The sequence below is a fragment of the Photobacterium sp. WH24 genome (assembly GCF_019204055.1).
Classification (GTDB): Bacteria; Pseudomonadota; Gammaproteobacteria; order Enterobacterales; family Vibrionaceae; genus Photobacterium; species Photobacterium arenosum.
Map to the genome: position 1 here is coordinate 1 of NZ_JAGSOZ010000011.1, position 115,343 is coordinate 115,343.

The 115,343-nt window shown below is 47.0% G+C and carries 112 protein-coding genes, 1 pseudogene and 1 riboswitch (1 of these 114 running past the window's edge); of the genes and pseudogenes, 63 read left to right on the top strand and 50 right to left on the bottom strand.

From position 1 onward, the window contains the following. Positions 1–197: 197 nt before the first annotated feature. A pseudogene (locus KCG43_RS13955) lies at positions 198–329 on the bottom strand (IS110 family transposase); the annotation flags it as partial. Between the two features lie 258 nt (positions 330–587). On the opposite strand from KCG43_RS13955, the gene KCG43_RS13960 reads away from it, so the two are divergent. Continuing rightward, the gene (locus KCG43_RS13960) at positions 588–977 is read left to right on the top strand and encodes a lysozyme inhibitor LprI family protein (protein ID WP_218385842.1); all 390 of its coding nucleotides are present in this window, start codon (positions 588–590) and stop codon (positions 975–977) included. A 277-nt stretch (positions 978–1,254) separates the two neighbouring features. On the opposite strand, the gene KCG43_RS21440 is transcribed toward KCG43_RS13960, so the two are convergent. Then, the gene (locus KCG43_RS21440) at positions 1,255–1,389 is read right to left on the bottom strand and encodes a hypothetical protein (RefSeq protein ID WP_255558048.1); all 135 of its coding nucleotides are present in this window, start codon (positions 1,387–1,389) and stop codon (positions 1,255–1,257) included. A 311-nt stretch (positions 1,390–1,700) separates the two neighbouring features. Between KCG43_RS21440 and KCG43_RS13965 the strand changes: the two genes are divergently transcribed. From KCG43_RS13965 to KCG43_RS13985, 5 genes are all read left to right on the top strand, one after another. Beyond that, positions 1,701–2,072, top strand: a complete 372-nt coding sequence (locus tag KCG43_RS13965) for a nuclear transport factor 2 family protein (RefSeq protein ID WP_218385661.1) — start codon at positions 1,701–1,703, stop codon at positions 2,070–2,072. Positions 2,073–2,628: 556 nt separating this feature from the next. Beyond that, on the top strand, positions 2,629–3,006 hold the full coding sequence (locus tag KCG43_RS13970; RefSeq protein ID WP_192013830.1) for a GFA family protein: 378 nt from the start codon (positions 2,629–2,631) through the stop codon (positions 3,004–3,006). Positions 3,007–3,355: 349 nt separating this feature from the next. After that, positions 3,356–3,853, top strand: a complete 498-nt coding sequence (locus KCG43_RS13975) for a DUF2867 domain-containing protein (protein ID WP_218385663.1) — start codon at positions 3,356–3,358, stop codon at positions 3,851–3,853. An 88-nt stretch (positions 3,854–3,941) separates the two neighbouring features. Continuing rightward, positions 3,942–4,328 carry a GFA family protein gene (locus KCG43_RS13980; protein ID WP_218385665.1) on the top strand — a complete coding sequence of 129 codons (387 nt, stop codon included), beginning with the start codon at positions 3,942–3,944 and terminating at the stop codon, positions 4,326–4,328. A 69-nt stretch (positions 4,329–4,397) separates the two neighbouring features. Continuing rightward, positions 4,398–4,799, top strand: coding sequence for a PaaI family thioesterase (locus KCG43_RS13985; RefSeq protein WP_255558054.1), 402 nt, complete (start codon positions 4,398–4,400; stop codon positions 4,797–4,799). A 28-nt stretch (positions 4,800–4,827) separates the two neighbouring features. On the opposite strand, the gene KCG43_RS13990 is transcribed toward KCG43_RS13985, so the two are convergent. Continuing rightward, a complete protein-coding gene (locus KCG43_RS13990) occupies positions 4,828–5,736 on the bottom strand; it encodes a LysR family transcriptional regulator (RefSeq protein ID WP_218385670.1) in 909 nt (302 codons plus the stop codon). A 95-nt stretch (positions 5,737–5,831) separates the two neighbouring features. Here KCG43_RS13990 and KCG43_RS13995 point away from each other — a divergent pair, with 95 nt between their 5' ends. Beyond that, on the top strand, positions 5,832–6,719 hold the full coding sequence (locus KCG43_RS13995; RefSeq protein WP_218385673.1) for an NmrA family NAD(P)-binding protein: 888 nt from the start codon (positions 5,832–5,834) through the stop codon (positions 6,717–6,719). A 149-nt stretch (positions 6,720–6,868) separates the two neighbouring features. On the opposite strand, the gene KCG43_RS14000 is transcribed toward KCG43_RS13995, so the two are convergent. From KCG43_RS14000 to KCG43_RS14015, 4 genes are all read right to left on the bottom strand, one after another. Then, complete coding sequence (locus KCG43_RS14000; protein ID WP_218385675.1) at positions 6,869–8,287, bottom strand: hypothetical protein; 1,419 nt, start codon at positions 8,285–8,287, stop codon at positions 6,869–6,871. A gap of 23 nt (positions 8,288–8,310) precedes the next feature. Next, positions 8,311–9,873: a bifunctional UDP-sugar hydrolase/5'-nucleotidase gene (locus KCG43_RS14005; protein WP_218385677.1), complete on the bottom strand. Its 1,563-nt coding sequence runs from the start codon at positions 9,871–9,873 to the stop codon at positions 8,311–8,313. Between the two features lie 163 nt (positions 9,874–10,036). After that, positions 10,037–10,696 (bottom strand): c-type cytochrome, encoded by a 660-nt coding sequence (locus tag KCG43_RS14010; protein WP_218385679.1) that lies wholly within the window; start codon positions 10,694–10,696, stop codon positions 10,037–10,039. Positions 10,697–10,700: 4 nt separating this feature from the next. Beyond that, positions 10,701–12,014, bottom strand: a complete 1,314-nt coding sequence (locus KCG43_RS14015; protein WP_218385681.1) for a molybdopterin-dependent oxidoreductase — start codon at positions 12,012–12,014, stop codon at positions 10,701–10,703. A gap of 643 nt (positions 12,015–12,657) precedes the next feature. Here KCG43_RS14015 and KCG43_RS14020 point away from each other — a divergent pair. The 10 genes from KCG43_RS14020 to phrB all read left to right on the top strand — a co-directional run bounded on the left by KCG43_RS14020 (position 12,658) and on the right by phrB (position 21,102). Further along, complete coding sequence (locus KCG43_RS14020) at positions 12,658–13,212, top strand: dihydrofolate reductase family protein (RefSeq protein WP_218385683.1); 555 nt, start codon at positions 12,658–12,660, stop codon at positions 13,210–13,212. An 81-nt stretch (positions 13,213–13,293) separates the two neighbouring features. Continuing rightward, positions 13,294–14,211 carry an aromatic amino acid DMT transporter YddG gene (gene yddG / locus KCG43_RS14025; protein ID WP_218385685.1) on the top strand — a complete coding sequence of 306 codons (918 nt, stop codon included), beginning with the start codon at positions 13,294–13,296 and terminating at the stop codon, positions 14,209–14,211. A gap of 222 nt (positions 14,212–14,433) precedes the next feature. Continuing rightward, complete coding sequence (locus KCG43_RS14030; RefSeq protein WP_218385688.1) at positions 14,434–14,832, top strand: GNAT family N-acetyltransferase; 399 nt, start codon at positions 14,434–14,436, stop codon at positions 14,830–14,832. 55 nt (positions 14,833–14,887) lie between these two features. Further along, a complete protein-coding gene (locus tag KCG43_RS14035) occupies positions 14,888–15,133 on the top strand; it encodes a Rho-binding antiterminator (RefSeq protein WP_218385690.1) in 246 nt (81 codons plus the stop codon). Positions 15,134–15,356: 223 nt separating this feature from the next. Then, positions 15,357–15,725 carry a helix-turn-helix domain-containing protein gene (locus tag KCG43_RS14040; RefSeq protein WP_192013809.1) on the top strand — a complete coding sequence of 123 codons (369 nt, stop codon included), beginning with the start codon at positions 15,357–15,359 and terminating at the stop codon, positions 15,723–15,725. Next, positions 15,719–17,041, top strand: coding sequence for a type II toxin-antitoxin system HipA family toxin (locus KCG43_RS14045; RefSeq protein WP_218385692.1), 1,323 nt, complete (start codon positions 15,719–15,721; stop codon positions 17,039–17,041). Before KCG43_RS14040 ends, KCG43_RS14045 begins: the two co-directional genes overlap by 7 nt. Before the next feature lie 236 nt (positions 17,042–17,277). Beyond that, on the top strand, positions 17,278–17,709 hold the full coding sequence (locus KCG43_RS14050; RefSeq protein ID WP_218385695.1) for a YkvA family protein: 432 nt from the start codon (positions 17,278–17,280) through the stop codon (positions 17,707–17,709). Positions 17,710–17,872: 163 nt separating this feature from the next. Beyond that, positions 17,873–18,817, top strand: coding sequence for a 2-thiouracil desulfurase family protein (locus KCG43_RS14055; RefSeq protein WP_218385697.1), 945 nt, complete (start codon positions 17,873–17,875; stop codon positions 18,815–18,817). A 4-nt stretch (positions 18,818–18,821) separates the two neighbouring features. Beyond that, entirely contained in the window at positions 18,822–19,637 is an 816-nt protein-coding gene (locus KCG43_RS14060; RefSeq protein ID WP_218385699.1) for a MerR family transcriptional regulator, read from the top strand. A 4-nt stretch (positions 19,638–19,641) separates the two neighbouring features. Then, a complete protein-coding gene (phrB, locus tag KCG43_RS14065) occupies positions 19,642–21,102 on the top strand; it encodes a deoxyribodipyrimidine photo-lyase (protein WP_218385701.1) in 1,461 nt (486 codons plus the stop codon). Between the two features lie 113 nt (positions 21,103–21,215). On the opposite strand, the gene KCG43_RS14070 is transcribed toward phrB, so the two are convergent. After that, on the bottom strand, positions 21,216–22,871 hold the full coding sequence (locus KCG43_RS14070) for an ATP-dependent endonuclease (RefSeq protein ID WP_192013800.1): 1,656 nt from the start codon (positions 22,869–22,871) through the stop codon (positions 21,216–21,218). A gap of 247 nt (positions 22,872–23,118) precedes the next feature. Here KCG43_RS14070 and KCG43_RS14075 point away from each other — a divergent pair, with 247 nt between their 5' ends. Further along, a complete protein-coding gene (locus KCG43_RS14075; protein WP_192013799.1) occupies positions 23,119–23,511 on the top strand; it encodes a VOC family protein in 393 nt (130 codons plus the stop codon). Positions 23,512–23,715: 204 nt separating this feature from the next. Continuing rightward, the gene (locus tag KCG43_RS14080; RefSeq protein WP_218385704.1) at positions 23,716–25,521 is read left to right on the top strand and encodes a bifunctional UDP-sugar hydrolase/5'-nucleotidase; all 1,806 of its coding nucleotides are present in this window, start codon (positions 23,716–23,718) and stop codon (positions 25,519–25,521) included. A gap of 285 nt (positions 25,522–25,806) precedes the next feature. On the opposite strand, the gene ribB is transcribed toward KCG43_RS14080, so the two are convergent. Both ribB and KCG43_RS14090 read right to left on the bottom strand, forming a co-directional pair. Then, complete coding sequence (gene ribB / locus KCG43_RS14085) at positions 25,807–26,496, bottom strand: 3,4-dihydroxy-2-butanone-4-phosphate synthase (RefSeq protein ID WP_218385706.1); 690 nt, start codon at positions 26,494–26,496, stop codon at positions 25,807–25,809. Between the two features lie 148 nt (positions 26,497–26,644). Continuing rightward, positions 26,645–26,857, bottom strand: a riboswitch (FMN riboswitch). A 102-nt stretch (positions 26,858–26,959) separates the two neighbouring features. Continuing rightward, the gene (locus tag KCG43_RS14090; RefSeq protein ID WP_218385708.1) at positions 26,960–27,901 is read right to left on the bottom strand and encodes a hypothetical protein; all 942 of its coding nucleotides are present in this window, start codon (positions 27,899–27,901) and stop codon (positions 26,960–26,962) included. 272 nt (positions 27,902–28,173) lie between these two features. Between KCG43_RS14090 and KCG43_RS14095 the strand changes: the two genes are divergently transcribed. The 9 genes from KCG43_RS14095 to KCG43_RS14135 all read left to right on the top strand — a co-directional run bounded on the left by KCG43_RS14095 (position 28,174) and on the right by KCG43_RS14135 (position 36,947). After that, a complete protein-coding gene (locus tag KCG43_RS14095; RefSeq protein ID WP_027251300.1) occupies positions 28,174–28,368 on the top strand; it encodes a hypothetical protein in 195 nt (64 codons plus the stop codon). A 211-nt stretch (positions 28,369–28,579) separates the two neighbouring features. Next, positions 28,580–28,861, top strand: coding sequence for an HlyU family transcriptional regulator (locus tag KCG43_RS14100; RefSeq protein WP_218385710.1), 282 nt, complete (start codon positions 28,580–28,582; stop codon positions 28,859–28,861). Between the two features lie 383 nt (positions 28,862–29,244). After that, positions 29,245–30,783 carry a Re/Si-specific NAD(P)(+) transhydrogenase subunit alpha gene (gene pntA, locus KCG43_RS14105; RefSeq protein ID WP_218385713.1) on the top strand — a complete coding sequence of 513 codons (1,539 nt, stop codon included), beginning with the start codon at positions 29,245–29,247 and terminating at the stop codon, positions 30,781–30,783. Between the two features lie 14 nt (positions 30,784–30,797). After that, positions 30,798–32,177 carry a Re/Si-specific NAD(P)(+) transhydrogenase subunit beta gene (gene pntB, locus KCG43_RS14110; protein ID WP_218385716.1) on the top strand — a complete coding sequence of 460 codons (1,380 nt, stop codon included), beginning with the start codon at positions 30,798–30,800 and terminating at the stop codon, positions 32,175–32,177. A 231-nt stretch (positions 32,178–32,408) separates the two neighbouring features. Then, positions 32,409–33,848, top strand: coding sequence for a sensor histidine kinase VxrA (gene vxrA / locus KCG43_RS14115; RefSeq protein ID WP_218385844.1), 1,440 nt, complete (start codon positions 32,409–32,411; stop codon positions 33,846–33,848). Further along, positions 33,823–34,491, top strand: coding sequence for a response regulator transcription factor (locus KCG43_RS14120; protein WP_027251305.1), 669 nt, complete (start codon positions 33,823–33,825; stop codon positions 34,489–34,491). Before vxrA ends, KCG43_RS14120 begins: the two co-directional genes overlap by 26 nt. After that, complete coding sequence (locus KCG43_RS14125; protein WP_255558051.1) at positions 34,488–35,351, top strand: DUF2861 family protein; 864 nt, start codon at positions 34,488–34,490, stop codon at positions 35,349–35,351. The genes KCG43_RS14120 and KCG43_RS14125 overlap by 4 nt, the downstream gene beginning before the upstream one ends. A gap of 162 nt (positions 35,352–35,513) precedes the next feature. Beyond that, positions 35,514–36,710, top strand: coding sequence for an NnrS family protein (locus tag KCG43_RS14130; RefSeq protein ID WP_218385718.1), 1,197 nt, complete (start codon positions 35,514–35,516; stop codon positions 36,708–36,710). 78 nt (positions 36,711–36,788) lie between these two features. Next, positions 36,789–36,947, top strand: coding sequence for a YoaH family protein (locus tag KCG43_RS14135; RefSeq protein WP_081669192.1), 159 nt, complete (start codon positions 36,789–36,791; stop codon positions 36,945–36,947). Between the two features lie 72 nt (positions 36,948–37,019). On the opposite strand, the gene nadE is transcribed toward KCG43_RS14135, so the two are convergent. Next, positions 37,020–37,856 (bottom strand): ammonia-dependent NAD(+) synthetase, encoded by an 837-nt coding sequence (gene nadE / locus KCG43_RS14140; RefSeq protein ID WP_192013787.1) that lies wholly within the window; start codon positions 37,854–37,856, stop codon positions 37,020–37,022. A 180-nt stretch (positions 37,857–38,036) separates the two neighbouring features. Here nadE and KCG43_RS14145 point away from each other — a divergent pair, with 180 nt between their 5' ends. Next, a complete protein-coding gene (locus KCG43_RS14145) occupies positions 38,037–38,567 on the top strand; it encodes a nicotinate-nicotinamide nucleotide adenylyltransferase (RefSeq protein ID WP_192013780.1) in 531 nt (176 codons plus the stop codon). Positions 38,568–38,634: 67 nt separating this feature from the next. Next, a complete protein-coding gene (locus KCG43_RS14150) occupies positions 38,635–39,183 on the top strand; it encodes a hypothetical protein (RefSeq protein ID WP_192013778.1) in 549 nt (182 codons plus the stop codon). An 87-nt stretch (positions 39,184–39,270) separates the two neighbouring features. On the opposite strand, the gene KCG43_RS14155 is transcribed toward KCG43_RS14150, so the two are convergent. Then, on the bottom strand, positions 39,271–39,948 hold the full coding sequence (locus tag KCG43_RS14155) for an AraC family ligand binding domain-containing protein (RefSeq protein ID WP_192013777.1): 678 nt from the start codon (positions 39,946–39,948) through the stop codon (positions 39,271–39,273). 194 nt (positions 39,949–40,142) lie between these two features. Between KCG43_RS14155 and KCG43_RS14160 the strand changes: the two genes are divergently transcribed. Continuing rightward, positions 40,143–41,252 (top strand): 1-acyl-sn-glycerol-3-phosphate acyltransferase, encoded by a 1,110-nt coding sequence (locus KCG43_RS14160; RefSeq protein WP_218385720.1) that lies wholly within the window; start codon positions 40,143–40,145, stop codon positions 41,250–41,252. A 31-nt stretch (positions 41,253–41,283) separates the two neighbouring features. Here the strand turns inward: KCG43_RS14160 and KCG43_RS14165 are convergent, their stop codons facing one another. Next, entirely contained in the window at positions 41,284–41,835 is a 552-nt protein-coding gene (locus tag KCG43_RS14165) for an OmpA family protein (RefSeq protein ID WP_218385722.1), read from the bottom strand. Positions 41,836–41,922: 87 nt separating this feature from the next. Next, positions 41,923–42,837: a LysR family transcriptional regulator gene (locus tag KCG43_RS14170; protein ID WP_218385724.1), complete on the bottom strand. Its 915-nt coding sequence runs from the start codon at positions 42,835–42,837 to the stop codon at positions 41,923–41,925. Between the two features lie 103 nt (positions 42,838–42,940). On the opposite strand from KCG43_RS14170, the gene chrA reads away from it, so the two are divergent. Further along, the gene (chrA, locus tag KCG43_RS14175; protein ID WP_218385726.1) at positions 42,941–44,137 is read left to right on the top strand and encodes a chromate efflux transporter; all 1,197 of its coding nucleotides are present in this window, start codon (positions 42,941–42,943) and stop codon (positions 44,135–44,137) included. A gap of 131 nt (positions 44,138–44,268) precedes the next feature. On the opposite strand, the gene KCG43_RS14180 is transcribed toward chrA, so the two are convergent. Beyond that, a complete protein-coding gene (locus KCG43_RS14180; protein WP_192013768.1) occupies positions 44,269–44,814 on the bottom strand; it encodes a DUF1439 domain-containing protein in 546 nt (181 codons plus the stop codon). A 185-nt stretch (positions 44,815–44,999) separates the two neighbouring features. After that, complete coding sequence (gene rpoS, locus KCG43_RS14185; RefSeq protein WP_192013767.1) at positions 45,000–45,875, bottom strand: RNA polymerase sigma factor RpoS; 876 nt, start codon at positions 45,873–45,875, stop codon at positions 45,000–45,002. Positions 45,876–46,271: 396 nt separating this feature from the next. On the opposite strand from rpoS, the gene KCG43_RS14190 reads away from it, so the two are divergent. Further along, positions 46,272–46,898 (top strand): LysE family translocator, encoded by a 627-nt coding sequence (locus KCG43_RS14190; protein ID WP_192013765.1) that lies wholly within the window; start codon positions 46,272–46,274, stop codon positions 46,896–46,898. Between the two features lie 26 nt (positions 46,899–46,924). After that, a complete protein-coding gene (gene cutA, locus KCG43_RS14195; protein ID WP_192013763.1) occupies positions 46,925–47,248 on the top strand; it encodes a divalent-cation tolerance protein CutA in 324 nt (107 codons plus the stop codon). 11 nt (positions 47,249–47,259) lie between these two features. Here cutA and KCG43_RS14200 read toward each other — a convergent pair whose 3' ends face one another. Next, positions 47,260–48,903 (bottom strand): electron transfer flavoprotein-ubiquinone oxidoreductase, encoded by a 1,644-nt coding sequence (locus tag KCG43_RS14200; protein WP_218385729.1) that lies wholly within the window; start codon positions 48,901–48,903, stop codon positions 47,260–47,262. Positions 48,904–49,084: 181 nt separating this feature from the next. Between KCG43_RS14200 and KCG43_RS14205 the strand changes: the two genes are divergently transcribed. Further along, positions 49,085–49,837 (top strand): electron transfer flavoprotein subunit beta/FixA family protein, encoded by a 753-nt coding sequence (locus KCG43_RS14205; RefSeq protein WP_218385733.1) that lies wholly within the window; start codon positions 49,085–49,087, stop codon positions 49,835–49,837. Beyond that, positions 49,834–50,763 carry an electron transfer flavoprotein subunit alpha/FixB family protein gene (locus KCG43_RS14210; RefSeq protein ID WP_192013760.1) on the top strand — a complete coding sequence of 310 codons (930 nt, stop codon included), beginning with the start codon at positions 49,834–49,836 and terminating at the stop codon, positions 50,761–50,763. The genes KCG43_RS14205 and KCG43_RS14210 overlap by 4 nt, the downstream gene beginning before the upstream one ends. Positions 50,764–50,807: 44 nt before the next feature. On the opposite strand, the gene KCG43_RS14215 is transcribed toward KCG43_RS14210, so the two are convergent. Then, complete coding sequence (locus tag KCG43_RS14215) at positions 50,808–51,215, bottom strand: SPOR domain-containing protein (protein WP_192013759.1); 408 nt, start codon at positions 51,213–51,215, stop codon at positions 50,808–50,810. Positions 51,216–51,582: 367 nt separating this feature from the next. Between KCG43_RS14215 and KCG43_RS14220 the strand changes: the two genes are divergently transcribed. Both KCG43_RS14220 and KCG43_RS14225 read left to right on the top strand, forming a co-directional pair. Continuing rightward, entirely contained in the window at positions 51,583–51,969 is a 387-nt protein-coding gene (locus KCG43_RS14220; protein ID WP_027251321.1) for a LexA family transcriptional regulator, read from the top strand. After that, positions 51,969–53,273: a Y-family DNA polymerase gene (locus KCG43_RS14225; RefSeq protein WP_218385736.1), complete on the top strand. Its 1,305-nt coding sequence runs from the start codon at positions 51,969–51,971 to the stop codon at positions 53,271–53,273. Before KCG43_RS14220 ends, KCG43_RS14225 begins: the two co-directional genes overlap by 1 nt. A gap of 504 nt (positions 53,274–53,777) precedes the next feature. Here the strand turns inward: KCG43_RS14225 and yciH are convergent. After that, complete coding sequence (gene yciH, locus KCG43_RS14230; protein WP_192013757.1) at positions 53,778–54,101, bottom strand: stress response translation initiation inhibitor YciH; 324 nt, start codon at positions 54,099–54,101, stop codon at positions 53,778–53,780. A 118-nt stretch (positions 54,102–54,219) separates the two neighbouring features. Between yciH and KCG43_RS14235 the strand changes: the two genes are divergently transcribed. From KCG43_RS14235 to KCG43_RS14245, 3 genes are all read left to right on the top strand, one after another. Then, positions 54,220–54,831, top strand: coding sequence for an HAD family phosphatase (locus KCG43_RS14235; RefSeq protein WP_218385739.1), 612 nt, complete (start codon positions 54,220–54,222; stop codon positions 54,829–54,831). A gap of 107 nt (positions 54,832–54,938) precedes the next feature. Then, positions 54,939–55,448 carry a RimK/LysX family protein gene (locus KCG43_RS14240; protein WP_237795535.1) on the top strand — a complete coding sequence of 170 codons (510 nt, stop codon included), beginning with the start codon at positions 54,939–54,941 and terminating at the stop codon, positions 55,446–55,448. A 105-nt stretch (positions 55,449–55,553) separates the two neighbouring features. After that, a complete protein-coding gene (locus KCG43_RS14245; protein WP_218385743.1) occupies positions 55,554–56,522 on the top strand; it encodes a tyrosine-type recombinase/integrase in 969 nt (322 codons plus the stop codon). Between the two features lie 7 nt (positions 56,523–56,529). On the opposite strand, the gene KCG43_RS14250 is transcribed toward KCG43_RS14245, so the two are convergent. The 4 genes from KCG43_RS14250 to KCG43_RS14265 form a co-directional block, all read right to left on the bottom strand. Continuing rightward, positions 56,530–57,162 carry a putative adenosine monophosphate-protein transferase Fic gene (locus KCG43_RS14250; protein ID WP_192013752.1) on the bottom strand — a complete coding sequence of 211 codons (633 nt, stop codon included), beginning with the start codon at positions 57,160–57,162 and terminating at the stop codon, positions 56,530–56,532. Beyond that, positions 57,152–57,352, bottom strand: a complete 201-nt coding sequence (locus KCG43_RS21535) for a YhfG family protein (protein ID WP_370630696.1) — start codon at positions 57,350–57,352, stop codon at positions 57,152–57,154. The genes KCG43_RS14250 and KCG43_RS21535 overlap by 11 nt, the downstream gene beginning before the upstream one ends. A 61-nt stretch (positions 57,353–57,413) precedes the next feature. Further along, a complete protein-coding gene (locus KCG43_RS14260; RefSeq protein WP_192013748.1) occupies positions 57,414–58,421 on the bottom strand; it encodes a D-alanine--D-alanine ligase in 1,008 nt (335 codons plus the stop codon). 232 nt (positions 58,422–58,653) lie between these two features. After that, positions 58,654–59,328, bottom strand: a complete 675-nt coding sequence (locus KCG43_RS14265; protein ID WP_218385746.1) for an SPOR domain-containing protein — start codon at positions 59,326–59,328, stop codon at positions 58,654–58,656. Between the two features lie 350 nt (positions 59,329–59,678). On the opposite strand from KCG43_RS14265, the gene KCG43_RS14270 reads away from it, so the two are divergent. After that, complete coding sequence (locus tag KCG43_RS14270; protein WP_218385747.1) at positions 59,679–62,390, top strand: bifunctional acetate--CoA ligase family protein/GNAT family N-acetyltransferase; 2,712 nt, start codon at positions 59,679–59,681, stop codon at positions 62,388–62,390. A 132-nt stretch (positions 62,391–62,522) separates the two neighbouring features. Here the strand turns inward: KCG43_RS14270 and KCG43_RS14275 are convergent, their stop codons facing one another. From KCG43_RS14275 to KCG43_RS14300, 6 genes are all read right to left on the bottom strand, one after another. Further along, positions 62,523–63,443, bottom strand: a complete 921-nt coding sequence (locus KCG43_RS14275; RefSeq protein WP_192013742.1) for a LysR family transcriptional regulator — start codon at positions 63,441–63,443, stop codon at positions 62,523–62,525. A gap of 71 nt (positions 63,444–63,514) precedes the next feature. Next, the gene (locus KCG43_RS14280; protein WP_218385748.1) at positions 63,515–64,693 is read right to left on the bottom strand and encodes an ABC transporter permease; all 1,179 of its coding nucleotides are present in this window, start codon (positions 64,691–64,693) and stop codon (positions 63,515–63,517) included. Next, positions 64,690–65,841, bottom strand: coding sequence for an ABC transporter permease (locus KCG43_RS14285; protein WP_218385749.1), 1,152 nt, complete (start codon positions 65,839–65,841; stop codon positions 64,690–64,692). The genes KCG43_RS14280 and KCG43_RS14285 overlap by 4 nt, the downstream gene beginning before the upstream one ends. A gap of 1 nt (position 65,842) precedes the next feature. Continuing rightward, positions 65,843–66,820 carry an HlyD family secretion protein gene (locus KCG43_RS14290; RefSeq protein WP_218385750.1) on the bottom strand — a complete coding sequence of 326 codons (978 nt, stop codon included), beginning with the start codon at positions 66,818–66,820 and terminating at the stop codon, positions 65,843–65,845. Between the two features lies 1 nt (position 66,821). Then, a complete protein-coding gene (locus tag KCG43_RS14295) occupies positions 66,822–68,252 on the bottom strand; it encodes a TolC family protein (RefSeq protein WP_218385846.1) in 1,431 nt (476 codons plus the stop codon). 173 nt (positions 68,253–68,425) lie between these two features. Then, the gene (locus KCG43_RS14300) at positions 68,426–69,703 is read right to left on the bottom strand and encodes an NRAMP family divalent metal transporter (protein ID WP_192013734.1); all 1,278 of its coding nucleotides are present in this window, start codon (positions 69,701–69,703) and stop codon (positions 68,426–68,428) included. Positions 69,704–70,059: 356 nt separating this feature from the next. Between KCG43_RS14300 and KCG43_RS14305 the strand changes: the two genes are divergently transcribed. The 4 genes from KCG43_RS14305 (at position 70,060) to KCG43_RS14320 (ending at position 75,096) form a co-directional block, all read left to right on the top strand. Beyond that, entirely contained in the window at positions 70,060–73,410 is a 3,351-nt protein-coding gene (locus KCG43_RS14305) for a YdbH domain-containing protein (protein WP_218385752.1), read from the top strand. A gap of 47 nt (positions 73,411–73,457) precedes the next feature. Beyond that, positions 73,458–73,673, top strand: coding sequence for a YnbE family lipoprotein (locus KCG43_RS14310; RefSeq protein ID WP_081669195.1), 216 nt, complete (start codon positions 73,458–73,460; stop codon positions 73,671–73,673). Between the two features lie 18 nt (positions 73,674–73,691). Beyond that, on the top strand, positions 73,692–74,015 hold the full coding sequence (locus KCG43_RS14315; RefSeq protein ID WP_192013731.1) for a YdbL family protein: 324 nt from the start codon (positions 73,692–73,694) through the stop codon (positions 74,013–74,015). A gap of 127 nt (positions 74,016–74,142) precedes the next feature. Continuing rightward, complete coding sequence (locus KCG43_RS14320; RefSeq protein ID WP_218385754.1) at positions 74,143–75,096, top strand: YeiH family protein; 954 nt, start codon at positions 74,143–74,145, stop codon at positions 75,094–75,096. Positions 75,097–75,101: 5 nt separating this feature from the next. Here the strand turns inward: KCG43_RS14320 and KCG43_RS14325 are convergent, their stop codons facing one another. Next, positions 75,102–75,296 (bottom strand): hypothetical protein, encoded by a 195-nt coding sequence (locus KCG43_RS14325; RefSeq protein WP_192013727.1) that lies wholly within the window; start codon positions 75,294–75,296, stop codon positions 75,102–75,104. 220 nt (positions 75,297–75,516) lie between these two features. On the opposite strand from KCG43_RS14325, the gene KCG43_RS14330 reads away from it, so the two are divergent. Further along, positions 75,517–76,452, top strand: coding sequence for a universal stress protein (locus tag KCG43_RS14330; RefSeq protein ID WP_218385756.1), 936 nt, complete (start codon positions 75,517–75,519; stop codon positions 76,450–76,452). A 95-nt stretch (positions 76,453–76,547) separates the two neighbouring features. On the opposite strand, the gene KCG43_RS14335 is transcribed toward KCG43_RS14330, so the two are convergent. The 8 genes from KCG43_RS14335 to KCG43_RS14370 form a co-directional block, all read right to left on the bottom strand. Next, complete coding sequence (locus tag KCG43_RS14335; RefSeq protein ID WP_218385758.1) at positions 76,548–79,088, bottom strand: Ig-like domain-containing protein; 2,541 nt, start codon at positions 79,086–79,088, stop codon at positions 76,548–76,550. A 280-nt stretch (positions 79,089–79,368) separates the two neighbouring features. Continuing rightward, entirely contained in the window at positions 79,369–80,340 is a 972-nt protein-coding gene (locus tag KCG43_RS14340) for a calcium/sodium antiporter (protein WP_192013721.1), read from the bottom strand. 293 nt (positions 80,341–80,633) lie between these two features. Then, on the bottom strand, positions 80,634–82,481 hold the full coding sequence (locus tag KCG43_RS14345; RefSeq protein ID WP_218385760.1) for a DUF4105 domain-containing protein: 1,848 nt from the start codon (positions 82,479–82,481) through the stop codon (positions 80,634–80,636). A gap of 119 nt (positions 82,482–82,600) precedes the next feature. After that, positions 82,601–83,083, bottom strand: coding sequence for a DUF3015 domain-containing protein (locus KCG43_RS14350; protein ID WP_192013718.1), 483 nt, complete (start codon positions 83,081–83,083; stop codon positions 82,601–82,603). 228 nt (positions 83,084–83,311) lie between these two features. Continuing rightward, positions 83,312–84,073 (bottom strand): slipin family protein, encoded by a 762-nt coding sequence (locus KCG43_RS14355; RefSeq protein ID WP_192013716.1) that lies wholly within the window; start codon positions 84,071–84,073, stop codon positions 83,312–83,314. 3 nt (positions 84,074–84,076) lie between these two features. After that, positions 84,077–85,471 (bottom strand): nodulation protein NfeD, encoded by a 1,395-nt coding sequence (locus KCG43_RS14360; RefSeq protein WP_218385762.1) that lies wholly within the window; start codon positions 85,469–85,471, stop codon positions 84,077–84,079. 155 nt (positions 85,472–85,626) lie between these two features. Next, positions 85,627–87,081 (bottom strand): ATPase RavA stimulator ViaA, encoded by a 1,455-nt coding sequence (gene viaA / locus KCG43_RS14365; RefSeq protein ID WP_192013712.1) that lies wholly within the window; start codon positions 87,079–87,081, stop codon positions 85,627–85,629. Positions 87,082–87,094: 13 nt separating this feature from the next. After that, the gene (locus KCG43_RS14370; protein ID WP_192013710.1) at positions 87,095–88,732 is read right to left on the bottom strand and encodes an ATPase RavA domain-containing protein; all 1,638 of its coding nucleotides are present in this window, start codon (positions 88,730–88,732) and stop codon (positions 87,095–87,097) included. A gap of 329 nt (positions 88,733–89,061) precedes the next feature. On the opposite strand from KCG43_RS14370, the gene KCG43_RS14375 reads away from it, so the two are divergent. Next, positions 89,062–89,928, top strand: coding sequence for a GGDEF domain-containing protein (locus tag KCG43_RS14375; protein WP_192013708.1), 867 nt, complete (start codon positions 89,062–89,064; stop codon positions 89,926–89,928). An 81-nt stretch (positions 89,929–90,009) separates the two neighbouring features. Further along, positions 90,010–90,828 (top strand): phosphate ABC transporter substrate-binding protein, encoded by an 819-nt coding sequence (locus KCG43_RS14380; protein ID WP_218385765.1) that lies wholly within the window; start codon positions 90,010–90,012, stop codon positions 90,826–90,828. 51 nt (positions 90,829–90,879) lie between these two features. On the opposite strand, the gene sseA is transcribed toward KCG43_RS14380, so the two are convergent. Continuing rightward, entirely contained in the window at positions 90,880–91,734 is an 855-nt protein-coding gene (sseA, locus tag KCG43_RS14385) for a 3-mercaptopyruvate sulfurtransferase (RefSeq protein ID WP_218385767.1), read from the bottom strand. 258 nt (positions 91,735–91,992) lie between these two features. Between sseA and KCG43_RS14390 the strand changes: the two genes are divergently transcribed. Beyond that, positions 91,993–92,931 (top strand): bifunctional precorrin-2 dehydrogenase/sirohydrochlorin ferrochelatase, encoded by a 939-nt coding sequence (locus KCG43_RS14390; protein WP_218385769.1) that lies wholly within the window; start codon positions 91,993–91,995, stop codon positions 92,929–92,931. Positions 92,932–92,935: 4 nt separating this feature from the next. Here KCG43_RS14390 and KCG43_RS14395 read toward each other — a convergent pair whose 3' ends face one another. Continuing rightward, positions 92,936–93,445: a DUF1097 domain-containing protein gene (locus KCG43_RS14395; RefSeq protein ID WP_218385771.1), complete on the bottom strand. Its 510-nt coding sequence runs from the start codon at positions 93,443–93,445 to the stop codon at positions 92,936–92,938. A 273-nt stretch (positions 93,446–93,718) separates the two neighbouring features. Here KCG43_RS14395 and nagZ point away from each other — a divergent pair, with 273 nt between their 5' ends. Next, on the top strand, positions 93,719–94,723 hold the full coding sequence (nagZ, locus tag KCG43_RS14400; RefSeq protein WP_218385772.1) for a beta-N-acetylhexosaminidase: 1,005 nt from the start codon (positions 93,719–93,721) through the stop codon (positions 94,721–94,723). A gap of 95 nt (positions 94,724–94,818) precedes the next feature. On the opposite strand, the gene KCG43_RS14405 is transcribed toward nagZ, so the two are convergent. Next, entirely contained in the window at positions 94,819–95,916 is a 1,098-nt protein-coding gene (locus KCG43_RS14405; protein ID WP_218385773.1) for an outer membrane protein transport protein, read from the bottom strand. A gap of 331 nt (positions 95,917–96,247) precedes the next feature. On the opposite strand from KCG43_RS14405, the gene KCG43_RS14410 reads away from it, so the two are divergent. Next, a complete protein-coding gene (locus KCG43_RS14410; protein ID WP_192013694.1) occupies positions 96,248–96,409 on the top strand; it encodes a hypothetical protein in 162 nt (53 codons plus the stop codon). On the opposite strand, the gene KCG43_RS14415 is transcribed toward KCG43_RS14410, so the two are convergent. From KCG43_RS14415 to KCG43_RS14435, 5 genes are all read right to left on the bottom strand, one after another. After that, positions 96,399–97,046 (bottom strand): TetR/AcrR family transcriptional regulator, encoded by a 648-nt coding sequence (locus KCG43_RS14415; protein WP_192013692.1) that lies wholly within the window; start codon positions 97,044–97,046, stop codon positions 96,399–96,401. The genes KCG43_RS14410 and KCG43_RS14415 overlap by 11 nt on opposite strands. 770 nt (positions 97,047–97,816) lie before the next feature. Next, positions 97,817–98,731: a cation diffusion facilitator family transporter gene (locus KCG43_RS14420; protein WP_192013690.1), complete on the bottom strand. Its 915-nt coding sequence runs from the start codon at positions 98,729–98,731 to the stop codon at positions 97,817–97,819. A gap of 127 nt (positions 98,732–98,858) precedes the next feature. Continuing rightward, complete coding sequence (trxC, locus tag KCG43_RS14425) at positions 98,859–99,287, bottom strand: thioredoxin TrxC (protein WP_192013688.1); 429 nt, start codon at positions 99,285–99,287, stop codon at positions 98,859–98,861. A gap of 169 nt (positions 99,288–99,456) precedes the next feature. Beyond that, positions 99,457–99,921 (bottom strand): hypothetical protein, encoded by a 465-nt coding sequence (locus tag KCG43_RS14430; RefSeq protein WP_218385774.1) that lies wholly within the window; start codon positions 99,919–99,921, stop codon positions 99,457–99,459. A gap of 162 nt (positions 99,922–100,083) precedes the next feature. Next, positions 100,084–100,533 (bottom strand): MOSC domain-containing protein, encoded by a 450-nt coding sequence (locus KCG43_RS14435; protein ID WP_192013685.1) that lies wholly within the window; start codon positions 100,531–100,533, stop codon positions 100,084–100,086. Between the two features lie 301 nt (positions 100,534–100,834). Between KCG43_RS14435 and pdhA the strand changes: the two genes are divergently transcribed. Genes pdhA through KCG43_RS14450 form a run of 3 tightly spaced genes read left to right on the top strand, consistent with a single transcriptional unit; the run spans position 100,835 to position 104,053 of the window. Further along, positions 100,835–101,923, top strand: coding sequence for a pyruvate dehydrogenase (acetyl-transferring) E1 component subunit alpha (gene pdhA / locus KCG43_RS14440; protein ID WP_218385775.1), 1,089 nt, complete (start codon positions 100,835–100,837; stop codon positions 101,921–101,923). Then, positions 101,916–102,899 carry an alpha-ketoacid dehydrogenase subunit beta gene (locus tag KCG43_RS14445; RefSeq protein ID WP_192013681.1) on the top strand — a complete coding sequence of 328 codons (984 nt, stop codon included), beginning with the start codon at positions 101,916–101,918 and terminating at the stop codon, positions 102,897–102,899. The genes pdhA and KCG43_RS14445 overlap by 8 nt, the downstream gene beginning before the upstream one ends. Next, entirely contained in the window at positions 102,896–104,053 is a 1,158-nt protein-coding gene (locus KCG43_RS14450; RefSeq protein ID WP_218385776.1) for a dihydrolipoamide acetyltransferase family protein, read from the top strand. Before KCG43_RS14445 ends, KCG43_RS14450 begins: the two co-directional genes overlap by 4 nt. Before the next feature lie 45 nt (positions 104,054–104,098). Here the strand turns inward: KCG43_RS14450 and KCG43_RS14455 are convergent, their stop codons facing one another. The 3 genes from KCG43_RS14455 to galE form a co-directional block, all read right to left on the bottom strand. Beyond that, the gene (locus KCG43_RS14455) at positions 104,099–105,388 is read right to left on the bottom strand and encodes a DEAD/DEAH box helicase (RefSeq protein WP_192014519.1); all 1,290 of its coding nucleotides are present in this window, start codon (positions 105,386–105,388) and stop codon (positions 104,099–104,101) included. A gap of 335 nt (positions 105,389–105,723) precedes the next feature. Then, positions 105,724–107,598 (bottom strand): PhoX family phosphatase, encoded by a 1,875-nt coding sequence (locus KCG43_RS14460; protein WP_218385778.1) that lies wholly within the window; start codon positions 107,596–107,598, stop codon positions 105,724–105,726. A gap of 228 nt (positions 107,599–107,826) precedes the next feature. Beyond that, the gene (galE, locus tag KCG43_RS14465; protein WP_192013675.1) at positions 107,827–108,846 is read right to left on the bottom strand and encodes a UDP-glucose 4-epimerase GalE; all 1,020 of its coding nucleotides are present in this window, start codon (positions 108,844–108,846) and stop codon (positions 107,827–107,829) included. Positions 108,847–109,071: 225 nt separating this feature from the next. Between galE and KCG43_RS14470 the strand changes: the two genes are divergently transcribed. From KCG43_RS14470 to KCG43_RS14505, 8 genes are all read left to right on the top strand, one after another. After that, positions 109,072–109,587 carry an NUDIX hydrolase gene (locus tag KCG43_RS14470; RefSeq protein WP_192013673.1) on the top strand — a complete coding sequence of 172 codons (516 nt, stop codon included), beginning with the start codon at positions 109,072–109,074 and terminating at the stop codon, positions 109,585–109,587. Between the two features lie 143 nt (positions 109,588–109,730). Then, positions 109,731–109,985 carry a helix-turn-helix transcriptional regulator gene (locus tag KCG43_RS14475; protein WP_192013671.1) on the top strand — a complete coding sequence of 85 codons (255 nt, stop codon included), beginning with the start codon at positions 109,731–109,733 and terminating at the stop codon, positions 109,983–109,985. Between the two features lie 2 nt (positions 109,986–109,987). Further along, positions 109,988–111,199, top strand: coding sequence for a type II toxin-antitoxin system HipA family toxin (locus KCG43_RS14480; RefSeq protein ID WP_218385780.1), 1,212 nt, complete (start codon positions 109,988–109,990; stop codon positions 111,197–111,199). A gap of 428 nt (positions 111,200–111,627) precedes the next feature. Beyond that, positions 111,628–112,407, top strand: coding sequence for an AraC family transcriptional regulator (locus KCG43_RS14485; RefSeq protein WP_192013667.1), 780 nt, complete (start codon positions 111,628–111,630; stop codon positions 112,405–112,407). A gap of 171 nt (positions 112,408–112,578) precedes the next feature. Continuing rightward, positions 112,579–112,977, top strand: coding sequence for a hypothetical protein (locus KCG43_RS14490; protein WP_218385782.1), 399 nt, complete (start codon positions 112,579–112,581; stop codon positions 112,975–112,977). A gap of 223 nt (positions 112,978–113,200) precedes the next feature. After that, entirely contained in the window at positions 113,201–113,827 is a 627-nt protein-coding gene (locus tag KCG43_RS14495; protein WP_120513075.1) for a hypothetical protein, read from the top strand. Positions 113,828–113,902: 75 nt separating this feature from the next. Beyond that, positions 113,903–114,478, top strand: a complete 576-nt coding sequence (locus tag KCG43_RS14500; protein WP_192013664.1) for a hypothetical protein — start codon at positions 113,903–113,905, stop codon at positions 114,476–114,478. 32 nt (positions 114,479–114,510) lie between these two features. Beyond that, a complete protein-coding gene (locus KCG43_RS14505; RefSeq protein ID WP_218385784.1) occupies positions 114,511–115,092 on the top strand; it encodes a hypothetical protein in 582 nt (193 codons plus the stop codon). Here the strand turns inward: KCG43_RS14505 and KCG43_RS14510 are convergent. Beyond that, positions 115,089–115,343, bottom strand: partial view of a D-serine ammonia-lyase gene (locus tag KCG43_RS14510; protein WP_218385786.1) — the 3' end only. It continues 1,089 nt past the right edge of the window; the window shows 255 of its 1,344 coding nt (coding positions 1,090–1,344); the start codon falls outside the window, past its right edge — the gene reads right to left on this strand; it ends in the stop codon at positions 115,089–115,091. The genes KCG43_RS14505 and KCG43_RS14510 overlap by 4 nt on opposite strands.

The following is a 115,343-nucleotide window of genomic DNA, read 5'->3' on the forward strand; positions in this document are numbered from 1 at the left end:
TGCTGGATTTGCAAGTAGTTTCTAAGCCTGGTTTTATTGGGATATTTGGTCGCAAATCTGTTTCAGTAGATTTTAAGTTTGTTTCGATCCCAGAGGCCAAACACCACATCAAAGAACTATTTGAATACTCAATTGATTCCTTGTACCAAAAATATCGGAAGTAAAATTCAGTTAACAAACGACTATGGCGTCAATCATTAAATTAACGCCGTTTTTTCTTCCCATTGGGAGCCATCTCGTAGCATCACATTGAGGATGACAACCATCTTCCTGACGCATGCAATGATGGCTACTTTTTTCGGTTTTCTTTCAGCCAGAAGTCGTTGATAGTCACGATATAGGCGGGTGGGATATTGGCAAATGTCGAGAGAACCCTTGAGCTTGATATTATTTTTTGAAGCAACACCTTGCCTGGTGATCTTCACCGTGGATACTAAAGCTATGTTTTGCTAAATCAATGCCATAAATAGATTGTGATAGGGCGACCTCCGGTAATTCATAGTCAGACTTACCAAGTGTGGCAGAGCCTGATGATGAGGAGTCCATTATTCGTTAGGTACCTGGAGGTAAATTTGAACAAATCACTTATGATATTGGCGTTTGTATCTACGTTTGTTTGGGCTTCTGATAGTGTTGAAGACCCCTGTAATGTACAAGGTGGAGGAGTTACGGCAGGTTATCTGTGTGTCGAAGAGAAAATGAAAACCGCAGATATGGAACTCAATAAAACCTATCAGGAAGCAATAGATAGAATCAGTGAGGAAGAAGCATTATTGCGGAATACGTGGTCAAAAACCGAACTGGTGGCACCATTCAGAAAAGCTCAACGGGCTTGGTTAAAATACAGAGATGCCGAGTGTGAATTTGCAGGTATTTCTTCAACTCCGTCACCTTGGCAAGGGGTTCAAGTTGAAGAATGTAAGCTAAGAATGACTCTAGATCGAGTAGAGTACTTTAAGCGCGTATTTGTAGATTGACCCAAGGCAGCTAACAAATAACGATAAGTGTCGCGCAGCCGACATTTTTCCGGGTGTTGGACAAGCCCGAAGCGGCATGATTATGGAAATAACTTGGTTGAACGCCGGAGGGGGCGATGCGGACTGTTTTTATCAGGCACAGTAAGCGCATAAGCTATCAGATGACTAATAACTTCAGTGGGTTACATGATTTTTGCTGTCTGTTGAAGTGCGTTCCTCAGCTTACGGTGTGGCGGCCATTCTCTTTGTTTTATTCGCGATGTCCAAAAGCATTGGATCAGATCAGTTCAATGACGAGTAATAAACCAGCGTTATCCACAATAACAGGGAAAAATTCAGGACGAATTTTTAGGTTGTCGGCGCCGGGAGCGCCTACAACCGCCCCGGCCAGCACCAGAGAACCTAAAGGCATTTCTGGTTACGCTTTGTGCCAGCAAAGAGTAACTGGCGCGCATCCAGCGGTGCTGAGAAAAACACCGAACTCAAGCGCGATATATGATCAGCAAAAATTGATGTTCTTTTGAAGTGGTTCGTGGATCAACACCTTGCTTCGGTGATCCCCACAGTGGATACTTAAAACTATGTTTAGCTAAATCAATGCCATAAATAGGATGTGACATGGTGGTCTATTTTGATTAGCTCATCAGACTTACCAACTGTGGCAGAGCCTGATGAGGGGGAGTTCATGTCATTCGTTATATGTCTTTCAGGATTGGAGAAATTGTGGAAGTTTTAATTGAGCAGGAAATAGCCTTACATCAATACGAAACTAGGCAAAATATTGAAGAAGTAGCAAGGTTACTTCATCCGAGTTTCAAGGAGGTTGGTCGTTCTGGACGCACTTTCGGCTATGCTTCTATCGTAGAAATGATGCAAAGTGAAGAGCCTTCAAGTGGTTATATTCACTCACAGGAATACGATTGTATTCAGCTAGAGCCTTCCGTTCAGTTACTTTTGTATAAATCTGCTTGGGTTTCAGAAACAGGTGAAATCGGAGCTTTTTCTAAGCGCTCTTCTATCTGGGTGTTCACCGGGCAGAATTGGCAAATGAAATACCACCAAGGAACACCATGCCCAGAATTTGAGCTTGTGTAGCAGTGATTAGGACAAACAGTAATTTGGTGGCCTCCGGTAGTTACAGGGTTAGACTTACCAAGTGTGGCAAAACCTGATAAGGGGGAGTCCATTTCATTCATTATAACTACAGTGCGGTTTGAAATCCCTCGAACTATCTTCCTGGTGTTTTGCATCGTTTGATGGCCGTAGTTATAGTTTGTTACTACATTGAAGTCAGTTGAGAGTGTATATGTTTAAGTGCCCAAATTGCGGAATATCCATTTCTATTAGTGATAAGTTAGCGATTAACTTCGATAAGCACATAACATGTAAAAAGTGTTCACAAAAACTAAAATCGGTGAGGTTTTTATTTACGCACTTATTTTTGTTGCTCCTGCAGTTATGTCTCTATTGGTAAAATACGGTGAACTCAATTCTTTGATTGCAGCAGGGGGCACGTTTGCGTTTTGTTTCTTGCTATTAGCATGCCAGCCATTACGGAAAATGTAGTTATAACAAATAAGCATACGTGTCGCGCTGTCGACACTTTATCCAGATGTTGAATAAGCCCCTGAGCTAGCAAGGAAGCACTAATATGAAAATTAACAAGGTACATAAAGCAAAATGTCACTGTGGTACAGTTGAGCTTGAGCTTACATTACCAAACGGTTTAGAAGATCCCCGTCGCTGTTCATGTTCTATGTGCAGAAAGCGTGGGGCAATTGCAGCTTCAGTTCTACTAGAAAACCTAAAAATTGTTAAAGGTGAAGATAATTTAACTCTTTATCAATTTAACACCATGACAGCAAAACACTTTTTTTGTAAAACTTGTGGTATATACACTCACCACCAAAGGCGTTCTAACCCGCACCAATATGCAATTAATGTTGCGTGCCTAGAGGGTGTTAACCCGTATGAGTTAGAGCCAGTAAAGATCTACGATGGTATCCACCACCCAAAAGATGCTAATTAATTTTTAGGCGCATAAATTGAGACGTGTTATAGATAACCTAAAGGTATTTCTGGTTACGCTTTGTGCCAGCAAAGTGTAACTGGAGCGCATCCAGCGGTGCTGAGAGAAACACCGAACTCAAGCGCGACATATGATCAGCAAGAATTGATGTTCTTTTGAAGTGGTTCGTGGATCAACACCTTGCATCGGTGATCTTCTGCGTGGATACTGCAACTGGTTTGGCATAATCAATGCCATAGACAGATAGTGTAATGGTGGTGTCTAGTGATGTTGTGTTCAGTCTTTCCAAGTGTGGCTGGGCCTGATGAGCGGAACTTCATGGCATTCGTTATGCCTTTGGGAGAAATACATGACAATTCCAAAACATTCTAAGTTGTTTGATTATGCGAAAGGGACTTATTTCTCTGATAGCTTTTCACGCGAAATTCCCAACAATAATCAGACCGCACTTGATGTTTATCTTGAAATAGCGAAACAAACGCCAGCGTGGGTCTCTTTCTTAATGGCAATGAGAAATCGCATTGTATCAATGTTTGGGTTAAAACATTTAGGCCGACTTCAGGATGCGGGTTCTGAGAAAAACATGGCAAGCATCAAAGTTGGTGAGCGAATTGGCATTTTTACATTACAGAGTAACAGTGATACCGAAATAGTCTTAGAGGACAGTGATAGACACCTTGATGTAAGAGTGTCGTTTCTATTGGACGTAGAAGGTGACAAAGTCAGGGTTCACGCAACAACGGTAGTACATGTACATAATTTTTTTGGCAAAGTGTACATGTTTTTTGTTGCTCCAATTCACAAGCTGATTGTCCCGAGTTCATTGAAAACGTTGGCACAGGCATAACAAACGAGTCAAAGACGACGTCTCTACCTTGTTTGCTTTGAGTGGGTGTCAGGCTTGAGTGTTGCAAACTATAGGAGCGACTTAACTTTTGAAAATTAAAATTTATGAGGGAGGTTGCCTCTGCGGGAACATCCGGTTTGCTGCCAAAGGTCCTGCATTAAAACCGCACACTTGTTCCTGTCGACAATGCCAGCGCCATTCAGGGGCTTTAACTCAGGCATGGGTTGAATTTCCTAAAGAAAATATCGTTTGGACGGGTGTAGATGGTGAACCTTCAAAATGGCGATCTTCTGACTATTCCTCTAGGGCATTTTGTTCTGTCTGTGGTAGCACGATTGGTGCTATTGATGATGAGCCAACGATTGCTATTGTTTTGGGTGTCTTTGATAGTCCTAACCTTAAAGCTTTTGCTCCAGAAGGGCATTCCTATATCTCCAAAAGACCTAAATGGTGGAAAGTAGAGGTAGACGCCTAACAATCGCATGCGCGGCGGGTTGAGCATGAGATTTCCGGAATATCGGTAAGGAGATAAAAATTGAGCAATATGTTAGAGAAAGGGAAAGAGATCCTGGCACAGCAGTCTTTCAGTTTGCTTTTGGGGACAAAGCTGGACGTTTTTGAGGCCGGCACTGCTGAATTGAGCCTTGATATGAGAGATGATCTCAAGCAAAACAATGGTTTTGCACATGGTGGTGTCGTTAGCTATTTGGCTGATAACTGTATTACCTTTGCTGGAGCATCAGTACTGGGAAGCTGTGTCACTTCAGAATATAAAGTGAACTATGTCAGGCCAGCGATCGGAGACAGATTGATTGCCAGGTCAACAGTTTTATACTCTGGAAAGCGCCAAGCTACCTGTGAGTGCAAGGTATACGCCAAAACAGATAACGAAGAAAAACTGGTTGCGGTTTCTCTTGGAACAATCAACAAGATTGATGCTAGTTAACCAAGCTAAACACAATGACGGCTTTTGTTCACAGTTTCCGGGCGATTTCTACAATCAGGTTGCGAAGCCATATGTGGGCAGGATCATCATGTTGCCTTTCATGCCAGATAATTGATGGGGTGAATGACGGTATTTCTACCGGGAGTTCAAGTACTTCTATAGCAACCGACTTGGCAAGCTGATGGGCCAATCTTCGCGGAATGCACAGAATCAAGTCACTTTCGGCCACAATCATGGGAGCAACCAAGAAGTGAGGGGTTCGTACCACAATTCTTCTGGTGAGCCCGTGTTGCGCTAGCGCTTCATCCACGGTACTCCTTCCCTGGCCGGTGATAATCACCGAAAGATGCGATAACGAGACAAATTTTTCGAGCGTCAACTCTTCGTCGATGATCGGATGATCTTGGCGTACCACACAGACAAAATCTTCATCATAGAGTCGCCTGCTATAAAACCTTGCAGGAAGCCCTTCGAAAGAGCCAATTGCCAGATCGGCGCTACCCTGAGCAATCAAATCAACGTTGTCGCCGGCTGTTGCTGGCATAACGAGATCAATCCCGGGTGCCAACGAGGCAAGTTTAGCGACCAGCTCAGGCATTAGTAAGAGGGCTAAATGATCTGCGGTGGCAACAGTAAATTGCCCTGATGCGCTGCTTGGATGAAACTCCGACGGTGCGACGATTGCGCGAGCATCATCCAATAACTTGGTCACCGGTGCCGATAATGCGAGTGCTCTTTGTGTAAACTCCCATCCGTTGGTTGTTCGTACCAGAATCCGGTCGTTCAATAATCGGCGTAAGCGTGCTAAACCTCGACTTGCCGCAGGCTGGCTCAGCCCTAACCGTGCGCCCGCACCTGTCACACTGCCTTCTTTCAGTAAGGCGTGAAACAACTTGAGAAGATTGAGATCGACCCTACCTATATCCATTTTTTGCATTCTCGATATAACCTTCATGCATTTTTAATATGTTGATGAGCAGTATAGCATTCCTCACATCGAATCCATTATGGTTCTGAACGAGGAGATGATTGATGAGCACTAACGAATTGTATGTTGTAACAGGCGCTACAGGCCGCACAGGATCTGCTGTCGCAAAAACATTACTCGATGCCGGAAAACGTGTGCGGGTTGTGGTGCGAGATGAGCCAGCGGGGGATGTGTGGACGACACTTGGGGCGGAAGTCGCTGTGGCTGATTTCTCAGATGGCTTTGCCCTTTGCAGGGCCTTTTCTGGTGCGGACGGTGCGTACATCGTCAGCCCTCCTCAGTATTCGTCCGAGGATCTATTTTCACAGGCTAGAGAGATGGCTCACACCATTGCAGCGGCAGCAAAAGAGGCGAAGTTAGCCAAGATTGTTGCTCTCTCATCAATCGGTGCTGAACAAGCCGGGGGAACCGGCTGGATAGCCATGAATCGTATGCTTGAGGCTTGTATCATCGACACAGGATTGCCTGTAGTATTCCTTCGCGCAGCTTACTTTATGGAAAACTGGAGGCCGCTTGTTAAGATGGCTATACTCCAGCGCCAATTACCCAGTTTTCTTTCGCCGTTGAATCAAAAGTTCCCGATGATCGCAACACCAGATATTGGCCGCATCGCGGCTGAAGTTCTTTGTGAAGACTGGCGCGGCGTACGAATCATTGACCTGGAAGGTCCCGATAGGTATTCCCCGAATGATGTCGCGGAGCTCGTATCCCTTAAACTTGGAGAAGCGATACAGCCTTTCTCAATACCGGAATCAGACTGGGCACAGTCAATAGCTGGCCAAGGATTTTCATCAGCAGCCATCGCCGGGTTTATTGAAATGACTCAGGGTCTTAACTCTGGTCATATCGCCTTTCATGACAGATTGAGCATTGAGCGCCGCCTTGGGACGGTTAAGCTTGATATTATGATTGATGCGCTGGCCGCGGGGTAATCTCCTAGCGTCCTGCTGTGGCAGAGCATAACTTCCAGACGATCGGGCACGGCGTTCATGCCCGATCTCACTCGTTCTGAAGACAGGCGGGCACTCCTTATTGCAGGCGACATGGACTCTCACTCAGAAGCCTTAAGCAATCGCTGCATTCACAGTTTGCGCGAGTTTAGCTTTTCTTGGTTTATGAAATCTGCGATTGCGCTTATCTGTGTTGGTTCAATGCCATGCGTTGCTTTAATGTTTAACCGGTCGGTAAAGACAAGGTTGTACAAATACCGATAGACGGCTTGCCACTGGTGGAGGCGCTTCAGGCTAATACGTCTGGCGTATTCAGGGGTGAGCCAGTGGTTAAACCCATGCCAGAAATACTGATTCCAGTCAGGGTGCGAAGGCAATATTTGGCGAATTTTGCTGTGTTCATTGGTTAGTACGCCGATACCAGCCTGCCAGTTACCATGCTTGTTTTCAATTGACAGGCGATACCATTTCTCATTCCACCAGCTCATATTCTTGCTGATTACTGGTGGCATCAATGTGTCAATTTTCTGGGTTAAATGGCAATAATAGAGATCGGTCTGGCCTTTGCCTATTTCGTGGCTAAAAGCCGTAATAGAAGCGCCGCGCAAGAAGCTTTCATGCTCAAGAATAATCGCGGATGGCGGTACGCAATGTGTCATCCTGTACAGGTTTTGGAAATGAGCATGGGCGGCGTAGACAGGACGCAGTAACTGCGCTTCTTTTGATTTAGCATGACGCTGGAGGCTGTACGCTAGTTTATCGAACTGGCTGCGGGCTAAAATCTTGCTGTAAGTGTGCTCGGCTTTATTCAGCACATCGATATTACTATCTAAATCAGGCTCGACGTGATCGAGGTGATAGAGACTCTGTGCCAGCACTGCGGAGGTGAGCGAAACGTCGTCATATAAAGCGTTGTCATTGAATAACAACAGATAGCCGGATTGGGAATCTGCACTCGAAAGTGTCCAAAGACGGGTTTCATATTGTTTGTTATTACCGTGCTGTAAACCAGAGCGACAGACTTGTCGCGTCGTGCGGGTTTGGATCAAAGCGAAGTCGATTTCTTTTTCCCAGCCACGGCTTACTTGTGTGAGTAGCTGGGCGAGGAGAGGCAGACGTGTTGCGAACTCTTTTCCGCTCAGATGGCATGCTTTTTGGATTGCTCCGGGACGGACCCGGTGGGTCAGGGCATCCATAATTGGCTGAAGTCTGTTCGCTAGCTTTCTGGCATTGAGTAAGGTCACCACTTGGTGACATTTCGTGCATTGTACGCGTTGACTGCCGCTTGCGGTAAAACCATAACGCTGAAATGTTGGCTGCCGACACGCGCAGTGACGAAAGAGGGAGTTATCATACTGGCGGGTGCGAATTTGCTCCGCCAGTGCAAGGATAGGTTGATTCAATAATACGGGTGGGTAAGCACCGCATTCAGAGCAATACCAAGCATCGTAACCGAGCCTGTCTGAGCGCGAGTAGAGTGACTGTTCGGGGTTGCCGCAATTTGGGCAACCATAAGTCTTGCAGCCATTGTAATTTTCTCTGAAAGGCACTGCTGCTTACCCTCCACAGGGTATTATTGTTTGGATACGTCGATTTGACGGCCTAAAGCTGGTACCTGAATGTTTCTCTGTGCTTTAAGCTGCTCAATGAGCACCTGAGTGATTGAACCGGTTTCTGACAGTATTTCACCCTCAGAAAACACTTTATATCCGTCACCACCACTTGCGGCATAAGAATAGGTAGCGACCTTGTAAACCTGGTCGTTTTCTACCGCGCTGCCATTGACTTTTAGCGTCAGTAAACGGTTTCCTTCTGGTTTCTGACTGTCGTATTGCGCCTCGATACCCGAGAATTGTGCCAATCCATAAGGGAGAGTGTAGCTGTATTCAAGTAGCTCTTTTACTTGTTTTCCTGTCAGCTCAACCAAAGAGAGCTTATCGGTGAAAGGGAATAGATCCATGATATTTTCCATGGTCACCGGGCCTTTGTTCAGGTCGACACGTATACTGCCAGAGCTGATCATACTGATGTCTGCGTTCGCCGCCGTTCGCATTATGTCGGCAACCAAATTACCCACATTCGATTCTCGGTAATAGCTGCGGTAAGCGGTTTTGTCCAGCGTGGCTAACGTTTGAGTCAGTTCCGGATGTTTGCTGCGCGCGGTTTCAATTAACTGACTGGTTTTCTCATCTCGTTTCAGTTTGTCTGACTCAACCGGAATCAGTTTACCTTCAAGCAGTTTTACACTGTGTTTATCGGTATCGACTGCAAATTTTGTGTAGCCCAGGTATTTGCCTTGCCCGAAAGTTAAACCAATGACTGTGCCTGTTTTAGGATGAACAACAGGTTTCCACAAACCATGATCTGAGTGGCCACCAAAAATAACATCAACGCCTGTTAGTTTACCTGCCATGTCATAGTCTTCATCGAATCCACGTTGGACTTCCGGATCGGCTTCTTTATCGGTTTGCATTGGGGCGGTTTTATTTTGGTGAGTCAGAACCACAATCATATCAACGTCATCACGAATTTTGTCCACCCAGTATTGAGTAACTGCAATGGGGTCATCAATGGTTAAGCCTTTTCTGTTGCCTTTCCACATCGTGTTATAGAAAGCATCAATCCCCATCACGCCAATGACACCCACTCGAACTCCATCTTGCTCAAGAATGGTATAAGGCTGAGCAAAAGGTGCGTCATTTTGCTCAAACTTGATGTTCGCATTCAGTACCGGGTAAGCGGCTCTGGGCATTGTTTGCTTGAGCGTTTCCCAACCGTATTCAAACTCGTGGTTGCCTAGCGTGATTACGTCATAACCCATGGCGCTATATAAATCGAAAGAGAGTTTACCTTTGGATTTTTTTGCGAGTGAGCCGGTGAAAATGTCGCCAGCATCAAGGAGGAAGCTGGTCTCTTCTTTTGCTCTTGTTTCTTTGATGAGTGTTGCAAGATAAGGGATGCCACCGATACGGGTGATATCCGGGTTCCAGAATGCATCAACGGGTTCATAGACACTTTCAATGTCGTTGGTGTGCAACAGCGTGACCTGGTGCACTTCGGCAATCGCATTGGAGGATGTGCCCAGGAGCGTTGCTACCAGTGTCGCTAGGATTGGTCTGTGAATGACTTTGTTCATATTCGGTTCCATCTGAATTGTAGGGTACACGGCTATTTTGATTGAAGCCGAACTGATTATGCGGTTGGGAATGGGCCCTACAATTGAGTTGGTTCACATTATTGGTGCGGATAATATAAAGATAACTCCGGAATTTCTTTTTGTGTTGGTTATTCTGATGCCACTACATTCCGTAATACGTCGAAAGATAAACAAGGATCGCTTCGCGATCATCCGGATCCAATTCATCCATCCCTTGCTCATCAACCATCCATGTTAATAACTCATCCCACCTTTCTTTGCTGAGTCCTTGCTGTGTAACGAGATAAAGCGAATGGCAGGCGGAACAAGCAGAAGCCACCAGCGCCATGTTTTTTCCCGGTGCCAGAATACCTTCACCGGGCGATTTTACCGGTTCGCCAGCCGATTCAGTGATCCAATCCGGCGGTGTCGGGTTTTTGGTTGCCAGCCAGGCAATAATGGCTGCCCGTGCCCCCGGGTCTTTCACGCCGGGAAAAACCATCTTGGTGCCCGGGGCAAAGTCTGAGGGGGAGGCTAAAAACGCATCAAGTTTTGCGGCATCCCATTGTCCCTGCTGCTGCTTTAAGGCATCACTGTAATTGAAGCCTTTGAAACTGGCGATGTGACGCTCGGCTAAGCCCCAGAGCGGCGGCCCGATGGCTGCCACCCCATTTGGTTCCATCTGATGACAGGCTTTGCACACTAAAGCTTGTTGTTCGCCTGCGGCAATCAGGGTTTCATTGGCCGAAAGCGGCAGGCTGACAAACAGAAGCAGAGAAAGTGAGAGCGGGAATACCCGCTCGATAAAAGTTATCCTACTCATGAGGTTATCCGTTAACGACCAGCGCGACACGGTGGAAGGTGTTGTTTAGATAGCCTTTGGGATTCCACGCAATGGCAAAAGGCTGGCTGATGCCTTTGTCGTCTGTGGCTTTGGCCCAGATTTCATAATATCCGGGCTGAGGGAATTTCACCTTAGTGGTGAAGGTTTGCCAGGCACCTTCATTGGCCGGGGCGGAAAGATCAGCATCCGTCCAGGTTGCACCAAAGTCGATGGAAACCTGTACTTTCTCTATCTTGCGATCGCCAGACCAGGCATGTCCCCGGACCGAGGTTTCACTGCCAGACACTGTGGTGTTGGTTTGTGGTGAGGTAATCAGAGATTTCACCGGCATTCGTTCGATGATCTCAAAATCTTTTTCATCCACTTTCTCTCCTGGTGCAACAGGGCGGTTGGGCACGCGGTAAGACGTACCGGTCATTTTGGGGCCGTCATGAATTTGATCCCGGATTTGAATACGTGTCAGCCATTTTTGCGAGCAGGAGCCGGGCCAGCCGGGAATGATCAGCCGTATCGGGGCACCATTCATTGGGTGCAGTGCTTCGCCGTTCTGAGCAAAGGCAATCAGGTTTTCGCTGCTCATGGCTTTGATTATGGGTACACCGCGGGAAATGGGTATTTTTCCTTCCTTGCCGGACAGGTCTTTATCCGCACCGTAATGCGCGGTATAAACGGCGTTATCTTTCACACCGGCGGCTTTCAGCACATCGGCGAGTCGCACGCCTGTCCAGGCTGAACAACCCACGGCGCCGTAGGTCCACTGATTCCCGGTGGCTTTGGGTTCGAAGAATGCGCGGCCATTCCCGCCGCACTCCAACACCAGTTGCTGTTCTACGACATCGAAGTTTTTCTTCAGCTCTTCAATGGTTAATGTCATGGGGTTGTCGACCAGGCCGTCAATCGTTAATTTCCAGGCGTCCGGGTTAACATCAGTCGGCGGGATACCGTTATTTCGAATAAAATGCCGCGAGGTGGGTGTGATGTCGTCATTGAGAAGGTGGGGCGGAGTTTCTGCGTTCATTGGCCTGTCGTTCAGTACCGTCAGACCATCTTTACCTTCTATCACCACATCATCCAGGCCTTCCGCGAAAGCGGCGGGGATCAAGCCTGCGGGCATGTTACGGTGAAAAGGAATCGCACCGCCAAGCACAGCAGCCATTGTTGCTAAGCCTGCGCCTTTCAAGAAACCACGTCTGTCCGGAAAGCTGACTCGGCCAAAGACGTTTTTGTCCGCTGAATCCGGGTTTTTCTCGTCGAACTCGAAGATACCTTGAGGTGTATTTTTCTTGTCTTTAGCCATAATTCGCACCTTATCAAGTCAACTAACAGGCGCCTCTGGTTCAACATATGTGACCAATCTAACGTTCATCCGGATCAACAAGATGAGTGGCTGAGGCACTTTTCAAGACTGAGAATCAAGCACTCAGAACGCAAAATTGCTTGCCTTCAGTGCTCAAAGGTTGCAGCTACGCTACTGAGTTTAGTTTGCAACGATATTTCTCTCAAACTCACTCGCTGAAGATAGGTAGCTTGTCCAATCTGATTACAGCAATGTTTTATGTTAATAACAGTCCTTGCCCGCAAGATGAAGAGGCGTTATTCGTATGATTCTGTATTCATTTTGTCGTTTGAAGGACTCAGTATGGCACTTTCACTTGGGCTTACTTTTTTGTCGCCCGTATTGTATTTAGTGTCGCGAAGCTTTATCTGATCAGCCCGTCGACCATGGATGCGTTAAATCGGGTTTTTGGCTCTCTGTTTATCTCAATGGGGGGTTAATAGTATGTGCTGAGCAGTAGTTATTGATTTATCAACAATAAACAAGCGCATTGACACCTCTTTTCTGATACTAAAACTGGCAAATCCCGGCCTCTCTGCAAATACTCATGAAACCAGTATTGCAGAGAGGCTCTGCGTGCGCTTTACGTAAAAGAGGATTTGTTATGGCATACCTGATTTACTCGTTAAACATGACATTGAATGGCCACTGCCATCATGAAGATGCTGTAGTGGATCAGGAGCATCATGAATACGCTCTTGAATTACTTCATGGCTCAGAAGCATTAATTCTGGGACGCCATACGTATGATCTTTTTGCGGCTTTCTGGCCTGAAGCAGCAACGAGGAAGGATTTACCTAAATATATGCAGTATCTGGCGATGGAGTTGCAGTCCATTCCCAAGCGTGTGGTCACAACACGGCCTCTTGAGTTTCTCTGGCAAAATACTGAGGCTCTGAAAGGACCGGATATTGAGAATACCCGGCAATTCTTGTCTGAAATAAGCGGCAATGTTGTTCTGTTTGGCAGCCCTGCTTTGGCTGCCTCACTGGCTGATGCAAGTTTAATTAATGAGTATCAGTTCTTACTGGAGCCTTTTGTCAGTACCAGTGGCAAGCAAGCTTTTGATGGTGCCAAGGTATGGCAAAGATTGATGTTGCTGGATGCCAAAAGGCTGAATCGGGATGTCATGCTGTTGAGATATGCACCTGGGCCATAAACAAGGGGGTTTCAGGTTGTTTTCGCGGTAATTCTCAGGCAGTGTTGTGGATTCTCAGATGTTTATATACAAGGGTTAACCGTGGTACGCAGTCATCAATTTACTCTGGCCGGGTGCGGCGCAATTTGTCTTTTCAGCAGTGTGGTTGCGCTTATTCGGAATGTGACCGAGCAGCTTGGCCCTGTAGGTGGTGCTGCCATGATTTACAGCGTCAGCGCTTTCATTCTCATTCTGACCGTTGGCTTGCCGAAGCTGTCTTCATTTTCCCGGAAATACCTTTTGATCGGCGGTCTGCTGTTTGTCAGCTATGAAATGTGTCTGGCGTTGTCTCTGGGGATGGCAAATGATCGACTGCAAGCGGTTGAAATGGGATTGATAAACTACCTCTGGCCGTGTCTGACGGTACTGTTTGCGGTGATTTTCTCACGACGGTCAGTCAGTTGGCTGTTGTATCCTTGCTTATTACTGTCTTTCTTTGGTGTTGCCTGGACAGTAGCGGGTGATAGCGGACTGTCTGTGTCCCGGTTAACCGACAATGTACAAAGTAACCCGCTCAGTTACACGCTCGCGCTGAGTGGGGCGCTCATCTGGGCAATTTATTGCAATGTTACCCGGATCATGGCCAGTGGTAAAAACGCCATTACCTGGTTTTTTGCAGCAACAGCAGTCGCGCTTTGGCTGAAGTTTATTTTCACCAATGAACCGCCAATGCAGTTTGATCTCTCGGTGATCAGGGATTTGCTATTGGCTGGTCTTGCCATGGGTGGTGGTTATGCATTATGGAATATCGGGATCCTGCGCGGCAACATGGTACTGCTGGCAACCTTGTCTTATTTCGTACCTGTGTTTTCAACCTTTTTGTCTGCGCAGTTGCTGGGACTGACGTTAACGGCAACCTTCTGGCAAGGTGTTGTGATGGTGAGTGTTGCTTCTGTACTGTGCTGGTGGATCACCCGTGAACAAGCTTCTTCACAGCCATTACAGGAAGAACAGGCCTGATCGTCACCCAACCCGCATATATTGCGGGTTTTTTATTCGTCTATCCTTACATCCAAACCACCAGCCTTTATTTCCATTGAAGACGATCACGATCCTTCTAATGACATATCAAATAAATTGAATATCAAAGTAAGATCCGACGCGAATCACTAAGATAGCGTTTTTGCTGGCTTACGCGATTCGGATTTACTGCAAATGTATTGATGATAGAAAGGAATACTGATGTACCAGGTTATTGAGCAAGTGGTTGGCCCTGAAGATTTTTTACGTTTACGCGAAATCTCTGGATTATCGTCCCGTTCTTATGAAGCGGCAGTGAAAGGCTTGCCAAACAGCCTTTACGGCGTACATATTCTTTATGACGGTATACCTGTTGCCATGGGGAGAGTGGTGGGCGACGGAGCCATTAATTTTGACATTGTGGATGTTGCTGTTGATCCCGACCATCAGGGAAAGGGCCTCGGGCGTCAAATCATGGAACATATCATGGCTTATCTCGACAAAGCTGCCTTTCCCCGCTCTTATGTGTCGCTGATGGCAGACGTTCCTGAATTGTATGAAAAGTTTGGTTTTAAATTGTCCCGGCCAAACTCGGAAGGCATGTACTGGGTGAAAAAGTAGTAAACGACAATTGTGACGTATCGCGAACATGATGTACCGCGAAGGAGGTTTGAAGATGATTTCATGTCAGCAATATGACTATATCGAAATTGCCTGCTTGTATAAGTTGCCGGTAAAACTGTGTCTGACAGACGGAAGTGAGATTGAGGGTATAGCCCAGGACACACTTCGCAATGAAGAAAAACAAGAGTGTATGTCACTGAAAACATCCCTCGGGTTACAGATTGTTGTGCTTGACCAGTTGAACACAATGGAAGCGACCCGTCCGAACCCCCATTTCGAACGGGTGAGTTTTTGTTAGCAGACCACCAATAACGGACACGAATCACATCACACCTAGACTCTCTTTTTGGTTATGATTGCTAATGATGTCTATAGTCATCATTAAAGGCCTTATGTTTATTTAATGATGGCTATATGCATCATTACTTGAAGTATATGTTAATGATGATTAAACTCACCATAATGAGGTAAAATGTATTTTATGATGAGTTTAGCTATCACTATTGGCTATGAGGTTTTGCATGAATTACCATGATTTGACGCCAATGGCGCTCGCAGAGCTAATCGGCGAGCGCATTCAAACCTATCGTTTAAACGCGAACATGACCCAGCAAGAGATCGCTGAGATCACGGGTCTCAATCGCACCACGATTAAAAACGTAGAAAGCGGACGCTGCAAAGTGGAAACACTCATGGCGACGATGTTGGCGCTGGGAATCGTAGATCATCTCGACAGCTTCCTCCCGCCTATAGATTTATCCCCAATCCAACTGGCAAAGATGAAAGGTTACCAGCGGGTTCGGGCCTCCAACAGACGGAAACCAAGCAACAAGACAAAGTCCCCGGAAGACAAAGCAGATGATGGCAACAAGGAAGACTTGGGATGGTAAAAGAATATGTTGTGGTGAAATATCAGGGCCGGGATGTCGGTGCTGCCACCTTTGACACGCAGACAAAGCGCAGTTCCTTCGAATACGACCGCTCATTTATTAATTCAGGTCTGGAGCTATCCCCCCTGATGATGCCTCTGGGCACTCAGATATATCAGTTTCCCAATCTTGACTGGGACACCTTCCGCGGTATGTCCGGCCTGTTGGCGGACTCGCTCCCTGATGACTTCGGGAATGCGGTGTTAAACAGTTGGGTTGCCCGTAACGGTAAACAACCGGGTGATATCACGCCTCTGCAACGCCTCCAGTACACTGGAGAGCGGGGAATGGGGGCATTGACCTATTCACCGGCAAAGAGAATGAACAAACTCAACAGCTCCAATCCTGTCGAAGTTCAGGAATTGGTGTCCATTGCTCAGGAAATTCTTGATGAGCGTACTCAGTTTGGCGTTGATCTAAACGGCCATGGTGATGAGGACAAAGAGGCCATGCTGGCCCTGATGTCAGTAGGCATGAGCGCGGGCGGGGCACGGCCTAAAGCTGTGCTGGCATTCAACAAGGAATTCACAGAGGCTCGTTCCGGCCAGACAGATGCCCCGGAAGGTTTCACCCATTGGTTACTGAAATTCGACGGAGTCAGTGAGCACAATAAAGACAGAGAAACGTTTGGTGATCCACTTGGTTACGGTGCTGGAGAATTCACCTATTACCAGATTGCCAGTGAGTTATGTGGTATTGAGATGATGCCCACTCGTTTACTGCAAGAAGGTGATCGCCGCCATTTTGTGACACAGCGGTTTGACCGGGTCCAGAATAAGCGTGTCCACACGCAGACACTCAACGGTATTGCTCATGTGAACTTTAAGCGGGTCGGTGAGTATTCCTATGAAGAGCTTTTTGCCATTGCCCGGAGGCTTAAACTCAAGGCTTTTGACGCTGAACAACTATTTCGCCGAATGGTGTTTAACGTTGTGGCCAGAAACCACGACGATCATTCCAAGAACTGGAGTTTTATGATGTCAGAGAAGGGGGAGTGGACATTGGCGCCTGCCTATGACCTTGCCTACTCCTACAAGAAAGGAAGTAAGTGGGTAAACAGCCACTGGATGAGTCTCAACGGAAAGCGGGACAATTTCACCCGTGAGGATTTCCATCAGTTCCGTAAACTGAGCCCGTTATTCACCAGGGAGAAAGTTGATAGCATTCTGGACTCAACCATAGAGCATGTCTCTACCTGGCGATCGAGAGCTCAAGATAACGGTGTCCCTGAAAGTCTGATCCAAGAAGTCGGAGCAAATCTGAGACTGAAGATTTAACGATATTCTCAGTTTATTAATCCTTGAAGGCTTTACACTCGGTTTGCGGGGCTAAAAAACAGCAAAGTAATGGTTATAAATATCGAGCTAGAACAACTGCCAACGATATTCAGCGTCGGATCGCGAGGGTACTTTGAAAACCTCACTACGGAGATGCGGGCTTTTTCCCTTAATGACAAATGAGAGGCGAAAAGCCATAGTTAACTTAAGAAGAAATGGCCCACTAAGGCGAGAGGATGAGTCAGTCAATGAATGAACAGGAAGCCAAAGAAAAGCTGGAAAGCTCGTCTAGAAAAGTCACGGATAAAGACATTCAGCGTGTGTTAGAAAAAGAGCAGGTCATTGAAGACAAAGTGCAGAAAAGTGGCACGCTGCGTAAGTATTTCAACGTAGTGAAATCCATGTATGGCCTGGTTAAGGCTTACTGGAAAGGCGAGTACCGGGAAATTCCCTGGTTTACTGTTGCTGCCATCGTTACGGCCTTACTTTATGTGTTTAACCCATTGGATGTTCTGCCGGATGTGATTCCCTTCCTGGGGCTGACGGATGACGCGCTGATTCTGGCCGTCTGTCTCAAGCTTGTACAACAGGATCTGGATGATTATGAAGCCTGGCGAGCAGGAAATGCCTCGAAAGGTACAGAACAGCCAGACGTTGAAAACGAATAATTTCCTTTTATTTCAAAGTCAAAAAAGCTGCCAGTGAATATCAGGCAGCTTTTTTTGTGTCTGAGACAGTGGTAGTTACAAAGTTATACATTTTATTTTCTTGTACAACTCGTTAAGCTTAACTAACATCATTGTACAAGATGATTTTTTGTACAGGTGTGAGATGAGTATCCCGGTAGGTATTAGTGCATGTGTACTTGGCGAGAAAGTGCGCTTTGATGGCGGACACAAAAGAAACCGCTTTGTGACGGACGAACTGGCAAAATTTGTACAGTTTCGCCCGGTTTGCCCTGAAATGGCAATCGGCCTGCCTGTTCCACGCCCAACAATACGGCTGGTACAGCAGGAAAATGGTGAGCGCCTGGTCGATAGCAAAGGCGGTGAGCTGGATGTCACCGAAAAAATGAAGGCGTTTGCTGATAAGCACATCAGCGGCATTCAATCTCTGTGTGGCTTTGTAGTATGTGCCAAATCACCCACTTGTGGCATGGAAAGGGTGAAGCTGTATATCCCGAACGGTAACACAGTACCGGGGGGCACAGTGGGGGTGTTTACCCGAAAATTGATGGCAGCTATGCCCTGGTTACCCGTCGAAGAGGACGGGCGGTTGCATGACCCAGCGCTGCGTGAAAACTTTGTGTTTCGTATTTATGCCTTACATGATTTTTATCAAAACATGGGCAGTGGCTTGAGCATGGATGCGTTCGTTAAATTTCATTCACGCTATAAATACGTCCTGATGGCACACAGCCCGACAGCGTACAGGGAGTTGGGGCGGCTAGTGGCCGGCATCAAAGACTGGGAGCTGGCGGAATTTTTCGTTGAATACCGTCAGCAGTTCATGGATGCCCTGAGCAAACATGCTCGCCGAAGCAACAACACCAATGTGCTAATGCATTTACAGGGTTATTTCAAACGCAACCTGACCGGCGAACAAAAGCAGGAATTGCTGGACCTGATTGAAAGCTACCGCCTGGGTCATCAGCCTATTCTGGCCCCTCTGGTCTTGATTAAACATTACCTGAAAGAATACCCGGATCCGTATCTGCAGTTGCAGACCTTTCTTAATCCGTATCCGGAGGAGTTGAAATTACGTTATGGGCTCTGAAGTTATGTTATTCGCTATTAGAGAAGTGTCTGAAATGACGGGGGTGAATTCCGTCACTTTACGCGCATGGCAACGCCGGTACGGGCTGCTCAAGCCACAGCGCACAGAAAAAGGGCACCGTTTATATACACAGGCGGATATTGAAAAGATCCGTTTGATCCTGTCCTGGCTTGAGAAAGGCGTTGCTATCAGCAAGGTAAGGCCGTTACTCGAAGGCCAGGTGAGTGACGCCAGCGGTCAGGAAAAAGGCAGTGATGGGATAGCACCGATACTGGGCGCTTTATCAGATTGCCGGCGCGAAAAACTCGAACAGTTACTGAGCCAGCTGATGAAAGAATACCCGCTGCCAATGTTTGTCGAAAAAGTGGTAGTGCCTGTAGACACCCAGGTAAACGATCCGGCTAATCCGCTGCGGGCGATTCAGCAAGCACTGTGGCAATCCACTCTGATAGAGCAATGCGCCAGCCTGGTAGCCAAAACACGTAAACGGAGCAGCCGCAAAGCCATGCTGCTGAGCTTTGAACCGGCCCAGGATGGCATTACGCATTACATCTGGCTCACCGCTCTGTCACTGAGCAATGAAGGTTACAGTGTCACACTTCTGGGTGATCTGCCGTTTAACAGCAAATTACACGGTCTTGAAGCGGCAGTCTCGCAACAGGCATTTGAATCTGTGGTTGTGATTGGGGAAAGCAAGCTTCCTCCGGCGATTTTAAAGCAACTTGCGCGTGTAGACAGCGAGTGTCAGTGTCCGGTCTCGCTGAGAGGCAGTATCGCCGCTATCCATGCTGACTGGGTGCAGCAGTTAAAAGGAGCCTGATGCCATGACCGCGACCAATAGCAGCAATCGATGCCTGATGTGGTTTCGGGCAGATTTGAGAACGGTCGATAACACGGCCCTGATTCAGGCATGCCAGAAGTACCATACTGTGCTGGCGGTGTTCATTGCCACGCCTGAGCAGTGGGTGAGTCACGATGCGGCTCCCATCCAGATCGATTTTATTCGCCGTCGGTTAGCTGTGCTCCAGTCTCAGCTGGCTGAACTTAATATTCCACTGCGCATAGAGGCAGTTGCTGACTTTAACGCTGTCCCTGACTGCCTGACAACATTGGCTCACGACTGGCAGGCAGAGCATGTGTTCTGTAACAAGCAGTATGAATGGAATGAGCGCCAACGTGACATGGCTGCGGGTCATGCGCTGGCAGAGGCGGGGATCAAATTCAGCGCTCTGGAAGATACCTGTGTGCTGCCTGCCGGCAGTGTTCTGACTCGTCAGGGCGAGTCTTTCAGAGTATATACGCCTTTTCGCCGCGAATGGTTACGTCTGTTCCAGCAAAGCCCGGCGCTGGCGCAACCTGTGCCGCAACCTGTATCACCCGATGACTGTGCCGACCATTTTGGCTCTGTGATTGAGACCAACTTCGGACCGTCATGGATGAACTATCCGATGGCAGACAGCAGTCGCTGGCCAGTGGAAGAAAACTCTATCCGCGATGCGCTGATGCGCTTTTGTATCGAGCATATTGCGGACTACGGCGAGCAGCGGGATTTTCCTGCCGTAGAGGGCACCAGCAAATTATCACCGTATCTGGCTATTGGTGCCTTGTCGGCCCGGCAATGCGTCTCTGCGATTTTACATGAGTACCCGCACGCAATTGAGAAGCAGGACGCAGGGCCTTTTGTCTGGCTCAATGAAATTATCTGGCGTGAGTTTTACCGTCATCTCATTGAGGCTTACCCGAAAGTCAGCCGAGCCCAGCCATTTGTCGGCTGGACAAGACAAGTGACCTGGCATTCCGACAAAGCAGCACTGGCACGTTGGCAACAGGGAGAAACCGGTTTTCCCATCGTCGATGCCGCCATGCGCCAGCTGAAAGCCACCGGCTGGATGCACAACCGACTGCGGATGATTACCGCCAGCTTCTTAACCAAAGATTTGCTGATCCACTGGCAGGCGGGCGAGCAGTGGTTCATGTCTCATCTGATCGACGGGGATTTGGCATCGAATAACGGTGGCTGGCAATGGGCGGCATCTACTGGCACCGATGCTCAGCCCTATTTTCGGGTATTCAATCCGACTACGCAGGGAAAAAAGTTTGATCCAAATGGTGAGTTCATACGTATATGGGTAAAAGAGCTCGAAAACGTGCCTGACAAGTATATTCACACCCCCCATGAATGGTCAGGCGCAGCCAGCCTTGAGTATCCCACGCCTATGGTGGATCACAAGTTGGCGAGATTACATGCCATTGAGGCATTTAAACAGGCAAAAGCCACATCATGAAAGATCAAGGTCGCGAACTTGTATGAGTAAATGGCGCGTTCACCCTGGCACTGTGATGCTCTTCTTTGAAAATCTGTCAAGTGACGTTGTCACATGTTATGTGAGGTTCTGATTCAAGTGGTTGAAGCGCGAGCCAGTGCGACTATACGTTTGAGCAGCCAGCGCAGCAAGGTCGGTATGTGGTCAATTTCCTCACTGTCTGTAAACTCCACCATGGCCAGAGCGACATCTGGTTTCGCATGATGTTTGAGCGCTTTTTGTATGATCTTTTTGGGTGGCGCAGGGTGGTCATCCGACACTCGTGCCAGCTTACGAAACAGGGGTTCATAGCCGTGGTGAAACAGGAAATGTTCGATATCGAGATCGGGTAAGACAGTTAACCTGTGTTTGTCTGATTCGCTGCCAAGCATGTGCCGCACCGTTTCTGCGTACTTCTTACCTGCGGCATCACCATCTGTCACGACATGCCATTCTATTCCCATCAATTTCGCAATTTTGATGATAGGCCTCAGGCCACTTTGTGCAAATTCAATCACCTGCACGCCTTCTGAAGCAAAGTTGTAGCCGCACCGGTAACCAAATTCATTTAACAGCCAGACTTCTGTTTCCCCTTCCACGAGCAACCAGGCCCGGGCATACAGTGCGCCGGGGCGATGTAACCGCACATGAAAGCCGACTCTGCGCAGTTCATCCCGGCTCAGGCTGTGGCTGTCAAGGCTGTAGACTCGGGTTTTATCGGGTTCTCTGTTGAGTTTCTTTATACTGTTCAACGGGACAACAGAGGCCAGTTCCGGGCTGTTGGTGGTAAGAATTTTCTGCATCGGCATATTAACGACAAAAGCCCAGGCCTGATGAAGAATGATGGGGTGAAGTCTGCCTTCCGGGTCTTCAAGGATCATGATGGGGCGTGATATACGCTTCAGTTCTACCGGCCCTCGTGCGCGGATGTAGGCATTGATGAGCCCCATCAGTACCAGTTTGTTTTGCTTGGTCATTTCCGGGCGGGCCAGCATTTCCAGAGGGTTAGGGGAATAGTGACTGCGTTCAGGGAAATGCCGGTGGCCCCTGTGGGGCGTTTTATGGTGCGGTGTAAACGCAAAATAATGATCAACCAGCGTCCGCAATGCCCGGATACTACTTTTGATTTCATCGCTGCTGACATGGCCGGGACGGGTCAGCAGGCGGCGGCAAGTGTTATCCAGCCGGCGCTCTATTCGGGTGTTGAGGGCATTGCGTTGTTCCTGATCGAGCTCTTCCTGCTGCTCTGCGTCAAGCCGCAGTTGCCTCGCATCGCGGATCCGCACTATGGGATGTAAAACCATCAGTTGCCTAGCCAGCTTGTTGCTATCCGGGCAGTCAATGATATTGCCACCGGCATCAAGAAAATGGCGTTCTGTGATCACTTTGTCGTCTTCACGTTCGCTGCTTATCTGATAGTAAAACTGCTTACCATCTTTGCCGTTCCTGACCCACACGGGCTTGAAGGAGCGGTAGCGTCGCGCTTTGTGCTCGCCCGGATAATCTTCAACCCAGTTCAGGACGATTTGCAGCTGAGAGACCTGAGTATGGCCCAGTGAGTAGTCAACATGAAAGTCAGAAAAATGAAAGTTATGGAATTTGGCGTCCGGTGAGAGTGCGATACTGAGTGCATCCAGTAGGGAAGATTTACCCCAGGTGTTTTCACCTATGAGTACCGTCAGTTCATTCAGTGTCAGAGACAAGCGCTTGATACCTCTGAAACCGGCAATTTCGATTCTGCTTAAATGCATTCTTCACCTGCCCACAGTGTTTGCTTACTGTAAGCCTATAGCATTAACAGACAGTGTGTTCATGTATATGCTCACAAAATTGGCAGAAGCTGTTGATTTTCATCGTGATTGAAATTGAGCCCGGACGGCTGCTTGTGATGAAGGGATGGGGTTGTTATAGTCCAGACCAGACAACAATCCGGGCAATGGCTCAGGATTATCAAACACCTATTGGGTAAAACGAACCCAAATTTTCAGGAGTTGGCTGATGGCAAAAATTATTCATACCATGGTGCGAGTGCATGATCTGGAGAAGTCCCTCGTCTTTTATAAACAGGCGCTGGAATTAGATGTTGCTCACCGCTTGGATTTTGATGACTTCAGCCTGGTCTATCTGCGCAATGATGAGAATGATATGGAGCTGGAGCTGACCTGGAATAAAGGTGCTGAGCCCTATACTCACGGCAGCGGCTACGGTCACATTGCCGTGGCTGTGGATGACTTGGATGCTGAACACGAGAAGCTGCACTCTCTGGGGTATGCGCCACTGGATATTAAAGAGTTTTCTCGCGATGGTCAGTTACTGGCACGCTTCTTTTTTGTTTTAGACCCGGATGGCTATAAAATTGAAGTCCTGCAGCGGCATGGACACTATCAGTAATACGTTTTACGTATGAGCCTGTGAATGTATCAGAAGGCAGCATTAACGCTGCCTTTTCTGACTTTCAGTTGCCTGTTTATGGTGATATTTTTGTGACAGATGAGATATTCATCCCTGGATACAGGCCTTTCCTGTATGATGATATGCACAATGTGATAAAAATCATATCTGATTGAAATATTTCACGGAGAACAGAAAGCCTTTATGACCCGACACACTCAAGCCCGAATCACCATCGCCCATATCAACGATACGCACTCTCACTTTGAACCCTCTGCAATCAAACTGACTTTGCCCGAACATGTGTTAATTCAAACACCAGGCCAGTCTGTTACCGGGAATGAGCATGAGACGACTGTGTATGCCAGTTGTGGCGGGTTTGCACGGGTATTGACGGCGGTGAAAGAGGCAAGAAAGCAAGCGTATTTAAATGGCTGTGAGTTTATGTTTGTGCATGCCGGCGACTGCTTTCAGGGCACATTGTATTTTTCTCTGTTTAAAGGTGAGTCTAATGCCAGACTGCTTAATGCGATTGGCGTAGAAGCTATGGCGCTGGGCAATCATGAACTGGATATGGGTAACACGCTGGTTGCCGATTTTCTGGATCAGGTCGATTTTCCAATGCTGGCCGGTAACTGGGATCTGAGTCAGGAAGATCAATCCAAGCGTAACCCGCTGAGACCCAAGTCAAACCTGCTGGCCTATAACAATGAGACGGGTTGCGCACGTTATATGCTGAAAGACGTGCAGGGAGAACCTGTCGCGCTCTTTGGCCTGACCATTGAAAATATGGATAAAATTGCCAACCCGGACCCGGATACCTCTTTCCGGTCGGTAGTTTCCGTTGCTGAAAAGACCATTGCTGAGTTACACCGTCACGGCGTGAACAAAATCGTGCTTCTCAGTCATCTTGGCTATGAACGTGATCTTGAACTGGCTGAAAAAGTGGAAGGGATCGCCGTTATCATTGGCGGCCATACCCATACCATGCAAGGGGATTTCACCAATGTCGGATACGGCAAAAAAGACCAGTATGCCGTCAATATTAACGGTACTTGTGTGGTGCAGGCCGGTTGTAATGCACTGGCGCTGGGACAGGTTTCGATCGATTTCGCGGCTGATGGTAGTGTTGAACAGGTGTCAGGCGGTAATCAGTTGCTGCTTGGCCGTCAATTTACTCTGGATGCCACTCGCAATGAGCATTTAGACCCGGATTGCCATGAAGTGGTAAAACACTATCTTCAGCAGCAACCCAATATCACTATGTGCGCTAAGGATCCGGTTGTAGAGAATATTCTGAATCTGGATTATCGTCCTGCGGTTCGAGAGCGACAGACCAATAAAGTGGCGGAGGTTACTGAATCACTCCGTCATGTCAGAGTGCCTGATAGCCATGGTGCGAGTGCTATTGCCCCTCTGGTGGTTGAAAGTTTTGTTCATCATGGCAGACAGATGGGCTTTGAGGTTGATTTTGGCATTCACAATGCTGGTGGTGTCAGAACCTCGCTGAACCCAGGGCCTATCAGTTCTGCAGATATTGCCGGGCGCTTATTACCTTTCGCCATTGGGCTGATGGTCTATAAAGTCAGAGGCGCCAAAGTGCGTGAAGCGCTGGAAGGTGCGATAGATAATGCTGTTGATAACGGAGTTGAAGGCACGGGTACCGGCAGTTTCCCTTATACGGCCCATCTGCGTTTTACTTATCGCTGTTGCCTGCCGAAAGGTCAGCGGATAGAAAAACTGGCTTATTTCAAAGAAGGGGACTGGTTGCCTCTGGAAGACGACGCTGTTTATACCTCAGTGTCGTCCGGTTATACGGCGACAGGCAAAGAAGGCTATCAGGCGCTGCTGGACTGTGAAATGGCGCCTTTATCACTCGATTGTACAATGGCTGAAGCGTTTGAAAATTATGCGCGTTATCAGCAACAGCTTTCTGCACCGAAAGATGATCTGATCACTTACATTCCCTGTGAGTGCGAGCATGTTGATCACGAACATGGTGCGGCGTAAAGCTCAGCATCAGTTGTTGGCAACTCACCGTCAGGCCTGGCAATACGTCAGGCTTTTTTATCTGTATTTTCCATTTAATGATGCTAGCCCTTCGGTCGACTGATTACTGATAAGGTGATTAAGCAAGAGTCGGGTATGAATCGGGATTGGCTGGATGCAATTTTAATCAGTGTTTGGATTGTGGCCTGGAGTGCACTGACATACTGGGTACCAGTGTCAGGCATCTGATTAACTGAAATAAGGAAGAGGTATTCAGCAGAATACCTCTTTACGCGTCAGAAGCGTTTAAGCGAATGCGGCTTCGGAAGCCGTGTTGCCTTCACCTGTCTGCGATGACAGGTGCGCTAATCGGTAGGCAGCAAGATCTTCAATGGTTAAAACCGGCATATCATGACGCTTGCCGAATGATATTACTTCAGGCAAACGGGCCATGGTGCCATCGGGGTTGGTCAGTTCACAAAGCACGCCGAACGGCTTTTTGCCAGCTAAGCGCATGAGATCTATGGTTGCCTCTGTATGACCACGACGACCCAGCACACCTTCAGAATTTGCTTTGAGCGGAAAAACATGGCCAGGCCTGTGCAAATCTCCGGGCTGTGCGTCATCGGCAATTGCTGCTTTGATGGTGGTGACACGATCAGCGGCAGAAACGCCTGTAGTAACTCCCTTTGCAGCCTCGATGGTTACCGTAAAACCGGTTTGATTTACGCTGGTATTATTGTCGACCATCATGGGTAACGCGAGTTGCTCTACCCGATCTTGGGGTAAGCACAAGCAGACAATGCCTGAGCACTCGCGAATCATCAGTGCCATTTGCTCAGTCGTGAGCGAATCGGCGGCATAAATGATATCACCTTCGTTTTCACGATCTTCGTCGTCAACCACCAAAACACCACGACCTTCACGAATAGCGCGGATGCCGGTTTCAACGCGCTCGAAAGCGGTACCAAAAGGGGAAAGCAGAGACTGATTCATGGTATGTACTCCATTATTAACATTAACGTTACCAGAATCAGGGCGCAAAAAAACAGCGTTTCAGCCAGGCTGAAATAGCTTTACAGGTAGGTGTTAGCAGGCAAGCCACAGGCTCGCTGAACATAATGTAAAAGCAAGAAACAAATCCGCTGATTCTCTTCCATCCGGACTATAACCGTCGGCTCTGGACTCGCTGCATTCAGTAGAGAATACAGTTTCACCAGATCTGCTGACCTTCATCCACACTGAGTGTGATTACGATGAAGCGCTCGCGGGCTTCTGTCGAAAAAGGCATGACTTTATCAGCCTGTTTCTGTCAGTTACCGCCGGTGGGGAATTTCACCCCGCCCTGAGAATTCCAGTCGATAATAATGAAATCACTGCGCGAAGAGCAAGACTGTCATCACGTTAAAGGATATTTATCTGTTCAATCAGCACAACTGCTTGTTTTCTGCTCACGGAATCAGTTCACAGAGGGCGTTTGCGTTGGGTTCTTGCTGTTGAGTAAGTTGCTCATCCATTTTACCACTAACGGCATGGCATAGATTGGAAGCTGAAGTGCACCAACAAGAATGAGATAGTCTGGGCCTAATGCGGTTCCGGCGACGGTATAAGTCAGCAAGACATTCCGATTGGCGGAAGTGATGCCTGCAAGAAGACCATTCTGAACATTTTTCCGCATAAACAGCAGAAAGCCAGTAATAAAGAAGAGCAGGCATATTGCGATACCGTAACCAAAGTAAAGTAATCCTTGCTGCCATGACTGATCGACAAATGTACGAAAGTCAGCCATCAGCCCCAGCGGAAATGCCGGAACCAGCAAAATAGTTACTTGTGCAATTTTACTGTGCGTCCGCTGAAGAATGTGGGAAGGAACGTAGCGGTGACACAGGTCTGATAGCAGCATAGGACCAAAAATGAAAATAACCAGTCGCTGGAAATATGTCATCAGATCAAGACCGAAGCTGTCATGCTGGAAAAGGTAGAGATTGATACAAAGCACAACGGGCATCAGCAGCGTGGTGGCAATAGTCATCGCCATCGCGGTCATCACATCCAGCCCAACTGAGCGTGCTATGGCTGGTGTGGCAAATAATGATCCGGTTGCCGCAACCGCTGAAATAGCCAGGATCAGTGACGCGGAAGCCCCCAACACAGAGGCAATGAAGGTTGAGAGTATTGACAGCAATGCGGCATGATAAAAGGCGTATACCCAGATTTTAGGCTGAAATAAAAGGCTGATTAAGGCGTTTTGTTTCATCCCAATCAAAGTAAACAACATTAAAAAGAAAAGAATGTAAGGCAAATAAGGGAAAACTGCAGTAGATATCGCTGGAAAGGAAAATCCAATGACAGCTGCAAGTAATAAAAGTATTGAAGAGTGTCTCGTAAGCAGGGATAACATCTTTAATCCTGTGTGATTGTTAATTGGTTGTGAACTTTGGTTGAGCCTAATCTGATAACACGCTATTTAGGCATTAATTGATACCATTTCGTGACAGATTATTCATCTCTTCAGCGTATATATTTTTTGCTGTCACTCAAATTGAAACCTTTACGTAACAGATTAGATTTTTTTATGGGTCATTGGAAAAAAATGTCATTTTTAGTTCAAAAATCAACCGGTTAGTATTTGTCCTGTAGAACAACATTAAACCCACCAAAAATGAGGCAATCATGGCACAGGCAATGCACTTCGACACCATCACAAATCAGGACGTCATGGAGAAGAAAGCCTATTCGCTGAACATCAAAGGATTGATTGCACACGCACTGGATATTTTGTTACCCCGTCAGCAGGTATCCGTTAAGACTTATCAGGTTTCTCATCTGCCAGTTCACTTGCAGAAAGACATTGGTCTGATTCGGTAAGCATATCACTTGCAAGACAACATAAGCGCCGGCCCTGAAGCCGGCGTTTTTTTGTTAATTTTTCTTATGTGAATATAGTGTAAGACAATGGTGGATAAAACGGAGTTAGAACATTTTCATCATAATTATCAGTTTTTAATCTGTTTGGGTTTATTTTACATAAGCATATGGCATGATAGTGTCATTAAATATATCGGAAAGGAGTGCTTTCGTGGGTTTCTGGTCAAAGCTCTTTGGAAGAGAAACGGCAGATTCGAAAACGCTTGAAGTGACACCTGAGGAATATAAAGGGTATTTCATTTACCCTGAACCTATTTCCGAAGGCGGGCAGTTTCGGATTGCTGGCAGGATTTGCAAAGAATGTGAAGGTGAGTTGAAAACACACACTTTCATACGGTCAGATTTGCTGGCAAGCAAAGCGGATGCGACAACATTTATGGTGAATAAAGCCAAGATGTTCATCGATCAGACCGGCGAAGCCATGTTCCGGTAAATTCAGTGCATTGTCTGAGGGAGTAAAGACGCTGCGCTGAAATGAATGCTTAGAGGCCGGTGCTTTTTCTCAGGGAACCGGACCCCGGTTATTGCACATTCTATTTTTTGCATAGCTGGTGGGAAACCCTGAATGTTGTTGGGAGAAAACGGCAAATCGTGGGTGTGTAGTTCATTCTCTTTCAGTTTTTTGGCTGATCAGTGAAACGGACTACAGAGCCTGAGTTTGCCCTACATTGTTGGTGTTATTAACTTCAAGTAAGTCAAAAACATCCGTTGTTTAATCTCAAGTAAAGAGTGTTGTATTGGTTCCATTCTCAGCCGTTGCGATACTGGGAACTGGATACTAAATGTGTACATTTTGCTACTGTTCAGGGAATAACGATGCAGATAGGTGTGCCTAAAGAAATACTCGCGAATGAAACGCGAGTGGCTGCGACGCCGAAAACGGTCGAGCAGTTATTAAAAATGGGGTTCAGTGTTGCTGTTGAACATGACGCTGGTATTCACGCAAGTTTTGGTGACGCTGCTTTTGAAGCTGCAGGCGCTAGTGTCGTGTCTACGGAAGAAGTGTGGCAGTCAGACCTGATTTTTAAAGTGAATGCCCCCAGTGATGATGAGATTGCTCTCCTGAAAGAGGGGGCAAGCTTGGTCAGCTTTATCTGGCCGGCGCAGAATCCAGAATTGCTGAAGAAACTGTCCAGTAAAAATATCAACGTAATGGCTATGGATTCGGTGCCGCGTATCTCACGAGCACAAGCCCTGGATGCATTGAGTTCTATGGCAAACATTGCCGGTTATCGTGCTGTCGTTGAAGCTGCCCACGAATTTGGACGTTTCTTTACCGGGCAGATTACTGCTGCTGGTAAAGTACCGCCAGCAAAAGTGCTGGTTGCAGGTGCGGGGGTTGCCGGATTGGCCGCTATCGGTGCTGCGGGCAGCCTGGGTGCCATTGTTCGCGCCTTCGATGTGCGTCCTGAAGTCAAAGAGCAAGTGCAGTCTATGGGTGCTGAGTTCCTTGAAGTCGATTTCAAGGAAGATACCAGCACAGGTGATGGCTACGCGAAAGAAATGTCAGACGAATTTAACAAGGCTGCTGAGCGTTTGTACGCAGAGCAGGCGAAAGACGTTGACATCATTATTACTACTGCGCTGATTCCCGGCCGTCCGGCTCCTCGCCTGATTACCCAGGAAATGGTTGATTCCATGAAGCCCGGCAGCGTTATTGTCGACCTTGCTGCTGCCAATGGCGGAAACTGTGCCTATACCGAAGCCGATAAAGTTATCACTACACCTAACGGTGTAAAAATTATCGGTTACACCGATATGGTCAGCCGTCTGCCGAATCAGTCGTCCCAGCTTTATGCCACCAACCTGGTCAATCTGATGAAGCTGCTGTGTAAAGAAAAAGACGGCAACATAGATATCAACTTTGATGATGAAGTACTGCGCGGTTTAACTGTGGTTAAAGAAGGTGAACTCACCTGGCCGGCACCACCCATTAAAGTATCCGCTGCTCCGCAGCAAGAAAAAGCAGTTGCCGCACCTGTTACTAAAGCAGTCAAAGAGCCAATGCCGCCAGCGAGAAAGTATGGTTTGATGGCAGCAGGGGCGTTATTGTTTGGCTGGGTCGCGAATTATGCTCCTGCTGAATTCCTTTCTCACTTCACGGTTTTTGTTCTGGCCTGTGTGGTGGGCTACTACGTCGTATGGAACGTTACGCATGCATTGCACACACCTCTGATGTCAGTGACCAATGCTATATCCGGTATCATTATTGTCGGTGCCTTATTGCAGATTGGTCAGGGGGTTGGCGTTGTGTCCTTCTTTGCCTTTATTGCTGTTTTGATCGCAAGTATCAATATTTTTGGTGGCTTTACCGTCACTAAGCGGATGCTTGAAATGTTCCGTAAAGATAAGTAAGGGAGTTGTTATCAATGTCTGCAGGAATTGTTCAAGCGGCCTACATTATTGCTGCTGTCCTTTTTATAATGTCGCTGGCGGGACTCTCTAAACAGGAATCCGCAAAGTCAGGTAACTACTTTGGTATGGCAGGAATGGCCATAGCATTGATTGCGACTATTTTTGGCCCGGAATCAGCTGGAACCGGCTGGATTATTCTGGCCATGATTGTGGGTGGTGCAATTGGTATTTACTATGCCAAGAAAGTTGAAATGACTCAGATGCCAGAGCTGGTTGCTATTCTTCACAGTTTTGTGGGTATGGCAGCCGTGCTGGTCGGTTTCAATACTTTCCTTGACCATGGTGAAGCACTGACTGGGGCGATGTTAACCATTCATTTGGTTGAAATTTTTATCGGTGTCTTCATCGGTGCTGTGACCTTTACAGGCTCAGTGGTGGCTTTTGGTAAACTTCGCGGTTCAATGTCATCCAAGCCTTTGATGTTGCCTCACCGCCATAAACTGAACTTGCTGGCTGTTCTGGTTTCTCTTGTTTTACTCACAGTGTTTGTGGACCCGGATCCTTCGATATTCCCACTCATTGTTGTGACAATTATCGCTTTAGCATTCGGTTATCATTTGGTTGCATCGATCGGTGGTGCGGATATGCCGGTTGTCGTGTCAATGCTGAACTCATATTCAGGATGGGCCGCCGCAGCGGCTGGCTTTATGCTGGCCAATGATCTGCTGATTGTGACTGGTGCTTTGGTTGGCTCTTCAGGTGCGATACTGTCTTACATTATGTGTAAGGCAATGAATCGTTCATTTGTCAGTGTCATTGCAGGTGGTTTTGGTACAGATGGCTCTGTTTCTACCGGTGATGAAGAAGTGGGCGAGTACCACGAATCCTCTGCGGAAGAAGTGGCAGAGATGCTGAAAGATGCTCACTCAGTGATCATCACGCCAGGATACGGAATGGCGGTTGCACAAGCGCAATATCCGGTACATGAAATCACAGAGAAACTACGGGCAAAAGGCGTGGATGTCAGATTTGGTATCCACCCGGTTGCCGGTCGTTTGCCTGGTCACATGAATGTACTGCTGGCTGAAGCAAGAGTGCCCTACGATATTGTCCTGGAAATGGACGAGATTAATGAGGACTTCCCAGAGACAGACGTTGTACTGGTGATCGGTGCAAACGATACGGTTAACCCGGCGGCGATGGAAGATCCAGGTAGCCCGATTGCCGGTATGCCAGTTCTGGAAGTGTGGAACGCAAAACACGTTATCGTATTTAAGCGTTCAATGAATACCGGTTATGCAGGTGTTCAAAACCCACTGTTCTTCAAAGAAAACACCCAGATGCTGTTTGGCGATGCCAAAGAGAGCGTTGAGAACATTGCCCGTTTTCTGTAAGTCACACAGTAATTCACTCATTCAACGCCGCTTATTGAGCGGCGTTTTTCTTTTTCTTTCTTTTTTTGATGCCTGATGCGAAAGCTTCAACAGAAAACCGAATCACTAGGCTGTAATCTGGGGTCTGATTGACCTGTTTGGATGGCGAGAATGCCTAATCCCTTTATAGTTATCTGATCTAATGACAATTTTCTGACAATACTGAACCGGTGAATGTTAAACTTCCGCGCTATGAAAAAGTATGTGCTAATTATTTCTATTCTGTTTACAGGCTCCCTTAAAGCGGAGACGGAAAGCTTACCTGATCGTATGTCAGCGGCTCGTGCTGAATTGCTTTCCAGTAAACCTCTGGCTACATACGATTTTCGTCAGTTACAAAGTCGTTACCCAACACCGTTACTGCTGCCATCCAGTTTGTTGCCGCAATCAGCCAAGTACCCGCTATCGGCGCTGCGGCACCTTTATCAAAATGCGGAAACCTGTAAGGGCCCCTGGCCAGTTAGCCCTTTGGTAACACATCCTGTCGTTTTTACTCGCGCGATGTGTAACAGCGTTGTGTTACCAAGAGGCTGGTTTGTACGTTCAGGCTATATTCATCCAGGCGGTGGGAGCTATGCTGCGCGTTATCTGGAAAAGTTTCCAAATCGCAAAAATGAACTGGAGAGCTACTTACACATTCAGGAACGTGATTTAGCGGCGACAGGCACTGTGCTGGGACGGTTACAGCGAATGAGCAGTGAAGAAATCCGAGTGTTCATTGCCGGTGCGGAAGCCTTTATCTCCAATGGTGAGCTTTGGGTCCGGAATGGGAATGAATACCATGTCTATGATCAGCCGACCTGGGCACAGGCACTGGCAAAGCATGATCTGCACTTCACGCGTTTGGTTGCCACTGACTTCTGCTTAGTCAAAAGTGGCAACATTTGCTGGCAGGAAGAAGATAAGTCGTACCTGACGACCTATTTGCTTGCAGGATTGCTGGTTGTCAATATTGGCTTACTCATGGGCTGGGTGATGTATCGCTGGCGAATTCGCCGGCGCGCCATGCAGGAAAGAATGCTGGTTCTGCAAATCTTGACTCACGAGCTACGTACACCAATCGCAAGTCTGAGCATGACGGTGGAAGGTTTTCGTCGTCACTTTGATGCTTTGCCTGAAACCCTATATGATGAGTTCAGACGATTGACCGAAGATTCACGCCGATTAAGGCAGTTGGCTGAGGCCAGTAAGGATTACCTGCAGGCGAATCATCAAGAATTGAGTGTTCAGAATCTGGAGTCCTTTAATGAATGGATTGAATTTATTGCAGAACCTTATGATGTGACCTTGTCACTTGCGGAGGACCGTGGCGTCAAGGTCAATATGTACTGGCTTGGAACCTGTATTGATAACTTGCTGTCCAATGCTCACAAATATGGCCAAGCCCCGATTGAATTAACATCATCGTTCAAAGATGGAAAATTGATTGTCAAAGTAAAAGACCAGGGAAGTTTAGGTAGTAAGGATTGGGCCCGACTGAGAAAACCCTTTGTGAGTGAAAAGGGCTTAGGGTTGGGACTGACAATCGTTGAATCGATGATCCGTCGAATGGGTGGGCGGATGAAATTAATAGGTCCGCCAACCACTTTTATTTTGGAGATACCGTGTGAATCAAACTCTGCTACTGGTTGAAGATGACCGCAACCTTGCTGATGGTTTGCTCGAATGTTTGAAAGAAGCAGGCTATGAGTGCCTGTATGCTGACTGTGCAACCAATGTTGAAAATCTGTGGGCGCAAGCCGATCTGGTTGTTCTTGACCGCCAGCTACCGGAAGGAGACTCGCTGACTTACCTTGAAGGTTGGTTAAAGCTGAAATCGGTTCCCGTGATTCTGCTTACAGCAATGGTGTCTGTGAATGATAAGGTGATTGGGCTTGACTCAGGCGCCAAAGATTACCTGACTAAACCTTTTGCTGAAGAGGAACTGCTGGCACGTATTCGTGTTCACTTGAGAAATGGTGAGTCTGAATCGCAAAATGCGAACCTCATTGCTATTGGTGAAACGCTGATTAATCTGGAAAGCCGTGAAGTGAAGCAAAAAGGGGACTCTGTCACCCTTACTCGTACTGAATTCGAACTGCTTGTTTTCCTTGCAAAACATTCAGGCCGGGTTTTCACCCGCGACGAGCTGCTTGATCAGGTGTGGGGCTATAACCATTATCCGACAACTCGTACTGTTGACACACATATCCTGCAGCTGCGTCAAAAGCTGCCTGGCATTGAGATCGAAACGTTGCGTGGTGTTGGCTACCGGATGAAAGCGCCACAAGAATGAAATCGCTGTGGGTGACACCTGTCTTTGGGATCATGACATGTCTGTTCATGATCCCTCAGGCATCGGCTAAATGGTTTGTGGGTAAGGATCTCTACACTGTCGCGCACCAGCGTTTGCTGGAAGGGAACACAGCTGCCAGTTTCGAGACTATGGTTCAGGCCTGGCAGCAGCTTCCTTCTGAGGAGCAGCAGGCTAATCTGAATGATTTACTTGAGCTTGCCATTACAGAAGATTGCGGTTTCAGTTTGAAACAGCGAAGTCTGCCTGAGTGGTTGTCTAAAGTGGCTGTTCGACGTGAAGTGATCCAGAACCTGAACCAGGTATTACTGAGGTTGTCTGTTACGGGAATTACTCAGGCTAAGCAGCTTGAGGTCACATTTTCCCGCTGGCCAGACACTCAATTCAGCATGCCTGCGGCCTTAATTTCTGAGAATGGTCAGTTTGTCACGGAATCTCGCCGTCTAGATGAGCCCTTAGCTGCAGGCCTTTATCAGTTGAAAATTACGGCAGGCAAGGAGCGTAGCTGGAATTCCTGGGTAATACTGACCAAGCCGGATCCTAAACAGAAAATTGGCTGGAAAGACAGTAAAAACTGGCGTATTGAGCGTGAAGTCTTACCCAATTCAACGTGTCCATCGCCTGTATTGTCGATGAATTTGTTTGACTTGAACGACACAAACTGGAGCCCGATCTGGACTCAGGATGTTGATGGAAAACTACCGACAAGTTTGCCGGCGATTGATGTACCTGATGGCCGCTACTGGCTGAGTGTCGGACTGGTTGAAAGCCGCTGGCAGGGAGACATCTCTATTTTGGATATTCAACGAATAACCCGGCCTGTTGATTATCCTGATTTTTAATAGCGAAAGCAAAGTAAGAACCCGCTGGGTGATTCTGAAACGGTAGCGCAGGTTTGACCACCTGCAACCAAGACCACAGTGTCTTGGTTTATTGTTTTACATCAACCTGTCTCTTCCATAATTGTCTATTATGTCTTTTTTACTGTAAATAGTGAAAAGCACATGCAAATTGTTGATAAAGCTTCCGCGCTGAGGATCCCCCCGTTTTTACGTTTGGCGTTTCGGCCCTTTTTTCTGGCTGCTGGTCTGTTCTCCGTGATCACAATGTTGATCTGGGCGGGCTTTTGGTCCGGCTTCATGCTGTTCCCTATGTACGGAAATCCAGTGTGGTGGCACAGCCACGAAATGCTGTTTGGATTTACCGGTGCTGTGATTGTTGGATTTCTGCTGACTGCAGTACAAAACTGGACGGGTGTTCCTGGTATCAGCGGCTGGAAGCTGGGGCTGGTGTTTGCAATATGGTTGATTGCGAGAGTTGCGCTGCTTGTTATGGCTCCCCATGCAGTCTGGATGATACTTGATCTGCTTTGGCTGGCTATGGCACTCCTTTTTCTGGCGATACCTATAATCAGAAATCGCCAGTGGCGAAATGTCCTTTTTCTGCCAGTGTTGTTTCTGTTGTTGTTTCTGAATACTCGTATGCATGGAATCGTACTGGGTTGGAGCCATGTTCCGCTGAGCACTGTGGCATTGCAAACTACCTTGTTAATTGCTGTGCTGATGACTGTTATGGGGGGCCGTGTTATCCCATTTTTTACGGCGCGTGGCACACAAACTGAACCCATCACACGTATACCCTGGCGTGAATACTTAGCCTTGTGGTCCATGTGGGCTGTTTTCCTGTCATTATTACTGCTCCCGCCAGAGCACCCCTCAATGTGGTTTGGTGTCTTGTGTATGTTTGCAGCATTGGCACAAATTCCGCGTCTGGCGCGTTGGCGAACAGGCAGCACGTTTAGAATTCCATTATTGTGGATGCTTCATTTAGCCTATTACTTTACTGTTGTGGGTGTGTTTTTGTTAGGTGTCAGTCAGGTGTTTCCTCAGCAATTAGCCTACAGTATCTCACTGCATGTCATAACAGTCGGTGGTATAGGGGGCATGATACTGGCGATGGTTGTCAGGGTCTCATTAGGTCATACCGGAAGGGCACTGCAGACAGGGAAGCTGATTTTTGCTGCTTTTGTCACTTTGCTGATGGCTGTGTTAGTCAGAACGTTACTGATAGTGATGTTTCCGGGGCTGACGCAACACGCCTACATACTATCCGCATTACTGTGGGCGGTGGCCTTTGGGCTATTTTGTATTGTGTTCTGGCCGATACTCACTCAGGCTCGTGCTGACGGGCATCCGGGCTAGGGCTTTTGAATTATCAATGACAGGCTGATGAAGAGTCGTTAGAATGGCTTCCCTTTCAAGAAGTGTACAGGATTCGTTATGTTTGGTGATTCGTCAATTTCTTTAACTCACGAAGAACAGCAAGAAGCGGCAGAGCGAATTCATGAGCTGATGGCGCAAGGTATCAGCAGTGGAGAGGCGATTCAAATTGTTGCTGAACAGATTCGCCAGAGTAAAAGTGCGGATAAGAGTCAGTAACCATTACAGTCAGACTCACAAAAAGGGCTTTGCAATAACGCAAAGCCCTTTTGCTTTTCAGCGACGGTTCGCTTAATCCTGGTCGTAGATAGTCGGGATTGGTTGTCGTTTATGCTGAGTGGCGTTATAAATGCTGATCAGCTTCTCCTTCACTGAATTACTGACTGTTTTTCCTTCAAGAAAATCATCGATTTCATCGTAAGTCAGCTGTAGCGCCTCTTCGTCCGTCTTTTGGGGTGTCAGGCATTCAAGATCGGCAGTTGGCACTTTGTGAACAAGTGCTTGCGGCGCACCAAGGAAATCTGCAATTTGACGTACCTGCCGTTTGCTCAGACCAAACAGTGGTGCTAAATCGCAAGCGCCGTCGCCCCATTTGGTATAAAAGCCAGTAATATTCTCAGCCGAGTGGTCGGTCCCCAGGACAAGTCCGCCAACCAGGCCGGCGATCTCATACTGTGCCACCATACGGGTCCGCGCTTTAACATTCCCTTTAACAAAATCGACTTTGGCATCATCTTGTGGAATCACGCCGGTACCGCTCAGCGCATCCAGTGTGGCGGCATGCGTTCCATCGACGCCAGGCTTAATATTGACCGACACTGAATGAGTAGGGCGGATGAATTGTAAGGCCTGCTGGGCTTCATCTTCATCCTGTTGCTGCCCATAAGGTAAACGAACAGCGATGAACTGATAGTTTTGAGATGCGGACTCAGCATTAAGACCATCTACCGCCAGTTGAGCCAACCGGCCGCAGGTAGTGGAATCAACCCCACCACTGATGCCCAGCACTAAAGACCGGCAATGCGCTTGTTTAAGCTTGTGTTGAATGAAAGCAACGCGACGCTGAACTTCAAACTCAGCGTCTATCACTGGGAGTACCTGCATTTCTGCACGGATAAGCTGTTCCATGACATGAATCCTCTGTGCTTAGACCAATTTCTGGACATTCGATGCCGAATACTGGTGAAAGCGGTAAAATGTATTAAACCTTTTACGAAATCATGCGATAACTCTTAAGTAGGATCAATGCTGATTGAGAAAGAAATTGGTATTTTTATTTTGTTCAGAGGGGAATGAGGCAACAGAAGTATGACAAAAAAGATCGCAGTATTTGGCAGCGCATTTAATCCCCCCAGTTTAGGGCATAAATCTGTGCTGGAACGGCTATCCCATTTTGATCAAGTTTTACTGGTTCCCAGTTATTCTCATGCCTGGGGAAAAGTCATGCTTAACTATGACTCTCGTTGCACTATGGTTGCTGCTTTTATCGCAGATTTAAATTTTGCCAATTTATCTCTTTGTCGAATAGAGGAAGCAATCTCACAAAATGATAAACCAGTGACGACCTATGATGTTATGCGTTCCCTGCAAAATGAACATCAGAGCGCAGAGCTGACTTTTATTGTCGGACCAGATAATTTTTTAAATTTTTCAAACTTTTATCGGGCTAAAGACATCTTAAGTCATTGGCAGATTCTCAGCTGTCCTGAAACGCTTCCCATTCGGAGTACTGACATTCGTGATAATATTGTCAAAAACAGGCCAATTTCACATTTAACAACTCCGGGTGTGGTTAGAATAATAACGTCAGAGCATTTTTATGTTGCCAGTGATGGTTAAAAATAAACCAGTCAGTATTTCTGTCGCCTATACGTTTAAAGTCCGAAAAATTTATTAAGGGTGTTTCGTGAATCGGGTTATTCGAAAATTGCATGTTGCTCTATTGCAGATCGGGCTGTTGTCTTTTTCGTATTCTGCATTCGCTTTACCTTGCCACTTTTATAGTCAGAAACAGCTTAAAAGTTTGTCTGAAGACGACAGAGGGGCCTACTTGCTGACCTGTTTTCAACCCTTAACGGTAGGGAAAGGGGGAGCTTATTCCACTCAGGCTCTGCCCTCAGCCGGGGACAATATGCGCTGGGATGAAGCTGAAAATCACCATGAGAACGACGCATCTTTTTGGGATGACTGGCAATCTGGCTCCAGTGGTCCAATGCTGAAAGATAACTCATCGTCCGCTTTCTATGGTCTGGGCTTGTGGCTTCCCAAAAAATATGAAGGTCTGGATATCATGACGCTGCAAGATGCCAAAGAATGGGTCATGAAACACGGTGTCATGATGAGTTTTGGACTGGGTTCAGAAGACGGCCAATCCACTAAATACCGAATCGATTACATGTGGCATGAAGATGAGCGGGATGGCGTCATGCTGCAGGTAGATATACCGCTTAAGTAACAATCGCTTTTTATACTCGCCCGGTTATCTGTAACCAGCTACCTGTACCAGGTAGCTGGGTGTTTTTTGTGAAGCTAAGCCGAAGCTTTAGAATGGGTAGTTAGCAAGAGTTTGACCAAGTGCTTGTAAATGGTCTAATTGGCACTCAAGTTCGCTGGCTATTTGCTCTGCATTTCTTCCGGAACGGGAGAGTCTGATAGCTTCACGGACGACAAGACAGGCTTCAAGTTCACGTACGCTCATCCCCAGAATGGCTTCGATTGATGATAGGTCTTCATCAGAAGCGGGTGAGCGCCTTTGAAGCAAGTTTCTCAGTACAGATTGCTGTTTGTCAGTAAGAGTAGGGCAAAGTTGCTGCGTAACAGGTGAAAACTTCGCCGTTTGATCAACTATGACTGCGAGTATCCGTCCTATAGGGCTATGATTGGTTTGAGACTGCTCTTTAGTTTGGCTCAGCTCTTGCAGTAAAGCGTCCAGAAGTGGTGTTACAGTCACAAAGCCTGCTTGCTGACACAGCGGTTGCTGGAGGCGGGCAGAGAAATGAATCATGCTATAGCGACAGCCCGGTAATACGGTTAAAGCATGAAGACACTCAAAGGGTACCCAAAATCCGCTACCCGCGGTTAATGCGAATTCATGTTTGCCCAGCCGTAACAGAGCGACGCCTGCATTGACGGTAATCAGGTATGCGGTAACATTTTTTCTGCGAGCGCCCACGGCCAGCAGGGACTGTTCAGCCTTTGTATATTCAATTGCCTGGTTCATGTTGTTCCTCTGAGTCAAAGCCCGCACATAGTGTTCGGTTTTACCTTCGGGGTCAAGATGGTCTGAGTCGGGCTCAGTAGGAAGAAAGTTTGTTGGTCAGACCTCCAACCATTAAACTGTTTGGGGCCGATCATTGGGTAATCAATCAAATCTGCGTAGAATGGCGCGATTTTAAAATTAGATGAAGCAACATAGTGCAAACAAATAACGATATTTATAAAGATATACGCCCCTACAATGACGATGAAGTCAGTGGGGCGATTCAACGCTTAATCAATGATGACGAATTCATCAACGCTATCCTCAACTACCGGTTTGCACAGCTATCTGGTGTGTTTGGCTGGCTGTTGCGCCCATTGATTAAACGCTTTCTTGTCCGTAAATGGTCAAGTGTTAAGACAGTAGAAGACGTTCAGCTGCAAGTGGCCAAGTATATGGCTGCGACGATTGAACACTCTTGTGACGGCGTCACCCATTCTGGGTTAGACAAACTGGATCCTAATAAAGCGTATCTGTTCATCTCCAATCACAGAGATATCGCCATGGATCCGGCAATGGTGAACTGGTGTCTTTACCACAATAACCTGAACACAGTCCGTATCGCTATTGGCGACAATCTTCTGAAGAAGCCCTGTGCGACAGAACTGATGCGTTTAAACAAAAGCTTTATTGTGAAACGTTCAGTGAAAGCGCCGCGTGAAATGATGAAAGCACTGGGTCTGCTGTCAGATTATATTGCCAATTCTATCGAAACTGGTCACTCGATCTGGATTGCTCAGAAAGAAGGGCGTGCAAAAGACGGAAACGATAAGACTGATCCAGCGTTGCTGAAAATGTTTTACATGGAAGGACGCAAACGGAAACTGTCTTTTGCCGAATTCATGACTCAGCTTAATATTGTGCCTGTGGCCATTTCTTATGAGAATGATCCCTGCGATTTAGCTAAGGCAAACGAACTGAATGCCAAGCAGACAACGGGTAGCTATGAGAAAGGCGAGTTTGAAGATATCGAAAGCATTGTACAGGGTATAGTCGGAGAAAAACGACGTGTTCATGTGAGCTTTGGCGATGTGATAGAGCAACCGTTTGAAACCCCAGAGCAACTGGCTGATGAAATCGACCGTCAGATAACGGGTATTTACCACTTGTTCCCTGCAAATTATATTGCTGCCGGTATTAAAGACGACTCAGTCACCGAAAGTGAAGTAGCGAAGTTTAACAGCAAGCTGGTTTCTCAACCGGAAGGCGTGGCAGACATCATCAAGAAAATGTATGCATTCCCGGCGTTGAAAAAACAGGGATAAATTCACCTCTTTTTCTGTATGGAGCTGTGGTTCAGAACTTGCCGTCCTCATTAGAGGCATTTAATGTTCTGACCACAGTCTCTGGCGAAATGACTTCAACCCGGCTGTTCGACCCGGATGTTGCCGGATCGCCGTTGCCTTGGGCAACAACCTGTATGCGTTCTTCTTCAATCCCAAATACAGATGCAATATAAATGGCTACACTGAACGCCCGTTCATACGATAACGCCATATTATCTTCTTCGTTCTCACTCTCTGAACTGTGACCAATGATGATTACGTTACTGTCAGGATGCTGCCTGAGTCTGACTGCAATGGGATCGATTTTCAGCTGTTCGCGTTGCGGAATTTCAAAGCTGCCTTTGTCAAAAAAGACGGTGTCACTGACTTCAGGAATTTCTGTAAGGATTGCTTTTGGTGGTGGTGGCGGTTCTGCAACCTCTTCAACCGTTGCCGGCGTACTGGTTACTGCCGGAGACGGTTCAGTTTCTTCCTGAGTGGCACAGCCAGCCATGATCAGTACCCCTGATAAAAGTATGATGTGAAAAGGTTTTTCTCGAATGTAGGCTGAAAGAGTTAACATGGCTGCTCACCTGTAAGAACTACCTATAGGTGTAGAACAGTAAGTCAGGTTCCTCAACTGCAGTTCTAAGACGTGGCAGCACAGAGACTACTGGCGAGGTTGGAAAGGATGGCTGGTCATCCATTCTGCCATAAAGTCGATAAAGGCTCTTACTTTTGGGGCCAGGTACTTGTGACGCGGATAGACAGCGTACATGGGAAGCGCTAATTCTGGCTTCCAGTCTGCTAACACCTGGGTTAACTGCTGAGTTTCTAATTCATCGTGGATCAGGTAGGTGGCCAGATAGGCGATACCTGCTCCTGCTTTTGTTGCTTCTAAAACAGCGGGCGCATTATTGATTCGGTAGCTGCCAGTGACCCTGACTGACTCTTTTACGCCTTCTTTTGAAAAGTCCCACTGGACATATTTTCGATCCCGGCTTTCATAGGTGATGCAATTGTGCTTGCGTAAATCAGCAGGAGTTTTGGGTTCGCTGTGCAGGGCGATATAGTCCGGAGAAGCGACAACGATGAATTCGCAATCGACAAGTTTTTTCGCAACCATGCCTTCAGGCGGGTGCTCGTGAATAGCCAGCCAGCAATCAAAGCCTTCTTCCAGCAGGTTAGGACGATGATCAAAAAGACTGATTTCCAGCTCAAGTTCAGGATGAGCTCGCTGAAAAGCGACCATTGCGGGGGTGATATTGGTGTTCCCAAATGACTGGGCGACACCTATTCTGAGTACGCCTTTTATTTCATTTCTGTACCCGGCAACCAAAGCCTCTGCTTCTTTTACGGTATCAAGCAGTTGCTGTCCAAATTCAGCATATTGCAAGCCAATATCTGTAAGGGCAACAGTGCGTGTGCTGCGCTGAACTAATTGACAACCCAGGCGTTCCTCAAGGAATCGAATTTGCTTGCTGACTTGTGATTTAGAAATGCCAAGGCGTTCAGCGGCACGTGTGAAGTTCTGTTCGTGACTGACAGTGGCCAGGATCACCATTTGTTGCAAATTTTCTAACATCAAGGGTTTACCTGTAATATTTCATACATAAAGAAGAGATAAAATTGTCATATTTAGTCTCACTGTTTGCTAGTGTAAACAATCACAATTTGATTCGGTAGTTATGATCCAAGATTCATTTAAAAGAAGATTAGTTTCTTCACTTGAACCCGTATTGCAGGTGTTCTGTTCATTTCTTGTTTTAGGGTTAGGCAGTTTTGGTGGGCCAGTTGCTCATATCGGCTATTTCCAGCGATCATTTGTACAGAAGAAACAGTGGCTCTCAGATTCTGAATTTTCTCAGGCGACGGCGCTATGCCAGTTCTTACCTGGACCTGCAAGCAGTCAGCTAGGCATGTTTATTGGGTATCGTAAGGCCGGTTATGTGGGCGCGTTGGCGGCATTTATCGGTTTTACTTTGCCCTCTGCAGCTTTGTTAACAGTGCTCGCCGTTCTGGAGAACAGAAACTACCAACCAGAATGGGTATATCAGGTTATTCAGGCGGCGAAACTGCTTGCGGTTGTGGTTGTCGCTGATGCTTTGTTCAGCATGATTAAGAAAAGCCTGACAGATAAACTGACCGTTTGTATTGCAGTATTAGCAGCAATCAGTGTCTTTTTTACTCATGGATTAAGCGGCCAGTTGTTACCGATACTGCTGGCTGCAGCCACGGGGTTCATCCTGTCCTTCATACAAAAAGAACCGACGGACAAAACGATGCCTCGATCTTCCCCGGGAAAGCCAGATTTCGTCATTCTTGCTGTTTTCCTGGTACTTTTGCTGGGGCTGCCATATCTGGCTGTTCTCTCAAAAGAGTGGGCAGTGTTTAACAATTTCTATCAGGCGGGCAGTTTTGTCTTCGGAGGAGGGCACGTCGTTCTTCCCTTACTGGAGCCTTTAGTCCAGCAATGGATTGATGCAAATACATTTCTGAGCGCTTATGCATCGGCGCAGCTTGTTCCAGGCCCAATGTTTACCATGGCGAGTTATCTGGGCGTAGCGACTTTACCTGAAACTCCTGTTTGGGGAAGTGTTCTGGCAACGCTGGCGATTTTTTTACCGGGCAGTTTGCTTCTTTTTGCCTTTTTACCGGCGTGGCAATCATTATTGCAACATCCCCGTTTACGTCTTTCAGTTAAAACAATTACAGCTTCTGTCGTCGGGTTGTTAGCGGCGGCTTGGGTCGACCCGGTTATTACATCTTCAATAACGAGCGGCTGGGACATATTGGTGATTGTTATCGGTTTCGGTTTACTGAAAAGACAGCTACCAGTATGGTGTCTGGCGATGATATTTATTGGCTATAGTTTTGTTATTTAACATTTTTTCTGAAGTCGCTGTGGATTTCATTATGATCCTTTAGTGCACTATAACTTATCTGTGCGCATTAAAATAAAAGCACTGATACAACACACATTGCACAGTGCTTTTATTACCTAAAGACCGGCTTATCAAATTTGAATCACCAGAGAATGATTCTTGATTTTGAGTTCTGGTCTGGCAGTTTTCAGAAGCGATTGCTTAAAGTCGTCTTCCTGGAGTTTGTAGACAGGTATCTTCAATAGATATTGTCCCACGATCTCAATGAGAGGAGAAAGTACCTGGCTACTGGCAAAGGGACCTAGCGTATTTGGGGTAATATCCAGAGATTCTACTTTCAAATTATTCAGGTAAACAGCCCCTTCACTTTTGTCGTAATAGGGGATCGCACTGAAGTTGACATTGATAGCCACTTTTTGCTGCGGTTGACCCTTGATACTGATATCTGCTTTAGATTTTGCTTCGAGATTAATACGATCCGATGCCGAACGACCGATGCCTACTTTGATGTCGTTAAACAGAACATGAGCCTGAACGAAGCCGCCAAACCCTACCTTTTGCTCTACACGTGCTTGTTTATCAAGGTAATTCTGTACTTCTTGTTCCGTAATACTATAACTGGCACAAGAAGTCAGTAAAACGACAGAAGCGAGGAAACACAGTTTTCTGAATATCATGATCTCTACACTGTTAACTGAATGGGTTAACCCAAATTATGAGTAAAATACAAATGTCTGCCAAGCAATTTGGCAGTAAGGATTTTTGCTTTATGGTTAGGATAGGGTGTCAGAGTTTTGTCAAATGCCGTGAAATGAGAAAAGCCTGGTATATTACCAGGCTTTATTGTTGTAAAAACAGTCAATTACGCTATTTCGGAAAATAACATCTCCAGGCTGTAATTCTCACGCTGAAGGGCATTTTTCAACTTATTCAACGAGCTTACCTGCAGTTGTCGGATTCGTTCACGGGTAAGACCCACTTCCTCTGCCACCTCCTGAAGAGTCTGCGCTTCATAGCCAAGTAACCCGAAGCGACGACACAGTATTTCTCTGTCTCGTTCATTCAGGCTCTTCAGCATAGTCAGAGCGAGAGCATGGATGTCTGATTGATCCATCGAGGCATCCGGAGCGGTCATGTTGGTATCAGCGATGAAAGCAGCGATGGAATTTGAGTTGCTGTCGTCCGACAAAGATTGATCGATAGAAACCACAGGTGTGTCGTAGGACAGGACTTCTGAAATTTCATCTACAGATTTTTGCATTTTTTCAGCAACCTGCTCGTGAGTAGGCTCCTGATTACTGTTTTTCATCAGCTGTTTGTGCGTACGAAGTATGGTATTGATTTCCTTTGATACGTGAACAGGTAAGCGGATGGTTCTTCCCTGGTTGTGGATCGCACGTTCAATGGTTTGCTTAATCCACCAAGTAGCGTACGTCGAAAAACGGAACCCACGTTCAGGATCAAATTTTTCAACAGCAGTAATTAAACCAATATTGCCTTCATCAATTAAGTCGCTAAGCTGCATCGTGCTGCCGCGATATTTCTTAGCGATACTGACCACCAAACGCAAATTACTCTCAATCATGACAGATTTTGCGTGTGGGTCGCCAGCCAGACTTTTACGACTGTATTGAACTTCTTCTTCTTTACTGAGTAGTGATTTATGCGAGATTTCCTGCAAATACAAATGAATAACATCAGTATCAAAGCTACTTACTTCCTGTGTATTGACATCCATATCTGGTCCCCTCTACAAGGTTTGAGCAAGCTAACTATTTTTTCGTGTTTTTATTGCAGTACCAGAAAACACTAACACACAGATGTTACACAATCTATTCACAGGAAACACAAAGTTGCCATAAAGGTATACTTATTTGTTATTAGGCGATTTGAATTTCATCGCTTTTGTTCTTAAAAGGAATAATTAACCTGAGTGTCAATATTCATTCCCGTCGCTAATTTCAGCACGAGATGCGAAATTCTTGATTTTTTATGAAATTTGATGCTTTATATTCTCTTACGCTCGGTGTGATTTCAGTCGTTAATCAGATAAAATTACCCCTGATTAACCTTTGTTTTGTTATGGTCTTCTTGTAAAAAATCAAGTGCTCACAACTTTAAGGTGAAGATAAAAATGGAGTTTCAAACACTTTTACTTTTTGCTCTGGCCTCAATCAGCCTTAACTTAGTACCGGGGCCAGATGTTATCTATATTGTGTCGAACGCTATGCGTGGAAAGATGCAATTAGGCATTCAAGCGGCTCTGGGACTAGGAATAGGGTATTTGGGACATACGCTGGCTGCTGTGCTTGGGCTTTCAACGATTATACTCAGCTCAGCTTTTTTATTTAGCGTAATAAAATACTTAGGGGCAGCGTATTTACTCTATTTGGGTATTTCGTCGATTAGAAACAGTATCCGTGGTAAGAGTCAACTGACAGCTTCCGCACCAGTAAAATCAACATCGAATGTGTTTATGCAAGGCGTGATTGTTAGCGTTCTGAATCCTAAAGTTGCCTTGTTTTTTCTGTCTTTTCTGCCTCAATTTATTGATGTCAGCGCTGGCCAGGTCACAATACAACTTTTGACCCTTGGCTTACTGTTCAGTGTTTTAGCCACTTGTATTAACTTACTTTACGCCATGTTGGGTAGTTTTGTTTTTGGTAACCCTAAAATGTCAGGTTATGCGAAAGCGATTGAGGGTGTTTCTGGTGGTTTACTGGTTGCCTTAAGTGCCAAAGTGGCACTGACGCAGCGTTGATCAATCCTGAATATTAAGGTGGGAAGATGTTAAAGAAAGGATACTGTGTCGTTCTGACCACTTTTTCAGATGATAAGGTGGGTGAGGCAATTATCCATTCTCTGCTGAACAAACATCTGGCTGCCTGCGTTCAGGTGCAGAGTATTGACAGTTATTACCACTGGAAAGGCAAAATCCAGTCTGACAAAGAAAAACTGGTTGTCATTAAAACAACTCAAGACAGGTATTCAGAAGTCGAAGCCGATATCCTGGCGAATCATAACTATGAAACGCCGGAAATCATTTGCCTACCCATTGAAGCCGGTTATCAGGCCTATCTCGATTGGGTGCGCGTAGAGACGCACCCTTGAGCTGATCACATTCACATCGAGCGATAATTGGGCCCGCTACCGCCTTCTGGTGGGGTCCAGATAATATTCTGGGACGGATCTTTTATATCGCATGTTTTACAATGAATGCAGTTTCCGGCATTGATTTGAAATCGTTTCTGTCCGTTATTTTCTACAATTTCATACACGCCCGCCGGACAGTATCGCTGGCTAGGCTCGGCATACTTGTCCAGGTGCATTTTTATCGGCAACTCTTTATCTTGCAGTATCAAGTGGCATGGCTGGTTTTCATCATGTTTAACAGTTGATAGAAAAACAGATGAAGTTCGGTCAAAACTGAGTTTTCCGTCCGGTTTAGGGTATAAAAGCGGTTCAGTCTGATTGGTCATTTTCAGGGTTTGATAGTCTTGTTTATCATCCCGAAATGAAAACAGGCTTTTTTTCAGAATATTAAATTCTAACGTTGCGATGGCTCCACCAACTAATGTGCCTAAGCGATGCACCTGAGAGGTGAAGTTTCTGGCTTCAAAGAGCTCCTCTTTCAGCCATGAGTCCTCGAACAGCGAAGAATAATCGGGTGATGTGTGCGAGTGGTTAACGGCTAGCTCCGAAAAAACCGCCTCAGCAGCGAGCATGCCAGATTTCATTGCAGTATGAGAGCCTTTGATTTTTGCACTGTTTAGCGTCCCAGCATCACACCCAATCAGTAATCCGCCAGGAAAGCTTTGCTCTGGCAGGGCATGCAGTCCGCCCTTTGTAATAGCACGTGCCCCGTAAGAAATACGCTCCCCGCCGTTTAACACAGAGGCGAAAGCCGGATGGTGTTTCATTTGCTGAAACTCATCAAAAGGGCTGAGATAAGGGTGCTGATAATTCAGGTCGATCACTAATCCGACAGACACAAGGTTATCGCCAATATGGTACATAAAGCCCCCACCTGAGGTTTGGGTCTGGCTGAGTGGCCAACCGGAAGTATGTACGACAAGCCCAGCCCGGTGTTGTTCTGCCGGAATTTCCCACAGTTCTTTAAAGCCAATTGCGTAATGCTGGGGCGCTTTATCTTTATCCAGTTCGAAACGATCTATGACGGCTTTTCCTAAGTGCCCGCGAGAACCTTCAGCAACAAGCGTATATTTTGCTTCAAGTAAGATACCTGGCTGAAAACCTGGTTTTTCATTACCTTGCTTGTCGCGTCCCATATCAGTCGTCATGATCCCAGCCACGGCACCAGAGTCGTTAAAAAATAATTCAGCTGCAGCAAATCCCGGAAAAATGGATACTCCCAGCGCTTCTGCCTGTTGAGCCAGCCAGCGACATAATTCGCCCAGACTGATAATGAAGTTCCCATCATTCTGAAGGGGGGAAGGAACAAGTACTGAAGGGATACAGAACTGATTGTACTGATTGGAGAGCCAATACACCTTATCATCCTGAACCCGGGTATAAAGTGGTGCCTCGCGGCTTTGCCAATCAGGAAACAACTCATTTAATGGTCTGGGTTCAAACAAGGCGCCGGATATGATGTGCGAGCCAACTTCCGCCCCTTTTTCGATCACACAAACCGATAACTCCTTTCCACTCTCCTTAGCCAGTTGCATCAGCCGACATGCCGCTGACAACCCCGCTGGACCGGCTCCGACAATGATCACATCAAACGCCATGCTTTCTCTTTCCATGCCCCATGTCCCTTTGTATTAAGACTATGAGTAACTGTAGTCCAGTTGACGTAAACGTAAACCCGAACCACACTCAATGCAAAAGACATCTCTCGGCTTTTGAATGCCCGATTGGGAACTTTTCAATCAGGTATCTTGCCGTACTTCTTCATTAACATATTGATTTGCAAAGGAGCCGCCAGTGAAAGTGTTAGTCGCAATCAAAAGGGTGATAGACCCGTATGTGAAGATTCGTGTTAAATCCGACGGCTCAGGCGTTGAACAGCATAATGTTAAAATGGCCATTAATCCTTTTTGCGAAATTGCCATAGAAGAAGCGGTTCGCATGAAAGAAGCCGGCTCGGCCAGTGAGGTGGTTGTAGTCAGCGTGGGTGAAACGAGCTGCCAGGAACAGCTCCGTACTGCTTTGGCACTTGGCGCAGACAGAGCAATTCACATTGATAGTGCCGCACAAGCTGAGCCTCTGAATATTGCACGCATTCTTCACGCCCTTGTAAAAATTGAATCGCCTGATCTAGTGATTATGGGCAAGCAGTCAATTGATTCAGATAACAATCAAGTCGCTCAAATGTTAGCCGCCATGTCTGGCTTTCCTCAGGGGACTTTTGCCTCAAAGATTGAAGTAGATAACGGTTTCATCAAAGTAACACGAGAAATTGATGGCGGTTTGGAAACCGTCAAGTTACGGCTGCCTGCGGTAGTCAGTACAGATCTCCGGTTGAATGAGCCCAGATATGCCTCATTACCCAATATCATGAAAGCGAAGCAAAAACCGTTAGATGTTATCAGCTTGGATGGTCTTGGTGTGACGCTGTCACAAAACCAGGAATTACTGGCAGTTTCATCACCACCTGCTCGCCAGGGGGGCACAAAAGTAAGTTCAGTCTCTGAATTGGTTGATAAACTAAAAAATGAAGCCAAGGTGATCTCATGAGTGTACTTATCATTGCAGAACACGACAATCATACGTTGTCACCTGAAACATCCAAGGTGATAACTGCAAGTCAGTCACTGGAGAGCGACTGTCAGGTATTGGTAGCGGGTTATCAATGCCAGGCTGTTGCAGAGCAAGCCGCTGGCATTGCGGGTGTGAGTAAAGTACTTCTGGCCGATCATCCTGTGTACACGCATTGGCTGGCTGAAAATATGTCAGCGGTTATCGCCGAACTATCAGCCGATTATTCTCACTTACTGATGGCAGCAACGACAACCGGAAAAAACATATTACCGCGTGTTGCCGGTCTTCTGGATGTTGGATTACTGGCCGATGTCGTCAGCATCGAGTCTGCCGATACCGTAATCCGACCGATATATGCAGGGAATGCACTAGCCAAAGTGAAGTCGCTAGATAGTAAAAAGCTGATTACTGTGCGTGCTTCAGCATTTACCTCTTCAGCAACAAGCGGGGCAGCGGCCCCAATTGTCGAACTAGAAAAAGTGATCGAATCACCGAACTCTGAATATGTGTCCAGTGAAATTACGCAAAGTAGCCGCCCAGAATTGCCAGCTGCGCGTGTGGTGGTTTCCGGTGGCCGGGGGCTTGGAGATAAAGCACATTTCGCAATGATAGAAACGCTGGCGGATAAACTTGGCGGCGCTGTGGGGGCTTCCCGAGCGGCTGTCGATGCGGGCTTTGTGTCAAACGATCTGCAAGTTGGGCAGACCGGTAAAATTGTTGCGCCAGAGCTGTATATTGCTGTTGGTATTTCAGGAGCAATACAGCACTTGGCTGGGATGAAAGATGCGAAAGTGATTGTCGCCATCAACAAAGATCCTGATGCTCCAATCTTTGATATCGCTGACTATGGGTTAGTCGGTGACTTGTTTGAGATCTTACCTGAACTCATCGAAAAGCTTTAATGTGAAGGGTCAGAAGTGCGCCCAGACAGTCTGAGCGCATTTCTTTAACGCATACGAAAAACGTCAGTTTGCTTATCACTTTGCACTTCCGCAAAACTGCGGACGAACGGACCTTGTGCCAATATACGAGGCGACAATGTTTGAATACGCTGCTTCGCTTCTTGTTTAGTGGCAAAATCGCCATAAATAACAGCGTACCAGCTCTTACCTAAACTATGTTTCCAGTTAACCCAAATTGGATCCTGCCCTGGGATTTCCCGCAGATAACCGCGAATATCTCTTTCTTCACTCAGAGCCAGCACCTGAATAGTGTAACGATTAGGGTCTAAATGCCCATACGCTTCTTCTGTTGTCATTTTTCCGACGCACTGCCCAGTGTGATACTGCTGGTCAGGCTGTAAAGCACAGCCACTGAGCACGACCAGTGCTAAAATCATGATGATTTTTCGCATTTTCATTCTCCAATTCCAATCCCTGTCACCAACAGGCGGCCAGTTTAGCAATAAGATAAACTGGTGATCGGATAAATCCCTAAATTAGCGTTGAGTTTGTTGTTTTTTAAAGCAGACTTGCCCGTTTTTTTGCAAATATGTAGCAGCATGAGTGCTATGAGCGCAAGAATACCATGGTACTGTATATAAAAACAGTCCCATCAACATCGCTTCAGTGTAAGACAAAGATTTATACATTTTATTTCGGTATTTCAGTGCATTAGAAACACTCTGAACTTTTCAGAGCCATGCCGCATTTTTTCTCTGTTCAGTACGCCAATAACCTTTTATACTGTTTTTATATACAGTATAAGTTGAGAGGGTAACAATGGCTGTATTACCTTTGTTTATTGAATCTGTTCGGTGCGGCTTTCCCTCACCAGCTGAAGGGCATGAAGAATCACTGGAACTGATGGATTATCTCATTCGCCATCCCAATGCCACTTTTGTACTGAAAGCGTCTGGCGAGTCTATGACGGGGGCCGGCATTTACGATGGCGATTTATTAGTTGTGGACCGTGCTGAAGCTGTGCTGCCGGGCCGGATTGTCATTGCCCGTATCTTCGATGAGTTCACGTGTAAGCGTCTCATTCGACATAACAATACCTGGTGGTTAAAAGCTGAAAACCCGGCGATGAAGCCATTTCCTATGCCGGAGGACTCTGAAATTTTTGGCGTGGTTACACGTAATATTCATAACTTGCTGGAGCGCTAATGACTCAAACAGTATCAGGAAACAAGGATCAGGTTTGGGCGCTGGTTGATGTTCAGAGTTTTTATACAGCCTGCGAGCAATTATTTGACCCCAAACTAGCAAACAAGCCTGTTGTGGTGCTTTCAAATAACGATGGCTGCTGTGTTGCTATTAATGCACAAGCAAAAGCGGCAGGGATAAAACGTGGGGCAGTATGGTACAAAATTGAGCGAGAAGCTAAACACGCAGGTGTTGAGGTACGCAGTTCAAATTACAGTCTGTATGCTGATATGAGCCAGCGTTTTATCGACGAGTTGAGGCAGTTTTCTCCTCAGGTTGAGCAATACTCTATTGATGAAGCGTTTATACGCTTAGACGGTTTGGCAACTGAAACACTGACAAGTTATGGAAAAAGTATTGTAGAAGCAATCAGTAACAGGCTTGGTTTAGCTGTTCGTGTTGGCATTGGTACTTCACCGACATTGGCGAAACTTGCAAACAATGCAGCCAAACGCTACGAAAACAGAGTGCATGGCGTGCTTCATATTCAAACAGAACGGCAAAGACAGTGGTTGCTGGAAAGAATGGATGTTCAGGAAGTGTGGGGGATTGGAACACGATTGGCCACCCGACTGAAAACCTGTGGTATAACAACAGCGTGGCAATTAGCAAATCAGGATGTTGCGTTTATGCGTCAACTCTGGAATGTAGGCCTAACTCGTACAGTATTAGAGCTCCAGGGAATCAGTTGCATTGATCCAGGAGATATTGATGTAACGAAAAAACAAATTCTCTCGAGCCGGAGCTTTGGTGTCGATATTACGGATCAACAAGAATTACAATCAGCTCTTGCTTTCCATTGCCATCGTGCAGGTGAAAAACTAAGAAAACAGGGGAGTCAAGCGTCCTCTGTTGGGGTTTATATACGAACAAATCGCTATAAACAGTTACCTCAACACAATAAAAGCAGTATGGAATCCTTGGTTTGTCCGACTCAGGATACACAAAAACTGATCATTTCTGCACAAGCGCAGCTGGCTAAAATGTATCGTCCTGGTTATTCATATCAAAAAATTGGCGTCATGCTGAATGAGCTTAGCCCTGTGAGTCAGAACAAACTCCAGCTAGACATGTTTAGCGGAGATGCGCTGCAAGAAAGCAAACGCCGTGATCTCATGCTCATCACCGACAGGCTCAATACGCGCTATAAGAATGGCCTTAAACCGGCATCCGTTATCGCAACCAGCAATTGGCACATGCGGCAAGCCTTCCGATCCAACCGATGGACAACTATGCTGGACGAAATACCAGTGGCAAAGTGTTAAGCATCATTTGTAGTGCTGGTATAACCTTGCTTAATCAACGTCATAGGCCATGACAGAGGCAATAGAAATATCACGGGCAGTGATAAGTTAACTCGACATTTATACTTTGCAGAAAATAGACACTTTAGCTTTGCGTCTACAACCTTAGTGCGCATAACATAGATTATGTTAAATTAAAGGTGTGAGAGTCTAACTCATTGGGCTCTCTGCTCCCTTCTATATGACGGCCTCGCCAGACAGGTTCACGCAATTTAACCATAACGCTGATTTACCATAAAATAGGTAATTCACACTTGTATTTAAGTCCTGCTGCAAATTGTCAGTTTGCCTGGCCCTTCAATGTCAGGTGGAATTACCTAAGACCGACGAACGCCAATGTGTTCGTCGGGATCTCTTAAAGTGCGCAGGCAATCTTGTCGGCGTGTATACGTTGTGAATTCAGGTTGCGCTGATTAGATCCTGGTTGGCTGCTGAAACCAGGATTGCCAGACTGATGTAAGTCTCTCAGCCACCGGCTAATTTTACCGTGTGTCCCTTTTTCTCAAGGGTGGTTTTGATGAGATCGCGTTTATCACCCTGAATTTCTATGGTTCCATCTTTTACAGAACCGCCGCAGCCACAGACTTTTTTTAACTCAGCGGCCAAAAGCTTGAGCTCAGCATCATTCATATCCAACCCTGTGACAATACAGACTCCCTTTCCTTTACGGCCTTTTGTCTGGCGCTGAATTCGTACCACGCCATCGCCTTTCAGACGTTCCGGGACTGTTTTCTCTTCTTTAATTCTGCCTGCATCTGTTGAATAGACTAATCGGCTGTTATCACTCATGAAATTGACCCCAATAACTGCTTTAAAAGTGTGACCTGGCCATCAGGTTGAATATAGAAGCTTGCGACCAGGCTAAGCCCGAATATTATCAATAAATAGGCCTCTAACGGAAACGCATATGATTCATAACGTAGTTTTTGACTTTGGTGCTGTGCTGTTTGATTGGAACCCGCACAAAATCGTCTCTACTTTCACTCAGTCAACTTACGAACAAGACATACTGCTGACACATGTACTTCAGCACCCTGACTGGTTGGCTTTGGATCGCGGTACAATGTTGATGGCCGAGGTTATCCCTAAATTTGCTGCTCGTACCGGTTTTCCAGAGGCAAGAATGGAAGATTTCATCGATCACATTCAAAACAGCCTGACTGTGATAGATGCGTCGAAAAACTTACTTGAAGACTTACTGGAACAAGATTTTAACCTGTACTATCTCACGAACATGAGTAGCGCCTTTTTCGACACGCTCAACGATAAGCATGATTTCATTTCATTATTCAATGGTGGTCTGGTTTCTGCTAAAGAGCTATTGATGAAGCCAGAACCTGAAATATTCCAATCACTTATGTTAAAATACGCGTTTAGTCCAGAAGATACGTATTTTATCGATGACAATGAAGACAATGTGCTTGCGGCCAGAAAGTTGGGCATAACAGCCATTCGTTTTTCACCCACACCTGCTTGTTATCAACAGATTCGCTCAGCATTGAGACTAAAGGTTGATTAGCTGAACCTAAGCTTACCTCATCAGACCTTTAACTTTAAGCTGAACAAACATACGTAACTTATGTTTATAGTGATCATATTTACGATTGGCACTTTTTTGGAGGTTCCGTGAAAAAAGCATTGATTCCGTTAATGTTAGTTGTATTTGCATTTAACAGCCCCTCTTCCTTGGCTGACAGTCGACCTCTCGAAAAAAAATCCATTGTTGGTCAGGTTGAAACTATCAATGTCCAGGATTTGGAACTCGAATATAAAGCCCGAATTGATACTGGCGCGAACACGTCTTCGATCAATGCTTACGATATCCGTATATTAGGTGATAAAAGCGAGGATATGCGTGAAAATCTAGGCAATATGGTGGAATTCAAGACAAAAAATGAAAAAGGTGAAACAACCACCCACAAAGCCAAAATAGTTAAAGTCAGTAAAATCCGTAATGCTCAAGGTGTTGAACGCCGTTATGCAGTAAAAATGGATTTAAGCTGGAACGGTGAGCATAAACAAGTCACAGTAAACTTGCGAAACCGTAGTAAGCTGGAATACAAACTGTTGCTCGGCAGAAACTGGCTGATGGGCGACTATTTGGTTGATGTAGAAAAGTCAGATGAGGACGACTAACCTTCCGTTTTGGCGAACTATTTAATGTTTGTTACATGCCGTCTTGTTTATGAGGCGGCTTAGTATATAGTATTTTTTATCAATAAATAAGTTATAGTGCATTAAATGAAGAAAATTCCTCCCATTGCTGATGAAAATAAGAAAAAAGACAGTATCAAGGTCTTCACACTCCCTATAGAAGATATTGAAATCTGGGAAGTTTTAACGCATAAGCAGTATTCACCAAACACATTGCTTGCTTTCAAAAATGACTGGAATAACTTCCTTCAATACTGCCTGGACAAACAGGCCATTCCTTTGCCGGCAACGGTGAAAACGGTACATAACTTTATTGATACGATGGCCAAGAAACGCAAGCTGGCAAGTCTTAAGCGTTACATTGTCACAATCGGGCTGGTTCACCGCTGTCATGCCCTCCCCGATCCTTGCCGTCATACTGAAGTCAGGCTGGTACTGAATAAATATTGTGTAGAAAAAAAAGACGACTATAAAAACGCGAACGCCTTCAGAGATGATCACTTGCAACAGCTGGTTGATGTTTTCTCACTCTCTACCAAACCCAAAGACATTCGCGATCTGGCGATTTGGGCTGTCATGTTTGAAGCAATGCTCAAGCGAAGTGAACTGGTAGCACTGACCATTGAAAATATCTCGATTGACGCGTCTGGACTTATCAGTCTGCATATCCAGGATCACACAATTGCATTGAGTACCATTGCATCTCGTAGTATGCAGCGTTGGCTAACGGTAGGCATGATTGAATCAGGTGTTGTCTTTCGAAGAATTGATCGACATGGCAATATTGGCGAGCAACCGCTTGACCACTCATCCATCTACCGGGTGTTTCGCCGTGCCGGTGAAGAGCTCGGGCTCAGTCAGGACAATATTTTTTCAGGCCAGTCGCCCAGAGTAGGCGCCGCCAAAGATTTATCCGATGCTGGCGTATCCATTCCGGACATCCAATCCCAGGGCCGCTGGAAGAGCCCTGCAATGCCGGCACAGTATGTAGGCCATAAAGATAAACACGATACGGAAATTGCGAAATACGTGAAGAAAAAAGATTGGGAAAAGTAGTGTCGATTTAAGCGCCCGGACCGGATGCCCACTGAGGTTGAACGACAGCATGGACAGGTTGAGTGATTCGTTCGAACAAGCCTTCCAAAGGAGCCATAATGCCAAAGTAACCCGCCTGATTCGCTTCGACCCACTCTTTAAGGTTAATGCCTTCCCAACAGATTTCGAATCCGGCATTGAGGGCCAGAATTTCAAAGAAAATACGTTGGACGCGCCCATTCCCTTCCCTGAACGGGTGTATGACATTCAATTCACAGTAATAATGGGCAATGCGGCGAATAAAATGATCAAAGTCCAGCCCACAAAGATGTGACTCATCAGCCAGTGAAGCAAAAAGACGAGTCGCCTCTCTTTCAATATTCCTGGCATGACAAAAACGACTCTGGCCTTTGGTGATGTCAACACCTCGTATGTCACCGGCCCAGGGATATAAATCCTGAAACAGAGTGAAATGTATTTGTCTCAGATAGGCTAAATCAAATCGGTCAAACTCAGGTACAAAGTGCTCTGCCCGGACCCGTGTGAAATCCCGCTCAGCCAGAGCGAGCTCTTCTTCATCGTTGATATTCAGTAAGTTGATAAGAACAGCCGAACCGGGGTAGCAATCAGGATCCTGCTGAACACCATATTTATCTCGCATAATGCTTCTTTAACCGAGCGATTTGTTCATATTCGGACACGGGTGGTTCATGTGGCGACTCTGTACCTGGCGCCCCATCTAATTCAAAGCCCTCCAGCTTTAAACTGGCTCTGTAGTTCTTGTTCTGCATAGCTTTAAAACGCGCAGCTTTCTGTTTGTTCGTCAGCATAGGGTTCTTTTTCAGTCTCATCGTCAGTATTGCAGCCAATGAAAAAAACGCCAGTCAGGCTGGCGTTTTTAAAACTGTAAAATCACTGGTTGAATGGATGAACAGCACTTTTGATAGCTTTCTCAAGATAAGCCGTAAACGTGTGTCCATGATGAGCCAGCATCTGAGGAAACATAGATATCGGTGTCATGCCAGGGAAAGTATTGATTTCATTAAGAAGAATGTCACCCTCTTCACTCAGGAAGAAATCAATCCGTGACAGATCTTTTAACTTCATATGGACAAACGCTTTTCTGGCATAACTGCGAATGGCTTCAATCTGTTCGTCTGTAATACCAGACGCTTCAACAGAGGTGGTCGAATGGCTTTCTGTGCTGTATTTTTCTTCGTAGGTGTAGAATTTACCATCCGGACAGGTCACTTCCCCTGGCTTGGTGACAATCAACTCATCGCCATACTGATAAGCAGCGACTTCTAACTCTCTGGGCTTGATGGCTTTTTCAACCAAAACCTGTTCTGAAAAGGTAAACGCCTTGTTCAGCGATTCGATCAGGCTTTCCTGATCTGTCGCTTTATAACAGCCCACTGATGACCCTTGGCAGGCCGCTTTAACAAAAACACATCCCCAACGGGCTAATGCATCTTGGGCAGTACGTAACGATTCTTCGTCTTGCTCGCTGAGAAACACATAAGGTGTGTTAGGGATACCCAGCGCATCAAACCACAATTTGGTCGTGATCTTGTTGAAACAATTTGTGCTGGCCTGAGGGCCACAACCGAAGTAAGGCACAGCGGCTATTTCAAGTAAAGATTGCAAATCGCCTGTTTCTCCGGGGTAGCCGTGGACACACGGAATGACGTAATCAACGGGGAGCTTCTCACCAGATTCAGACTGGATACTGCGATCCAGGTTCAACTGCCAGCGCTGGCCTTCTCTGTCAAACCAGCCGTCTTTTTGCATTTCTATGCGGATATAGCGAATGCCATCAATCGCCTGTAGGTTTTGTTCTATGAAATTGGCAGAAACCAAAGACACTTCGTGTTCTGCGCTGCCGCCGCCACAAAGAAGTAAAACGTGAATTGGATTCATCTTGATCCCTTGTAAAACGTAACCTGCCGATCATGGCAGGCCGAAATTTGTTTGTACCACCGGGTTTCATCTGTTCTGAAGGATGATATTACGAAGTGCCCCCGGCAGCCTTCAGGGCATCAACTATTGCATCTTATCTACCAGGCATCAAGCCATTGGCCTGATTCCCTGCCGTGAAAGCGGTCAACGATGCAAAAAATAAGCTCTTCCAGGGAAGAGCTTATCGGGAGGATTAATGTATCTTGGTCAGCTTAGGCTCAGGTGACTGATGAATCTTGGCCAGACTACGAACAAAGGGGCCGAACGAACGGATCTCTGCAGGCAAATCTTTGATGGCAGCCTGGGCTTCCTGAACAGTATCAAAGTGTCCGTAAAGTAAAGTGTACCAAGGCTTTTCGTGGAAAGTTTTCTGATTCACCCACACCGGTTGCTGTCCTGGCAACTTAGCAATGTATGAGGCAAAACCACTATTTTTACTTACACCCAGCACCTGAACAGTGAATCCCGATACAGGTTCCGTCACATATTCATAGCTGGCTTTCGCCGTTTGTGACTCATTGTTCTTCGAAGCTGCCGCGACAGAGCCAGCCATTGGCTCAGGCTCTGCGATTAGAGCCACGGATGTTCCCTCAGCCGCTGCTGGTGCGTCTACGGGGGCAATCTCCTGATCAAGTGGGACAACTTCATCTGTGATTGCTATATCAACAGGGTTCAGCGGTGGAATCGGTTCATTTAACTGCTCAACCGCCATCGGTTCAGCCGTTGCTCCCTGTTCTACGGCCATTGCCGCTTGTTCCTGCTCATCCAATGTTGGAACCACAGTGCCATTCATTGTCTGACGCTCATTATCTAGCGCACAGCCTGTTAAAGCTGATGTAATTGCAACCATTAAGGCAATTTTTTTCATTATCATCGTGCCTGATCAAATTTGTCTTTAAAAAGATTTTGCACCCCGACCTGATGCCAATCAAGCCTGCATCACTCTGTATGCGATAGAATTGGCGTTATGTCACAGGTTCAACGTTATATCAATAATAGATTGATTTTTTATGTGAATTCCAGTTTTAAATAAAATTGTGCAATATAAAAATACAAAGAATGAAGCGCAGCACCTTCTTCTTTTTCAAACAATGTCGAATGGGTTCCATTACACTCACAGCAGTGAATAATCAGCAGCTCAATCATACAACCAAGCTAAGAAAAATGATTGTCTGTCGTTGAGTGTTAATTCTTTACGAAATACTGAGAGAAAATGCCATGAAAGGACTCGAGTCACTACTGAAGCCACGTTCTGTCGCCATTATCGGCGCATCGGATAACCCCAAGCGTGCCGGTTATGTGGTTATCAAAAACCTGCTGTCCGCTAACTTTCATGGGCCCATCATGCCAGTGACCCCCAAATATGACGCAGTTGCAGGGGTATTAGCCTATCCAGACATCGAGAGTCTGCCTCGTGTTCCAGATCTGGCTGTTTTATGTACCAATAGTGTCAGAAACGTCAGTATTATCGATCAATTAGGCCGCAAAGGCGTCAAACTGGCCGTAGTATTAGCGGCAGGAATGAACGCAGAGCCCGACAGTGACAGTGTCACAGAAGATGTGCGCATGTATGAAACCGCCAGACAATACGGAATGCGACTTATCGGGCCAAACAGCATGGGGATGATCTTACCCTGGCATAATCTCAATGCGTCTTTCTCACCGGTTTCCGCCAACAAAGGCAATATTGCTTTCATTTCACAGTCTGCGGCAGTCTGTACCACGATTCTGGACTGGGCCAAGAACAAGAATATTGGCTTTTCGACCTTTATATCGTTGGGAGATACCTGCGATATTGGTTTTGATGAACTGTTAGATACCTTGTGCCGTGACAGCAAAACACAGGCTATCTTGCTGTATATCGACTCAATACGTGATGCCAGACGCTTCATGTCAGCTGCACGAGCAGCGGCTCGGACCCGGCGAATACTGGTGCTGAAAAGTGGCCGGACAAAAATTGGCAGTGCTGCTGCCCATCTTCACACAGGAGGAGAAATCGGTCTGGATGCTGTCTATGATGCCGCCATCAAACGCTCGGGGATGCTGCGGGTGCATAATACCCATGATCTGTTTGCGGCAGTGGAAACACTGGCTCACGCTGTGCCTTTGCGAGGCGAACGTTTAGCAATACTAACCAATGGTGGCGGGCCTGCGATTATGGCCGTTGATGCCCTCAGTGAACGTGGCGGAAAGCTCGCGACACTAAGCCAGGAGACTATCGCTAAACTTTCTGCTGTATTGCCGGCCTGCTGGTCTCAATCTAACCCGATTGATATCGTCGGGGATGCCGATATCGCTCGTTATGAGGCGGCAACCAAGATTCTGTTAGACAGCGACGATTTCGATGCCCTGCTCATTATGCACTCTCCTTCTGCCATTGCACCGAGCAAAGAGACCGCTGAGCACATGGTCAAAGTATTGCAACAGCACCCCCGTACCCTGCATTTCAACATCCTCAGTAACTGGGCCGGAGAAAATCAGGCGTTGAAAGCCAGGCAGGTTTTCACACAGTCCGGCTTTCCAGCGTACCGAACACCGGAAAGTGCTGTCACCGCCTTCATGCACCTGGTGGAGTACCGGCGCAATCAGAAACAGCTGATGGAAACCCCGTCCTCATTCGGTGAGACCCAGAGCAACCCGGGGTTGGTTCATCAATTATTGGATCAGTTACTCGATCAGAAAATCTATCATCTGGAAACGCACGAAGTACGCCCTGTGCTGGAAAGCTATGGTTTTCATACTCTGCCGACCTGGATTGCGTCAGAGCCCGCTGAAGCCGCACATATTGCCGAGCAGATTGGCTATCCGGTTGCCGTCAAATTGCGCTCCCCTGATATTCGCCATAAATCAGAAGTACATGGTGTCATGCTGCATCTGCGAACGGCAGCAGAGGTTGCCAATGCCTCTCAGGCGATTCTAGATCGTGTTTCCTACAACTTCCCGAAAGCCCGTATTGACGGCTTGCTGGTGCAGCGCATGGCCAACCGTTCCGGTGCACAGGAATTACGCATTGCTGTTCACACCGATCCCGTGTTCGGGCCTGTTATTCTTATTGGTGATGAAGCCGCAGAGTGGGATATCCATCGTGATGCCGCCGTTGCTATTCCACCACTTAATATGGCGCTGGCGCGATACCTTGTCATCAATGCCCTGAAAACAGGAAAAATTAAACAGCGCAGTTTGCCGGATCGATTGGACATCCCTGCACTCTGCAAACTACTGGTTAAGCTTTCACAGCTGATCATTGATTGCCCGGAAATCATTGAACTGGATATACACCCCTTACTGGCAGCGGGTGAAGACATGACAGTGATCGATGCTTCCATGACCATTCACCCCTTTAATGGTGACACACAACAAAGGCTGGCTATTCGGCCTTACCCAAAAGAGCTGGAAATTTACACTTCACTGAAAGACGGTTCGCCGATATTACTTCGCCCGATTCGCCCGGAAGATGAACCCGGCCACAAAGCTTTCATTGCGCAGGTTTCACATGATGACCTGTACAGCCGTTTTTTCTCTGAAGTCGGTGAATTCAATCATGAAGCATTGGCGAATCTCACTCAGATTGATTACGACCGTGAAATGGCCTTTATTGCGGTGCGGCTTGCGCCTGATTCACACACCGAAACCGACATTATTGGTGTCAGTCGTGCGGTCTCCGATCCTACCAACGAAGAAGCGGAGTTTGCGGTGTTGGTTCGCTCTGATCTCAAAGGGCAAGGGCTGGGGAGCATCTTGCTCAATACCATAATTCAATATTGTAAGCAGCGGGGTTTACAGCGGTTGACCGGGATAACCATGCCCAATAACCAGGGAATGCTGTCACTTGCCAGAAAGAGTGGCTTTCAGGTAGAGATTCATTTTGAAGACAAAACGGCGGAGCTTCTGTTGACGTTACAAGAACACAGCCAGTCTGACCACGGTTAAATAATCACCACTGCCATAGTTGGTGGTTTAGAAGTGACAATAAAAAGGCTGACCATATGCCAAAGGTCAGCCTGCTTTTTCATGGCATACTGAGTGACCAAGCGGGTCGAAAAACATCGACACAAACATGCGTCAGTTCAGATGCTTTTTCCATAACTGCTCAAGGTGTTTGATCGCCCAGGCTTTTGCCTTGCCCATGCGGCTGCGATTCCAGGCCAGGACCAGTTCAAACTCTCTGACAGGATTATCCCCCACCATGGCCAGCTTGCCTGTTGCTAAATCATCCTGAATGAAAAAACTGGGGATTGTCGCTACACCAAGGCCGGCACGTAAGGCATTCAACTTGTCATTCATGCTGGAAACTGTAAGTAATGGCTGCTCTTCAAGAATGTTGTGCGTTATCGGCGGCAGATTTCGTGCGGTATCTGCAACTGCTATGCCTCGGTATTGCTGACGAATGACAGGATCGAGCGGGTTATCATGTTTATGAATCGGGTGATCCGGGTGAGCAACCCAAACGATATCCATTTTGCCGAGAGGCTGAATTTTCACTTCCGGTGGCGCGACACTTGGCGGAGGAGCAATCAGAATATCGGCTCTGTCCTGTGCGAGCGCTTCCCAGCATCCGGCCAGAATTTCTTCACGAAACTTCAGACGGGTCTTACTTTTCTTTGCCAATGCATCAACAAGCGGAAACATCAGATCGAGCTTAATCAAACCGTCGTAGGCAATCGTGAGATCTAATTCCCAGCCGTGTGCCAGCGCTGTTGCATCCGAGACCATTTCATCCGCCGCGGATAATAATAACCGCCCCCTGTCCAGCAACAGCCGGCCAGCTTTGGTAAACGCGGCTTTATGACCGGAACGGTCGAAGATAACCAGATCCAGATCTTGTTCCAGTTTCTGAACCTGGTAACTCAGGGAAGATGGCGCTCGGCCGAGTTCTTCTGAGGCTGCAGCAAAACTGCCGCGACGCTCAATAGCATCTAAAACCATCAATGCTTCAAAGGATAATAACCGGTTCACTTTCAATCCCTGTGCCAATACAGCCATTTATTATGAGGCTGTTTTAACACATTCATCTTAAAATGCCTATCTGTACAATAACGCTCAATGCATCAGGTTCAAACTGTTGCCGAGGCCTGCGAAAGCTGTCCTCGACGACGGCGATTTCTGTATACCAAGCCTAAAGCGACCAGTGAATACAGAACAGCCAGCCCCCAAAGCTGAAACCACCAGGCGCTAATCTGGCTAAAACTCGCTCCCATCTGATTTAACCGCAGGAATCCGTTAATCGCCGGCGTAGAAGGTATCCATTGTGCCAGCCAGTAAACCGGAGCCGGCAGTGCGGATACGGGCCATACAAAACCAGCCGAGAAAACCAAAGGCAGTGAGCTGAGCAGCACGATAACCGTAGCCAGTTCCTTACGGGGGATCAGCTCACCAATGACGATGCCTAACGCTGTTACTGAGATCAGAAACGGCAGTGTCAGCATCAGCATATCGCCGATTGCAGCCTGACGACTGATACCGTAATACTCAAAACTCAGCCCAAAGTAGTAAGCAGTCAGAGGCAGATAGATAACAGTAAACAAGCAGATACGTGTGAAAATCATTCGCCAGGGTGAACAGGAGTGCCAGTAACCCGGCACTCCGGAGCGATGCATTTCATTCTGAGCCGCCCCAACTAATGCAGAGCCAATCAGCAGTGTCTGATGGAGTATCAGTACGAACACGGCAGGAACAACGTAATTGATATAACCCATGGTCGGGTTAAATACCGGACGCATATTCAGTTTCAGCGACGCGTACTTTTCGGAAGCTAACGCCAGGTTCTCGCCTTCAAGAATCATACGGGCCACTTTTGCTTCAGCGCTGAGCGTTCCTGTGGCTGTCGCCAGCCCTTCAACAACAGTACCGTAAACAAGAAACAGCGCCGCATCACCGGCGAAAGAGACTGTCGGGCTGGTACCAAGCAGGAGATCCCGGTAAAAGTGCTCAGGGATCACTAGCATCCCTTTCACCTCTTGTGCCTGAATCCAGTTTTTTGCTTCTTCAATACTTGCGGCTGTTTTCGTCACGGCCACCTGAGGTGTCGCATCAACCATGCGTATCAGTGCCCTACTAACTGCACTGTTATCCAGATTAACAACTGCAATCTGCTGTTCGCGCGGAAGCTGGTTTGAATAAGGCAGCGGGTAAATAAGCGAATACATTAAAACGCCGCCAAACACGGTGAAGATAATCGCAGGGTTGGTGAACACCGCTTTCAATTCACTCAGAAACAATTGACGCCAGCTCATACACCGCCCTCCAGCTGGCGTTTGCGCCAGACCAGCATTTTCAGCATAGCCAGTGCCATTGCCAGCAGAAACACCGCAAGCGCCATCATCTGAGGCATAGCTTGCTGTAAACCCGTCCCATAGTTAACCTGCTGAACCTGAATTTCAATGTAATGACTGACAGGCAACAGCGCCCGCCAGCCTGTCGCAATGGCTGGCATATCTGTCGCAGGAAAGGTTATTCCCATAAAAGCAAACGCCGGCGCTGAAAACCCGGCCACGAAGCTCATTGCCCGGGTAACATCCATTGCAAGGAAAAAGAACAGCACAGCCACACTCTGGCAAGCAATCACCATTAAACATTGTGCCACCAGCAAAATGCTCCAGCTACCGTGCATAGGCCAGCCCAGCAGCGAATACATGCCCCACAGAAACAACACACCTTGCAGAATAAAAACCGCCGCATAAGGTATAAGCTTGGCGACGAGTTGCTTCACCGGGTGTTGCCCCAGCCAGGCCAGTAATCCTTGCCGCCGCTGCTCTGCCGCCAGTGCCATGACAGTCGTGGCAATGATAAATATCTGCCACATGGCAGGAATAGCCGCCGAGACCAGAAACTGCCCATAGTGCGAGTTACTGTTAAATAACGGGGTTATCTGATTGCGGACTGGCAAGGCCTGCCCCAGCGCCTGTAGCGGTACTGGCGTGCCAGACACCATATTACTTACCGTATCTATACTGGCGGCATAGGTAGTCTGCGCCGACACGAAAGCGCTGTTTATCAGCTTGGCAATCAAAATAAACTGGGCGTTATAAAACACTGTCACAGACGGAGATCGCCCGAGCAATGTGTCTTTTTCCAGAGAATCAGGAATCACCACCAGCGCATAAATCTCACCGCTCCGCATTAACGCTGTGCCTTCTTCCACCTCGCTCAATTGTCGGGCAACCGACAGGGTCGGGCTGGCATCGTAGTATCGGATCAATCCGCGGGACAGGCGGCTGTGATCCAGATCGACCACACCGACGGGCAGATCGCGGGCGATCCCTTGCGAGAATATCCACCACAACAGGAGAAACAGACTTAAAGGCAAAAAGAACAGCATCGCCTTCAGCCAGGGTTCCTGACGTATGAGCCGCCACTCTCGCTGCATTGTGTTTAACCACATATCAGCGCTCTACCAACACACTCATACCGACACGCAATCCATCAACGGGCTGCAACGGACGCGCTTCAACTTCAAAAGTGCGCATATCGAATCCTTGCTGGGTATCCGTTGCCCGCCATGTCGCAAAATCTCCCATGACGGAAACATGCGTCACAGTAAACGGGAACGTTTGATCTCCCAATGCCGGCACCTTAGCTTCAAATTGAGTGCCTTTGGCAAAATCGGCCAGCCTGTCTTCACGGACATGAAACACCGCCCAGGCATCGTCCATATCTATGATGCTGACAACCGGAAACCCCTGTGGTGCCAATTCGCCACCATGAAGCAGGATCTGGCTGACCTCGCCATCATGCCAGCTGGAGATTCTGGTATCCGCCGCATAGGCTTCGACTTCTGCGACAGCCCCGGCAGCCATACGCTCTTTTTCCTGCGCAGCGCGTTTGGTTTCTTCCCGCGCCCCTTCTTTGGCCATTTCAAACATCTGATAAGCCGCTTGCTCTGTATAACGTGCCGCCTGCCATTGCGTATAGGCTTCATCCCTTTTCTGCTCAGCTACAACGCCGTCGCGATAGAGATTATTTATCCGTTGATAGGTTTTTTCACCCAGCGCCGATGCCGCTTTGGCTTTTTGCCACTGATCGCTGGCCGCCGCAACTTCCTGAGCACGTGCGCCATTTTGTGCTTCGTCAGCCAGTGCCCCGGCCGCCTGTTGACTGGCTTTTGCCTGCTCGAGCTTGGCATCAATTTCAGGGCTAAGTAAGGTAAAGATCAATTGCCCTTCGGTGATTTTATCCCCTTTTCGCACCAGTACCTGATCGATACGACCGGCGACTTTTGAAGAGATATTATATTGCTGAGCTTCAACCTGGCCCTGTAATCGCTCAGCATTCGGCTGATAGGCGTTCCAGAACCGGTATCCCAACCAAGCGACCAGCACAACAGCCGGTAATGCGACGGCAAGAGTTTTTAGCTTACTCATTTCAGTTAACCTTAAGTCCTTTGTAATTTTCATATTGGTTGAAGGTATTGATATCACCGCTGACAGCCAGTAATCGCGACAATGCTGTGACATAGTGATAAGCCGCTGCCAGGCGCTGCGTTTTTACACTCGCCAGATACAATTCGGCATCTACCACATCCAGAGAGGTCGACAGGCCCTGACTAAAGGCTTTCTCACGTAACACCACACTTTCCTCGGCCAGTGCAATATTGGAGGCCAACCCGTCATATTCTTCCAGTGCCTGAGAAGCTTCACGGTATGTTTTCTCCACTAACACGCTCAGATCCTGCTCAGCCTGTGCGCGCAGGTAATTCACCTGTGTCATTGCACTGTGAGCCGCTTTTACCTTGTCTGAACGGCCTGAAGAGTCGAGTAGCGGTATACTGACACCAACACCCACAGCCCAGTCTGGCGTTGTTTTCGCTGCGAGCGTGTCTTCTTCATAAAGGTTGTAATTACCGTAAAGAAAAACCTCAGGGTAATATTTGCCCTTTTCTGCATCTAACACGCCATTGGCCTGCGTTTTCTTGGCATCAAGAATATGAAGACCGGGGTAATCACTAAGGGTTTTATCAATAAAGGTGGTCATTGCCGGTAACCCTTCATTAACGAACAAGGACGTTGAAGGCAATGCGGGGGTTTGTAATTTAAGTAGCCTTGTCAGGGCAACTTGCGCAATTTCCAGATCGCGCTGGGCTTTAAGACGCTCAACACGGGCTTTATCAAAAGACGACTGTGCCTGCAAACGTTCGACTTTGGCTATCTGCCCTTGCGATTCTAACTTCAGGGCATTTTTATAATGCTTTTCCAACCCACGTTCCGCCTCCTGACGAGTGTCCAGCACTTGCTGCGCTAACACCACACCAAAATAATAGGTCGACAGATCTTCAAACTTGGCATGCTCTTTCATCTCAAGCATATATCTGGCTTCCTGGGTTTTTCCTTTCGTGATGTCCTGAGCCGCCATCACTCTTCCCCCGAGAAATACCGGCCAGATAGCACGAACTGAACTGGTCAGAATATCTCTGTCGGTAAGTTGCGAGGTAAACATTTTGTCGAATTGCCCAGGTGTCATTCCCATGAGCTGGGACAGACCACCTAAGCTGTTTGCCTGACTGCGCCCGGCTGGGGTACTCGCAATCAAATCCGAAGGCGCAATCTCAATAGGACCGTCCAGATAGGTATAATTGGCTGACACTGTCACTCTGGGTAACGACAGTGCTTTCGACGCCTCTTGCAGGTATGCGGCCTTTTCTACGTTGCTTTTTTCTGCCGCCAGTTCATCGCTATTGTTTCGGACAATTCGCCACGCATCGTCAAAACTGACAGTCGCTGCTTTCACCGGCAAACACACGGAACTTATCAGCAGCGCCAGGGAGATGGGTTTAGCCAGAGTCGGCCTTACATTCATCATATATCCTTAATGACCTCAAGAATGACTGCTCATATTAGAGCAAATGCTCTATTTGACAAGCTTCAATGAAATATTTATTTACATGTAGATCACAAGATATTGTTTTAAAAGCATAACAAAAGAAAAAGCCCTCGGTTGAGGGCTTTGATACTTGATTCTAAGAATGTGGCTTACATCAACCATTTCCACCAGATAAAGATGGCGAGAAAACCGTAAAGATAAGTTAAACCCGCCCATGACAGAAGTTTCATTGATTTGGTCAGTTTCAAATCTTCTGGCAATGATGCCGTGGACACCAGGCGATAGTTCAAATAGGCAAAAACAGGTGTCGTCATGAAGGCCAGTATCATGGCAAAGTCCATCATTGGCATTAGCGCTGAGGTAAAGAACAAAATGATCGCCATCGCAAACACACTGACAACAATCATCCACGCATTAATATAGCGGTTTTGCTCCAGTGGTTTTTTCTGGATAACCAGTTGTGCTTCAGCAAGCGCGCGCGAGTAACCATCAATAACGGTAATCGTACTGCCAAAAATACAGAAGAAAGCGATCACTGCGATCAGGTAACGAGACCACTCACCTATGGTAGACGCATACATGCTGACTAACTGATGAGAGAACCCGATTCCTGACGCTTTCAGTTCGGTTCCCGTTCCATACAGCACCAAGGCACCCAGTGAAAGAAACACAACCGCCAGAATTGCCGTGCCAATATAGCCTACATTGAAATCAAACAGTGCCGAACGTGTTGTCACTGTTTGCTCTTTACGCTGACTTTTCAGCCAGAGTGATGTCAGGCAAGAAATTTCAATCGGAGCTGGCATCCAACCCATCATCACGACAATGAACCCGAAAGACGCCAGAGTCCAGGCAGAAGGCCCCTGATAGTCGGCGGGCGCGGCACTGCCATTACTTGCGGCTATCACAACCGCAGAAATGGTCGCGATAACCAACACTGACATAATAACTTTTGACAATCCATCCAGCGCTTTATAGTGACCAGCCATCAGTATGGCCAGACAAGCTACAAGCACAATGGCAGAAAGAACCGGCAGAGGTAAATTGCCCGGCATAAAATAACCCAGCAGGCTTGCACTGAATAGCAACAGCGCTGCTGTGTTCACAATACCGGATAACAGGTTAAGCCCTGAAAACACCCAAAGATAGCCACGTCCTAATTGGTCGTAGCCTTCGACTAGGCTTTTGCCTGTTCCCATAGTGTATTGAATACCAGCCCTGAAAAATGGGTATTTAAAAAGGTTTACCAGCAAAATGATCGCGGCCAGTTGCCAGCCGTATATGGCCCCGGCTTTGGTTGATGCAACCAAGTGTGACCCGCCAACCGCGGCCGACGCCATCATGATCCCGGGACCTAACGATTTGATTAATTGCTTGATGCCACTTCCCTGTCTGGATTTCGGCGGGATAGATACTGTGTCTGACATTCAATACGTCCTATGTAGTTTTTTATAGTAATGAGCTTCTTTGTCTCAGGTTTAAATCAGTTGTGCAATCCCCTGGTCAGACTGAATTCAGTGTGAAACACTAGAAAGTGGCGATACCAAGCACATGTCTCTACTCCTGATATTATTTTCATCAGTAAATGTCAGGAATCATGTTAAAAAAACGATAAAAAAATATGCTTATTTCATAACTCCTGTGCACCATTCCTTGACGGCACTGAGAATATGCCTGCTCCCTATAAAATCATGATTTACCCCAAATATTCCACACTCCCACTCGCTTAGGCTTATGCTTGTAAAGAAAGCACCATAGGTTTTTCATACTCGCTTGAGCCTTTATGCCAACAGCTAAACACAATGACAGCGCGCGAGCTTCCTCTTCATCAGGTATCCTTCGCCGGATTCGGCGGGGACTGCTATGGGGTTTTATATTCGTCACCTGCGCGTTAGCCACTTTAGCTGTAGGTGTGACTTTCTGGTTAGCCGGTGAAGGTATTCAATTAGGATCTGTCTCTGGCATCAGCCTGTCGCAACAAGGCATCTCAGTTAAAAAACTGAGTATCAAGATCAAAGACAATGAGTTTGTGCTGAATAACGTATTGCTGTTGCACCGCTACGCTGGGGATCAACAGCCGAACATGCCAGACTCCCCTCAGAACTCTCTTGCTGCCGGCTGGCTAGTTAAGGCCGACAAGCTGACAGTGGTGATCCCACCGGCAGTTCGCAGGGCTCTATTTGAAAATGGGCTCAGCGCTGACATCGTTACTTTCAACAAAGTAAAACTGATGACGCAGGGAGCACTGACCGAAGGACGGTTCATTATTACCGCTGCTTTTGCCGAAGCAATACTGGCTACGCCATCATCGAAAACAGATTATCAGCAGGCATTACATGACATCAGTATTGGCGTTTCAACAACACCAAAACTACAGCTCAGTGGTACGGTCGGGCGCGGCGATTTTCAGCCGCCGTTGGCGGCTTTCATCAAAGATGACAAGCATGGAGACAAGTTCCGCAACGCTGATCACCCCCAAAATAGTTACCCCGTCACGTTCAGGTCACTTTCATTTGCATTGTTACCACCAGAGGATGGCACGCAGCCCCTTTCGGTCTCTGTTGATCACATTGCGCCAGTAACAGCATCTTCAGATCAATCTGAACAGGATGGGATTCGCCAGTTATCTCTGTCTGTCGATTTATTATCGCCGCTGAGCTCACTTGAACTGAGCATCAGCAGGTTACGCTGGGATCCTGCGCCATTCCTGTCTCAAGAACAGACCTCAACATCAACCGACCTTCCCCACCTCGGACAAATCACCCGCCTGTTGTTTCAGGCTCCGGTTAAACACATTGAAATCGCATCGATGGCAATCGTCGATTACTTATCCCAGGCCAGATTTTTATTTCAGCGAGGGACAGAAAACACACGGTTTGAATTAGAGGGAAAGGTACAAACAGCCAACAATACGTTATTACCTGTCACCAGCCACTTTCTGGCTTCTGAAAACAAACCGGCTGTTTTTACTGTACAGCTCACTGATGCTGATCAGGCAAGTCTTTCTGGCGTTGATTTAGTAAGCTGTCATGCCAGCTGGCAATTTACGTCAGACATGCCGCAATCTCTCAACTGCAAAAGTGACAATGTCACTAAAGTACTGGATTACTTCGCCATCCAATCCATATCGCTCCCTGATCCGAATCAACAACAAGCTGCCTTTGTGGCAAAACTAACAGAAACTAATCAACCCAAAAAAAAGCAATCTGAGAAAAAGCAACCAAAGAATAAAGACCACCAGTCTGATTCAGCCTCTGAGCCAGATTCGCTCTCGCCGATATGGCACTATGCGATTGAGATAAGAGCGCCCGGCAGCATTCAATTCAGATTACCCCACTCACACCAACACAGCGGGCCAGACGATTATAGTGCCGTAGCGTTAAACCATGACGGTATCTGGCGATGGGCACTGTCGTTTGATCAGCAACAGGCACAGTTCAGATTAACCACTCCGAAACAGTTAGACATTGGCGTTAAAAACCCTGCTGCGCAGGGAAAAATTGTTATAAACACTCTCTCTTGCCATGTGCCGCTAACAATACTGGCCCGGTCTCAATGCCGCAGTACTAATTCGCTTACCGCGCAGGCAGCAGTTCTTGAAATCGACCCACTGACAATCAGTAATCTGCAGCTGTCACAGCGTATCGACATACAAAGCACTGGCAACGTACTCAAACTGAATCTGGACAGCACCCGGATCAGCGCACAAACAGTTGCCTTACCTGACTATGCTGCTCAAAAACAAAACCGCTTAAGTCAGGTACGCATAGATATACCCGACACAGCCATTCAGCTGGACAATCTCTTTTCATCAGCGCCAGCGTCACCACAAGTATGGTTAGTCAATGTCGGGGAATCACCGGCCACACTGAATGCGGCATTCAGCAGTTTACGCACTATGACTACAGACAATGAATCGAGAAAGAATCAAAGCTCTCTCCCTGCACAACAATTTGAGGGTAATCTCGCGATCACGTTAAACAGCTTGAGGGCAGTAAAAAACACTCAGGCATGGAAGCTTAGCAGCGATTATTCGACACAACTGGCGCTCAGTGTGAATAATCAGGTGCTGCCTGTCATCCGCAACCAGGGAAAACTGACACTCAATGCAGACACACTGGCAATAACAGGTTTGTTAAGTACCGCGCAAAGTCAGCCATGGTTAGATTTTTCATTCACTCAGGAATGGAAAAGCCGGATCAGCCGCATTCAGATAGCACAGAAACCCATTTCTTTTTCCGCAAAACAGAGCTTACAAAAGTACTATCTCGCGCCACTGCCTGTTAGCGCTGATCTGCATAATGGCAGTGTGAGTCTCCGAGCCGATCTGAAATATAAGAATGCTCTCTGGTCAGGCTCGCTGGATATCTTCACAACCCATTTAAGCGGAAATATTAAAGACACCCACTTTGCCGATCTCAATGTGTCATTGACCAGCCTGGTAACTAACAATACGATACGCAGCCGTCAGCCGCTGACGGTTCACGCCAGTTGGCTACACTTCGGCACCTTATTTCAGGACGTCACGGCCAGCTTTCATTTCGACACAGATGAGCCTCTTTATACGCTGCACAGAGCAACCGCCAAAGTACTTGGTGGTCAATTAAGCACCCGCAACGTAGTGAGCCACTCTTTGACCAATATTGACGTGATTCCTTTGCGCATCCAGAGTCTCAATCTTAAGAAATTAATGGATTTATTTAACCCTGAAGATGTTGAGTTAACAGGAACACTGGATGGATTACTCCCCATCCGCATTGTGAATGGAAATCCCGTCATTGAAAAAGGTGCTTTATTTTCAAGAAGTCCGGGTGGCGTTCTGAGATATAAAGAAGGGGCAAATATCGATGAAAACGTCAGAGCCGGAGGCGAAAACAGCCTCAAAGTGATCACCAGGATTCTCAGAAATTATCAATACGACTCTCTTGCGGTTGATATAGACTATTCCAAAGAGGGTCAATTAAATGCTAGTGCCAGGTTCAAAGGCCGGAATCCTCACTTTCAGAATGGAAGACCGGTCAACATCAATCTGAACATTGAAGACGATATACCAGCACTGATCAAAACGCTCAACACGATAAATACTTCTCAGTTTGAGCGGATTTTTGTGAAGCAGCTTGGTCTTGAAAATTAGACTTTTGCGCTGAATTTATTGCAAATGACTTGAAAAGGTCGACGCCCATGGATATTCAGTTTAAGTATTACTGTATGACAGGCTGTTTAGCAGTGATATTCTTATTAATGACTTCTGGTTTGGTCGGATGTACACCTACTGTACAGGTTGCCGCATCTGACAAGCCTATAGAAGTCAATCTGAACGTGAAAATTGAACATGAAATCAGGATTAAAGTGGATAAGGAAATCGATGATCTTTTCAGTGACGATGATGTCTTCTGACAAGGCGGAGCGCCTGTTATGAAACGCATACTGACTTACCTGGCTATGTTGCTGTTTTGTGCACATGCTTTTGCTCTCGATTTACAACAAGCAAAAGCACAAGGCTTAGTCGGTGAAGCCAACAATGGCTACATAGCCGCTTTGGCACCGTCACCTTCAGCAGAAGTACGCCAGCTGATTCAAATTGTTAACAGTGAACGAAAAGAAAGTTACCAGCGTATCGCCGTATCACACGGGCTGACATTGCCCGAAGTAAGCCGACTCGCGTACAAAAAAGCGATAGAAAAAACCGAAAGCGGCCATTTTTATCAAAGCCCAAGTGGCTTGTGGGTCAAAAAGTAAACATGTTTTCTGCTCGCCATTCAGTCACCATCCAGAGATAACACGCCTTAACGATTGAAATTTTCAGTCATATTCACTACCAAGAAGAGGTATACTTCAGCTCTCATTTTCTGTGTGCTGTAGAAAGATGCTGTTCCAACCTGCCTTACTGAAACAACAGTTAACGCGCTATCCTCTATTCTGGCTGGTTGCGCTGATTTGCCTGATGCCATTCATCAACTCCCCTGTGGCGCTGATTCTGGGTTTCTCGCTCGCTACCTTAGGGTTTGTCCCTGCAGATATTCCTGTCGCCACCATCACAAAGAAATTGCTGTCATTGGCGATCATCGGTCTGGGATTTGGCATTCAGCTTGATGTCGCCATTGCAGCGAGCAAAGCAGGTTTAGGGCTCATTGTGGCTTCCATTGTCGTGACTTTAGTCATGGGATGGTTACTCACCCGATGGCTGAAGATAGACAGCAAAACCGGTCATCTGATTGCATCCGGAACAGCCATTTGCGGCGGTAGCGCAATCGCGGCTGTTTCTCCGGCAATCAACGCTAACAGCCATCAGACCTCGCTGGCACTGGCGACGGTTTTCATACTGAACTCAGCAGCTCTCTTCTTGTTTCCCTCTGTTGGCCATCTGCTGGATATGACGCAACATGAGTTTGGTGTCTGGGCTGCCATTGCCATTCATGACACCTCTTCAGTGGTTGGTGCGGCAGGGGCTTATGGCGACGAAGCGTTAAAAACAGCCACCACGCTTAAGTTAGCCAGAGCCTTGTGGATTATCCCGCTCGCGTTTCTCAGTGCTCTGATATTTCGGGGGAAAGAGAAAAAGCTAACCGTGCCAATGTTCATCATCTTCTATTGTGTCGCTATGCTGACGGCACACTGGCTCCCCCAATTCTCTGAGCTGTATCAGGGGATCTTCGCACTCTCGAAACGCCTGTTGGTGGTGTGTTTATTTATGATTGGGGCGGGAATTACGGTACAAAAACTGCGTGCGGCAGGCTTTAAACCGCTGTTACTGGGTATGTTGCTGTGGTTAATTATTGGCCTGGGTTCATTGCTTGCTATATTGCTCGGGGCGGCCTGAATGGCTTAGTCGGTATCCCATTGCGGTGCCGTCTCTTGTTCGCTGCTTTGGCTTTTCACAGTCCAGGCTCTTCTGGCAACCAGATAAAAAAGCAGCGAAAAAGCCATCAGACTCAGTAAAGCGCTCCAACCACCTGTCGTCATTGTTGCGCCTAATGTCAGCAGCAACACCAGAGCTACCCATTTCTTTGTCTTATCCATCTAAGTCATTACTACTTTTATCTTTCCTGATGCTCATTATTGTTTAAGCACCACTGCAGATAAAAATACCTAATCACACTAAGAAAGCAGGTTTCGTTATAACCGTAAGTAGTTAAAGCACGATTTTTATACCGCTGGTTATTATCAACCTGATGCACTCAACCCCGGCACTTTGGTCTAGGCTAACAATACACCTCTGTAAGCACCGGAGATCATGCTTATGCGTCGATTTGAAAACTTGCTCTTTATCAGTGATGGTGTGCAGGATGAATCAGATGGATTAAAACAGGCATTGAGCCTGTCAAATAATCACCACTGTAACCTCACCGTGTTGATTATTTACCCTGAGCTACCTGAAACGCTGGGGAGTTACCAAGCCAATTGGGAACAAGCACTCATTGAAAGTACCAAACTGCAGATTGCGCAGACGACGTCAGCGCTGTCTCTGTCTGAACAATCTGTTATGCCCGTCATTCTGGCGGAAAGCAGCAAAACGCCCTCCACACTCGTCATTCAACATGTGCTCAGAGACAGTTACGATCTGGTGCTGAAATCCGCCAATTTCAATCAAAGCGAGACTGGGTTGAAAGCCATTGATATGGAACTACTCAGGCAATGCCCCTGTCCGGTCTGGCTATGCCGTCCCATTACGCATGCGCAGAAGAAGGTCCATGTTGCCGTTGCTATTGATGCTGAAAACGATAGCAGGGAAGAGACAGATCTTGATCTGATGCTGCTTCAGTTGTCCCGATCACTGGCAGACAGTTGTGACGGAAGTCTGAATATCATTTCCTGCTGGGATTTCCCGTACGAAGAAATTGCCGGTAACCCGTTTATTCATGTCCCTGAGCAAGAACTTCAGCAATCCATCAAAGACGCGGAACACAAACATATTAATGGACTGAAAGCACTGATCACGCTATCTGGCATTGGCGGACCAGTGAAAGAATTCCACCCTAAAGGTCTTCCTCAGAAGTGCATCCCCGACATCATTGAAAGTGAAGGCATTGAGTTATTGATTATGGGAACAGTTGCCAGATCTGGCATACCCGGTTTTATCATGGGAAATACTGCCGAAGACATTATCCAGAATACTAAATGCTCCATTCTTGCCCTCAAGCCCAAAGGGTTTGTGACGGACGTAAAAGCCTACTAAGCAAGCATTGCCGGTATGGAGAACGATTCAGGTATGACAAAAAAATACGGGCTGCCAGCGGCAACCCGTATGTCTTAATGGTTATAAAAAGCTTTTTACTGCGCGTTCATCGCATCCAGTTTCGCACCAACCGGACCGGAGAAGTTATAACCGTCGTGTTTATCCCAGTTGATTGACCAGGTCATGACCCCGGCATAATTACTGTAATTAAACGCCGGAACCACAGTCTGGCAATGCGTACCGATGGTCAGGCAGTCTAACGCATCCAGAATGTTCTGAGTCGGTGCCTGGCCTGAGTTAGCAGAGCTGGGACCGGACGGCAGACCGATGGCGACCTGATCATCACGCAGTGGCGCAAACTGCTCGCCATTGGCTAACGTGAATCCCTCGATCAGCATTTTGGACTGTGCCACCATCATGTCCACTGAGCCTTCTGGTGCCGCACCTGGCAGATATGGGTTCGGCAAACCACCATTGTTATATAACTGCACATGCAGCAGATCCAAGGTATCTCGCAGTGCATTAATCAGTGGAATATAAGCGCCCCAGATACCGGAATACGCCACCATACCTCCCTGAACATACGGATGTTCAGGAGCCATGGTCAGGTACATATCACCGCCCATATTCACTTCAATCTGCTTCAGCGCGCGAGGCAGACGGGCCTGAATCTGAGAGCCGTGAACCAGATTGGATCCGCTCTCAAGGTCAATGTCCAGCCCGTCAAATCCCCATTCGTTGATCAGCGCAGTCAGACTGCTGACAAAATGCTGTTCATCAGAATCCGTATTGAGGGTGATGGTTCCTTCGGCGCCACCAAGAGACAAGACGAATTTCTTACCCTGGGCCTGAAGTGCGGCCATATCCTGCTTGAATTTCTGGGGATCCAGTGCCGGGCAGCTGCTGTGAATATCACCACTGTACAGATTGAAATGGACAGTGCCCGTACTGTTGCGATCGTTCTCCGCAAAGGCAATATCGATGATATCCCATGCGTCTGACATCTCGCTAAGGTTGATAGGACAACCCGCGCCATTGACAAAGTTATGCCAATAACCAATCAGCTTATGGGTTTTTACAGACTGCTGAAGCACCTTGACGGTAGAGGCGGCAGATGTAACGGCCAGTCCGGTTGCATCTGTTGCCCTCGCAGAGACTGTGTAATTACCCACAGCGCCTGGCGTCCAGTGGGTGCTGTATGGTGAGGAAGAGTCCGTGGCGATCACTGCACCATTAACCAGGAAATCAACACTGTTCACTGTGCTGTTCAGTGATGCCGCATCTGCAGACACAACAACAGCCTTACCTAAGCCAACAGAAGTGCCGGATGCCGGTGACGTCAGGGTGACAACCAATGGCTCGTCACTGACATTGACCAAAACGCCCGCACTGCCCTGATTGCCTTCATTATCTGTTGCCACAGCTGACAAACTGACAGCCCCTGTTCCCGTCGCAGTCCAAGTAACACTGTAGGGCGCTGAGGTATCGATGCCTAAGCTTTGTCCAGCCGCAAAAAATTCCACTTGCGACACGGAGCCGTCAGCATCTGTTGCATCCACCGCCAGCGTGACAACGTCACTATTTAACACTGTTGTATTGTCGGCCGGAGAGCTAAAGGTGACTGTCGGCACAACCGCACATATCCCCTGCTCAGTCCAGGCGTCGGTCCAATAAAGACCGGTTCCCGGTTCGTATGCCCAGGCCGATTCAGACGAACACCAGCCAGCCACATCACAGCTATATTTGTAATTTGCACTTTGGACCAGATCACCCACCTGGTAACTGGTGCCAGCCTGATAAACAGGTACGCCAGCACATCCGCCACCAGTAGCACCTGAAACCGCGACAGTAACGACTGAGCTCCAGGTTACCGCACCATTATCGTCTGTGGCTTTTGACTTAAATTCGTGGCTGCCCGCGGTGGCAGACCAGACAGACTCAAAAGGTGAGGAAGTTGCAGTTCCCACCAGCTGGTCATCAACATAAAACTCAACGGAAGCCACTGTACCGTCCTGATCCGTTGCATCAGCACTAAGGGTGACAACGTCACCTTCTTTGATTTGTGATACAGGCGTCGGATTCGTCAATGCCACACTTGGGGGCTGGTTGTTACCTTCTGCCACCACAGTGATAGTCACGGAATCGGTTCGGCTCGCCCCTTTATCATCAGTCGCCACTACAGTGACAGAATGACTACCTTCAACCGTAATCCACGGCACTGAATACGGGGCGGTATCATCAATACCCACAGTATTGCCGTCCACTTTAAACGTGACGTCAACCAACTGCCCATCACTGTCCGCCGCATTGGCGGTCAAAGAAATGGCTTCATTGACACCAAACTGAGCATTATTCAATGGTGACGTCAAAGTCACTGTCGGGGGCTGATTACCGCCAGGAGCATCACACACACCCAGCAAAGACCATTCTTCGTAAGGATCAGAATACTGAACAGGATCCTTATTCTGGTTCCACCAATTTGCCTGATAGGCGTTATTAAGATGCTGTACTTGTGCCCCTCCATTATACGGAGTTCCACTTGCCCAGACTGGAAAAGCTGTACAGTCAATCGCATAGGCCGATACTGGGCTCACCAATACCAATGCAATTGCTGTATGAATGAGGGTTTTTCGCATTGTTAGCGTCCTTATTCTCTCAAATGAAGATTTTCCCAAAGAGATACTTACTTGGTTCAGATAGAAAATTATCCAAACCAATCATGGACGACTTTTTAAGTAATGATAAATAAGACAAAAGAGTATTGAATACAATCCTCTGTGAACTCTCATTTTCAGAGTAGCGCATACAAAATCAATGCAGAAAGACCGAAGAAAGATCACTTTTGACGGGAAAGTCGATAGAAGAAAAACCAAGGGGGCTTAATCGCCCCCTCTCTTTTTGCTACCTGTAAAATAATCAGCCAGCTACAGTGCTGAATAAAAATAAGTTATAGGCGACGATGGCAATCAGTAGCAACAAACCTTCAAAGCGGTTGATGCGACCCGGTCCGCGGAAGCCCATGCACATCACAACCAGGGCTACGGTCAGTCCCATCATGACGGCCCAGTCGCGAGCAAACACTTCAACGCCAATGCCGCTGATCGGAGAAATAACACCAGCGATACCAATAACTGCCAGTATATTGAACATATTTGAACCGACAACATTACCAATAGCGATATCGTGTTCACCTTTACGTGCAGCAGCCACAGAAGCCGCCAGTTCTGGCAGTGAAGTGCCAAGAGCAACAATAGTCAGACCAATAATAAGATCACTGACACCAAGTGACTGAGCAATGGTCACCGCGCCCCAAACCAGAATTCGGGAACTCACCACCAAAAGCACCAGACCAATAAGCAGCCACATCACGGCTTTCTTTAAAGGCATGTTGTTGGCTTTCAGCTCGTTTGCCGTCTCTGACTCCAGCGTATCGCCTTTACCTTTCAGAGCAGAATATATAGACCAGCCAATCAAGCCAAAAAATCCAATCAGCAAGACAACCGCTTCAACGCGTGTTAACTCGCCATCCCAGAGCAAAATACCTGCAAGGATACCGATAAGTATAAGTAGTGGAAGCTCTTTTCTGATGATGTTCGACTGGACGGCGATAGGCGCAATGATTGCCGTAATACCCAGAATAAGCCCGATATTGACAATATTGGATCCAAGAGCATTACCCAAAGCCAGCTCAGGTTTACCGTCGATGGATGCCATAGCCGATACAACCATTTCTGGTGCGGAAGTACCAAAGCCCACAATAACCATACCGATTAACAGTGGTGGCATCCCCAGATAGCCGGCACTGGCAGCAGCCCCGTCGACAAATTTATCTGCACTCCAGACTAAAAGAGCAAAGCCCAACAATATGGCTATTGATGCGGTGATCATGTGTATGTACATCCCAATGTTTAACAGAAAATAACGTTCAAAAATGAGTAAAAAACAGGTTATACGAACGCATTCAGTAACACGGGAATCAAGCGGCGCCAAGAATAATGGGTTTACGTGTTTTATGGTAGCAAAATTATCACATTACACTGATAAATCTCACAGTCCGGCTCACCGCATACCGAGTGCAGAAACATGCGGTGAATCAATCAAAGAAGAACGATCTGACTGCCCGTAAAACACCCTGCGGCAAACAACCGCAAGGCATCATCACGAAAGGCAATCACAGGCAATCACAGATAGACAAAGAACCGCAATGTGGAGGACAGTTCATCACGTTGCCACTGCTGATAGGTAACTTCGGTGCGTAATCCCAACTGCTGGCTAAGCGCCCAGTGCCAACTTGCCTGTGATTCCGTACGCCAGCGCATAGCATCCCACTGGTACAGCCCCTGTGCGGACAAGGCCAGTTTGTGCTCTTCGTTAGCCTGCCAGACCAAGCCCGACTCCATCCCCAAACCCAACGACAGGTTTTCACCCTGAGCATCAAAATAATTCAGCTCAGAAGAGAGTAACGCATAAGCGTGTAAACGGTTAGCATCTCCCCAGGATTTACCGTACCCGCCCTGCATGAAGTATCGGCCAGTCAAACCGCGAGTATCTGGCTGTCGATCATAGCCGGCACGGATATTCCAGGATAAGGAGTCAAATACCCGATAATCAGGCGCCAGTGACATGGCATCGAGCAGGTAAAGCTGGTTAAGATCCACATCGCCATCTTGATCAACCCCTAATTGCAGGTCGAAAAAGCTGATCTGTGCCCCCGGAATGTAACCGCCAGCGTTATCCAGTAAATCATGATAGGCCACTCGCCATTCCAGCAACGCCTGATCGGCGTTATGATTGCTGTAACGATATCCCAATCCTAACCGGCTTGAATTGTGGCCTTCATCAGGCGACATGGCAGGTTTTGCGGGTTCAGAAAATGGCGATGAGGTATTCAGCTTGCTTCTGGCAATCAACAATTTTTGTAGATGAGGCGCAGTGTCTTCCCGGGCGAGCGCCTGATCATAAAACTCAAAGTTGAGCCACTCATAGGCCATTTCCAGAATGGCAGCCCGTTCGCTCAATGACCCTTCAGTCGGATACTGGCCCGTCATGGCAGCCCGCGCGGCCAACAGTTGTTGATCATCCAATTGCTCAGCATAGTGCATTAAACGTGTACCAAAAGAAGCCCGGTATTTGGGAACCTCAATCAGTCCGTTCTCTCTGAGCACTTTGACCGTGTCTGATGGGATTGCCCGGTAATCAAAACCGGATGTCAGATCCAGCCCTTCCCTGCCCGCTTCAAGCAGTGCCAGCAGCTGATAGGAACAATTCTCATCGATGAAATAATAGTCAAATTCAACACCGTTCATTTCCCAGAGATGGCGCAGCACCTGCTGAACTTCTTCCTCATCCAGATTTAACGCATACTCCCAAATATCTCTTGATTCTAAATCGTTGTACTCACGTACTTTTCTGTAATACGGCATGACACTGAACGTGCCGGGGTAATTCCCGAACAGCCCTTTTGCTGCGTACAGAAACGCATTGTCATTACTCTCCGGCGTGGCGGCAAAATTGATTGCAAAGGCCACTAATTCGCGGTTTCGATTCTGATCTTTAGCATCAACACGCAGCAAAGTATGCCCGAACATAGACGATGGGCTGTTCATAAATGCTGTCGGGAAAACCAGTGTCAGCCCCTTGGGATTCAGCGCCTGCTTCCAGAGAGTCTGCTCAGGGCAGACGGCTACTGGCCAATCTGTATGTAATTTTTGTTTTAACCAATGGAAACGGGCCGGATACCGGCAGCTCAAACTCTGGTCATTGGATGAGCTATCGGACTGTTTCGCTTCGCGTTCAAATCCTTCGACGGTGGCATTAAGCTCGGCCAGAGGATCATCTTTTCCCTGCGGACTGACAAAGAAAGAAGGCGAATCGACCAGGCTTGTAAACGAGCCGGTCAGTCCGGGCTGATAATGCCCCAGGGTATGCCAATAATCAGAGGTGGAAAGATGCACCAGATCTTGCTGGGTATACGCAAAAGCGGTGCTGCTGAAAACGCTGAGAGGAAGCAGAGATAGCCAGAACTTCATGAAATCATCGATGGGATCAAATAGGTTCAGTCAAGCACATTGAATAAACAAAGCACCAGATTAGAAAAAGATACAGCGCCTTTTGGCGCTGTATCTGAGCGGTTCACACCTGTAATAAATTACAGTGCGTAAGCAGCCAGCGTATTCTGATCAGCAACCATAGTGTTCAGATTAGCCAGAACATCTGTAGAAGTAACATTTTCAGAAGCGAAGATAGACGCATAGTTATTACGAGCAGTCGCGTTAAATTCCGCTTTTGCTTCATCGCTCATGCCCCAAACGTCAGTCAGAGTTGCCAGCGTTTCACCTTCGCCACGTGCGATATCACGAGCCAGATTGTCCATGTTACCGTCGATAAACATAGCCAGTTTTTCTTGAGAAGTGATCACGCCGTTGCCGTCACAACCCAGTGTGCCGAAAGTGATACCGAAAGTTTGGTTACCTGAAGTACCGTTCGTTGTCGCACCCAGTACTTTAAATACTTTGCCTTCTTGACCAGCAAATACCATAGAGCCCAGACCACAACCGATATCTTGGTCAGCCATTGCTTGAGAGAAAGGCATCATGCCCGCGAAAACTGCCACTGCAAATACTTTTTTCATTGTTATTCCTTAGACTTAATTAACACAAATTGCTTGCATCATTTTTATGCGTCCAAAATCATAACAACTTAAAGCTATATTTCAATTTATACAGGGCAAAAAGTTATTTGTTTACATTTTCTTAGCTCAAAATCCACTTTTTAAAAAACCCGCCCATTTTAGTTGAGTTAAAAATAACCAATCTGGGCGAAGTCGCTTAACGCAATATCGTTATTATTGTTCAGAAACTCACTCATTATTCCTATTAACAATATTTTTAACTTTATCGACTAAGTCGATAGGTAAAGGGAATACTATGGTTGATGTCCTGTCATTGGCAATCTCAGTCAATGTCTGCAGGTAACGAAGTTGAATCGCATTCGGGGCTTTATTCAGCACTTCGGCGGCCTCCATCAACTTTTTAGAGGCTTCCAGCTCACCCGTAGCATGAATAACTTTTGCACGACGTGAACGTTCGGCCTCTGCCTGACGAGCTAATGCACGCACCATGCTGTCATCCAGATCAACATGCTTGATTTCAACATTGGCTATCTTTATGCCCCAGTTATCGGTGTGCATATCAAGAATGCCCTGCAAATCTTTATTCAGTTCATCTCTTGCCGACAGTAATTCATCTAACTCATGCTGACCAAGTACTGATCGTAATGTTGTCTGGGACAGCTGGCTGGTGGCTTCAAGATAATTTTCGACATTGATGATCGCCATTTTGGGGTCAATAACCCGAAAGTAAACCACAGCATTGACCTTAACCGATACATTGTCTTTGGTGATCAGATCCTGAGTTGGCACATCAAGCACAATTGTTCTCAGGTCAACCCGAACCATTTGTTGAATGATTGGGATAATGATGATCAACCCAGGCCCTTTTACTTCATAAAAGCGCCCCAACAGAAAGACGACGGCACGCTCATACTCACGCAGCACTCTGAACATGCTGATAATCAGCACGAGTACCAGCACAACGATGGTTGCCAGGGAATACGTAATCATGGTTTATTCCTTCTCTTTGGCCGCAACATGCAAACACAAGCCTTCGACTTGTTTAACGACAATTTCCTGACCCACCCGCAATGGCGTATCACAGCGGGCTTGCCAGATTTCGCCTTCTACCAGCACCCGCCCCTCTCCGGGAAAGCCACTGACCACTTTACCGTGATCGCCAAGGAGCATTTCTACCCCGGTTGAAACAGGTTTACGGCGGGTTTTTAGCAATAAGGTAAGAATGACAAAGGTAAACAGCGCGGAAGTGGCTGTCAGACCCACGATCAAAGGGACGGCAATTTGATACCCTGGTTCTTCGGTATCCATTAACATGACTGACCCTATAACAAAAGAAACGATACCGCCCAGACCCAATATGCCAAAGCTGGGGCTAAAGCCTTCTGCCACCATCAGAATGATCCCCAGGATAATCAATCCCAGCCCCGCATAACTGACAGGCAATAGTTGCAGCGAATACATAGCCAGAATCAGACAAATACCGCCGAGTACACCAGGCAACCCAACCCCGGGGTTGTAAAATTCTAACAATAAGCCATAGATGCCTATCAGCATGAGTATGTAGGCTACGTTCGGATTGGTAATGACCGCCAGAAACTTAAACCGCCAGTCCTGTTCACGCTCTACATATGCAACATTCTCAAGTGATAAAGTCTGTTGTACCCCGTTAATAAGCACGGTACGGCCATTAATCTGACTAACCAGATCATCAAGATCTGTTGCCATAAAATCGATGACATTTTCTTGCAATGCCCCTTCGGCATCTAAACTTGCCGCTTCCCGAACGGCTTTCTCTGCCCAGACTTCATTTCTGCCATGCAATTTAGCCAGGCTGGTGATATACGCAGCCGCATCATTGATGACTTTCTTCTCCATGGCTGTTTCGGCTTTTACTTCCTTACCTGACTGTGTACCTTCTTCAGACTGTTTAGCCGCGTCATCTTTTCCAGCCGGTTCCTGTTCATCAGAGTCATCAAAAGGATTGTCTTTTTTCCCGCTTGGCGACCCACCGGTCAGAGATACTGGGGTAGCTGCACCAAGGTTTGTGCCCGGTGCCATCGCAGCAATATGACTGGCATAGAGAATATAGGTTCCGGCGCTCGCCGCTCTGGCACCCGATGGGCCAACCCAGGTTGCCACTGCAACCGGAGATGTTGTGATAGCGCGAATGATTTCCCGCATAGAGGTATCTAAACCGCCAGGTGTGTCCATCTTTAGCACGATAAGCGCAGCCTGTTCTTCCTGAGCATGATTAATTTCACGCGAGACAAAATCACTGACGGCAGGTCCGATCCCGCCTTTGATATCAATTAACCATACATCGGATGCCTGAGAACACATTGGCCAAAGCGCAGCCAGCCATAATGTCAGAATGGAAAACAGCTTCATGACGCATGCTCCCAGTAGGTGTACCAGACTGAACCAGATAGGAAAACCTGAACTCTTAGGCGTTGGTTATCCACCACCTTAAGCATAGCGCACAGAATTCGGTGCAGGATTGATCGCTGTACAGAGCCATGACACCCTGCACAGCAGCGGGCAACTCAGGGAATATGACGAGAGAAAAGTCGGCCAAGCGCCGAGGGATGGTGAGACCAGTGCGTATCAAACATGTCCATCAAAGCCGGGTTGCCGTACCGTGACAGACAAACGGCATGGAAACGATTCTTATGCTCTTTCAGTTTAGCTACCCGCTCCTGCATCTCCGGCGATTGCGACGGCGCAATAAAATCGGACAACACAATGAGATCCGCATTTTTATACTTATCGCCACTCATCAGCATCAAGGACTGATCCAACACAGGCGTTAAATCTGTGCCGCCATGAAAAGAATAAGAAAGGAAATTTAACACTTCACTCAAACCATCCTGCCGGGTCAGCTCATACGTGATGTGCTGGGTAGAAAACAGCATGACATAACAGTCTCTGTCATCGGCAAGTGCAATCTGCATCAATCCGTAAGCCAACGCTTTCGCGCACTGTTCAGGGTAGCCGGACATTGAGCCAGAAGCATCAATGCAAACAATAAACGGCCCTTTGTCCTGTTCGACTTGTTTACTTTGCTTCCTGTAGGCTTTCACTTTACGCAGTTTGCGCTGGGCACCCTGCATTCTGTAATTCATTAAACGCTTATCAACAAGGTGTTTGTAGAACACCACCTCCAGCTCAGGATAGGCTAGAAACATTGCCTCGTTAGGCAGTAAGCGCGCCAGATCATCACTGGGATGCACGCCGACAATATCATCGGTGACGTTGTCACTCTTCTCTTCGACCATTTTCAGCTCTTCCGTCTGAACTCTGGCCTGACTCGGATCATCGACCTCGTTAGCCATCCGGCCTAGCTTGTCGGCAATCTCCTGAATTTCATTATTTTTTTGAAGAAATCTTGCGATAGATTTTAACCGCTCCACATCCGTTTTGGTCAGTTTGGCTTTCGCCATATCCCAAAGCCGGCCAGCGCGTTTTTCGTCGCCTGCTTCATCGACTTTTTCCATTTGCTGCATGGTTTCAATGCGCTGATACAGGTCTTTCAACAGTGCTTCTTTATGATGCTCTAACTCAGATTCCTGCGCTTTCTTGAGTGCTACCTGCAAATGTTCATACCACTGATGACAAAAGTAGCTGTGGAACATAGGGTTATGTTTCTTCTGATCATGGTCGAGCAATCGGCGCGCTTTAAAATAAAAGCCGGACGTCGTTTCAAGTTCACTGACTACCTGTTCAGCATTGTCCATAAAAGTGTCCGCAGACCATTGCCGAACCTTTTGGTATAAGGCCAGTTCCTGACTGAACCGATCGGCCACATCCACTTTTGCGATGCGATGCTGTACATAGCTGCGCCACTTACCGACCTGCAACTTCATAGACGACTTAATTCCCGGACTGGAGTCCGCAGCCATCATCAGCTGTGGCCGGGTCATCAGCTCGTTCACTGCATTTTCAATGATACCCGACTCAGTCAGCATCAGAGCCAGGTTAATACCTTCGGTGACTGGCATCGTCTCCTCCCAGTTATGCGAAGTATTCAGTCAGGCGGGTTAAACGCATGGCACTCTTGTCCAAATGCCGCTGAATTGTCGCAATCTCATCACTTGCAGTAGCCAGACTTTGTTCTATCAGCACCGGAAATTCAGGGTCAACGAAGTTGTGCGGCAATGCCCCGTGAAAACGGCTCCGTGCCAGTTTCAGTAAATGCGCCGCCTCGCTGATCGCATCCGTAGCTTGCTCGACTTTCTGCTGCCAGCCAACCAGCTGTTCCTGGCTGACGCCGTAATCTCCGGCCATGCCGACCAGCACATTCCGGTTCGCAATATCTTTGATCACCAGGCGGTCTGTGGCATCAATCTCAAAATGCAGCCGGCATAAATGCGTATTCTTATTAACAAAGCCATAGATATCGCACTGCCCTGCTTTGATCTTTTTCTCGAACTCATCCCCATCCACATACACCCAGCGGCTATCGCCGGTTTCCTGTTCAGAAACGGAAGGATTATGCTGCAGCATCACCAGCTTGATCATGCGCGGATTGTTGTTGACCGTGTACCGCTTGGCGCCGGAAAAATCGTACTTGTATCTTTCCTTGCCCATCAGCGTGTCATGTCCGAATATCACACAAAGCTTGCCGGCAACAGCCTGGTGGACTTCCTCTATCTGGTGCTGCGCCGTATCAGCCTGCTGAGTTGCTGCTTGCTGTCCGAAAACCTGGTTGACGGCAAAGTCGCGTAAAAGCTCCCGGATATCCTGTCTGGATTCCGGGCTGTGCCACAAACACTCCTGCAGCAACAGCAAATCAAGCGGATTAATACTGTCACGGCCATTAAAGAAAGCACTGGCTTTGAGCAGCCTGACCGATTTCTTCCATCGCCGGTCTGAGATGTAAAGCTCGCTGCTGCCCGATTCGACTTTCTCCTCGATCATGGATTTCAGCTGGTAAATGGTTTCGAATGTCGCCTCATCAAGCTGGATATGATCGATCAATGTCTGCCATTGCTGATATTCTTCTTCCTTAATTTTGAGCTCGGCAGGCAAACTCGCCATCTCTGGGCCTTCACCCAGTAACATGGCTTTGAAATTTTGTTTTTCCTGTATGCGATTAACGAAAACACGAACCAGCATACGGTCGTACAAAGCTTCCAGACCGCTGTCTTCATCCGGTAATTCGTTGGATGCCGTAATCAGCAAACGCATTGGTACGTTCAGCGTGTCCTGACCATTTTTAAATGTCCGCTCGTTAACAACAGTCAGTAATGTATTCAAAATGGCAGGGCCCGCTTTCCAGATTTCATCCAGGAAAACGACTTCCGCTGTGGGTAAGTAGCCATCAACCAAACGAACATATTTACCGTGGTCTTTCAGTTCCTGAATCGATAGAGGTCCGAACACTTCTTCCGGGGTCGAAAAACGTGTCATCAGATAGTCAAAGAAGCGGCTGCCATCAAAGGCTTCAATCAGTCGCTTAGCAATCAAGCTCTTTGCTATTCCGGGAGGGCCAAGCAGGAAGACACTCTCACCAGACAGTGCCGCCAACAAACAGAGTCGAATGGTATGCTCTCTTTCATAGACCCCGTTTGACAGAGCCTGGATAAGTTTTTCTACCCGCTCAGCAAGCAGCGCTTTATTGGGTAGACTATTGGCCGCCATAGATAGCATATTGGTCATTTCCTCGAGGCAAAAAGGTCTGATGTAGAAATGAAATGGGTGGAGCTGAAAAATCTCATTCTAGCCACAGAATAGCCGTAAAAAACACATTGTTACAAGCATGTTAACATACATACTTTGTTACAAACAGGGTATATCAAACTGGGTAGGCAACCAACATAGATCAATCATTGATTTCACTTTTGATGCACTCAGGATGAGCACAAGATCACAGAATGTAATGGATTGCGATGCATGTTGAGGGATGCGGACTATGTCTCGATTTGTTACTACATAGCGCTACCTCAACACAAATCATCGTGATAATATTTTAGTCAATTATGAAAAAGATCTCTCAATTGCCTGTCAGGCTGACAATTTTTGTATGTTTTGGGGTGCTGATAACCACCTTTATCCCCATGCAAGGTAACCTGGATGCCGTTACTTCAAGCCTGACATTGGTGCTGATTATCCTGCTGGTTCGCGAAGTCGCCAGTAAAGAAATGAAGTTTTTATTACTTCTGTCTGCCTGTACCTACGGAATTGGCGTAATTGCAGATCTTCTTGATGATATTCCGGAACTTGCAAATCATTGGTTGCTGACACGCACCGATGATGTATTCAGCAATATTGGTGTTTTTTTACTGTGTTTCTGTTTCATTAAACTCTTACATCAACGCCGCGAGTTAATACAAAAACTCAGACAGCAAATTGCTAAATCCCGTCAACTGGAACTGGAACTCAGCCGACAGGCCTTGCAAGACGATCTGACCAGACTGCAGAACAGGCGCTCACTTTTCAGACGATTTGATCATATGGCGATTAACCTTAATCGCGGCATTATGGCTTACATTGATATAGACAACTTCAAACAGGTTAATGACCGTCTTGGTCACCGCCAGGGAGATCTGGTACTGATTGAAATAGCCAACATTATCTTCAGGCATTCGCCTACCGGTAGTCAGGTATATCGCATAGGGGGTGATGAATTCATTGTTCTATTGCCCAGCGAAGACCAATGTCAAAGCCAGGAATGGCTTGACCAGCTCTATGAGCAAACTCAAGATCTTAGAGATACGTTCAAATTAGGCATCAGTGTCGGCCTTGTTCCGTTTCATCCTGGTAACCTCAGCGATCCTGACTTACTGCTCGCTAAAGCAGATACCGCCATGTATCAGGAAAAAGAACAAAAAAGTCGTGTCGAGTAACTTCGATTCAGATTCACAATTTTGTCATATCCTCGTCATACCATAGCGGCTACCCCTGTAGTTCAAATTTGGAGAGACGCAATGTTGCTTCGCCTGGCTTCTTTATTGGCCGTTATCACCCTATTCCCCATTCAGGCTAATGCCAAAACCGTTACCGTATCCGGTTCGACTTCTGTCAGTCATATACTTGAAGTATTAGCTGAACAATATGAGCAGCAACATTCCGATGCTTCCATTGCTGTGCAAGGGACTGGGTCATCTGCGGGTATTTCTGCCGTCAAACAAGAGGCCGCTGAGCTTGGAATGAGTTCGCGATTTCTAAAGGAGGATGAAATACGTCCGGATGTATCGACCACATTAATTGCTCATGATGGTATCGCACTGGTCGTCAACAAAAACAACCCGATTGACACCCTGACCAAAGAACAGGTTATGGGGATTTATCAGGGGACTATCACCAACTGGAAACAAGTTGGTGGCGATGACCTCCCCATTGCAGTTGTCAGCAGAGAGAACGCTTCTGGTTCACGATTTTCTTTCGAAGATTTTATGGGTCTGACACGTACTATCGGTGATAAAAGCGTCTCAGATATCAATGCGAAAGCGCTGGTGGTTAACACCAATGGCATGGTGAAAAGCCTGATTGCCAGAAACAGACACGCCATTGGCTATCTGTCACTTGGCTCAGTTGATGATTCAGTAAAACCACTGGATTTCGAAGGTGTATCACCCAGCCTGACAAACCTGGAGTCTGGACAGTATCAAATCTCCCGACCTTTCATCATGCTTTATAAAAGCAAAAAGCTCACATCAGATGGTCGTGACTTCCTCAATTATCTCCTGTCTGAAAACAGCCAGAAACTACTTCATGATCGCGGTTACATTCCCGTTGTGCATTAAACAATACACACTCTCTGGCTTACCTGATCACTCAGGTAAGCCAAAGCTCGATCAGGACACCACCGGGTATTTCATGCCTGCGCCCCATTCTGTCCAGGAACCGTCATAGACAGTCAGATTTTTCCGGCCTGCTACATCAGCTGCAAGAGCAAGAATGCATGCCGTAACCCCGGATCCACAACTGAAAATCAGCTGCTGATCTTGTTCTGAGAATGCATCAAAACGTTGTTTCAGTATTGATTGCGACGCTAACCTGCCGTCTTTCACCAACTGACCAAACGGGAGGCTTTTAGCATTCGGCATATGACCACTGCGTATGCCTTCTCTCGGCTCTGGCTGCTGGGCATAAAAACGCGCTGCCGGGCGTGCATCCAGCACCACAACCTGAGGGTCGGCTAATTTTTCCATCAATGCCTGGGCATCAATCACCCATTCAGATCTGAAATTGGCAGAAAATTGCCCTTTTTCAGGTACTTCAGTTACAACACCCGATTCTAACGAGCCTCCAACCGCTTTCCAGGCGGGTAATCCGCCATCTAGCACCGCGACCTTGTCATGCCCCATCACTTTAAACATCCACCATACGCGCGGTGATGAGAACAGTCCGAGAGAATCATAAACAACGAGAGTGTCTTTGTTGCTGATGCCTAATTCCGACACTTGGCTGGCAAACTGCTCTGCACCGGGTAACATATGCGGCAGGCTGGATGCCTTATCGCATATCTCTTTATCGAAATCGAAAAAAACAGCACCTGGAATGCGTTCACTCTCCCACTCAGCCCTGGCATCACGGCCACTGCCCGGCATGAACCAGCTCGCATCCAGTATCACGATATTTCCCGCATCGGCATGTTCCAGCAACCAGTCAGCACTGACAACAGACGACGGTAATGAATTCTTTGTCATACCCTAATCACCTATCCCTATGAAATTCAGCTGTTTGTGTTAAACCAGATAACCATATTCATCACAGTCATTTCGGTTATCAACTTTATATTGTGATAGTGATAGCAGGTTATACGGCCAGACTAAACCTTTTTCTCTGTAATCCAGCCACTTGCCACAGCAAACACAAGCAGGCTGATCTTGAATCCGATTGTTCATCGGGTTAATGTCCCTGAACTCGGTGCCAGCACTTTTCTGATTTATTGCAAGGACGCGAATATGGACTATTTCCCGGTCTTCACCCAATTACATAACAAACCAGTACTGGTCATAGGTGGCGGAGAAGTTGCCTGCCGTAAAGTCGATCTTTTATTACGGGCCGGAGCGGCAATCACACTGATATCACCACGCCTGCATCCTGCCTTACAAAAACTGGCCAGCCAGCAAAAACTGCGCTGGCTGGCAGAGTCTTACCAGCCGGGAAGTCTGGGGGGCTATTATCAGGTGTGGACAACGACGGATGATCGCGAACTGAATAAGCGTATCTTTCATGATGCCCAACAGAAGAAAATTTGGGTCAATGCCGTCGACGATCCTGCCCATTGCGATTTTATTACCCCATCCATGATAGATCGCTCCCCCATTCAGGTGGCCATATCCAGTGGTGGCGCTTCACCGGTACTCGTACGTTACCTCAGAGAAAAGCTGGAAACCCAGCTCGCGCAAAACTTGTCTCTTCTGGCAGATTTCGCTGGAAAACAAAGAAACCGCCTGAAACAACATTACGATACCGTCGATAAACGAAGACACTTTTGGGAGCTCTTCTTCCGCTTGCCTCAGGTAGAAAATGCCCAGTCAGTTGAGGTACTTGAAGCGGCTTTTGTCCAGTTACTGGCTCAAGACAATCAGGCAAAAGGGACGGTATGTGTTGTAGAAACCGGCACAGATGTTGAAATGCTGACATTGAAAGCGTTGCGACTGATGCAGCAGGCCGAAATGGTGCTTTACACCGATGAAGAGAGTCAGGCTGGTTTCATTGATCTTTGCCGAAGAGATGCTGATCGTGAAGCTTGCAGTGAGGAGAATCTGTTGCAAAAAGCGGATGCCCTGCTCAGCCAGGCTGTCCGCGTCTGTATTCTGGTCAAAAAAGGAAGGACTTCTGCATCACTTTCTGCTTTTTGTCAGCAGCACAAGGGTGAGGTACTTCCCTCACTGTAACCGTTTATTTTGTAGAGGCAGCGGCGGGTGCAAGTTCAGACTTAAACGCTGCCTTCTGCGCGCGTTTTTCACTTTGCGCCTTCAGCCACAAACCAGATGTTTTCATCGCATAACCAAACACTACTCCGAGCATCAGCGAAGGGATAACCAGTTGCCAGTTACCCGCGGCAGCAAATGTCGCACAACAGCCGATAAATGTCCCCGGAATAAAACTCAGCCACTCGCGCTTTGCCTGTACACACATCAGAAATGAAACAATGCCGGTTGCAATATAGCCGAACAGCTCCATTCCTATCCATGTTGAGCCGTGAATGATCAGCATTGCCCAGGCGACACCACTCAAATTGGTCGCCATACTGATGCCCATGCCCTTTAAGCCATCCTGAGGTGCCGCAAAATAGGTGGTACACCCCAGAAATCCGCCCCAGCTCAACAATCCAAGTGAAACAGCTACCCAGCCCCACAGACCAGATAACAAACCGGTTGTTATTGCTATAGCGATTAATGCTGACATGTTAAGACCTCTGAAAACGCTAACGTGATATCTTCGATGCAATGAAGGAAGAAGTCTAATCACTCTGCTCGTTCAATAAATTGACGTAAATCACACATCAAATGAAATAAATGAAACACAATGTTTTATACAGTGAACAATGACACAGTAATCAGCTAACTGACGCCAGATTCAATCAGAAAAATGCGGTTTTGACTCTGATCAGCTTGTGATAACTTAATGCTTTCTAAAATCTATGTTTCTTCTGAGATGCAGTCAAAACGGAGTGCCACCATGGGGCCTTTAATGCTAGATGTGTCAGGTTTCGAACTTGATGCCGAAGAGCGTGAAATTCTTCAACACCCCACAGTAGGCGGAGTCATTTTTTTCGCCCGCAACTACCACGACAGAGAGCAACTGTTTGCTCTGACACAATCCATTCGTCAGGCAGCAAAACGTCCTTTGATCATTGCGGTGGATCAGGAAGGCGGACGAGTCCAACGCTTTCGTGAGGGTTTTACTTTACTGCCTCCTGCCCGGGCATTTGCAGCGGCCGACAATGGTGCCAACCTTGCCCGTCAGGGGGGCTGGTTGATGGCCGCGGAATTACTGGCTATGGATATCGATCTCAGCCTGGCACCTGTATTGGATATCGGCTTTGACTGTAAAGCCATTGGAGACCGTGCGTTTTCAGATCAGCCCGAACAAATCATTCAATTTGCCAGTGAGTTTATACGCGGTATGAAAGAGACGGGAATGGCGGCAACAGGTAAACATTTCCCCGGACACGGTGGCGTTATCGCAGATTCGCATCATGAAACCCCTGTTGATCAGCGCAATGATATTGCCGTTCGTGATATGTCGGTATTCAAAGCATTAATCGAGGAACAATTACTTGATGCCATGATGCCAGCCCATGTGATTTATCCTTCCTACGACGATAAACCCGCCAGCGGCTCTGAATACTGGTTAAAGAAGGTGCTTCGGCAACAGCTTAATTTTAAAGGGGTTGTCTTTTCAGATGATCTGAACATGAAAGGTGCTGATGTACTGGGCTCCTACGGCGATCGTGCTGTTGCTTCTCTGCAAGCCGGCTGCGATATGGTGATGTTATGTAACAACCGCAGCGGAGCAATCGAGGCACTTGAAGCATTGCCGCAAACGCAGGCTCCCGTGCTTAATAGCTTACTCAAAAAGCCATTTGCACAGTATGCAGAAATGGTGAGAACGGCTGAATGGAAACAGCGCTCTGAAGCCATTCGCCGACTGCAACAACAATGGCAGGAAAAAACGCACTAGTGCATTTTTTAACTGTTTGGTATCCCATTCCGCTTACCTGAACACAAACGCCCGGAAGACCGGGCGTTGTTATCGCGACAGGACATGCCGCTGAGTTAAAACTTGTGTTCAACCCCGACAGTCAGGCCATAAAGGCTGTTATCTTCGTAAATCGTCCCTGAGACATCTTTTCCGTCTTTGACCATTTTGTACTGAGCAGCCCCAAACAACGAGGTGTTGCCAAAGGAATACTTTCCTCCTACCTGCACACCCTTCGCACCGTTTCCTGGCGCCAGAGGATTCAGATTACCCTCACCGGCTCCTTCGGCATAATTCAGTTCGATGCCACCACCAAAGGATGGCGTAAACTGGCGAGCCAGTCCCAGCGCATAAGTGACACTGTCGCGATCAAAGGTAACGACTTCTCCGCGCACCTGGGTTTTTATCACATGCTCGCTCCATCTGCGCCAGTGAGCAGAAAAAGTCAGTAATGTATTCTCGGCAACCCCCGTCTGGAAATCAAAATCTATGGTTTCTGGTAGTTCAATTTCCGCCTGGCTTGATACTGAGCTTGCCTTCCCCCCTGTTTTATTCACAATTAAGGCACCGGATTCGGTCGTATCAAACGAGTGCTTAACCGCAGACTGATACGCTACAGTAGCGCGTAACGCGATTTTAGGGATGTGGTAAGACGCACCCACTGTATAACCGAAACCTATGTCATCACCCAGATCCAAATCTAAACCACCAAAACCACCATTCATGTTGGTGTTAAACTTCGCATTAATTTCAGTTTGATTGATGGTAGGGCCAGCGAAAGCTGAAAATGAAGGGGTAGTTTGGTACTTGCCCGTTAAGGCTACGGTCCGGGTTTTTACATTAGCGCTAGAGCCTTGCCAAAAACCGCTCGTGTGCTGAGTATCAATATTATTTGAAAGATAATACTGCGCATTTCCTGAAAAGTTATCAGTAAAAAAGTAATTTACTGCACCCTGGACATAGTGAGTATCGTTGAAGATATCACCAGTGCTACCAAAGGTAGGGTGGTTACCCTGAATGTCATAGTTAAAATAGGAATACGACGCCGCCACCTTATCATCGGGGCTGTACAAATTACTGTAGCTATAGCGTCCAAACTCATAGGCCGCACCATGAGAATAAAAGCTCGTTGCTGACAAAATTGCGACGAGTAATGATTGATACTTCAGCTTCATTGTTCGAATACCTCTACATGTGAACCCGTCTCACCACTGTGTGATAACAAGGGTTTTCCCCCCTATTGCAAACCCGCTTGAACTGCTCTTAAGACAGTCATCAGCAAAAACGGTTAGCAACAACCCCTGCTATCTATTTCCGGTGAGACGAGACATCCGTTGTCGTTTCATCTTCGAAGTTCTCAACAACATTGTTAACACTTCGTTATTATTTTGTTTCGAAACGAGGTTATCTGAATCAAAGCTGAACGTCCACACAAAATAGGTCATACGTCCGATTATTTTAAATAAGTACTGATTGATCACAAAATCATCTCAACGAGATGTGACTATGATTCAAACAATTCAGATTGATGAAGCCAGTAACAATGCGGAGTTCAGCGAAGAAGCCGCTGTGTTGTCACACACAGCGGCTGTTATAGGTCAAGCTACGAAAAAGAAGAAGGTAAAGGAAATGAAAAAAATCAGTTCAAAAGTTAGAGTTATTCAGTAGCAATAAGTGTCGACAATAATCGTTTTAGGGTTTTAGAAACAATTTCCTGATTGAAGTTTTGATCACCACTGACCAAAGCAAACTCAAACTCCCTGAAGGTAAAAATGACCAGATTGGCATCAATTTCCGGATACGGACTGCCTATCAGTTCAGCCGTCTTTTTGATCAGGCTCAGCACTTGTAATTTATACTCACTGACTCGCTTGACCAGCATCTCAGACTGCCCGAGAGCAAACAGGAAATGGCAGCGAATTGTCAGCTGCTTTCTGCGCGTTTCGTCCGTCAGCTCCGTCGAAATGTACTGTGTTAACAATTCGGTTAGCTGCAGAACACATGACTCACGATCCCCGGAAGCTCCCTTTATCAGGTATTCCCTGAGTATCGTGTCCACCTGTTCCTGAATCCATTCAATCTGTTTCACTTCTCGCTGGGCAAACTCTTCAAATGCGCTCAGAATCAAATGATCCATGCTTTCAAAGTAATAACTGGTAAGTGATAACCGAACCTGAGCAGCATTGGCAATATTCCGGTGTGACAAACTGTTTAAGCCTGTAGTCGCAATCAAATCCAATGTTGCTTCAATGATTTTTTGTCGGGTAAGCTCTCCCTTTGTTGTTTTTCGAGAACTAGCTGCCATCTCGACTTATCCTTGATGTTTATGAAAAGTAAAAGTTTGCATTCATGGCAATAATATCGAAAACACTTCATTACATAAACTCCAGTGTTTCACTTTTGGTCTGCATGCCCACACTTACCAGCCCAGAGCTTCTCACTGACAAACATTTGCAACCAGACAGATGAATTTTCGTACAGTTAATTGCCTGCTTTAATGCCTTATAATGTGTAAAAAAAATCCCCGAGCAGTGCTCAGGGATTGATGTGTAAGTAGGCGTGCTTAAGCCGCCATGCGCGAGTGAATCTTTGTGCTAACTTACAGTGATTTACTGGAGTAGTTAATGTTCTTGCAGGTTTTCTTTTCTTTTAATACAACCACAATCCCGCCAACAATAAACGCCATTACCAGTAGTGTCTCGAACATAACTTTCCCCAAATTCAGATAATCACTGCAGTCTTAAACGACCAGCCAAGAAAAAATAAACAGAGCAGCTAAAATCTACATAAAAGTAGTTTTTCCGTCTCCGGTTTGGCGGTTATCAGTTCAGGCAGCATATCCGAAAGGGACTCAGTATCAATAGCATACTGAGAAAAAGGTTCAAATCCGGCTTTCCAACTGAAAGTTTGCTATAACATCCCGGCGACTAGTTTTTAGCCACGCGTATTCTGCGCTTTATTTGCACAAATTTCCAGCAAAATTTGCCTTACGATTCTTTGAACTTGATATAAGTTTAACTAATAAAAAATGCGGCCCGCACGGGCCGCATTTCATTCAGCTCTCTGCCTGACGCATTACAGCCAGCGTTTTTGACCGGTAAATGTGACAGACAGCCATGTATCACCCAGCTCGCCTTTCAATTTATCCCACAATAATTGACGAATCTTATCCTGACGTTTTGTAGTCCAGTATTTATCGTCTTTTACAAGGATGTTGATTTCCAGATCGTACTGACGACCTGTTTTAGCGAAATGGTGAGTATAGTCATCGAAGTTGTACTGTTTAGACAGATCTTCAATCACACTATCCACCCGGTTCTGCACCTGGTCATGAGGAGCGACCAATAGCACCTCACGCAAGTTACGGCGTAATACCTTAATCGGCAGAACCGACGCAGCAATCGCCATTGCAGACACCAGAATGGGATCGACATAAGCATTCCAATGCGAATAGCCTATTTTGTCGAACACCATTACCAGCATGAAACCAACTAAAATTGCAGCACTCAAGATGCCATCGACCAACCATTCCTGAGAGTCGACCCGAACAAGTTCCGAGTCTACCTTACGGGCAATGTGAGTTTCCGTGAAATAGATGCCAAAACAGCTGATGGTAGACAACACTGCGTATACCATTGCATGCTCCAGCACAACTTCATGGCCACCGTTGACAATGGTTTGCACACCACTAGCGAATGCAAACAGACAGGTTACCAAGATGAGCAAGCCATTGACGACATTGATCAAAGGTTCGATGTGGGCGTAACCAAACTGAAAGTGGTTATCGTCCGGTCTTGAGACCAGGTAGGCGGTATACAGACTCAGGCCTGTCATACCCATACTCAGAAAAGAGAACATACCGTCGAGCAGAATCGCACTAGATCCCACATACAGCCCATAACCTATACCCATAGTGGCAAGCAGGACCGTACCGGCAAGAGACATTTTCAGTGCCAGACGTTCCTTACTAATTTTACGGCTGATAGCCATAAATTCCTCCTCATTTTTCCCAAAGTGTTGATATTAGTATCAGCTTTAAACTGTTGACCTATAGCCAGTTAACCATTGAAGCATGACGATTTAATGAACCTGCGAAACTCGCTTTGGTGGCCGGCACTCAGTCGAGTGTATCTTCAAGCCATTGCAAAAACGCAGGTTTTCGTAATGCGGTGTTCAAGGTCGCCTGTTGGCGCCCTTTTCTGAAAACCAGAACAGTCGGAACACCTCTTACTCTGTAGCGCTTTGCCAGATCCGGATGCTGATTAACATTCACCCTGACAAAACGGTATTGCTTTTTCTGTTTAGCAACTTGCTCAACCACTGGCTTAAAAGCCTGACAGGGAGCACAATTATTACCCCAAAACGTCACTATCACAGGTTTGGGACTTTGAATCAGCATAGCAAAGTTCTTACTGTCTGCCTCAACCGGGCTGCCATCCAATACGGCTTTAGAACAATGTACACAAGAAACGGTATTGGATAATGACGTGGTCTGCAGAGACACTGCCTTGTGACAATGCGGACAGCTCACAGTAAAACTTGGCATGTTTTCCCTATTTCCCCAGCCTGTTCTTTGTTATTCAGACAGGCCGTCTGATACAAATTTTCGCCAGTATACCACAACTTATAAAAAACCAGGATAACGGCAAGTCCCAGCCCCGTTAACTTAACTCGATATCACAGAGTGGGACAAGTCGCTGCTTCTGCCGTCAAATTCAAAAATCAGTGCGCTGTAACTGGAGCCGTTCAATATCACTAAAAAATGAGATGATCTTGGCTCGGCTGACACTGTACATGAACTCTGAACCATCACACATTTCAGAATCGGCTATTTTTATCTGGGGCGATTTCAGCTGCATGAACTCGCAGGCAGCCTGCTCTTCACACGCAAGATCCCTCTCATCGTTCAGCGTTTTCCAATAGTCGGCAAAATGATTCAACGCTGTATCCAACTGCTGATAATTCTCCGAACTCAACTCTGGGCGAAGAACTTTCAATTCCTTTTTGCGCTCAGTCAGAAATATGTTGAAGTTCTCAGCATAGCTGTCTATTGCTGAATGGCTGTAACATGCCTGCTGCACATATCTCTCTTGCTGGGCATAGACATTATCGCTGCCACGTTGAGAAGAGCAGGCAGATGCAGTAAAGCAGGCAATAAAGACAATAAAATACAACTTCATTTTACACACTTCCCGTTCCTGAATCCGGGCAGCGTCAGCAGAATGCTGCCCTTCAATATATAGAAAAGTATGCGTGAAATACCTTTTTCAACACGTGCAAAGACCGCGATTTCTTAGCACTGAGACACCTTGTTATCTATTGAGAAAACTGGACTGAGAAACTTAGGACTCAACCTGTGTGACAAGCTGAACACTGTTTCCCAGTTGAATATCTCCGTCAGACAACACACGGCAGCATACTCCGCCACGCCATTCCGACCTGAGTGCCTGAGTCATTCCCTGAAATTGCTCATCCATACGGGGGCAGGGATCGGTTTCTCTTGTAATCTGAAGCTGCAAGCTGCCAATCGCGATGATGTCGCCGACATTGCGCTCAGAAAAACGTACCCCTTCCACCAGCAGATTGGCTCGACGAATGGTCCAGGGCAATGTCTCCCCCACTTCATCACAGGCATCTTGCCAGGAATCAAGGGACAATACTGTCACCTGTCGCTTACCGGGTTTACCACGAAAGTCATCTTCTACACCGCTTTCACAGGTTACATTGACTTGATTTAATTCTTCCATAACAGCACGTGACGCTTTGCGTCTGGCAATTCCAATCAACTTCATCCAAACATCTCCCTAACACTCATCAAAATACAGCATTTAACACTGGTAAATCACCTGCTGTACCGAATTCTTTACTAAGTTAGCAATGTGCTACCAGCGCATTTTTTAACACTTTGATTACAATTAGAAGTGTTCGCCACTCCATGTATGTAAAGCACCTACTATACCCAAAAATGCCAGGTTGAAGCGAAACTAATTGCAACACCAAGGATGAAGGGGATAGCCAGGGTTAGCAATACACAATTAACAATAGTGACTTTTCTGCCCTAATGGTTTCGGGCAGTGACAGAAGGAGCTTGATATGAATGTTCAAGCCACAAGCATGCACCGCTACTTGAATTATCAGGGGCAGTTACTCTCGCCTCTGCCAGCATGGGCGGATATCCAAACGCTGCAAGGCTTTTACCGTGACATGGTGCTAACCAGAGTTTATGACAACAAAGCTGTCGCGCTTCAGCGTACAGGTAAACTTGGGACCTACCCATCCCATTTAGGATCCGAGGCCATAGGTATTGCTGTTGGTCGCGCCCTCAGGCAAGACGATGTCTTTGTGCCTTACTACCGCGACATGCCTGCAATGTGGGCGCGCGGAATAGCAATGGAAAAAAATCTCCAATACTGGGGCGGTGACGAGCGAGGCAGCGATTTTGCGTTTAACGATCAGCCCTGTCGTGATCTTCCTTTTTGTGTGCCGATTGCCACGCAATGTACGCATGCCGTTGGCGTTGCAGCTGCACTGAAAATCCAGGGAGGCCATCATGCTGCGCTCGTCACCTGTGGTGATGGCGCAACCTCTAAAGGTGATTTCTTGGAATCCATCAATTGCGCGGGCGCCTGGAACATCCCGTTAGTTTTTGTCATTAACAATAACCAGTGGGCGATCTCTGTGCCCCGCAAGTTGCAGTGCGGCGCCGAATTTTTGTCCGATAAAGCCAAAGGCGCAGGCATGCCCGGCATAACCGTCGACGGTAATGACATCATTGCCATGTATGACATCATTATGAAAAGTCTGGACCGAGCGCGAAAAGGCAAAGGTGCCACCTTAATTGAAGCCGTCAGTTATCGCTTAGGTGATCACACAACTGCTGATGATGCCAGCCGTTACCGGAGTGAAGATGAACTGCAGCAAGCCTGGCAGTATGAACCAGTAAAACGCCTGAAAGCGTTTCTCATGTCGCAAAGCGCCTGGTCTGAAGACGATGAAAAACACTGGCTGGCTCACTGCCGTAAAGTCGTGGAAGAAGCAGTAGAGCGCTATCTTGCCATTGCTCCTCAGCCCCCAGAGGCAGCTTTCGATTATCTGTATGAACAACCAACTGATGACATGCATCCCCAGCGGGATGCCATTATCAATAAAGCAATGCGCATGCAGGGAGGCCGCCATGGCTGAGATTACCATGCTGGAAGCTGTCAACCTCGCTCTGCATCACGAAATGGCCAGAGATCCTAATGTGGTCATATTGGGTGAAGATGTGGGTGATAACGGCGGTGTATTTCGTGCCACTGTTGGCCTGAAGCAAGAATTCGGTTTGAAGCGTGTGATAGACACACCGTTAGCTGAATCTCTGATTGGCGGTGTCACCATAGGAATGGCAAGCCAGGGGCTTCGCCCGGTCGCTGAATTTCAATTTCAGGGTTTTGTCTTCCCTGCACTTGAACATCTGATCTGTCATGCGGCTCGCTGGCGTAACCGCACCCGGGGGCGACTCACCTGCCCTGCCGTTTTCCGCGCTCCCTTCGGAGGGGGAATTCATGCCCCGGAGCACCACTCCGAAAGTGTTGAAGCGATCTTTGCCCATACTCCGGGTTTGAAAGTGGTTATCCCTTCATCGCCGAAACGTGCCTATGGCCTGTTGCTCGCGGCTATCCGCAGCAATGACCCTGTTATGTTCTTCGAACCCAAACGCATCTACCGGACGGTGAAATCTGATGTCATCGACAACGGTGAAGCCCTTCCGCTGGATACCTGCTTCACACTGCGAAAAGGACGAGATTTGACATTAGTTACCTGGGGAGCCTGCGTTGTCGAAAGCCTGGACGCTGTGAACGAATTATCCAAAATGGGCATTGAAGCAGAAGTCATTGATCTGGCCTCAATAAAACCCATCGACATCAACACCATTATTGCCTCGCTGGAAAAAACCGGCCGATTACTGGTGGTACATGAAGCCAGTAAAACCTGCGGTGTCGGTGCCGAATTACTGGCGCAAGTCTCTGAGAAAGCAATGTGCCTGTTAAAAGCGCCACCAATTCGGGTAACAGGTATGGATACTGTCATGCCTTATTACCGCAATGAAGAGTATTTCATGATTAATAAAGACGACATTGTCATTGCGGCCAAACAACTTGTGGAGGGGTGGAAATGAAGACGTTTTCCTTGCCGGATCTGGGTGAAGGACTCGCCGAATCTGAAATTATTGAATGGCATGTCAGTGTCGGTGATACCGTGGAAGTCGACCAGGTCGTGCTAACCGTTGAAACTGCAAAAGCCACTGTTGAAGTGCCTGCGCCATACAGTGGCACCATTGTAAGCCGTCGCGGAAGTGAAGGTGATGTCATCTCTATCGGCAGTCTGCTGCTGGAGATCGACGAAACAAATTCTACCGATACCGATGTCAAAGAAGCCAGCCAATCGGAAAAAAAACAACGTGCCGATGCAGCCACAGTGGTAGGCAACGTCTCCCACCATGCACAGAGCGTCAGCGTTGATGAGTTCTGGGTTGGTAGTCAGGTAAAACCATCCTCTGAGCATATCAGCGCCTTACCTGCCGCCCGGCTGTTGGCTCAGAAACTGGGGGTTAACCTTAAGCAGATCAACGGAAGCGGACCCAATGGCGTCATTGTCGAAGCCGATGTCTACCGGGCCTGCGATCAGCAACTGCCGGGCACTGAAGTGCTAAAAGGTGCTCGCCGCACTATGGTCGGCAGCATGACAGAAGCCCATCAGCAGGTCGCCGCTGTTACCATCACAGAAGAAGCACTGTTGGACAAATGGCCGAAAGACGAAGACATCACCACCCGTATTATTCAGGCCATTGTCTCTGCCTGTGAACAGGAATCGGCTTTGAATGCCTGGTTTGATGCCGAAACCATGACGCGCTGCGTACACCATAAAGTCAACATCGGTATCGCGGTAGACAGTCCGCATGGTCTGTATGTTCCGGTACTCAGGGATGCGGGCAGTCTGAATCCCAAAGCCATCCGACGCTGGATAAACGAAACAGCAGAAGGTATCAGGGCCAGAAAAATTGGCCGGGAAGAATTTCAGCATGCCACTATCACACTGTCTAACTTCGGTGCGATTGCGGGCATTTATGCAACGCCGGTAGTCACTCCGCCACAGGTGGCCATAGTGGGAGCTGGCCGGCTCATTGATAAACTCGTGATGAAAGATAACAAACCGCTTTCTGTAAAAGCCATGCCATTGTCAGTGACCTTTGATCACAGGGCCTGTACAGGGGGCGAAGCCGCTCGGTTTGTGAGAGCCCTTGTTCAACACCTGTCAAAACCGCATGGTTAACGCATAAAAAACAGGCCAGTGCAAAGCTGGCCTGTTTTTCTTCGGTTATTCGTCATCTGCTGACGGCTCTGCCGGTTTTCTCTTCTTCGGCATAAAGACATTATCCCCGACAGCCATGTTGTCGTAGAAGCGTTTATCCAGCTTCTTCTTCGGTTTAGACGCCGTTTTGGCTTTATCCTGTTGAGGTTTCGCCTTGGTATTTTTCTTCGGTTGATAGGTTTTCTTAGGTGCAGGTTTCAGCCCTTTAAACTTGCCTTCCAGCCCTTCCAGAGCGGTGAAACTGATTTGTTTCTGCAGGAAAACTTCCACATTCTTAAAGCTTTTCCAGTCTTTCGGCCCCACCAGCGACACTGCGTCACCTTTGTTACCGGCCCGGCCAGTTCGTCCGATACGGTGAACATATTCTTCAGCGTGCTTGGGCATGTCAAAGTTAATAACGTGTGAGACTTTACTGATATCCAAACCACGCGATGCAATATCCGTCGTCACCAGAATCTTGTGAACATTACGCTCAAACTGGCTCATGATGTTATTACGTTGCGTTTGATTCAGATTACCACTCAGGGCCACCGCTTTGAGTTTGCGTTCATTGAGCAATTCAGTCAGGCGGTTCGTGTCTTCTCGTGTCGCGGTAAAAATAATGACCTGGTCATAATTTTCCTGCTCCAGCAAGCGATCCAAAATAGCCTGCTTATGATCCAGGTGATCGCACAAGATAAAACGTTGCTCAATATCACCATGATCCTGTGCCGCATGACCAACAGCAATACGCTTAGGTTCATTCAGCATTTCAGATGCGATATCAATGACTTCCGGATCATCTAGCGTGGCGGAAAACATCAGGGTCTGACGGCGTCTGTGATCAGCGGCCTGGTGAATTTTACGCAACTCCGGCGCAAACCCCAGATCCAGCATGCGATCCGCTTCATCCATGATCAGCATTTCCAGACCGTTCAGATGCGTGCTGCGGTGCTCCAGATGGTCCGCTAAGCGGCCAGGTGTTGCCACCACAAACATTGGGTCATTGCGCAGCGCTTTTACCTGATCATTAAAGTTTTCACCACCTACGATCAGCGTGCTGTCATAAGGTGTACCGGCATTCAGGGTGCGTAGCTGTGCATAAACCTGCTTTGCCAGCTCACGGGTCGGTGTCAGAATGACCACTCGCGGGTCACGTTTGGTAAAAGGTTTACCGCGGTACATGCGCTGCATGGCCGGCAGCAAAAATGCCAGAGTTTTACCGGAACCGGTTTTCGAGGAAGCCAGCAAATCTTTTCCAGCAATAGCAACAGGAATGGCTTGCTGCTGGATTTCTGTCGCCTGCGAGAAGGCCATATGATTCAATTTTTTCAACAGTCGCTGATCAAGACCAAGATCTTTAAAGTGCAAAGTATTGCTCCGGTAAAACGCTCTAAAACAAGAAAATTTCCCGCTGATTGCTTGTGACCTGGCTCACAGCCGGAAGAAAATTTAGCGGCGGATTATACCATAGTTATCCTGATTAACCACGACAAGATAACAGAGCACCGTACAACACATTCTGATCATCGCTACTGTGTTAAACCGTAGTCAAAGACAGTAAAGCCTGAAACAAAATGGCCCCAGTCATCACTGAGGCCATTTTCGTTTTGGTTAGTAGTACGCTGTTAATGTTTCGCTATCACGCGCCATCATGCACCAATCACGCCCCCGTCCTCCCGGGTAATCATCATGATAGTCGAACGCGGTTTGGTGTTACCACCGTAAGGGAAATGCGATGGCGCGCCTTCTTCGCCTGGGTGCTGAACGCCCACGAACATGGTTTTGTTATCCGGCGAGAATGCCAGCCCCGTAATTTCACAAGCGACCGGCCCGGTCATGAAACGGCGCACTTCACCCGTCATAGGGTCACCACACAGCATCTGATTATTGCCCTGCCCGGCAAAATCGCCTTTGTTCGAATAGTTACCGTCAGTCTGAATCCACAAGCGGCCTGCGCTGTCGAACCCGATGCCATCCGGGCTGTTAAACATGTTACCGGCATTGATATTGTCGCTGCCGGCGTACAAGTCACCATTATGAATCGAAGGATTGCCCGCAATCAGATACAAATCCCAGACAAAACCTTCACTGGTATGATCGCCATTTAATGGCATCCAGCGCAAAATCTGACCATAGTTGTTCTTAGCCCGTGGATTCGGACCACCAACGGGCTGCCCTTCTTTTCCACGGTTCTTATTATTTGTCAGTGTACAAAACACATGCTTATTGTCCGGGTGCACAGCCACCCACTCAGGACGATCCATAGTTGTTGCACCTACCTGAGTGGCAGCCCGACGAGCAAAAATCAGCACTTCAGCCTGATCATTAAACCCATTTTCCGGTGTTAAACCATGCTTACCGAACGTCAGTTCGAGCCACTTCCCCTGACCTTTCAGCTGATCGTCATTCATACCGAACTGGGCAACATACAAAGTGCCTTCTTCCAGCAATTTGCGGTTAGCGGCATCGTTACCTTGCTGAAAACGGTGCTTAGAAACAAATTTGTACAGGTGCTCACCGCGTTCATCATCGCCCAGATACACCACAACATGACCATCTTTATTCAGCGTCAATTCGGCATTTTCGTGTTTAAAACGGCCTAATGCCGTACGCTTCATTGGCGTTGACTGTGGATCACTTGGATCGATCTCGACGATCCAACCAAAGCGGTTGGCTTCATTCGGGTTTTTCAGTACATCAAAACGTTCATCATGCTGATGCCATTTGTAATCACTGGGTGACGCTGAAATGCCATAACGGGCCTGATCCGCGTTAACATCCCCCTTTGCATCACTGCCGAAGAAGTCGTCAAAGTTTTCTTCACAAGTCAGATACGTTCCCCAGGGCGTTAGGCCGTTTGCACAGTTATTGAATGTACCCAATGGTTTGATTCCTGCCGGATCCGCCTTGGTTTTCATCAGTTCATGACCCGCGGCCGGCCCTGTGAGCATCATAGGCGTATTGGCAGTAATACGACGATTTCGTTTACCGCTTTTATCAATAGCCCACTGTCCGTTTTTGCGCACAACTTCAACGATAGTCACACCGACGGCTGCCTGTGCCTTACGCACATCATCCGCCGTCATGTTGTCGCCCTGGTGATCAAACAAATACTCGTAGTTGGTGTATTCATTATTGATAGCCAGAACGCCGCGATCTTCATTGATTGCAAAAAAGCTCATGCCATCTGTGTTATCACCGAACTGGCGCTCTTGTGCATATGAATCCTGTTTTCCGCTTTGGTCAAATTCAGGCGCACCGGGAAAGATAGGATCGCCCCATGACATCAGCGGAGTTGCTTTATAGCCTTTTGGTACAACTACTGTGTCTGCGGTAGAAGCGGGTACGGCTTCAAAATTCAGCAGGGAGGATGTCGGTGAAGCAGCCACTGCGTTGGCTACCGGGTTTAATGCCAGAAATGCCCCTGCACCTGCAGCAGCGGTTCCAGTCAGGAAATGACGGCGCGATAATCTCGCCTCAATCATGTTAGTTAGTTGCGAGTCCTGCTCATCACGCTTCCACATTGTATGCTCCTTATTATTCTTCGCATATCCAAATAGGTTTAACGAGCGGAGCATATGCACTAAATCTTACAAACTCATGAAGATTATGTGTCTTAACGATGAAAAGGCATTGAAAAGCAGTGAGTTAATCGTATTGCGCAAGTAAAAAGCCGCCTTCGGCGGTGGTTTAGGGGTGACAATAAAAAAACGGCCTGTGTCGGGCCGCTTTTGCAATACATATCGCTACTGTCAGTGGCTGTCCGGGTAGCCTTGCGGGTTCTGCGACTGCCAGCGCCAGGTGTCCTGCGTCATTTGATCGACAGTACGGGATGCTGCCCAATGCAATTCTTTCTTTGCTTTGCCTGGATCTGCCCAGCATTCTGCTATATCACCGGGACGTCGTGGTGCAATCTGGTAAGGCACCGCTTTCTCTGAGGCTTTTGCAAAGGCTTCAACCATTTGTAAGACGCTCAGACCATTGCCAGTTCCCAGATTATAAATATGCAGACCGGCTTCTTTCCCTTTGTGCGTCAGTGCTGCCACATGGCCATCCGCCAGATCGACAACATGGATATAATCACGTACACCCGTACCATCAACCGTTGGGTAATCATCGCCGAACACAGACAAAAACTCTCGACGACCCACAGCGACCTGAGCAATGAAAGGCATGAGGTTGTTGGGAATCCCCTGAGGATCTTCTCCCATTTCTCCAGACTCATGCGCCCCTACCGGGTTAAAGTATCGCAGCAGTGTGATGCTCATTTGAGGATGAGCATGCTGAATATCCGTCAGGCACTCTTCTACCATCAGCTTACTGCGGCCGTAAGGGTTGGTCGCGCTGGTCGGGAAGGATTCAAGAATAGGCACACTCGCCGGATCGCCGTATACTGTGGCCGAAGAGCTGAAGATGATGCTGTTCACACCGGCTTCACGCATTGCTTCAACCAACACAAGCGTTCCGTGAACATTGTTGTCATAGTATTCCAGTGGCTTGGCAACCGATTCACCCACAGCTTTCAGACCTGCAAAGTGAATCACTGATTCAACATCATTCTCACGAAATACTTTATCCAGAAATACGCGATCACGAATATCACCTTCAAAAAACGCCGGTCTGACGCCGGTCAGTTTTTCAATTCGCTCCAGCACAGTCTTCTTGCTGTTATACAGGTTGTCGACAATGATTGGGGTCATTCCCGCTTCTATCATTTGTACGCAGGTATGACTGCCAATATACCCCATACCGCCCGTGACCAGTACGCGCATACAATCTCCTTGTTTTTTAGTTCTTCATTATGCTGCAGATGCTGAGTATATCAGAGAATCTTCAACCGTCATCTGACGCATGGCTTGTGGCGCTTCGCTCGTGGCCCACAAATCGAGAATTTCTTTGTAATCAATACCCGGCATTATTGCAGCGATAAACACTCTGCCCAGCCTTCAGTGTTACACTGGCTGACACATTAAGTTATGAAAACACATAGAGGCAATATGAAATCACAGACCCTGTGCCAATGGAAAGGCTTTTCCGTAGAACAAGGGACACACCAATTGCCGGATGGACGCGACATCACTTTTACCACAGTCCGCCATCCGGGCGCGGTGGTCATTGTGCCTGTCACGACGCATGGGGAACTGGTTCTGTTACGCCAATACCGTCCAGCAATCGGACGCTGGATTCTGGAATTCCCCGCAGGCACTCTGGAAAAAGGTGAAGAGATAGCATATTGCGCGAAGCGAGAGCTGGCGGAGGAAACACAACTCGCCGCCAGTGAGTGGCTGGCTCTGGGTGAACTCCTGCCGGTTCCCGGTTTTTGTGATGAGGTTCAGCATGTCTTTCTGGCTAAAGAACTTTCACCGGCTGAAGGTGATCTTGATGCAGATGAAATCCTCGAGGTCGTGACTATGACTGTTGATACTTTCATCCAAAAGGTGGCCAGCAATGAGATTCAGGATGCCAAAACACTGGCGGTCTTTCTGAAATTACAGGTCATGGGCCTGATCTGACAACAAGCCACAATTTTTGTATTTCACATCATCAATATTAGCCATATGGCTAACTTTACAATTATTCACCTGTAAGTTAGCTATATAGATAACTTACAAACAATCAACTACACTGTTTGCTATATGGCTAATAGGATTTCAACATGGCCAACAGAGAGAGCATAGGTAAAGCAATAGCCGCAGCAAGAAAAGCCAGAGGTGCGACACAGAAAGCCATGGCAGAACAGACAGGCATTAACAAAACCACCTTGTCAGAAATTGAAAACGGTCGCTTTACCGGTTCCCTGGACATTTTCGAGCGCTACCTGGATGCCGTTGACTTGCAATTGCAAGTATCACCCAAGCAACATCAGTTGCCAGACTGGGATGATATCGACACACTGTTTGATGAGGGCTGAGCATGGCTCTTGATCACCTGCCCGCCAAAATAGAAAAGATAACGGTGTGCCTGGATGAAGACGAATTAGGCGTGTTAACACATGGTTTCGTTCATCATTATCAGCCGATACAAACTCCGCGCCATGTCTCTCTTACCATGACAAAGCCTAATCTGGATGGCTATTCCTCCGGTGCATTACACCCTATTTTCGCGCAGAATCTGCCCGAAGGCTTCAATCGCCGGTTCATTGCTGAAAAACTGGCAAGATATGCCCGAGTCAATGACATGTATCTGCTCGCACTGCAGGGCAAACACAGCATAGGTATGCTCAGCTACCAGAGCGAATTGCAGCTTCCGGAAGCCGACTCGGTATCCCTGACTGACATTCTGACTTATCAGGGTAGCACGCCTTTGTTTCCGCAACTGCTCGAGAAATATTACCTGCACAATGCGCTGGCCGGTGTGCAGCCTAAGGTCAGCATTCCCAAAACAGGCCGAACGGTTGAACAAAAAGATCTGATCGTTAAATCTTTCGATGCGGAGTTTCCGTTACTGACGGTCAATGAATATATCTGTATGGAAGCGGCACGCCATTGCGGCTTAGCGCCGCCAGCCACCTCTCTGTCCGACAATATGGAAACCTTTATTGTCGAACGTTTTGACAAACCAGATGACCAGTTACTGGGATATGAGGACTTCACCACCTTATTGAAAAAACCCAACAACCCGGACGCCAAATATACCGGCAGCTACGAAACTCTGCTCAAAGCAACCCACCTGTACACCAATAGTTTGGCTGAGGTGGAGAAAATGTATAAGTACATTGTCTTTAACTGCCTGATCGGCAACGGTGATGCACATCTGAAAAACTTCGCATTGCAATACACACAAGACATGCAACACATATTTGTCTCCCCGCCTTTTGATATCACCCACACTCTGATTTACGACACCATTGACAATAAAATGGCACTCAAAATGGCGAACAGCAAAGTCTTCCCGGATAAACACCATCTGTTAAAACTGGCAGAGTCCACAAGTTTCAGAATTCGGCAGGCCGATAAGATCATTGAAGAGCTGGCACAAGGCATCACAGACTATTTAGATCGATCAGATGAAATATTGTTAATGGAAGGGCTAAAAACCTCCATAGGTAAGTCAGTTTCTGAAACCATGGTATCCAGCTATAGTGCAAAGTCGTATCGGCACGAAAAAAAACGTAAGTTCGAGTAATTCACCTGAAACAATAACATGTGTTAACATACCATTCTTAAGCAGGATATCACGCTGTATATTTCAATTTAAAATGTTAAATAAACTCCTACTTACCTCTATAGCAGACACGTTAATCGGTGTTAGCAGCCATCAATTAAATCTATCTCAGCCTTGCCATAAGCCATCATTAGACAAGAAAATACCAATCGCAATGTTTATAAATCTCTCAAACTTATAGACAACAGAATCCTAGTGCATAATACAAAGCTGTTAGTGATTTTTTCAAAGGCAATATAGAGAGAACTCTCTTACAGTTACGACTGTGACAGTAATTAAATTACTAACACATACAACGTCAGAGCGTTACTTAACAGTACGCCAATATAAGAAAATTAATAAAGGAATATCAAAATGAATATAACAAACTGTAAAAAAAATACTTTTCATTGGCATGGGTACTGAGTGTAAAACCAACTTACTCCATAGAATTGCAAGAGAACTTATTTAAAGGAAATATTATTTTCTCTCATAAAAACATAAAAAACATATCACAGCTACAATTTAGAGACACACCTGACTTGATCATCATTGATGCTATCAACAATGATTTCGAACTCATAAAGATCACAAAAAATGCGCTAACAATTCGCTTTCTACTGCAACAAACAACACCACCTGACTTCATTGCAATCATTAACAGTGAATACAATCACAAGAAGCAATTATTTGACATAGGTATCACTGATTACATTAGCTGCCCATTCATTAGCAAAGAAATTAACTACAGAATAATGCATATACTGCATTCCAATGAAAAAACAAACAACACACACCAAAGTAATGAATCCCTACCTGAACAAATAAACAACAACCGGGATTCCATGGACTCACAACTTATTTTAATTGAGAAGTGCATAAAACACCTCAATGGTGCGATATCAGAAGATGTCAGGCTAGAAACGCTTTGCCGGATACTTGGAACAAACAGAAACAAGCTCAATCAAGTATTTAAGGATCACTTAGGTATGACTGTCTTTGAATGGTTAAGAAAACAGAGAATGCATAAAGCAGCAGAATTACTGGAAACATCCTCTCTCAACATTGTTCAGATCGCAGAAAAAGTGGGATACATGGACTCAAATAATTTTTCAACGGCATTTAAGCGTATTTACCATAACTGCCCTAGCCAGTTTAGAAAACAATTTAAATCCTCTATGCAAAGTTAAATTCTGGCTCAAACGGCCATAAATCATGCTTAACTCAAAGTTATAGATGATTTCATGAAAGGAAAATAAATCAGCATGACATAACATTAAGTTGTTCTTGACCAAGTAAAGGCCGGACCAAAGAACAATATATAGAACTATCTACTACAACGTCAGAGAAGGAGCTTTATCATGGCAGTTAACGTACAACAAACAGGAGCTATCAACAATATATACCCTGGCTCACCTAATGTGTTTAATAACAATCAGAAAGAAGCAGTTTATAATGTTATAGGACAACTGACCTATGCAGATATCTACCGTAACAACGCAGGAACGATTGTCCAAAACCAAACCATGCGTCTGGATATGCAGGGAACCTTTATGCAAGGTAACTATCGTTTTCATAACCTTCAGGTTCAGGTCAATGGTGTGAATGGTAACAGCACTGTTGCTCACGTCAATGTTTCTGAAGAAACAATGACCAACGATCAGCCCAACCAGCAGGGGGTATTAAGAAAAGTGCAATCAGCACTGAATCAAAGCTTTGATAATGCTGCAAGCTATCAGGTTACAGGTACAGCGCCATAATCAATCCGTCTCCCGCACAAACAGAAAGCCCATTTTATGGGCTTTCTTATTTTAAAAATAAAGTTCATCACATTAAAAATCAAAAATAATGATATCGGAAAGAAATTAAGGTATTAAACAAAGGTTAATAGTAGAAAATACCGTTATCTTTAACCTGTGCCTGAACAACTCAAGCACCAAAATCAACGAACACAAACGTCAGTTAATCTATGAGGAAAAGAACATGTCACAGTCACAAATCAACTTAAACTTCATTAACCGCTCTAATGATGTCAACAACAGCGAAGTGGTTATTTTCCAGAAAAATGTCGCCGAGAGTTTTGACGAAATAGCCATTGCCTGGCGTGTTATCCAAAACTGCGGGCGTAATGATAACCATCCTTTCGTTTATCCTTTGAAATTCGAAGTCTGTGCAAGTGATTCCTTCGGTAACTACACACCACAGATGACAGCTTACGACGGGCAGGCCTATGAAATGGTAAAAGATACATCCGGTGATGTACTGCGGCTTGCCAGTACACCCGCCGTATCTCAACAAGAAGTTGAAGTACGTAATAACCTGAGCAGTGGTTCGATTAATGCCAATATCTATCGTGACGGAAAGCTACTGGCTGCTAAAACCAATGTTTCACCGGGTCAGAAAGGGGTCTTCCAATTCCATCCAAGCATTTTCGTCGGGGTTGTTTCACAGGTGGTTGAAGGCGAAGTGATGAATTCAGCGATTATCCAGCAAGTCAACACTGAAATTAACCTGTTCGGTATTCAAAGTGCCGATCTTGTTATGACCGGTGGTGGTTCAGGGCCAACCGCCTCACCTTTTGAATTCCATCTGGAAAACATCAACAAATAAGACTGAATAACCCAGGTGTTACAGCTGTGCCTGTAACACCTGCTTCAATCCATTTTTCTGCGAAGAGACACTATTATGACTGATAATCAAACAAGCCCGGCTCCACATACCTGGCAGTCTGGCGACTGGAAAGAAAAAGCCAACATTCAGGCTCCGTACAATGGCATTCAGATCACCGGCAATCCGCAATATAGTGATAATGGCACATTTATTTCAGCGGCCATTACCATTACAGATTATACGAATGATCCGGCTGGCATCAGCAGTGACATTCAGGCATTAACGATCGCTCAAGGACAAATGGACATTCCTGTACCTGAAGCTCCGACAGATTCCGCTGACTCTGGCAAAAGCAATGAAACGACACATTCAGATCCAGAATCAGCTACTGCGCCTGATAGCAGCAATACAACAACGGTAGAGGCCACGTCAGACCAAACCAGCGCTGAGCCGGAAAATAGCCAGGATGTACAATTGGATTCAAGTGGTAACAAACGCAACGATTTTACCGTTAAAGGATGGATTGCTCTGGAAAGTAATACCATGGATATTTTTCTGAGGGTGCATTTTATGTACGGTCTCGACCCCTTTCAGAAAGAAGAACTCGGTTACATTATGGGCTTCAGTGCTTTATTACAAAGTGCCGACTGAGATATTCAATCGTTCAATTAAGTGGGGGAAGTATGCAAACGGATATCTGCTTTCGCAATTTATCATTGAACACTCATTTACCGAGTGTCACCATCTTTCAGCACAATCATCTGGATGAAGAAACAAGATGCATCGCATGGAAAGTCATTCCGTATTGCCAATTCCGATGGCGTCACCCGTTCAGAGTAGAGACAAGTTACAGTTACCGGCTCTGTGATAACCATGGTAATTACAGTGTTGCCAGAAATGTATCCCTGGAGAAACTCCCCCACCACGATGAACATGGCCTGCTCATTACTCAAGACAGTAATATTCTCAGTGCGATGAAAACCACTGATAATAAATATACAGGTATTCAGTTACTGAAGAACAATCGCGTCATTGCGAATAACGCATTGAGTAATGGCTTTCAGACTTCGTTTCTGCTGAGTGACAAGTTTTTTATCGCAGCAGATCTGCGGACATCACAAGGTAACCTCATACACCCCATCAATATGAACGTGAGTCTGACAAGCTTTGATATTCACGATAATACCAGCATTGATATTACTATGACGGGTGGTCAACCGGGGGCTGAGTCCAGCCCCCTGACGTTTCAGATTTCATCCACTTAAGACACAGTATCAACACCAGATTTAGCTAGGTATGACGCCATTTCTTCCGGTGGTACCATGCCACCGCCCGTTGCCCAGACAAGATGAGTCGCATTTTTCATTTTCGGGTGATCTAACAGCATGCTAGCGACATAGTCATGATCCCGGCTGACATGCACGGGACCGGGCATACCCGCCAAGGCAGACGGCTCCAGTTCAATGCCCTCGCTTTGGGCTAACTGCCCCAACAAACGGTACATGTGCTCATCCGA

What these genes read in the sequence shown, in the direction of transcription:
- KCG43_RS13960 (WP_218385842.1), top strand. Translation starts at nt 588, where the DNA reads ATGATATTGGCGTTTGTATCTACGTTTGTTTGGGCTTCTGATAGTGTT.
- KCG43_RS21440 (WP_255558048.1), bottom strand. Translation starts at nt 1,389, where the DNA reads ATGCCTTTAGGTTCTCTGGTGCTGGCCGGGGCGGTTGTAGGCGCTCCC.
- KCG43_RS13970 (WP_192013830.1), top strand. Translation starts at nt 2,629, where the DNA reads ATGAAAATTAACAAGGTACATAAAGCAAAATGTCACTGTGGTACAGTT.
- KCG43_RS13975 (WP_218385663.1), top strand. Translation starts at nt 3,356, where the DNA reads ATGACAATTCCAAAACATTCTAAGTTGTTTGATTATGCGAAAGGGACT.
- KCG43_RS13985 (WP_255558054.1), top strand. Translation starts at nt 4,398, where the DNA reads ATGTTAGAGAAAGGGAAAGAGATCCTGGCACAGCAGTCTTTCAGTTTG.
- KCG43_RS13990 (WP_218385670.1), bottom strand. Translation starts at nt 5,736, where the DNA reads ATGCAAAAAATGGATATAGGTAGGGTCGATCTCAATCTTCTCAAGTTG.
- KCG43_RS13995 (WP_218385673.1), top strand. Translation starts at nt 5,832, where the DNA reads ATGAGCACTAACGAATTGTATGTTGTAACAGGCGCTACAGGCCGCACA.
- KCG43_RS14005 (WP_218385677.1), bottom strand. Translation starts at nt 9,873, where the DNA reads ATGAACAAAGTCATTCACAGACCAATCCTAGCGACACTGGTAGCAACG.
- KCG43_RS14010 (WP_218385679.1), bottom strand. Translation starts at nt 10,696, where the DNA reads ATGAGTAGGATAACTTTTATCGAGCGGGTATTCCCGCTCTCACTTTCT.
- KCG43_RS14015 (WP_218385681.1), bottom strand. Translation starts at nt 12,014, where the DNA reads ATGGCTAAAGACAAGAAAAATACACCTCAAGGTATCTTCGAGTTCGAC.
- KCG43_RS14020 (WP_218385683.1), top strand. Translation starts at nt 12,658, where the DNA reads ATGGCATACCTGATTTACTCGTTAAACATGACATTGAATGGCCACTGC.
- KCG43_RS14030 (WP_218385688.1), top strand. Translation starts at nt 14,434, where the DNA reads ATGTACCAGGTTATTGAGCAAGTGGTTGGCCCTGAAGATTTTTTACGT.
- KCG43_RS14035 (WP_218385690.1), top strand. Translation starts at nt 14,888, where the DNA reads ATGATTTCATGTCAGCAATATGACTATATCGAAATTGCCTGCTTGTAT.
- KCG43_RS14040 (WP_192013809.1), top strand. Translation starts at nt 15,357, where the DNA reads ATGAATTACCATGATTTGACGCCAATGGCGCTCGCAGAGCTAATCGGC.
- KCG43_RS14045 (WP_218385692.1), top strand. Translation starts at nt 15,719, where the DNA reads ATGGTAAAAGAATATGTTGTGGTGAAATATCAGGGCCGGGATGTCGGT.
- KCG43_RS14050 (WP_218385695.1), top strand. Translation starts at nt 17,278, where the DNA reads ATGAGTCAGTCAATGAATGAACAGGAAGCCAAAGAAAAGCTGGAAAGC.
- KCG43_RS14055 (WP_218385697.1), top strand. Translation starts at nt 17,873, where the DNA reads ATGAGTATCCCGGTAGGTATTAGTGCATGTGTACTTGGCGAGAAAGTG.
- KCG43_RS14060 (WP_218385699.1), top strand. Translation starts at nt 18,822, where the DNA reads ATGTTATTCGCTATTAGAGAAGTGTCTGAAATGACGGGGGTGAATTCC.
- phrB (WP_218385701.1), top strand. Translation starts at nt 19,642, where the DNA reads ATGACCGCGACCAATAGCAGCAATCGATGCCTGATGTGGTTTCGGGCA.
- KCG43_RS14070 (WP_192013800.1), bottom strand. Translation starts at nt 22,871, where the DNA reads ATGCATTTAAGCAGAATCGAAATTGCCGGTTTCAGAGGTATCAAGCGC.
- KCG43_RS14075 (WP_192013799.1), top strand. Translation starts at nt 23,119, where the DNA reads ATGGCAAAAATTATTCATACCATGGTGCGAGTGCATGATCTGGAGAAG.
- KCG43_RS14080 (WP_218385704.1), top strand. Translation starts at nt 23,716, where the DNA reads ATGACCCGACACACTCAAGCCCGAATCACCATCGCCCATATCAACGAT.
- ribB (WP_218385706.1), bottom strand. Translation starts at nt 26,496, where the DNA reads ATGAATCAGTCTCTGCTTTCCCCTTTTGGTACCGCTTTCGAGCGCGTT.
- KCG43_RS14090 (WP_218385708.1), bottom strand. Translation starts at nt 27,901, where the DNA reads ATGTTATCCCTGCTTACGAGACACTCTTCAATACTTTTATTACTTGCA.
- KCG43_RS14095 (WP_027251300.1), top strand. Translation starts at nt 28,174, where the DNA reads ATGGCACAGGCAATGCACTTCGACACCATCACAAATCAGGACGTCATG.
- pntA (WP_218385713.1), top strand. Translation starts at nt 29,245, where the DNA reads ATGCAGATAGGTGTGCCTAAAGAAATACTCGCGAATGAAACGCGAGTG.
- pntB (WP_218385716.1), top strand. Translation starts at nt 30,798, where the DNA reads ATGTCTGCAGGAATTGTTCAAGCGGCCTACATTATTGCTGCTGTCCTT.
- vxrA (WP_218385844.1), top strand. Translation starts at nt 32,409, where the DNA reads ATGAAAAAGTATGTGCTAATTATTTCTATTCTGTTTACAGGCTCCCTT.
- KCG43_RS14125 (WP_255558051.1), top strand. Translation starts at nt 34,488, where the DNA reads ATGAAATCGCTGTGGGTGACACCTGTCTTTGGGATCATGACATGTCTG.
- KCG43_RS14130 (WP_218385718.1), top strand. Translation starts at nt 35,514, where the DNA reads ATGCAAATTGTTGATAAAGCTTCCGCGCTGAGGATCCCCCCGTTTTTA.
- KCG43_RS14135 (WP_081669192.1), top strand. Translation starts at nt 36,789, where the DNA reads ATGTTTGGTGATTCGTCAATTTCTTTAACTCACGAAGAACAGCAAGAA.
- nadE (WP_192013787.1), bottom strand. Translation starts at nt 37,856, where the DNA reads ATGGAACAGCTTATCCGTGCAGAAATGCAGGTACTCCCAGTGATAGAC.
- KCG43_RS14145 (WP_192013780.1), top strand. Translation starts at nt 38,037, where the DNA reads ATGACAAAAAAGATCGCAGTATTTGGCAGCGCATTTAATCCCCCCAGT.
- KCG43_RS14155 (WP_192013777.1), bottom strand. Translation starts at nt 39,948, where the DNA reads ATGAACCAGGCAATTGAATATACAAAGGCTGAACAGTCCCTGCTGGCC.
- KCG43_RS14165 (WP_218385722.1), bottom strand. Translation starts at nt 41,835, where the DNA reads ATGTTAACTCTTTCAGCCTACATTCGAGAAAAACCTTTTCACATCATA.
- KCG43_RS14170 (WP_218385724.1), bottom strand. Translation starts at nt 42,837, where the DNA reads ATGTTAGAAAATTTGCAACAAATGGTGATCCTGGCCACTGTCAGTCAC.
- chrA (WP_218385726.1), top strand. Translation starts at nt 42,941, where the DNA reads ATGATCCAAGATTCATTTAAAAGAAGATTAGTTTCTTCACTTGAACCC.
- KCG43_RS14180 (WP_192013768.1), bottom strand. Translation starts at nt 44,814, where the DNA reads ATGATATTCAGAAAACTGTGTTTCCTCGCTTCTGTCGTTTTACTGACT.
- rpoS (WP_192013767.1), bottom strand. Translation starts at nt 45,875, where the DNA reads ATGGATGTCAATACACAGGAAGTAAGTAGCTTTGATACTGATGTTATT.
- KCG43_RS14190 (WP_192013765.1), top strand. Translation starts at nt 46,272, where the DNA reads ATGGAGTTTCAAACACTTTTACTTTTTGCTCTGGCCTCAATCAGCCTT.
- cutA (WP_192013763.1), top strand. Translation starts at nt 46,925, where the DNA reads ATGTTAAAGAAAGGATACTGTGTCGTTCTGACCACTTTTTCAGATGAT.
- KCG43_RS14200 (WP_218385729.1), bottom strand. Translation starts at nt 48,903, where the DNA reads ATGGAAAGAGAAAGCATGGCGTTTGATGTGATCATTGTCGGAGCCGGT.
- KCG43_RS14210 (WP_192013760.1), top strand. Translation starts at nt 49,834, where the DNA reads ATGAGTGTACTTATCATTGCAGAACACGACAATCATACGTTGTCACCT.
- KCG43_RS14215 (WP_192013759.1), bottom strand. Translation starts at nt 51,215, where the DNA reads ATGCGAAAAATCATCATGATTTTAGCACTGGTCGTGCTCAGTGGCTGT.
- KCG43_RS14220 (WP_027251321.1), top strand. Translation starts at nt 51,583, where the DNA reads ATGGCTGTATTACCTTTGTTTATTGAATCTGTTCGGTGCGGCTTTCCC.
- KCG43_RS14225 (WP_218385736.1), top strand. Translation starts at nt 51,969, where the DNA reads ATGACTCAAACAGTATCAGGAAACAAGGATCAGGTTTGGGCGCTGGTT.
- yciH (WP_192013757.1), bottom strand. Translation starts at nt 54,101, where the DNA reads ATGAGTGATAACAGCCGATTAGTCTATTCAACAGATGCAGGCAGAATT.
- KCG43_RS14235 (WP_218385739.1), top strand. Translation starts at nt 54,220, where the DNA reads ATGATTCATAACGTAGTTTTTGACTTTGGTGCTGTGCTGTTTGATTGG.
- KCG43_RS14245 (WP_218385743.1), top strand. Translation starts at nt 55,554, where the DNA reads ATGAAGAAAATTCCTCCCATTGCTGATGAAAATAAGAAAAAAGACAGT.
- KCG43_RS14250 (WP_192013752.1), bottom strand. Translation starts at nt 57,162, where the DNA reads ATGCGAGATAAATATGGTGTTCAGCAGGATCCTGATTGCTACCCCGGT.
- KCG43_RS21535 (WP_370630696.1), bottom strand. Translation starts at nt 57,352, where the DNA reads ATGAGACTGAAAAAGAACCCTATGCTGACGAACAAACAGAAAGCTGCG.
- KCG43_RS14260 (WP_192013748.1), bottom strand. Translation starts at nt 58,421, where the DNA reads ATGAATCCAATTCACGTTTTACTTCTTTGTGGCGGCGGCAGCGCAGAA.
- KCG43_RS14265 (WP_218385746.1), bottom strand. Translation starts at nt 59,328, where the DNA reads ATGAAAAAAATTGCCTTAATGGTTGCAATTACATCAGCTTTAACAGGC.
- KCG43_RS14270 (WP_218385747.1), top strand. Translation starts at nt 59,679, where the DNA reads ATGAAAGGACTCGAGTCACTACTGAAGCCACGTTCTGTCGCCATTATC.
- KCG43_RS14275 (WP_192013742.1), bottom strand. Translation starts at nt 63,443, where the DNA reads ATGGCTGTATTGGCACAGGGATTGAAAGTGAACCGGTTATTATCCTTT.
- KCG43_RS14280 (WP_218385748.1), bottom strand. Translation starts at nt 64,693, where the DNA reads ATGAGCTGGCGTCAATTGTTTCTGAGTGAATTGAAAGCGGTGTTCACC.
- KCG43_RS14285 (WP_218385749.1), bottom strand. Translation starts at nt 65,841, where the DNA reads ATGTGGTTAAACACAATGCAGCGAGAGTGGCGGCTCATACGTCAGGAA.
- KCG43_RS14290 (WP_218385750.1), bottom strand. Translation starts at nt 66,820, where the DNA reads ATGAGTAAGCTAAAAACTCTTGCCGTCGCATTACCGGCTGTTGTGCTG.
- KCG43_RS14295 (WP_218385846.1), bottom strand. Translation starts at nt 68,252, where the DNA reads ATGAATGTAAGGCCGACTCTGGCTAAACCCATCTCCCTGGCGCTGCTG.
- KCG43_RS14300 (WP_192013734.1), bottom strand. Translation starts at nt 69,703, where the DNA reads ATGTCAGACACAGTATCTATCCCGCCGAAATCCAGACAGGGAAGTGGC.
- KCG43_RS14305 (WP_218385752.1), top strand. Translation starts at nt 70,060, where the DNA reads ATGCCAACAGCTAAACACAATGACAGCGCGCGAGCTTCCTCTTCATCA.
- KCG43_RS14310 (WP_081669195.1), top strand. Translation starts at nt 73,458, where the DNA reads ATGGATATTCAGTTTAAGTATTACTGTATGACAGGCTGTTTAGCAGTG.
- KCG43_RS14315 (WP_192013731.1), top strand. Translation starts at nt 73,692, where the DNA reads ATGAAACGCATACTGACTTACCTGGCTATGTTGCTGTTTTGTGCACAT.
- KCG43_RS14320 (WP_218385754.1), top strand. Translation starts at nt 74,143, where the DNA reads ATGCTGTTCCAACCTGCCTTACTGAAACAACAGTTAACGCGCTATCCT.
- KCG43_RS14325 (WP_192013727.1), bottom strand. Translation starts at nt 75,296, where the DNA reads ATGGATAAGACAAAGAAATGGGTAGCTCTGGTGTTGCTGCTGACATTA.
- KCG43_RS14330 (WP_218385756.1), top strand. Translation starts at nt 75,517, where the DNA reads ATGCGTCGATTTGAAAACTTGCTCTTTATCAGTGATGGTGTGCAGGAT.
- KCG43_RS14335 (WP_218385758.1), bottom strand. Translation starts at nt 79,088, where the DNA reads ATGCGAAAAACCCTCATTCATACAGCAATTGCATTGGTATTGGTGAGC.
- KCG43_RS14340 (WP_192013721.1), bottom strand. Translation starts at nt 80,340, where the DNA reads ATGATCACCGCATCAATAGCCATATTGTTGGGCTTTGCTCTTTTAGTC.
- KCG43_RS14345 (WP_218385760.1), bottom strand. Translation starts at nt 82,481, where the DNA reads ATGAAGTTCTGGCTATCTCTGCTTCCTCTCAGCGTTTTCAGCAGCACC.
- KCG43_RS14350 (WP_192013718.1), bottom strand. Translation starts at nt 83,083, where the DNA reads ATGAAAAAAGTATTTGCAGTGGCAGTTTTCGCGGGCATGATGCCTTTC.
- KCG43_RS14355 (WP_192013716.1), bottom strand. Translation starts at nt 84,073, where the DNA reads ATGATTACGTATTCCCTGGCAACCATCGTTGTGCTGGTACTCGTGCTG.
- KCG43_RS14360 (WP_218385762.1), bottom strand. Translation starts at nt 85,471, where the DNA reads ATGAAGCTGTTTTCCATTCTGACATTATGGCTGGCTGCGCTTTGGCCA.
- viaA (WP_192013712.1), bottom strand. Translation starts at nt 87,081, where the DNA reads ATGCCAGTCACCGAAGGTATTAACCTGGCTCTGATGCTGACTGAGTCG.
- KCG43_RS14370 (WP_192013710.1), bottom strand. Translation starts at nt 88,732, where the DNA reads ATGCTATCTATGGCGGCCAATAGTCTACCCAATAAAGCGCTGCTTGCT.
- KCG43_RS14375 (WP_192013708.1), top strand. Translation starts at nt 89,062, where the DNA reads ATGAAAAAGATCTCTCAATTGCCTGTCAGGCTGACAATTTTTGTATGT.
- KCG43_RS14380 (WP_218385765.1), top strand. Translation starts at nt 90,010, where the DNA reads ATGTTGCTTCGCCTGGCTTCTTTATTGGCCGTTATCACCCTATTCCCC.
- sseA (WP_218385767.1), bottom strand. Translation starts at nt 91,734, where the DNA reads ATGACAAAGAATTCATTACCGTCGTCTGTTGTCAGTGCTGACTGGTTG.
- KCG43_RS14390 (WP_218385769.1), top strand. Translation starts at nt 91,993, where the DNA reads ATGGACTATTTCCCGGTCTTCACCCAATTACATAACAAACCAGTACTG.
- KCG43_RS14395 (WP_218385771.1), bottom strand. Translation starts at nt 93,445, where the DNA reads ATGTCAGCATTAATCGCTATAGCAATAACAACCGGTTTGTTATCTGGT.
- nagZ (WP_218385772.1), top strand. Translation starts at nt 93,719, where the DNA reads ATGGGGCCTTTAATGCTAGATGTGTCAGGTTTCGAACTTGATGCCGAA.
- KCG43_RS14405 (WP_218385773.1), bottom strand. Translation starts at nt 95,916, where the DNA reads ATGAAGCTGAAGTATCAATCATTACTCGTCGCAATTTTGTCAGCAACG.
- KCG43_RS14410 (WP_192013694.1), top strand. Translation starts at nt 96,248, where the DNA reads ATGATTCAAACAATTCAGATTGATGAAGCCAGTAACAATGCGGAGTTC.
- KCG43_RS14415 (WP_192013692.1), bottom strand. Translation starts at nt 97,046, where the DNA reads ATGGCAGCTAGTTCTCGAAAAACAACAAAGGGAGAGCTTACCCGACAA.
- KCG43_RS14420 (WP_192013690.1), bottom strand. Translation starts at nt 98,731, where the DNA reads ATGGCTATCAGCCGTAAAATTAGTAAGGAACGTCTGGCACTGAAAATG.
- trxC (WP_192013688.1), bottom strand. Translation starts at nt 99,287, where the DNA reads ATGCCAAGTTTTACTGTGAGCTGTCCGCATTGTCACAAGGCAGTGTCT.
- KCG43_RS14430 (WP_218385774.1), bottom strand. Translation starts at nt 99,921, where the DNA reads ATGAAGTTGTATTTTATTGTCTTTATTGCCTGCTTTACTGCATCTGCC.
- KCG43_RS14435 (WP_192013685.1), bottom strand. Translation starts at nt 100,533, where the DNA reads ATGAAGTTGATTGGAATTGCCAGACGCAAAGCGTCACGTGCTGTTATG.
- pdhA (WP_218385775.1), top strand. Translation starts at nt 100,835, where the DNA reads ATGAATGTTCAAGCCACAAGCATGCACCGCTACTTGAATTATCAGGGG.
- KCG43_RS14445 (WP_192013681.1), top strand. Translation starts at nt 101,916, where the DNA reads ATGGCTGAGATTACCATGCTGGAAGCTGTCAACCTCGCTCTGCATCAC.
- KCG43_RS14450 (WP_218385776.1), top strand. Translation starts at nt 102,896, where the DNA reads ATGAAGACGTTTTCCTTGCCGGATCTGGGTGAAGGACTCGCCGAATCT.
- KCG43_RS14455 (WP_192014519.1), bottom strand. Translation starts at nt 105,388, where the DNA reads ATGGCCTTCTCGCAGGCGACAGAAATCCAGCAGCAAGCCATTCCTGTT.
- KCG43_RS14460 (WP_218385778.1), bottom strand. Translation starts at nt 107,598, where the DNA reads ATGTGGAAGCGTGATGAGCAGGACTCGCAACTAACTAACATGATTGAG.
- galE (WP_192013675.1), bottom strand. Translation starts at nt 108,846, where the DNA reads ATGCGCGTACTGGTCACGGGCGGTATGGGGTATATTGGCAGTCATACC.
- KCG43_RS14470 (WP_192013673.1), top strand. Translation starts at nt 109,072, where the DNA reads ATGAAATCACAGACCCTGTGCCAATGGAAAGGCTTTTCCGTAGAACAA.
- KCG43_RS14475 (WP_192013671.1), top strand. Translation starts at nt 109,731, where the DNA reads ATGGCCAACAGAGAGAGCATAGGTAAAGCAATAGCCGCAGCAAGAAAA.
- KCG43_RS14480 (WP_218385780.1), top strand. Translation starts at nt 109,988, where the DNA reads ATGGCTCTTGATCACCTGCCCGCCAAAATAGAAAAGATAACGGTGTGC.
- KCG43_RS14490 (WP_218385782.1), top strand. Translation starts at nt 112,579, where the DNA reads ATGGCAGTTAACGTACAACAAACAGGAGCTATCAACAATATATACCCT.
- KCG43_RS14495 (WP_120513075.1), top strand. Translation starts at nt 113,201, where the DNA reads ATGTCACAGTCACAAATCAACTTAAACTTCATTAACCGCTCTAATGAT.
- KCG43_RS14500 (WP_192013664.1), top strand. Translation starts at nt 113,903, where the DNA reads ATGACTGATAATCAAACAAGCCCGGCTCCACATACCTGGCAGTCTGGC.
- KCG43_RS14505 (WP_218385784.1), top strand. Translation starts at nt 114,511, where the DNA reads ATGCAAACGGATATCTGCTTTCGCAATTTATCATTGAACACTCATTTA.